General features: G+C 65.6%; 105 protein-coding genes, 2 tRNA genes and 2 pseudogenes (2 of these 109 running past the window's edge). 41 read left to right on the top strand and 68 right to left on the bottom strand.

Annotated elements, in window-relative coordinates; translation table 11 throughout:
* The 17 genes from AC1DEL_RS04100 to AC1DEL_RS04020 form a co-directional block, all read right to left on the bottom strand.
* A protein-coding gene (locus AC1DEL_RS04100) for a phage tail-collar fiber domain-containing protein (protein ID WP_477125264.1) crosses the window boundary here: on the bottom strand, positions 1-121 show its 5' portion. The gene continues 1,505 nt to the left of window position 1, outside the view; the window shows 121 of its 1,626 coding nt (coding positions 1-121); its start codon is at positions 119-121; its stop codon lies beyond the left edge, outside the window.
* Entirely contained in the window at positions 118-738 is a 621-nt protein-coding gene (locus AC1DEL_RS04095; protein WP_477125263.1) for a phage tail protein I, read from the bottom strand. Before AC1DEL_RS04095 ends, AC1DEL_RS04100 begins: the two co-directional genes overlap by 4 nt.
* Positions 731-1,645, bottom strand: a complete 915-nt coding sequence (locus tag AC1DEL_RS04090; RefSeq protein WP_477125262.1) for a baseplate J/gp47 family protein — start codon at positions 1,643-1,645, stop codon at positions 731-733. The genes AC1DEL_RS04095 and AC1DEL_RS04090 overlap by 8 nt, the downstream gene beginning before the upstream one ends.
* Entirely contained in the window at positions 1,642-2,004 is a 363-nt protein-coding gene (locus AC1DEL_RS04085; protein ID WP_477125261.1) for a GPW/gp25 family protein, read from the bottom strand. Before AC1DEL_RS04085 ends, AC1DEL_RS04090 begins: the two co-directional genes overlap by 4 nt.
* A complete protein-coding gene (locus AC1DEL_RS04080) occupies positions 2,001-2,618 on the bottom strand; it encodes a phage baseplate assembly protein V (RefSeq protein ID WP_441644383.1) in 618 nt (205 codons plus the stop codon). Before AC1DEL_RS04080 ends, AC1DEL_RS04085 begins: the two co-directional genes overlap by 4 nt.
* Positions 2,619-2,908: 290 nt before the next feature.
* Entirely contained in the window at positions 2,909-4,489 is a 1,581-nt protein-coding gene (locus AC1DEL_RS04075) for a hypothetical protein (protein WP_441644382.1), read from the bottom strand.
* A gap of 82 nt (positions 4,490-4,571) precedes the next feature.
* The gene (locus AC1DEL_RS04070; protein WP_441644381.1) at positions 4,572-5,021 is read right to left on the bottom strand and encodes a phage virion morphogenesis protein; all 450 of its coding nucleotides are present in this window, start codon (positions 5,019-5,021) and stop codon (positions 4,572-4,574) included.
* Entirely contained in the window at positions 5,018-5,458 is a 441-nt protein-coding gene (locus AC1DEL_RS04065; protein WP_477125260.1) for a phage tail protein, read from the bottom strand. Before AC1DEL_RS04065 ends, AC1DEL_RS04070 begins: the two co-directional genes overlap by 4 nt.
* On the bottom strand, positions 5,455-5,964 hold the full coding sequence (locus AC1DEL_RS04060) for a hypothetical protein (protein WP_477125259.1): 510 nt from the start codon (positions 5,962-5,964) through the stop codon (positions 5,455-5,457). The genes AC1DEL_RS04065 and AC1DEL_RS04060 overlap by 4 nt, the downstream gene beginning before the upstream one ends.
* A complete protein-coding gene (locus AC1DEL_RS04055; RefSeq protein WP_477110193.1) occupies positions 5,961-6,767 on the bottom strand; it encodes an N-acetylmuramidase domain-containing protein in 807 nt (268 codons plus the stop codon). Before AC1DEL_RS04055 ends, AC1DEL_RS04060 begins: the two co-directional genes overlap by 4 nt.
* The gene (locus AC1DEL_RS04050; protein WP_477125258.1) at positions 6,745-7,086 is read right to left on the bottom strand and encodes a phage holin family protein; all 342 of its coding nucleotides are present in this window, start codon (positions 7,084-7,086) and stop codon (positions 6,745-6,747) included. The genes AC1DEL_RS04055 and AC1DEL_RS04050 overlap by 23 nt, the downstream gene beginning before the upstream one ends.
* A gap of 2 nt (positions 7,087-7,088) precedes the next feature.
* Positions 7,089-7,478 carry a putative holin gene (locus tag AC1DEL_RS04045; protein WP_477110191.1) on the bottom strand — a complete coding sequence of 130 codons (390 nt, stop codon included), beginning with the start codon at positions 7,476-7,478 and terminating at the stop codon, positions 7,089-7,091.
* Between the two features lie 14 nt (positions 7,479-7,492).
* Positions 7,493-7,696 carry a tail protein X gene (locus tag AC1DEL_RS04040; protein ID WP_477125257.1) on the bottom strand — a complete coding sequence of 68 codons (204 nt, stop codon included), beginning with the start codon at positions 7,694-7,696 and terminating at the stop codon, positions 7,493-7,495.
* Positions 7,696-8,163 carry a head completion/stabilization protein gene (locus AC1DEL_RS04035; protein WP_477125256.1) on the bottom strand — a complete coding sequence of 156 codons (468 nt, stop codon included), beginning with the start codon at positions 8,161-8,163 and terminating at the stop codon, positions 7,696-7,698. Before AC1DEL_RS04035 ends, AC1DEL_RS04040 begins: the two co-directional genes overlap by 1 nt.
* 111 nt (positions 8,164-8,274) lie before the next feature.
* Positions 8,275-8,997, bottom strand: a complete 723-nt coding sequence (locus AC1DEL_RS04030; protein WP_477125255.1) for a phage terminase small subunit — start codon at positions 8,995-8,997, stop codon at positions 8,275-8,277.
* Complete coding sequence (locus AC1DEL_RS04025; RefSeq protein WP_477110188.1) at positions 8,994-10,019, bottom strand: phage major capsid protein, P2 family; 1,026 nt, start codon at positions 10,017-10,019, stop codon at positions 8,994-8,996. Before AC1DEL_RS04025 ends, AC1DEL_RS04030 begins: the two co-directional genes overlap by 4 nt.
* Before the next feature lie 50 nt (positions 10,020-10,069).
* Positions 10,070-10,909: a GPO family capsid scaffolding protein gene (locus AC1DEL_RS04020; protein ID WP_477110187.1), complete on the bottom strand. Its 840-nt coding sequence runs from the start codon at positions 10,907-10,909 to the stop codon at positions 10,070-10,072.
* Positions 10,910-11,049: 140 nt separating this feature from the next.
* On the opposite strand from AC1DEL_RS04020, the gene AC1DEL_RS04015 reads away from it, so the two are divergent.
* Positions 11,050-12,831, top strand: coding sequence for a terminase ATPase subunit family protein (locus tag AC1DEL_RS04015; RefSeq protein ID WP_477125254.1), 1,782 nt, complete (start codon positions 11,050-11,052; stop codon positions 12,829-12,831).
* Positions 12,828-13,886, top strand: coding sequence for a phage portal protein (locus AC1DEL_RS04010; protein ID WP_477125253.1), 1,059 nt, complete (start codon positions 12,828-12,830; stop codon positions 13,884-13,886). Before AC1DEL_RS04015 ends, AC1DEL_RS04010 begins: the two co-directional genes overlap by 4 nt.
* Here the strand turns inward: AC1DEL_RS04010 and AC1DEL_RS04005 are convergent, their stop codons facing one another.
* From AC1DEL_RS04005 to AC1DEL_RS03980, 6 genes are all read right to left on the bottom strand, one after another.
* Entirely contained in the window at positions 13,887-14,237 is a 351-nt protein-coding gene (locus AC1DEL_RS04005; RefSeq protein WP_477125252.1) for a hypothetical protein, read from the bottom strand.
* Between the two features lie 81 nt (positions 14,238-14,318).
* A complete protein-coding gene (locus tag AC1DEL_RS04000; RefSeq protein WP_477125251.1) occupies positions 14,319-14,573 on the bottom strand; it encodes a hypothetical protein in 255 nt (84 codons plus the stop codon).
* Between the two features lie 8 nt (positions 14,574-14,581).
* Complete coding sequence (locus AC1DEL_RS03995; RefSeq protein WP_477125250.1) at positions 14,582-14,815, bottom strand: DUF2188 domain-containing protein; 234 nt, start codon at positions 14,813-14,815, stop codon at positions 14,582-14,584.
* 361 nt (positions 14,816-15,176) lie between these two features.
* Positions 15,177-15,704, bottom strand: coding sequence for an ImmA/IrrE family metallo-endopeptidase (locus tag AC1DEL_RS03990; protein ID WP_477125309.1), 528 nt, complete (start codon positions 15,702-15,704; stop codon positions 15,177-15,179).
* The gene (locus tag AC1DEL_RS03985; protein ID WP_477125249.1) at positions 15,704-16,021 is read right to left on the bottom strand and encodes a hypothetical protein; all 318 of its coding nucleotides are present in this window, start codon (positions 16,019-16,021) and stop codon (positions 15,704-15,706) included. Before AC1DEL_RS03985 ends, AC1DEL_RS03990 begins: the two co-directional genes overlap by 1 nt.
* A gap of 1,060 nt (positions 16,022-17,081) precedes the next feature.
* A complete protein-coding gene (locus AC1DEL_RS03980; protein ID WP_477110182.1) occupies positions 17,082-17,297 on the bottom strand; it encodes a hypothetical protein in 216 nt (71 codons plus the stop codon).
* A gap of 143 nt (positions 17,298-17,440) precedes the next feature.
* Here AC1DEL_RS03980 and AC1DEL_RS03975 point away from each other — a divergent pair, with 143 nt between their 5' ends.
* Complete coding sequence (locus AC1DEL_RS03975) at positions 17,441-18,613, top strand: acyltransferase family protein (RefSeq protein WP_477110181.1); 1,173 nt, start codon at positions 17,441-17,443, stop codon at positions 18,611-18,613.
* 3 nt (positions 18,614-18,616) lie between these two features.
* Here the strand turns inward: AC1DEL_RS03975 and AC1DEL_RS03970 are convergent.
* The 11 genes and pseudogenes from AC1DEL_RS03970 to hisD form a co-directional block, all read right to left on the bottom strand.
* Positions 18,617-19,201: pseudogene (locus AC1DEL_RS03970) on the bottom strand (ATP-dependent DNA ligase).
* Between the two features lie 49 nt (positions 19,202-19,250).
* Entirely contained in the window at positions 19,251-19,469 is a 219-nt protein-coding gene (locus AC1DEL_RS03965) for a DUF2188 domain-containing protein (RefSeq protein ID WP_477125248.1), read from the bottom strand.
* Between the two features lie 82 nt (positions 19,470-19,551).
* Positions 19,552-20,553 carry a Bug family tripartite tricarboxylate transporter substrate binding protein gene (locus AC1DEL_RS03960; protein ID WP_092293002.1) on the bottom strand — a complete coding sequence of 334 codons (1,002 nt, stop codon included), beginning with the start codon at positions 20,551-20,553 and terminating at the stop codon, positions 19,552-19,554.
* A 43-nt stretch (positions 20,554-20,596) separates the two neighbouring features.
* On the bottom strand, positions 20,597-21,460 hold the full coding sequence (locus tag AC1DEL_RS03955) for an isocitrate lyase/PEP mutase family protein (RefSeq protein WP_441591077.1): 864 nt from the start codon (positions 21,458-21,460) through the stop codon (positions 20,597-20,599).
* Positions 21,461-21,500: 40 nt separating this feature from the next.
* Complete coding sequence (leuD, locus tag AC1DEL_RS03950; RefSeq protein WP_441591076.1) at positions 21,501-22,106, bottom strand: 3-isopropylmalate dehydratase small subunit; 606 nt, start codon at positions 22,104-22,106, stop codon at positions 21,501-21,503.
* Complete coding sequence (gene leuC / locus AC1DEL_RS03945) at positions 22,103-23,506, bottom strand: 3-isopropylmalate dehydratase large subunit (RefSeq protein ID WP_092293008.1); 1,404 nt, start codon at positions 23,504-23,506, stop codon at positions 22,103-22,105. Before leuC ends, leuD begins: the two co-directional genes overlap by 4 nt.
* A 45-nt stretch (positions 23,507-23,551) precedes the next feature.
* Positions 23,552-24,553, bottom strand: a complete 1,002-nt coding sequence (locus AC1DEL_RS03940; protein ID WP_477106712.1) for a Bug family tripartite tricarboxylate transporter substrate binding protein — start codon at positions 24,551-24,553, stop codon at positions 23,552-23,554.
* Between the two features lie 87 nt (positions 24,554-24,640).
* Entirely contained in the window at positions 24,641-25,615 is a 975-nt protein-coding gene (locus AC1DEL_RS03935; protein WP_477125247.1) for a 3-hydroxyacyl-CoA dehydrogenase, read from the bottom strand.
* Positions 25,616-25,633: 18 nt separating this feature from the next.
* Positions 25,634-26,653 carry a LacI family DNA-binding transcriptional regulator gene (locus AC1DEL_RS03930; RefSeq protein WP_092293329.1) on the bottom strand — a complete coding sequence of 340 codons (1,020 nt, stop codon included), beginning with the start codon at positions 26,651-26,653 and terminating at the stop codon, positions 25,634-25,636.
* Positions 26,650-27,456, bottom strand: coding sequence for an SDR family NAD(P)-dependent oxidoreductase (locus AC1DEL_RS03925; protein ID WP_477125246.1), 807 nt, complete (start codon positions 27,454-27,456; stop codon positions 26,650-26,652). Before AC1DEL_RS03925 ends, AC1DEL_RS03930 begins: the two co-directional genes overlap by 4 nt.
* Positions 27,423-28,745: a histidinol dehydrogenase gene (gene hisD / locus AC1DEL_RS03920; RefSeq protein ID WP_441591074.1), complete on the bottom strand. Its 1,323-nt coding sequence runs from the start codon at positions 28,743-28,745 to the stop codon at positions 27,423-27,425. Before hisD ends, AC1DEL_RS03925 begins: the two co-directional genes overlap by 34 nt.
* A gap of 164 nt (positions 28,746-28,909) precedes the next feature.
* Here hisD and AC1DEL_RS03915 point away from each other — a divergent pair, with 164 nt between their 5' ends.
* A complete protein-coding gene (locus tag AC1DEL_RS03915; protein ID WP_477125245.1) occupies positions 28,910-29,587 on the top strand; it encodes a DUF2968 domain-containing protein in 678 nt (225 codons plus the stop codon).
* A gap of 97 nt (positions 29,588-29,684) precedes the next feature.
* Here AC1DEL_RS03915 and AC1DEL_RS03910 read toward each other — a convergent pair whose 3' ends face one another.
* From AC1DEL_RS03910 to AC1DEL_RS03900, 3 genes are all read right to left on the bottom strand, one after another.
* Entirely contained in the window at positions 29,685-31,673 is a 1,989-nt protein-coding gene (locus tag AC1DEL_RS03910) for a gamma-glutamyltransferase family protein (protein WP_441591174.1), read from the bottom strand.
* A 345-nt stretch (positions 31,674-32,018) separates the two neighbouring features.
* Entirely contained in the window at positions 32,019-33,158 is a 1,140-nt protein-coding gene (locus tag AC1DEL_RS03905; RefSeq protein WP_477125244.1) for an acyl-CoA dehydrogenase family protein, read from the bottom strand.
* A 14-nt stretch (positions 33,159-33,172) separates the two neighbouring features.
* Positions 33,173-34,369, bottom strand: a complete 1,197-nt coding sequence (locus AC1DEL_RS03900) for an acyl-CoA dehydrogenase family protein (protein WP_477125243.1) — start codon at positions 34,367-34,369, stop codon at positions 33,173-33,175.
* 199 nt (positions 34,370-34,568) lie between these two features.
* Here AC1DEL_RS03900 and AC1DEL_RS03895 point away from each other — a divergent pair, with 199 nt between their 5' ends.
* From AC1DEL_RS03895 to AC1DEL_RS03875, 5 genes are all read left to right on the top strand, one after another.
* Positions 34,569-35,831 carry a CaiB/BaiF CoA transferase family protein gene (locus AC1DEL_RS03895; RefSeq protein ID WP_441644166.1) on the top strand — a complete coding sequence of 421 codons (1,263 nt, stop codon included), beginning with the start codon at positions 34,569-34,571 and terminating at the stop codon, positions 35,829-35,831.
* A gap of 42 nt (positions 35,832-35,873) precedes the next feature.
* Positions 35,874-37,067, top strand: a complete 1,194-nt coding sequence (locus tag AC1DEL_RS03890; protein ID WP_477125242.1) for a thiolase family protein — start codon at positions 35,874-35,876, stop codon at positions 37,065-37,067.
* 2 nt (positions 37,068-37,069) lie between these two features.
* Entirely contained in the window at positions 37,070-38,236 is a 1,167-nt protein-coding gene (locus AC1DEL_RS03885) for an acyl-CoA dehydrogenase family protein (RefSeq protein ID WP_477125308.1), read from the top strand.
* Between the two features lie 112 nt (positions 38,237-38,348).
* Entirely contained in the window at positions 38,349-39,125 is a 777-nt protein-coding gene (locus AC1DEL_RS03880) for a crotonase/enoyl-CoA hydratase family protein (protein ID WP_454757020.1), read from the top strand.
* A gap of 53 nt (positions 39,126-39,178) precedes the next feature.
* Positions 39,179-40,144 carry a Bug family tripartite tricarboxylate transporter substrate binding protein gene (locus AC1DEL_RS03875; protein ID WP_477125241.1) on the top strand — a complete coding sequence of 322 codons (966 nt, stop codon included), beginning with the start codon at positions 39,179-39,181 and terminating at the stop codon, positions 40,142-40,144.
* Here AC1DEL_RS03875 and AC1DEL_RS03870 read toward each other — a convergent pair.
* Positions 40,116-41,060 carry a LysR family transcriptional regulator gene (locus tag AC1DEL_RS03870; RefSeq protein WP_441591069.1) on the bottom strand — a complete coding sequence of 315 codons (945 nt, stop codon included), beginning with the start codon at positions 41,058-41,060 and terminating at the stop codon, positions 40,116-40,118. The genes AC1DEL_RS03875 and AC1DEL_RS03870 overlap by 29 nt on opposite strands.
* Positions 41,061-41,206: 146 nt before the next feature.
* Here AC1DEL_RS03870 and AC1DEL_RS03865 point away from each other — a divergent pair, with 146 nt between their 5' ends.
* From AC1DEL_RS03865 to AC1DEL_RS03855, 3 genes are read left to right on the top strand one after another with little or no spacing between them, the layout of a single operon-like run.
* Complete coding sequence (locus AC1DEL_RS03865; RefSeq protein ID WP_477125240.1) at positions 41,207-42,364, top strand: acyl-CoA dehydrogenase family protein; 1,158 nt, start codon at positions 41,207-41,209, stop codon at positions 42,362-42,364.
* A gap of 16 nt (positions 42,365-42,380) precedes the next feature.
* Positions 42,381-43,412, top strand: a complete 1,032-nt coding sequence (locus AC1DEL_RS03860) for an acyl-CoA dehydrogenase family protein (protein ID WP_477125239.1) — start codon at positions 42,381-42,383, stop codon at positions 43,410-43,412.
* 1 nt (position 43,413) lies between these two features.
* Positions 43,414-44,574, top strand: coding sequence for a CaiB/BaiF CoA transferase family protein (locus tag AC1DEL_RS03855; protein WP_477125238.1), 1,161 nt, complete (start codon positions 43,414-43,416; stop codon positions 44,572-44,574).
* 59 nt (positions 44,575-44,633) lie between these two features.
* Here the strand turns inward: AC1DEL_RS03855 and AC1DEL_RS03850 are convergent, their stop codons facing one another.
* The 7 genes from AC1DEL_RS03850 to argH form a co-directional block, all read right to left on the bottom strand.
* A complete protein-coding gene (locus tag AC1DEL_RS03850; protein ID WP_477125237.1) occupies positions 44,634-46,190 on the bottom strand; it encodes an acyl-CoA synthetase in 1,557 nt (518 codons plus the stop codon).
* A 28-nt stretch (positions 46,191-46,218) separates the two neighbouring features.
* On the bottom strand, positions 46,219-47,370 hold the full coding sequence (locus AC1DEL_RS03845; RefSeq protein WP_477125236.1) for a thiolase C-terminal domain-containing protein: 1,152 nt from the start codon (positions 47,368-47,370) through the stop codon (positions 46,219-46,221).
* Positions 47,367-47,801 (bottom strand): Zn-ribbon domain-containing OB-fold protein, encoded by a 435-nt coding sequence (locus AC1DEL_RS03840; protein ID WP_441591065.1) that lies wholly within the window; start codon positions 47,799-47,801, stop codon positions 47,367-47,369. Before AC1DEL_RS03840 ends, AC1DEL_RS03845 begins: the two co-directional genes overlap by 4 nt.
* On the bottom strand, positions 47,798-48,751 hold the full coding sequence (locus AC1DEL_RS03835) for an SDR family oxidoreductase (protein ID WP_092293047.1): 954 nt from the start codon (positions 48,749-48,751) through the stop codon (positions 47,798-47,800). Before AC1DEL_RS03835 ends, AC1DEL_RS03840 begins: the two co-directional genes overlap by 4 nt.
* A 44-nt stretch (positions 48,752-48,795) precedes the next feature.
* The gene (locus tag AC1DEL_RS03830; protein ID WP_477125235.1) at positions 48,796-49,791 is read right to left on the bottom strand and encodes a Bug family tripartite tricarboxylate transporter substrate binding protein; all 996 of its coding nucleotides are present in this window, start codon (positions 49,789-49,791) and stop codon (positions 48,796-48,798) included.
* A gap of 118 nt (positions 49,792-49,909) precedes the next feature.
* On the bottom strand, positions 49,910-50,872 hold the full coding sequence (locus AC1DEL_RS03825; protein ID WP_092293051.1) for a Bug family tripartite tricarboxylate transporter substrate binding protein: 963 nt from the start codon (positions 50,870-50,872) through the stop codon (positions 49,910-49,912).
* Positions 50,873-50,898: 26 nt separating this feature from the next.
* A complete protein-coding gene (argH, locus tag AC1DEL_RS03820; protein ID WP_477125234.1) occupies positions 50,899-52,404 on the bottom strand; it encodes an argininosuccinate lyase in 1,506 nt (501 codons plus the stop codon).
* Between the two features lie 163 nt (positions 52,405-52,567).
* On the opposite strand from argH, the gene AC1DEL_RS03815 reads away from it, so the two are divergent.
* Positions 52,568-53,452, top strand: a complete 885-nt coding sequence (locus AC1DEL_RS03815) for a LysR substrate-binding domain-containing protein (protein WP_092293055.1) — start codon at positions 52,568-52,570, stop codon at positions 53,450-53,452.
* A gap of 5 nt (positions 53,453-53,457) precedes the next feature.
* On the opposite strand, the gene AC1DEL_RS03810 is transcribed toward AC1DEL_RS03815, so the two are convergent.
* Positions 53,458-54,183: a hypothetical protein gene (locus tag AC1DEL_RS03810; RefSeq protein WP_477125233.1), complete on the bottom strand. Its 726-nt coding sequence runs from the start codon at positions 54,181-54,183 to the stop codon at positions 53,458-53,460.
* Between the two features lie 138 nt (positions 54,184-54,321).
* Between AC1DEL_RS03810 and AC1DEL_RS03805 the strand changes: the two genes are divergently transcribed.
* Positions 54,322-55,551, top strand: a complete 1,230-nt coding sequence (locus AC1DEL_RS03805) for an MFS transporter (RefSeq protein ID WP_441591062.1) — start codon at positions 54,322-54,324, stop codon at positions 55,549-55,551.
* Here AC1DEL_RS03805 and AC1DEL_RS03800 read toward each other — a convergent pair.
* Together AC1DEL_RS03800 and AC1DEL_RS03795 are read right to left on the bottom strand one after the other, a co-directional pair.
* Positions 55,548-56,897 (bottom strand): MFS transporter, encoded by a 1,350-nt coding sequence (locus AC1DEL_RS03800; protein WP_092293061.1) that lies wholly within the window; start codon positions 56,895-56,897, stop codon positions 55,548-55,550. The two genes, AC1DEL_RS03805 and AC1DEL_RS03800, sit on opposite strands and share 4 nt — an antisense overlap.
* 29 nt (positions 56,898-56,926) lie before the next feature.
* Positions 56,927-57,877 (bottom strand): GlxA family transcriptional regulator, encoded by a 951-nt coding sequence (locus AC1DEL_RS03795; protein WP_092293333.1) that lies wholly within the window; start codon positions 57,875-57,877, stop codon positions 56,927-56,929.
* Positions 57,878-57,982: 105 nt separating this feature from the next.
* On the opposite strand from AC1DEL_RS03795, the gene AC1DEL_RS03790 reads away from it, so the two are divergent.
* The 7 genes from AC1DEL_RS03790 (at position 57,983) to AC1DEL_RS03760 (ending at position 66,198) form a co-directional block, all read left to right on the top strand.
* A complete protein-coding gene (locus AC1DEL_RS03790) occupies positions 57,983-59,158 on the top strand; it encodes an MFS transporter (protein ID WP_477125232.1) in 1,176 nt (391 codons plus the stop codon).
* Positions 59,159-59,453: 295 nt separating this feature from the next.
* On the top strand, positions 59,454-59,987 hold the full coding sequence (locus tag AC1DEL_RS03785) for a fimbrial protein (RefSeq protein ID WP_092293065.1): 534 nt from the start codon (positions 59,454-59,456) through the stop codon (positions 59,985-59,987).
* 68 nt (positions 59,988-60,055) lie between these two features.
* Entirely contained in the window at positions 60,056-60,811 is a 756-nt protein-coding gene (locus tag AC1DEL_RS03780; RefSeq protein WP_092293067.1) for a fimbria/pilus periplasmic chaperone, read from the top strand.
* Positions 60,812-60,926: 115 nt separating this feature from the next.
* Positions 60,927-63,500: a fimbria/pilus outer membrane usher protein gene (locus AC1DEL_RS03775; protein ID WP_477125231.1), complete on the top strand. Its 2,574-nt coding sequence runs from the start codon at positions 60,927-60,929 to the stop codon at positions 63,498-63,500.
* Positions 63,501-63,568: 68 nt separating this feature from the next.
* Complete coding sequence (locus AC1DEL_RS03770) at positions 63,569-64,642, top strand: fimbrial protein (protein WP_477125230.1); 1,074 nt, start codon at positions 63,569-63,571, stop codon at positions 64,640-64,642.
* 71 nt (positions 64,643-64,713) lie between these two features.
* A complete protein-coding gene (locus AC1DEL_RS03765; RefSeq protein WP_477125229.1) occupies positions 64,714-65,727 on the top strand; it encodes a fimbrial protein in 1,014 nt (337 codons plus the stop codon).
* Positions 65,728-65,820: 93 nt separating this feature from the next.
* On the top strand, positions 65,821-66,198 hold the full coding sequence (locus AC1DEL_RS03760; RefSeq protein WP_477125228.1) for a VanZ family protein: 378 nt from the start codon (positions 65,821-65,823) through the stop codon (positions 66,196-66,198).
* 12 nt (positions 66,199-66,210) lie between these two features.
* Here the strand turns inward: AC1DEL_RS03760 and AC1DEL_RS03755 are convergent, their stop codons facing one another.
* A complete protein-coding gene (locus AC1DEL_RS03755; RefSeq protein ID WP_092293071.1) occupies positions 66,211-67,068 on the bottom strand; it encodes a 23S rRNA (adenine(2030)-N(6))-methyltransferase RlmJ in 858 nt (285 codons plus the stop codon).
* Positions 67,069-67,239: 171 nt separating this feature from the next.
* Between AC1DEL_RS03755 and mnmC the strand changes: the two genes are divergently transcribed.
* The 8 genes from mnmC (at position 67,240) to AC1DEL_RS03715 (ending at position 78,222) form a co-directional block, all read left to right on the top strand.
* On the top strand, positions 67,240-69,258 hold the full coding sequence (gene mnmC / locus AC1DEL_RS03750; protein WP_477125227.1) for a bifunctional tRNA (5-methylaminomethyl-2-thiouridine)(34)-methyltransferase MnmC2/FAD-dependent 5-carboxymethylaminomethyl-2-thiouridine(34) oxidoreductase MnmC1: 2,019 nt from the start codon (positions 67,240-67,242) through the stop codon (positions 69,256-69,258).
* Positions 69,259-69,419: 161 nt separating this feature from the next.
* The gene (gene tig, locus AC1DEL_RS03745; RefSeq protein ID WP_477125226.1) at positions 69,420-70,775 is read left to right on the top strand and encodes a trigger factor; all 1,356 of its coding nucleotides are present in this window, start codon (positions 69,420-69,422) and stop codon (positions 70,773-70,775) included.
* 126 nt (positions 70,776-70,901) lie between these two features.
* Entirely contained in the window at positions 70,902-71,552 is a 651-nt protein-coding gene (clpP, locus tag AC1DEL_RS03740) for an ATP-dependent Clp endopeptidase proteolytic subunit ClpP (RefSeq protein WP_092293077.1), read from the top strand.
* Positions 71,553-71,795: 243 nt separating this feature from the next.
* Positions 71,796-73,073 (top strand): ATP-dependent Clp protease ATP-binding subunit ClpX, encoded by a 1,278-nt coding sequence (gene clpX, locus AC1DEL_RS03735; protein WP_092293079.1) that lies wholly within the window; start codon positions 71,796-71,798, stop codon positions 73,071-73,073.
* A gap of 258 nt (positions 73,074-73,331) precedes the next feature.
* The gene (lon, locus tag AC1DEL_RS03730; protein WP_092293081.1) at positions 73,332-75,743 is read left to right on the top strand and encodes an endopeptidase La; all 2,412 of its coding nucleotides are present in this window, start codon (positions 73,332-73,334) and stop codon (positions 75,741-75,743) included.
* Between the two features lie 196 nt (positions 75,744-75,939).
* A tRNA-Val gene (locus AC1DEL_RS03725) sits at positions 75,940-76,015 on the top strand.
* Positions 76,016-76,042: 27 nt separating this feature from the next.
* A tRNA-Asp gene (locus AC1DEL_RS03720) sits at positions 76,043-76,119 on the top strand.
* 159 nt (positions 76,120-76,278) lie between these two features.
* Positions 76,279-78,222, top strand: coding sequence for a SurA N-terminal domain-containing protein (locus AC1DEL_RS03715; RefSeq protein ID WP_441644175.1), 1,944 nt, complete (start codon positions 76,279-76,281; stop codon positions 78,220-78,222).
* Positions 78,223-78,295: 73 nt separating this feature from the next.
* Here AC1DEL_RS03715 and AC1DEL_RS03710 read toward each other — a convergent pair whose 3' ends face one another.
* Positions 78,296-79,021 carry an arylesterase gene (locus tag AC1DEL_RS03710; RefSeq protein ID WP_255370755.1) on the bottom strand — a complete coding sequence of 242 codons (726 nt, stop codon included), beginning with the start codon at positions 79,019-79,021 and terminating at the stop codon, positions 78,296-78,298.
* Here AC1DEL_RS03710 and AC1DEL_RS03705 point away from each other — a divergent pair.
* Positions 79,020-79,718, top strand: a complete 699-nt coding sequence (locus AC1DEL_RS03705) for an ABC transporter ATP-binding protein (protein WP_092293087.1) — start codon at positions 79,020-79,022, stop codon at positions 79,716-79,718. The genes AC1DEL_RS03710 and AC1DEL_RS03705 overlap by 2 nt on opposite strands.
* A 19-nt stretch (positions 79,719-79,737) precedes the next feature.
* Here AC1DEL_RS03705 and pgi read toward each other — a convergent pair whose 3' ends face one another.
* From pgi to AC1DEL_RS03660, 9 genes are all read right to left on the bottom strand, one after another.
* Positions 79,738-81,366: a glucose-6-phosphate isomerase gene (gene pgi, locus AC1DEL_RS03700; protein ID WP_477125225.1), complete on the bottom strand. Its 1,629-nt coding sequence runs from the start codon at positions 81,364-81,366 to the stop codon at positions 79,738-79,740.
* A 224-nt stretch (positions 81,367-81,590) separates the two neighbouring features.
* Positions 81,591-82,547 carry a DMT family transporter gene (locus AC1DEL_RS03695; RefSeq protein ID WP_092293090.1) on the bottom strand — a complete coding sequence of 319 codons (957 nt, stop codon included), beginning with the start codon at positions 82,545-82,547 and terminating at the stop codon, positions 81,591-81,593.
* Complete coding sequence (locus tag AC1DEL_RS03690) at positions 82,544-84,145, bottom strand: NAD(P)H-hydrate dehydratase (RefSeq protein WP_477105087.1); 1,602 nt, start codon at positions 84,143-84,145, stop codon at positions 82,544-82,546. Before AC1DEL_RS03690 ends, AC1DEL_RS03695 begins: the two co-directional genes overlap by 4 nt.
* 19 nt (positions 84,146-84,164) lie before the next feature.
* Positions 84,165-85,457, bottom strand: coding sequence for a D-amino acid dehydrogenase (locus tag AC1DEL_RS03685; protein ID WP_092293094.1), 1,293 nt, complete (start codon positions 85,455-85,457; stop codon positions 84,165-84,167).
* A 46-nt stretch (positions 85,458-85,503) separates the two neighbouring features.
* Positions 85,504-86,814 (bottom strand): TRAP transporter large permease, encoded by a 1,311-nt coding sequence (locus AC1DEL_RS03680; protein ID WP_441591054.1) that lies wholly within the window; start codon positions 86,812-86,814, stop codon positions 85,504-85,506.
* Positions 86,814-87,365, bottom strand: a complete 552-nt coding sequence (locus AC1DEL_RS03675; protein WP_092293098.1) for a TRAP transporter small permease subunit — start codon at positions 87,363-87,365, stop codon at positions 86,814-86,816. The genes AC1DEL_RS03680 and AC1DEL_RS03675 overlap by 1 nt, the downstream gene beginning before the upstream one ends.
* 5 nt (positions 87,366-87,370) lie before the next feature.
* Positions 87,371-88,342, bottom strand: a complete 972-nt coding sequence (locus AC1DEL_RS03670) for a TRAP transporter substrate-binding protein (protein ID WP_092293100.1) — start codon at positions 88,340-88,342, stop codon at positions 87,371-87,373.
* 301 nt (positions 88,343-88,643) lie between these two features.
* Positions 88,644-90,044: a heavy metal sensor histidine kinase gene (locus tag AC1DEL_RS03665; protein WP_454757027.1), complete on the bottom strand. Its 1,401-nt coding sequence runs from the start codon at positions 90,042-90,044 to the stop codon at positions 88,644-88,646.
* Positions 90,041-90,727, bottom strand: coding sequence for a heavy metal response regulator transcription factor (locus AC1DEL_RS03660; RefSeq protein WP_092293104.1), 687 nt, complete (start codon positions 90,725-90,727; stop codon positions 90,041-90,043). The genes AC1DEL_RS03665 and AC1DEL_RS03660 overlap by 4 nt, the downstream gene beginning before the upstream one ends.
* 150 nt (positions 90,728-90,877) lie before the next feature.
* Here AC1DEL_RS03660 and AC1DEL_RS03655 point away from each other — a divergent pair, with 150 nt between their 5' ends.
* From AC1DEL_RS03655 to purL, 4 genes are all read left to right on the top strand, one after another.
* Positions 90,878-92,701 (top strand): copper resistance system multicopper oxidase, encoded by a 1,824-nt coding sequence (locus AC1DEL_RS03655; RefSeq protein WP_477125224.1) that lies wholly within the window; start codon positions 90,878-90,880, stop codon positions 92,699-92,701.
* A complete protein-coding gene (locus AC1DEL_RS03650; RefSeq protein ID WP_477110269.1) occupies positions 92,701-93,537 on the top strand; it encodes a copper resistance protein B in 837 nt (278 codons plus the stop codon). The genes AC1DEL_RS03655 and AC1DEL_RS03650 overlap by 1 nt, the downstream gene beginning before the upstream one ends.
* 98 nt (positions 93,538-93,635) lie before the next feature.
* Positions 93,636-94,223, top strand: a complete 588-nt coding sequence (locus AC1DEL_RS03645) for a winged helix DNA-binding protein (RefSeq protein ID WP_092293110.1) — start codon at positions 93,636-93,638, stop codon at positions 94,221-94,223.
* A gap of 228 nt (positions 94,224-94,451) precedes the next feature.
* Positions 94,452-98,498: a phosphoribosylformylglycinamidine synthase gene (purL, locus tag AC1DEL_RS03640; RefSeq protein ID WP_477125223.1), complete on the top strand. Its 4,047-nt coding sequence runs from the start codon at positions 94,452-94,454 to the stop codon at positions 98,496-98,498.
* Between the two features lie 65 nt (positions 98,499-98,563).
* Here purL and AC1DEL_RS03635 read toward each other — a convergent pair.
* From AC1DEL_RS03635 to AC1DEL_RS03605, 7 genes and pseudogenes are all read right to left on the bottom strand, one after another.
* Positions 98,564-98,821, bottom strand: a pseudogene (locus AC1DEL_RS03635) (aspartate/glutamate racemase family protein); the annotation flags it as partial.
* 71 nt (positions 98,822-98,892) lie between these two features.
* Positions 98,893-99,213 carry a hypothetical protein gene (locus tag AC1DEL_RS03630; protein WP_092293114.1) on the bottom strand — a complete coding sequence of 107 codons (321 nt, stop codon included), beginning with the start codon at positions 99,211-99,213 and terminating at the stop codon, positions 98,893-98,895.
* A gap of 186 nt (positions 99,214-99,399) precedes the next feature.
* Entirely contained in the window at positions 99,400-100,194 is a 795-nt protein-coding gene (locus AC1DEL_RS03625; protein WP_092293117.1) for a peptidylprolyl isomerase, read from the bottom strand.
* Between the two features lie 4 nt (positions 100,195-100,198).
* Positions 100,199-100,513, bottom strand: coding sequence for a BolA family protein (locus tag AC1DEL_RS03620; protein WP_092293119.1), 315 nt, complete (start codon positions 100,511-100,513; stop codon positions 100,199-100,201).
* A 28-nt stretch (positions 100,514-100,541) separates the two neighbouring features.
* Positions 100,542-101,081, bottom strand: coding sequence for a septation protein A (locus AC1DEL_RS03615; RefSeq protein WP_092293121.1), 540 nt, complete (start codon positions 101,079-101,081; stop codon positions 100,542-100,544).
* 115 nt (positions 101,082-101,196) lie between these two features.
* The gene (gene msrB, locus AC1DEL_RS03610; RefSeq protein ID WP_092293123.1) at positions 101,197-101,604 is read right to left on the bottom strand and encodes a peptide-methionine (R)-S-oxide reductase MsrB; all 408 of its coding nucleotides are present in this window, start codon (positions 101,602-101,604) and stop codon (positions 101,197-101,199) included.
* 101 nt (positions 101,605-101,705) lie between these two features.
* Entirely contained in the window at positions 101,706-103,262 is a 1,557-nt protein-coding gene (locus AC1DEL_RS03605; RefSeq protein WP_477125222.1) for a protein adenylyltransferase SelO, read from the bottom strand.
* A gap of 293 nt (positions 103,263-103,555) precedes the next feature.
* On the opposite strand from AC1DEL_RS03605, the gene AC1DEL_RS03600 reads away from it, so the two are divergent.
* From AC1DEL_RS03600 to AC1DEL_RS03575, 6 genes are all read left to right on the top strand, one after another.
* On the top strand, positions 103,556-105,181 hold the full coding sequence (locus AC1DEL_RS03600) for a 3-(methylthio)propionyl-CoA ligase (RefSeq protein WP_092293127.1): 1,626 nt from the start codon (positions 103,556-103,558) through the stop codon (positions 105,179-105,181).
* A 123-nt stretch (positions 105,182-105,304) separates the two neighbouring features.
* Complete coding sequence (locus AC1DEL_RS03595; RefSeq protein WP_092293129.1) at positions 105,305-106,555, top strand: branched-chain amino acid ABC transporter substrate-binding protein; 1,251 nt, start codon at positions 105,305-105,307, stop codon at positions 106,553-106,555.
* 116 nt (positions 106,556-106,671) lie between these two features.
* Positions 106,672-107,619 carry a branched-chain amino acid ABC transporter permease gene (locus AC1DEL_RS03590; protein WP_092293131.1) on the top strand — a complete coding sequence of 316 codons (948 nt, stop codon included), beginning with the start codon at positions 106,672-106,674 and terminating at the stop codon, positions 107,617-107,619.
* 3 nt (positions 107,620-107,622) lie between these two features.
* Entirely contained in the window at positions 107,623-108,936 is a 1,314-nt protein-coding gene (locus AC1DEL_RS03585; RefSeq protein WP_092293132.1) for a branched-chain amino acid ABC transporter permease, read from the top strand.
* Positions 108,933-109,730 (top strand): ABC transporter ATP-binding protein, encoded by a 798-nt coding sequence (locus AC1DEL_RS03580; RefSeq protein ID WP_441591045.1) that lies wholly within the window; start codon positions 108,933-108,935, stop codon positions 109,728-109,730. The genes AC1DEL_RS03585 and AC1DEL_RS03580 overlap by 4 nt, the downstream gene beginning before the upstream one ends.
* Entirely contained in the window at positions 109,730-110,443 is a 714-nt protein-coding gene (locus AC1DEL_RS03575; protein WP_477125221.1) for an ABC transporter ATP-binding protein, read from the top strand. The genes AC1DEL_RS03580 and AC1DEL_RS03575 overlap by 1 nt, the downstream gene beginning before the upstream one ends.
* A 3-nt stretch (positions 110,444-110,446) precedes the next feature.
* On the opposite strand, the gene AC1DEL_RS03570 is transcribed toward AC1DEL_RS03575, so the two are convergent.
* Positions 110,447-110,686 carry a hypothetical protein gene (locus AC1DEL_RS03570; protein WP_477104973.1) on the bottom strand — a complete coding sequence of 80 codons (240 nt, stop codon included), beginning with the start codon at positions 110,684-110,686 and terminating at the stop codon, positions 110,447-110,449.
* 252 nt (positions 110,687-110,938) lie between these two features.
* On the opposite strand from AC1DEL_RS03570, the gene AC1DEL_RS03565 reads away from it, so the two are divergent.
* Complete coding sequence (locus AC1DEL_RS03565; protein WP_477110163.1) at positions 110,939-111,382, top strand: DUF3597 domain-containing protein; 444 nt, start codon at positions 110,939-110,941, stop codon at positions 111,380-111,382.
* Positions 111,383-111,457: 75 nt separating this feature from the next.
* On the opposite strand, the gene AC1DEL_RS03560 is transcribed toward AC1DEL_RS03565, so the two are convergent.
* On the bottom strand, positions 111,458-111,676 hold the 3' portion of the coding sequence (locus AC1DEL_RS03560) for a hypothetical protein (RefSeq protein WP_092293140.1). Its footprint extends 120 nt past the window's final position; only the last 219 of its 339 coding nucleotides appear in the window; its start codon lies off the right edge, out of view — the gene reads right to left on this strand; it ends in the stop codon at positions 111,458-111,460.

The following is a 111,676-nucleotide window of genomic DNA, read 5'->3' as shown; positions in this document are numbered from 1 at the left end:
GGGCACCGTTGCCGTCGCCAACGCCCATCTGCGATAGTCTGAACGGAATGCCAAGGGCTTGGGCATTGGCAATCCTTGCCTCGCCGGCGGCGGTGGGTAGGAGGAAGTATTTCTGCGTCATGGCTCTAGTGGTGCAACAGTGACGGTGTCGATGATGTGGAAGGCCCCCGCATGGCGCAGGCTGCCAGCTGCCGTAATCACATCCGGCGCGAAGGGGTAGACGGTGAGGACGTCGCCGAGCAGGGGCGCGCCAGCAAGGCGCACGGCGCCGCGCACTTCGACGTTGATGGCAAGCCCGGTGAGATGACGAGAGAGCGGCTTGGCGCCGTCGATCAGCAGCTCCAGTTCCTCGTAGGTATCCTCGGTGATACCTTTGTCGAGGACGCCGATATCAAGGGCGAACGTGCCGCGCGGTCCCGGTGGCTCCATGTCGTACCAAGGCACGACGCGAATCAGATAGCCCATCGGTTCGATGGCACGTCGTATGGCGCCCACGGTGCCTTTATGCTGATGCACGAAGAAGGACGAATCGACGACCGCCCGCTTCGTCGCATCTGGCCACGTGGGTTCCCACCGGTCTACGGACCGTGCCCATCCAAGGAACGGCAGCACGCTGTCGGGGCAAGCCTTCGCATCGCCGATATCACGAATGGGTATGGGTATGTCATCGATCGCTGCGCCGGTTGCGGCAAGATTGCGCTCGATGGCCGAGGCATTGGGAGGCAGGAGATCACTCACGTGCGCCTCCATCGATTACGCTCACGCCAGTGCAGTAGCCAGCCTGCGTGGCATCGAGCGCCAAGTCCTCTGCGGGAAGGCGGATCTCGACGCGGGAAACCCCTTCGGAAAACAGCGCGTTGTTGATGGCCGAACGGTCGATATCGCGCCCGAGGCGGCGGCTCTCTCGCCGGTGCGCATCGACGCGCCTTCTGGCCTCCGCGAGAACGAGTTCACGCTCGGGGCCGGCGGTGCGGGTGTAGACCGTCGCATCGATCGTGTAGGGCATGATCCGGGCGGACTGAATGGTCACGCGGTCAGCGAGCGGCCGCACGTCCTCGTCGCTCAATGCGGCCGCAACGTTGTCGAGGACCTCCTGACCGACACTTCCATCCCCCTCCTTACCCAGCACGGTGATCACCACCTCGCAGGGCGCCGGGCTGATGGCGCTGACATCGGCGATGCGACCGTCCGCGCTGCGCGCATGGAACTTGTACCCCTCGCGCGGTCCAGCGGTCGACAATCCCTCGAACGCGAGTTGCGTGCGCTTCCTCAACGAATCGTCATCCTCCATGACTACAGGGGTGGGCGGATTCTTCGTGTCGTCCGCTGGACTGACGACCAGGCGCTTCACGTTGTGATTCGCGGCGACGTGCTCCAGGTCTTTGCCTTTCGCGTAGGCAAGCATGCGCGCACGGGCGGCGTCATTGATGCGCTGGCGCAGCACGGTCTCGCGGTAGGCGTTCTCCTGAATCAGCTTCACGATGGGCTCTGATTCCAGCTGCAGCGTTCTTGCCACCTCGGCCCGCTGGCCCGCTGGAAAGAAGGAGACGAAGCGCGCCATGCGCTCGGCGACGATGGTCTCGTAGTCGAGCGTCTCGACCACGTCTGGAACGGCCAAGAGCGTCAGATCGATGGGTGTCGTCATTGCCTGGCCTCCCGTACGGGAATGGAGAGGGTGCCGAGCGGGCCACGCCGGGCGCCATCGATCCGATCCGCGTCCAGATCTACGGTCAGCGCCTCATCGCCATCGACAGAAAACGACGCGGCATTCACCTGCACGCGAGGCTCCCACTTCACGATGGCGGCTACGGACGCCGACATGACGCGCAGCCGCGTGACGGGATTCAGGGGTTGATCGATCAGCATCGGCACTTCGGAGCCGTAGGTGCGCCGCATGACGCGCGAGCCCACCGGCGTATTGAGGATGTCGCGGATGGACTGACGGATGTGCGCCAGATCGGTGATGGCCCGGCCGGACGCGCTGTTGAGGCCCAGGTAGGTCATCGGGTGCCCTCCGTCCAGTCGCCGCCGCGCCGGACGTTGCCATGGCCGTGGTCGTCCAACACCACGCCGTTGGAGGAGAGCCGGCCACCGTTGTGGTTGAAGTCTCCCGAGATCGCGTTGCCGTTGTCGCCGCCTCGGCCGGCGATGCCGTTCTGGTAGGAGAGCAGCCCCTTCACGGTCACGTTGCCGTCGAACGTGGTGTCGGGGCACTTCACCAGGACGCTGGTAGCGGCCTCGACGATGACCTTCCGGATGCCCGCCACCGACAGCGTGCCGGTGGCGTGGTTGTAGGTAGTCGTTGCACCGTCGGCGTACAGCGTCACGGTTACGTCGGCGCTGTGGCTGGGGGTGTCGTTGCTGTCGGAAGGAATGCCGCAGAGCACGACGCCGTTGCGCAGATCGCCGCTCGGGCAGAACAGGAGGACTTGTTCACCCGTGGTTGGGGGACTCCACGTGCGAGTGCCGCCGGCGCGGCGCTCGGCCCACGGCAGCCAGTCGGTGGTGATGCCGCCGGTCCGCACGCGTACGCGCGGCGGCTTGCCGTGCTGGATCTCGGTCACGGTGCCGAGGCGCAGCAGGTTTTCGATTAGGCGGAGGATTTCTGCGGAGTGCATGACCGACAGCGTGTCGTATGCGCGCAAGGTCGTCACCCGGGAACTGTTGTGTTTACGACGAGCACAACGCTCCGCCAGCCGGCGCCAAGATGAGCGGGGGCATTCCGCGCCTCCAGAATTCGAGCCAGCTCCTATCCTGGCCTACGTCACGGACTTGCCATGGTCGCGTCAGTTGGGCTGGGTAGTCCCTTCCTGGTTTTGCCAGGGAAGGACTGCAGCTGGTGTACGTTCGCGCCCGTGCGTGGCACGTCCCCCTAGATCACCCCGGGTTCGATAACGCTCATGCCGAGCTAGTCGACGCACTGGGAGGGGATTTCATCGGGCACCTGAACCTGCAGGTATTCGATCTTCAGGTTGAAGTCGCAACGAAGCCGTGCAAGGTACTGGTTGGTGGCATTGTCCAGAGGCGGCTCACCGACAGCGAACAGTTTTGTAGGCTCCAAGCCGCCGGCCCGAAAGCCATACTCCAGCAACTGCCCCATCGCTTGCCGTACTACATCGGCGGCGTTCTTGCCGATCTTTATTTCGTACAGGTGGCAACCGCCCTCAAGCGGTTTGGCGATGGCGTCCGCAAAGCCACCGGTTCCTGTTGGGCATTCGGTTTTCACCCGATCCTCGCCATACTGAGCCGTCAACAATTTGAACAGGGCGTCCTGCACTTGATTGTGGCGAAGCTCGATGGAACGCAGAGCCGGCAAGATGTTTGCTTCGGTAGCGGATGGACGTGGTGTGTGTCCGGCACGGAAGTCGGCGTCTGCCACGCGAGCACGAAGTTGATCGACGACGAACCACGGGAAGATGTTTCGGATGAGTACTTCGCCACCGAAGACGTTCAGCCTGTCCAGATGGGCCACTAGGGCTTGGGTACGTTCGGCCCAGCTTGTGGTGTCCGGTATGACGAAGTTTGTGTGGTCGACGAACCAGGGAAGGGCTTGATTCTGGATGCGCCAGTCCACTGTGGTGTGATATTGGTGGGGATGCAAACCGGCGAAGGTGCGCGCGATCAACAGGCGCGGCACCATGCTGATCCGATCTTCAGACCTCCAGCGTTCAAAACGACCTACGATCTGTTCGAAATTCTCCGGGCTGCTGTCCTTGTGGACATCGCGGATGACCTGAACAAACTCCTCTTGCATCCTGTCCACGATATTGAAGCTCAGCATGCCCTGGCCGGCATAGGCGATGTCGTTATCCGCAGTCTTCCAGAGGGTGACGAAGATGTCTTGTGGGCGGTCGCGCGACATGGCATCTGCGATGTCCTGGATAACTTTGCGGTAGCGCGGTAGCCACCGGGCCTGCAGCCAGTTCGATTCCTCGTAGAAGCCGTCCAGGAAAGCCTGCGCTTCGTCATCCAGTTCTGGAGGCCGGGGAGGAATCTCCAGCGCCTTATTGGAGGTTCTCGATGTTGCGCGAATTTCTGACGGAAGGGACGGACGAGTCCCGCCCGTCAACCGAGCGCGAGCAGCGCCGACTGCAACGGGGGAGAATTCGTCGGGGTACCGGTCGATAATGGCTTCAAAACTGAGGTTACGCAGGCCAGCCTCCTCAAGTACTTCGAACCCTTTGGAGGGCTGTCGGTTCAAGACCATGCGCTCCGCTGCAGCGAGCGCACCATGCCGGGCGAACATACTGCGGGTACGAGTGGCGCGGAAGGTACGCCCCTTGATCCTCGTCTGCTCCTCTTCGTAGGCGTAAAGCGCCGTCGCGATAGCCTGCTGGGCGGGGGTTGTATAGCCCTCCTCGATAGCTTGTAGCACCTTGGCATGCGCCAATGCCTGCGCTGACAACTCTGGATGCCCCAACCGTAGCGCATTTTCGGCCAGCTGGCGGGCGTCCTGCGACGTCTTGGTTCGTGCAATGCGTTCGTCCATCGGTCCCCCTTTTGTTTGGAGGGATTCTCGCACGCGCCCCGCCTATCGGTGTGGCGGAAACGAGACGAGCCAGGCGGACGCGTCAACCCTCAGCGAGATGAGAAAGGATCAAATCTACGAGGCGATCTGTGTCTCTATCCGCTAGCCCCAGAAGCTCGCGCTGGGCGTACTGAACTTCGAGGCCGCCCATATTTACCCGATCACGAAGCCCAAACTGATGGACTGACGCGATGCGCTGGACGTTGCCAGCGAACGTCACCACGGCGCTGTTCGCATCGGACTGCGCCTTCATGAAGCGGGAAGTCCGCAGGCGCATGAACATGGCCCGCCGCACGCGCCCGGTGCGCTGCCTGAGGCGCGGTTTGCGGGGCTCGTAGGCGGTGCCGTCGGGATCGCGCTGCTCGGCGATCCGCGTCGTCTGGCGGCGGCGTAGCTCAGTGGCCACGGCGCGCAGCAGCGCGCGGCGCTCCTTGTTGTCCAGCTTCTGCAGGAATGCGCCAGCCCAGGCGGTCAGGTCTTCTAGTTCCCTCATGGACTGGGCAGCCTCCAGCCGGAAGGGTCGTCGTGCGGATCGACGGGCTCCGGGGCGTGCGTGACTTCATGACGGCCGTCTACCACCCTCACCACCACACGCTCGGTCAGCGGCAGTCGCAACTGCAGGTCGACGCAGTCGTGGTTCAGGATGTCCGTTTCGAACCTGAACCCATCCGGCCGCTTGTCGGGACTGGTGAACAGCTCGGGCTGGTTTTCGCGCAGCCACGCCAGCACCGGCACCATGATCGCGTCCGCGCTCTCGGCGAAGTCGGTCAGGATCATCGTCAGGGTGTACTGGTATTCGAACGAGATGGTGTTCGCGCCGGTCGCCACCACGCGCCCCTCGTCCACGAAGAGGTGTAGCTTGTCCGGGTTGCGCTTGAGATCCTGCACGGCTTCCGTAATGGCCCTGCGCAGGTCGGAGGGCTTTCTCACGGTGCGGGGTCTCCGATGATGGTGACGCCTTGCGCCCGCAGCGTGGCCTGAAGCGCCCTCAGGCGTTCGGCGTTGACGTGGCCGGTGGTGTAGTTGTGGACGACGGTGCCGGCGACGGCAGAGAGTGGTATTCCTGAGGCGGTCGCATCAGGATCTCCGGAATCCTGATCGAGCACGGTGCCGGCGGCGGCAGCGTCGTGCAGGCGGACAAAGCCGACAGGCACAGTGCAAGCGGCATCAGCCTGGACGGAGACATAGCGGGGTACCTCCTTGATGATGGTGTCGCCCTTGACCCGGACGGTATGGACGCGATCGACGTAGCGGGTGACCTCCACGACGCCTTTGTCGGCGCTGTTGAGCTGGGAGCGCAGCGACGCTGCGAGCGCCTCGGCGTCGGATGCGCGGTGCATGGCATCCCGGTAGCGGCCGGCGAGCCAGGCGCCGGCACCGGCCACGCCTGACAGAGCCAGCACGGCGGCCAGCATGATGAAAAGGGTGCGCCTCATGCCGGTACCTGTTCTTCCGCCTCATAGCGCGCGAAGGCACGGGCGAGCTTCACGTCGTAGAGGTTCTCCTTGTAGGCCGGGCCGTTGTAGCCGCTCGCGAATGCGGCCCAGCGCTGTCCCTTCAGCGCCTTGTGCAACACCGGGTCCGTGATCACGAACTGGACGAACGCTTCGAGCTGCTCGGGTTCGCCCCGGCGCATGGCGTCGGTGAACGCTTCCACGCTGGTATAGCCGAGGCGCTGCCAGTGGTAGCCCATGATCTGGAATATGCCCCAGCTTGCCGACGCGAGCGCGCATGGCTTGTCAAGCTCTACCGCGCGGGAGAGCCGCATGTGCTCGGCACCCTTGCCCATATACCCGCCGCGCTTTGGATTGGCGATGTTCGGGTACAGGCGGGCCAGCGCGTCCGCGTCGTGGCCGGCGGCGCGCAATTGCCGGTACATGATGTGCCGTTCGAACAGGATTACCGGCCGGCCGTCCGGAAGAAAGCCAGGGCCATGGCTCTCCACCTCGTTTACCGCCCGCACGCTGGCCAGCTTCACGCCCAGCGTTGCGGCGGCGCCGCGCAGGTCGTCAGCACCCAGGTGCCCGGGCCGTTTGCCGTCGAGCTGCAGGGCCAGCAGCGTCTTGGGGCCCGCCAGGCCGTCCACGACCAGGCCGTAGCGCAGTTGCGCCGCTCGGACAGCCGCCGCCGTCGCCGCATCGAATTCACCGTTCAGGTCGATGTGCACGCCGCGCGTACGCAGCAGCCGCTGCAGTTCACGCACGTCCGCACCCACGTCACCGCGTCGCAGTGTCGTCATGGCGAGACCTCCTAAGCAGGCGCAGCAGAAAGGACTCGCCGTCGCTGGCGCCGTCGAGGCCGGCGATGCGGAACAGCTCAACCACGTTACCGCGCACCGCGAAGATGGCGACGCAGAGGACAGCTGTGAAGCCGTTCTGCGCCAACAGTGCCCATTCATACCGCCCGAACAGGACGCCGATGGCGGCGGCACCGGCCATCACGATCAGGCCGTAGGCCAGCCGCGCTGCCCAGGGACGGTGGACGCCACCGTCGCGGCGAAAGAACAGCAGCCGGGCGGCGATCAGCGCGCACAGGAGCGCCTGGAGCACGAAGAGCATTTTCACTTGCCACCCCCGTCACGGTTGCCGCGAATGATCGACAGCAGGCGGTCGCCGTTGTCAGCGAGCCGGATCAGGGCCAGCAGCAGCCTCACCAGGACGGCGGACGCGACGAGCGCGCCTACGCCGTGACTCACTTCCGTGCCGGCGGGCAATACTCGGCCCAGCAGGGACGCGGCGAGTGGCGCGGCGAGGCAGCCCATGACGATCGACAGGGCGAGAAAGGCCACCTTCTTGCCTGTAGACAGGTCGTCAGAATTGAGCGCGAAGACGGCGGCACCGGCAAAGGCGCCGAGTACCGTTGCAGCGTCCACGCCGGGGAGTAGCGAGATGGCTCCAACGCCAGTGACCGCGATGGCGGCGGTCGAGCTGGTGGAGATGGGTTCGGCCATGGTGGCTCCTTGGTTCAGTCCCACAGCTGGACGCGGCGCACGTCAGGCTGTTGCGGGAGATCCGGCAGGTCAACGACCGTGCCGTGGGGAAGGACCGGGCCGAGATTGGCCAGGCCCGGGTTGGCTTCGAGAACGGCTTCCGTGATGCCCGCCGTCCGGCCATAGATGCGGTGGCAGATTGCATCCACGGTGTCTCCCTGCATGGCAATAACGCGCATCAGATCAGGTCCACCGTGCTGCGTGGCCGGCCGGCGATGTCGCTGATCGCCCAGCGCGCATCCCGCCGCAGATCCTCGACAGCCTGCATCAGCGCCTCTGCCTTCCGATCCCCTGCAGCGGTGGCGTCGTAGTCGCGGTAGCGCTCGATGAGGCTGGCGCGCGCTTCGCAATACACAGCGCGCAGGTAGCGGTGCAGGTGAGCGGACTTGCCGTCGACCAGAGGGGCAGGTACTGCTCCCAACGTGGCGTAGCCGCCGGCCAGCTGGTCAGTGCGCCACGACGCGAGGTCATCGTTGACCGACAGCACGCCTTCGACCAGCGCGCCGCGCAGGCGCTCGGCGGTCACCGTGCCGTCCTGACGCATTGCGGCCATAGCCGCGTCGACATCGACGTCTGGGAAGAAGCCATCGTTGCCGATCAGGTTCTGGCCGGGTTGCACCGGGGCCGAAGCGAGGAAGGAAGACATGGGTACGTGGATGATCGGAGGAGGCGGTGGACGGGGTGACCGGGTGGGGCTGCCTTGCGGCTCGCCCTTGGGACACCCCGTGCCGCCTGATGCGCGGGGTCACGCCCGGTGTCAGCCCTTGCCGTCGCCCTTCTGGGCGTCGGCCGGGGCCACGTTCTTGATCTCGCGCTCAAGGCGCTCGATGTCCTTTTTCACGCCAACCTTCTCGTGCAGCGTCAGCGCGCGCTGCAGATGGGAGAGCGCGAGCCTCCTGCAGGACTGTTGCTCGTCTGCCGGCACGCTGCCGAGCAGCCCGAGGCTGGCGTAGCCGATGGCCTTGTGCAGCTTGGCGCGCACTTCGTCGGGCATGTCTTCGCCGTCCACGAGTTGCGCCACTTCCGTGAGGGATTCCACGTCCACCGGCTGGCCGGCCTCTGCGGCCTTGATGGCCATCGCAGCGTATTCCTCGGCGATCAGGCACGCGGTGGTGCGCTGATACTGGTCGGGCATCACCAGGCGGTGCCGGACCGCGTAGCGGGCAAGCGGGAGGGCGCCGGCAAACTCGCCGACGTCGATGTGCCAGACCATGATGGTCATGAACACTTCGTCCTGCACGCCGGTGTCCGCCGCCAGCACGCCTTCGACCCACGCAGCGTAGTCGGGCAGCATTCCACGCTTGGCGTCAGCCTTGCGTTCGATGGACTGGATCTGCTTGAGCGCTCGCTTGTGCTCGGCCAGTTGCGCCAGCATCAGCTCGTGGCCTGTGGCGTGCCGCAGCGGATTGGCGGCAGCCGAAGCCGCCGCGACGGTCGCCGCCGTCACGCGCAGATAGTGTTGTCGGGCCGGGCTGGTCATTGCTGCACCACCCGGATGTTCTCGGCCATGGCCGCGCAGCCGAGATCCTCGATGACGTAGGCGTCGTTGCTGGACTCGTAGTTCTCGATGCGGTCGCGCTTCGCGTTGTCCACGATGGTGCGCCGGCGCGAACCTTCCTGCCAGTAGATGGACAGGTTGTCGAGACGGGTCACCATCAGCGCGGTTGACGGGAAGTAGGGCACGCGCATGGCGGGCAGGTTGCCGATGCGCTTCTGGCTCATGATGATGTCGGCAGCCAGCCTCTGCGTCGGGTCGCGGTCCTTGTTGACGAGCGGGAAGTACTTGTCGGCCAGCAGTTCGCGGCCGCAGATCACCACCAGCTCCGGGTCTTCCGCGTACCAGGGAGCGACCAGGCTGTTGACCACGTCGAACACCAGGGCGTCGAGGGTCGCATAGTCGCGCGCGGCGTCGGTATCGGGACCACCGACCACGATGGTGCCCTCGGCTTTGCCACGGGCCATGACCCGCTCCGGGGCCTCCTCGCGGAGCTTCTGCAGCCAGCCCTTGTTCACGTCCTGCAGCAGGGGGTTGGCGGCGCGGTTCGACGTGGCGGCGCGCTGGATGCCGTTGAAGCCGGTCATGATGCGATCCAGCCCCTGACGCTTGATGATGGCGTCGCGGATACGGGTCTGGAAGTCGGCGAACTTGGCCCACGCATCCAGCATGCGGTAGGTGATGTGGGTGTCCGAGTTGGTCTGCTCGCAACGATAGCCACGATCATCGAGCGTGACGAGGTCCGTGGTCTGCCGATCAGCTCGCGTGGTGTCGGTGGTGCTCGCCACCGGACCGGAAACGCCCAGACCCACTTTGGCGCCTTCCTGTTCGGTCACGCCGTAGATGTTGACCCTGCCGAGGAAGTCGCTCGACTCCTGCACCTTGGTCTCCAGCTTCTGCTGGATGGTCGGCTGCACGCTGAACTTGCGGTCCACGCGCTCCACGCCGTTGATCTCGGCGATTTTCGCCTCATAGGCCGCGAACTTGCGGCGGGTGTCGTTGCGCATGTAGATGGCTCCGGGGTGTGGTTTGGGGGTGATGCTGGCCGTGTGCCGGATCAGCAGTCGGTTTCGAGCTGGGCGCTGCCGCTACCGCCTGTGGCGGCGGGGCGGCGGCTGAAGGTCTCGGTGTTCTCCAGCTCATCCTTGAGGGTGGAGAACGCCTGCTGGCCCTTGATCTGTGCTTCCTGCAGCTCGTCGACACGGTCTGCCATGGTCTCGACGGCCTTGATGACCTTGGTGAAGTTGTCGTTCATGCCTTTCACTTCGGCGGCGAGCGCCTGCACGGCTTCGCCGGTGTCGGCCTGGCCGGCTTCGCTCTTCTCCTGACGGCCGAACATGCGCTTGATCGACGCGGCGAGACCTGGTGTTGCCTGGATCTGGTCATCGGCCTTTGCCGTGGAGAAGTCGAGATCGACCTCCACGGCTTCGGTGAACAGGTTCTTGGGGTCCTGCTTGCGCTCGGCCAGCGGATTAACCTTGGCCTTCGCGCTGAACTGCAGCATCTCGCAACCCAGGCTTGCCGGGTTGTCCGTCACGGCCAGGGCGGTCAGGTACGCCTCGCCGGTATCGGCGAATGCCGGGTTCACTTCCATCGAGCAGAAGATCTTCTGGCGGGCCTTGGTGATCGTCACCAGATCAGGCGTAGGGTCGAGTTGCGCGAAGAGGCGCATCTTCCCGTCCTGCTCTTCGGCCTTGAGTGCCATCACGTCGCCGTATGCCTTGAACGGGCCGTTCGGGTCGTAGCCACGGATGTGTTCCAGATTGATGCGGGCGCTGTAGGTTTCCGGGTCGTAGTTCGCCGCCATCTGGACGATCATTTTGCGATCGATCTCGCGGCCATCGGAGGTTGCGCCTTCGGTCGCGACGCGGAAGAACTTCGGTTTGTTGACGGCCATGCTTTCCTCTCTGCTGAGCGTTCGGTGTTGTTGCCATCTTCGGCAAGCCGCCGCGCGCGGGCAACGTCATCGTGTTGTGCCGGCGGAGGACACAACAACAGCCACGTGGCATGTGCGCGCGCGACCGGTAGCGTGGCGGCATGACTACGCTCCCGCCGATCTCTTCCCACCAGCTGGACCCTGAAATGGAGCCGCGGCGCATTGCGCGTGCGCTGTACTGGCAGGGTTATCGCGTGGCGCGTATCGCGGAAATGCTCGGCGTGAAGCCTTCGACGATCCATAGCTGGAAGCGCCGTGAGAAGTGGGGCGAGGCGGATGTGGTGGAGCGTGTGGGATCGAGCATCGAGGCACGCATGGCGTTGCTGATCGCCAAGGAGCAGAAGGAGGGGAAGGATTACAAGGAAATCGATCTGCTGGGGCGGCAGATCGAACGGCTGGCGCGGGTTCGTCGCTATGAGGACAGCGGGAATGAGGCGGACCTGAATCCCAAGGTGGCGAATCGCAACAAGGGGATGCGGCGCAAGCCTGAGCGCAACTCGGTCAGCGTGGAGGAGCAGGGGCAACTGGTCGATGCGTTCATGGATTCGATGTTCTCGTATCAACGGGAGTGGTATGAAGCCGGGCTGGTCGAGCGTATCCGGAACATCCTCAAGAGTCGGCAGATCGGCGCCACCTGGTACTTCGCCCGCGAGGCGTTCATTGATGCGCTGACCACTGGCCGCAACCAGATCTTCCTGTCGGCCAGCAAGGCGCAGGCGCACGTCTTCAAGCAGTACATCATCCAGTTCGCAAAGGACGCGGCAGGGGTGGATCTGAAGGGCGATCCCATCGTGCTGCCGAACGGGGCAACGCTGTATTTCCTCGGCACGAATGCGCGCACCGCACAGAGCTATCACGGGAACCTGTACCTGGACGAGTACTTCTGGATCCAGCGCTTCCAGGAGCTGCGCAAGGTGGCCTCGGGCATGGCCATCCATGCGAATTGGCGGCAGACCTATTTCTCGACGCCATCGAGCCTTGCGCATGAGGCGTATCCGTTCTGGTCGGGGGCGCTATTCAATCGAGGGCGACGGAAGGAAGACCATATCCGCGTGGACGTGAGCCACGCGAACCTGCAGCGGGGCCGGCGGTGCGCGGATGGACAGTGGCGGCAGATTGTCACGGTCGAGGATGCGATTGCGGGCGGCTGCAGCCTGTTCGATTTCAACCAGCTACGGCTGGAATACAGCGATGCGGACTTCGAGAACCTGCTGATGTGCGGGTTCATCGATGACACGGCGTCCGTGTTCCCGCTGTCGATGCTCATGCGCGGCATGGTGGACAGCTGGGAGGTGTGGGAAGACTTCCGGCACTGGTCGCCGCGTCCGTTCGGGAATCGCGAGGTGTGGGTCGGATACGACCCGAACGGGGGTGGGGGCGACAGTGCTGCGCTGGTGGTGGTGGCGCCGCCGCTCGTGCCTGGCGGGAAGTTCCGCGTGCTGGAGAAGCACCAGTTCCGGGGGATCGATTATGAGGAGCAGGCGGCGGCGATCCGGCGCGTTTGCGACCGGTACAACGTCGCTTACGTCGGTATCGACCGGACGGGTATCGGTGATGCCGTGTACCAGCTCGTCAGCAAGTTCCGGCCTGATGCGGAAGGCTTTACCTACTCGGTCGACGTGAAAACCGGGCTGGTGCTGAAGGCGCACGACGTGATCAGCAAGGGCCGGCTGGAGTTCGATGCCGGGTGGACGGACTTCGCCGCGTCGTTCATGTCGATCCGGAAGACCACCACGGCAGCGGGCGGGCGGGTCACCTATCAGGCCGGCCGATCAGAAGAGACAAGCCACGCAGATCTCGCGTGGGCATGCATGCACGCCATCGCACATGAACCGTACGAAGGCGTGACCACAACCAATACCAGCATCATGGAGCTGTCATGAATCGAAGGAAGGGTCGTCGTAGTGGTCGGGATGTTGTTAAGCACGCTGGGCCCACACGCACACCCGCGCCCGTTGCTGCGGCGCCAGGTGTGGAGGCGTTCTCGTTCGGTGATCCGGTCGCCGTGCTCGACCGGCGCGAGCTGCTCGACTACGTGGAATGCCAGCGGGTAGGGGACTGGTTCGAGCCGCCCATCCCGTGGGACGGGCTGGCGCGGTCGTTTCGGGCCGCTGTGCATAACAGCTCGCCGATTTACGTGAAGCGGAACATCCTGGTGTCGACGTTCATCCCGCACAAGCTGCTGTCGCGGACGGCGTTCGCGCGGTGGGTGCAGGATTTTCTGGTGTTCGGGAACGGGTATCTGGAGCGGCGGGACAATCCGCTCGGGCGGCCACTGGCGTTGGAGCCGGCGCTGGCAAAGTACATGCGGCGCGGCACGGACCTGGCGCGGTATTTCTTCGTGCAGAACTGGCAGGACAAGCACGAGTTCAAGCCGGGGAGCATCTTTCACCTGATGGAGCCAGATATCAACCAGGAGGTGTATGGGCTGCCGGAATACCTGTCCGCGTTGAATGCTACCTGGCTCAATGAGTCAGCCACGCTGTTTCGTCGGCGGTATTACAAGAATGGTAGCCACGCCGGGTTCATCCTATACATGACGGATGCCGCGCAGAAACAGGAGGACGTGGATGCGTTGCGCGAAGCGCTGAAGAACAGCAAGGGGCCGGGGAATTTCCGCAATCTGTTTATGTATGCGCCGAACGGGAAGAAGGACGGGATCCAGTTGATTCCCGTGTCGGAGGTGGCGGCTAAGGATGAGTTCTGGAATGTGAAGAACGTGACACGGGATGATCAACTGGCGGCGCACCGGGTACCGCCGCAGTTGATGGGGATTATTCCGAGTAATACGGGGGGATTTGGGGATGCGGAGAAGGCGGCTTTGGTCTTCGCAAGAAACGAAGTAAAGCCGCTGCAGGATCGGCTTTTGGAAGTCAATGACTGGCTGGGGCAGGAGGTCGTGCGATTTGAACCCTATACCCTAGGCGAGGCGGGCTAGCTACACGGTGTAGTTGTAATACGTCGAAGTCTCATAGTCATAGAGGCTGACGCTAGTTCCGGTCACGGTACCCTCAAAGTGCGTTCGTGAATCATAGTCGTATCCCCTGAATCGATCGCCATTGAGCTGGAAGTCGATGTGCGCCCGATTGCCATAGTCGTACAGTTGGGTGAGTGACCCGGAGCAATAGCAGCGTCGATCATAGTCATACACGCTGACGCCGCCGCTATCGACGTTACCGGTGAGCGCAACGTAGCTTGATCGCGCGTAGTCATAAACGTGACTGGCCTGCGCATTCGAGATGGCGCGTGCAGCGATGTATGCGATGCAAGCTCTAGTACCAGTGTTCATGGTGTGTCTCCCCGGATCTTAAGTGAACAGGCATGTATCGGCGTGGGTAGTTGGCCTGCCGATACGGCAGGCCAACGTCTACTAGCTGAGTACCTTCGCAATCTGATGCAGAGCGATCCACATCATCAGGAAAGGCACCAGAATTTCGCCCCATGCAATGCTGCGCCCACCGCCTTGAAGCTGAATCTGAATTCCAGCGAGACATGCGAGGAATGCAGATGCAGCCGAGACGCCGGCGGCCACGAGAACAACGTGCTGGTCAATGTCGCGGAGAACCAACACCACGAGCATTGCAGCAAACGCGATGAAGCTGAAGTAGGGTCGAATTTTTGCCATTACCCACCTCAGTGCTTCTTGTCGCGCGGCGGGCACGGATCATTGCCATAGCTGTCGCTATCACGGATGACGCCCTTGCGATCGTGGATGACGAGTTCCGTATGGTCGCGCTGCGCTTGCTTCCTGCCGAGCGACATCGCCTCGTCTTTGGTGGACGTAACTCGACCGACGCGTGATGCGCCTTCGCGGCGAGTTGCCCATCCTTCCGGATGGGGTACTACATGAATGGGTTTTTTGGACATTTCGAATCAATCCTGTGTTCAAAGCAGTCAGCCGGTAGGCGGGTGCCTACCGGAGTACTTCTCGCTTGCCCTTAGTGGGGCAGGCTGCGCCAGTGCGAGCACACGAACTCAGGACGGCCACGCCGTACCCTCGTATAGGCGCACACACGGACGACTCTGGGACGTTCGTTCTGGATGAACATAACGGTACCCTCCGTAGTGATTTCGCCCCGAAGGTAAACTTTGGCCTTGATTGATCCGATATCCACACATAGAATACCGGTCGCACACAATCATATGCACAAAGAGAAAGCCGGAGGCTCTTGTTCGGCTCTCTTTTCCACAAGCGCCTTGCCGAGCTGCAACTCGCAAGAGCGCTTTTTTATTTCCCACTGGCGTAGAGCTTCAGCTGGTATTCGACTGCATCCATCGACACTCCACACTGTCGTGCGACCTCATATGCGCTCATGCCCATCACGAGATCGCGCGGAACAAGCAGTTCCCCCTGGAAACACTTGGCCTGCCATTCGGGATCCTCATACGACTTGAGGGTTCCCCCGAAATTGCGGTGCAGCGCTGACGACCGCGCGTGCATCAAATAGTGACCAGCCTCATGAGCGACAGTCCCCCGGTCACGACCTTCATCGTTGTAGGCTCGGTCGTAGATGTCCTCCCTGATCATGATCGAGACGTCATCACCATCGCGGATGGTCAGGCCGTGCGAGGAACCCAATTCTTCATAAGTCGCAACTTGGAATGTGTACTTCTTGTCCAGCGTGGGCAGGACAAGCTCCACGAACTCAAGCACCGGAAACCAGAGCTGGTTAGCTAACCCCAGCTTCCGACGCAGTTCGTTGGCGGTGTAACGGATCTCCGTCCTTTTCATCGGGGTGGCTCGGAAGTTGTGCATCACTTCTTATCCCCTCGTGGCTTGAGCAGCAGCATTGCCTGTTTCAGGTTTGCCAACTCCGTATCTGAGAGATCGCCGAACTGCCGCGCCAAGGCGACGGCCAGACTCCGGCGATCCTCACTCTGATTGGACAAGTCGATGGTGACGCTACGTGCCGACTCGTCGATGGCCTGGTTCATCGCCTTCTTCGCCGGCGTCGGCAGTTTGTAAGCCGTGGCGACCATCTCACCCCAGCCAGGCGGAATACTCTTCTTGCCGGTTTCGACTGCGGACAAAAAGGCTACGGAGACGTTGAGCCTCTCGGCCATGTCCTTCATGAGTTCTGTGTGTTGGTGCCGTAAGTCCCGGAGGAAACGGCCAAAGCTAGTAAGCATGCGGGGCCCCCTGATTGCTAAAGTGCATTCAACCACAAAAGGTTAAGTCAGTCAACCTTTCAAGGTTGATTCTATGTTCTCCCCTCTGCATCGACAAGGCTGATCCTGCGATGTGGCGCAATCGATACATCGGTGGTCTGGCTAAGCCTCGGCTCGCCCCTTGCGCGCGGTGGGGACCCCGCCTCACCCGGGCGCTTCCCGGCGTTGGTTTTGCGCACCCGTGCATAGCCCAGCCGGCCCTGCCCAGACCTCACGTGGCGGCCGGTCAGCGGGGTGCGGCCCTTTATGCGTCTTTATGCAGCTGGAAGAGCGGCGTTGGCAGGCTCATGCGGCTGCCGGTGGGGCCGAGAACACTTGCCTACGGATTGAAAGTCTTGCGGGGGTCGGGGAAAAGGTAACTTCGCTAACAGGCCGCCAACAATGAACCTAACTCTTTGATTTGTAAGGGCGTGGCAGGTTACCTAGCGAAGATAACTTGAGATAACCAAGAAGGTAACCATCGGCTAAGTCATTGATTTTATTGGGTGTGGTGCGCTGGGAGAGTTAAGCTGGGAGGAGGTAACAAGGTTATCTTGTAGTTATCTCAATGTTACCTTTTGGCTGGTCCCCGGCTTGCCCTGTCTGGCAACGCTTTGCAGGCGATTCCGGGTAGATGGTTAGCAAGGTTACCTCTTTCCCGACCCCCCAGAACCTTTAGCGCAGCCGCCGGATAGCACTGTACGTCCATACAGTATCCGTCCCAGATCCACGGCCGCTACTGCGAGGCGCACGCCAGACGGTCTCGCGGCCCAAACTTCCTTCAATCCCCCGAAATTCCCCCCGAATTCGGTGTTTAGCGTTGATTTTTCAACAATCGCGAGTCCCCTCCCTCGCACCATTTCCATACCTTTCTTGGGTTGTGGAAATGCTTAAAAATCAAATGGTTATGACTTCGCCGAGATGCTGGCTGCTGTCCGAAACCGTCCTATTCTTTCCGCAACTTCACCCACATTCATCCAGATCCTCACCGCTTGAGCCGCTCCGGCGGCACGGCGTCCGGACGATTGACCTTGAACCAGTCAGCCGATCGCTTTCCATCCCGATAGGGTGAGCCGAGGCGCTGCTTGCCGACCACTGCTTCGAATTCAAGTTGCGGGGCTGTCGAGTAGCGCAGAGTCCGCGCCAACGCCGACGAGTTTGCCGTCATCCAGACCACCCTCGGCTCCAAGTTCGACGCCATCCCCGCCCTCGGTGAATGCGCGGCGCGGCAGAGGAATACCGTGGAGGCGTGGCCGACATAACGGCCTCCACGACGAAGCGACGGACTTTGAAGTGAGCGGTATGCCAAATGTGTGATGTTCGTATCAATTGCGATACGTTATAATGCTTCCCCAAAAATGTGCGGCGCCGCACTTCTGCCGTTATCGCGCTGCTTTATTGGGGGGGCTTGGGGTGATTACAACTGTTCACGCGCTGCGAGGGCTCGCAGCGCTCGCCGTAGTGCTGTTACATACGAACTACCTTTTCTTCGGGGTCATTGCGTCCCAGTTTCAGGCGGTAAGTATTTTCTTCGTGATCAGCGGATTTATCGTTGCCTATATCACGGAGCATGGGACGGAGAACTTCCTCATCCGGCGGGTGTTTCGTGTACTTCCGATTTATTGGTTAGTCACGATTTTCGCTCTCGTGTGGTATCCGCTTGGTCAGTTTTCTTGGCTCGCGCTGGTGTTTACTGACCCGGCGCAGGCAATGCTCCAAGTGCAGGCGGCATTATTCAACCCGGATTTCTTTCCCTATGTGGTTAAGAATCTATTGATGATTCCGTACCCGGATCCAAGTAGTGGGGCTTACACGCTTTTTATCTATCCGGCGTGGACTCTCGCGATTGAGTGTTTTTTTTATTTGCTGTTCGGTGTTTTGGCATTGCTGGGGCGAACACCTGCAATCGTTGCCGTCAGCGTGTTCTTCGTGGGCTGCAATCTCTTTCGAATCCTCGGCGATGGGCACGGCGTCTTAGGCTTCTATGGGAAGCTTGAATCCCTGTATATCGTGTCGGGCTTCGTTGTGTATTGGCTCTGGAAGCGCTCGGGCAACGTGGCCAAGTTGCCGAGATTTCTATTCAAGATTTTGGCCCTCATTGTGGCGGCGCTTGTGTTCGCCACCAACGTGCCTCTCGCCTACTCCCAGACATCCGCGATCTGGAATAACTTCCTGCAATATACGTGGCACGTTTTGCCGCCGCTGGTTGTGCTAACGGCGCTTATGATGCATTCAGTTGGAATTCGCTGTAACTTCCGAGTGTTTGTGTTTTTGGGAGATATTTCCTACACGCTCTATCTGGTCCATACGATCGTGCTCACGACCTTTGATCGATACGCGTCGGTTTATCCCTTCCTCGAATTCCGGCACAACTTCAAAGGCATGGTCCTCGCCGTCGCGGCAAGCTGTTTCGTGGCATGGGTGCTGCACGTTGGTTTCGAGAAACCGATTATTCGCTTCGGAAAGAGGTTTGCCCGGGAGAAGAAGCTCGTCCCGAGCAATGTGGTTGCCGGATGAGAACTAGCGTTTGAATCGTTCCGGCGGTACAGCGCCGGGACGCTTCACCTTGAACCAGTCCGCCGAACGCTTTCCATCTTGGTAGGTCGAGCCGTGCCGCTTGCCGACCACACCCTCCAACTCGATCCGCAGCGCCGTGCCGTACAGCCACGCGCCGTCCTCGGTCCCGGTGACGTGCAGCACGCGGTCTTAGTGGGCGCGCAACAGCCGCGCCAACGTCGCCTTCCGCCTCTCCAGGGCCGTAGCGCGTAGATCCTTCCCCTTCGCGACCAGGACGTCGAACACGCAGTAGACGACCATGTCCGCACCCTCATACCAGCCCTTGCGGCGCGCCCGCGCGTGCAGGCGGTCGAAATCACTCCGCCCCATCTCGTCCAGCACGCAGACCTCGCCGTCTAGCACGGTGCCGGTCGGCATGTCGGCCAGGGCCGCCACCACCTCCGGGAACCAGCTGCTGGCGTCAATGCCGCCGCGACTTTTCAGGCGTCCGTCCGGCCCGCTACTGGCCAGCACGCGGTACCCATCGAACTTGATCTCGTAGAGCCATCCTGCCTCGCGCGGGACTGCTTTCCGCTCGGTCAGCAGCATGGGGCATAGGGTATCGAGCCCGGGGCCGCCGAAGCGCGCCGCATGGGCCTTAGCCCTTAACGTTGCGCGGGTCATGGCCGAAGGAGTTCCGCTCCCGTATCTGGCCGTCTCGGCCATGAATGAGCAACTCGATCTTGTCGCGCTGGGCGCGCTCGGTGCCAGCCTTGATCGCGTCTTCCTGGCTGAAGTACATCGTGCGGTCGCCGCCGTCCTCTGCCTCTACCGCCCATTCGTTGCCCGCCGGCACCACGTGGATGTTCGCTGCCATGCCTCACGCCGGCTACCCAGCCAACGGGGGTCGTCCCCTGCGTCGCGGCACAACCGGCCCCTAACGAGACCGGTCCCCCCCCTCAATTCAACGGAAAGCGCTTCGCCAATGCGGTGAACCGTGCATCTTCCTTGCGCACCTGTGCGGCGAATTCTTCTGGCGTGTTGACCAGCGGTTCGGCGCCAACGGCCGTGATCGCTTTTTGCAGTTCGGCATGACCCATGGCTTCGCGCACGGCGGCGTAGATGCTCTGGGTGACGGCTGGCGGCGTGTCTTTCGGTGCGAACAGGCCGAACCAGGTGGTGTACTCGTACTGCGGCATGCCGGTCTCCACCACGGTGCGCACATCCGGCGCCTCGCTGAACCGATGGGTGCCCTGGTTGGCGACGATCTTCAGCGTGCCCGCCTTCTGGTGCGGGAGCGCCGACGCCACGCCGGTCACGGCGAAGTTCACGTTGTTGGCGATCATGTCGGTGATGATGGCCGCGGTTCCCTTGTAGTTGACCACGATCAGGTTGGGCAGCGCTTCCGCCTTCAATTGCTGGCCGAAGAGCTTGGCGACGTTTTCGCCCGTGCCCATGGAGCAGGGCGTGGCGGCTGTCTTGCAGTACTTGATCAGTTCGGGCAGGGAGGTTGCGGGGAATTTTCCGTTGGCAACGATTACGCCCGGCGATTGCGCGATGTTGGTGACGGGTACCAGGCTGGTCAGCGGATCGGTGCCCGTGAACGAGGGCGCGTGCTTGGTGAGGACGATGGCCGGCGTTTGGAGCAGCAGCGTGTAGCCGTCGGGCTTGGCCTCGGCGACCTTGCGCGTGCCGATCAGGCCGTCGGCGCCAGGCAGGTTGACCACCAGCACCGGCTGGCCCCATTGCTCGCCGAGTAGCTTGGCCGTCGCGCGCGCGGAGGCGTCGGTGCCGCCGCCCGGTACGTAGGGCACGACGATGGTGACGGGGCGATTGGGCTTCCACGCCGTCTGCGCCAGCGCGGGTGTGACAGCGCCCCAGGTGGCGGCTGCCAGGACGGCGCAGCGCAGCAGCGGGCCCTGATAGGCGTGGCGGCGGGGGTTGGTGTGGGTGATCGGCATGTTGGGTCTCCTCCTGTGATTTTTTCTAGTGTCGATTGGCGGGTCAGCGCGCCCAGCGCTTCTCGAAGTCCCAGACCTCTTCGAAGCCGATCAGCCTGCAGAACTCGTTGAAGTCCGCCATGGGAATCTCGGGCGACAGGCTGGTGCCCGCCTCCTTGAGGTGGCGCAGGGACTTCTCCATCGCGGCGGCGGCGACCAGGCTGGTCATGGCGGGGAAGATGGCGAGCGAGTAGCCGATCTCCTTGAGCACGCTGGCTGGCAGGATCGGCGTCTTCCCGCCGTCAGCCATGTTGGCCATCATGGGCAGGTCGAAGGCGTCGCAGGCGCGGCGCATTTCTTCCTCGGACTGGGGCGCCTCGAAGAACAGGATGTCGGCGCCGGCCTTCGCATAGGCCTCCATGCGGCGCATGGCATCGTCCACGCCCAGGCTGGCGCGGGCATCGGTACGGGCGATGATGAGGAAATTCTCCTTGTCCTGACGGGCTTCCGACGCGACCTTGATCTTTTCGACCATGTCCTCGATCGGCACGCAGCGCTTGTAGGGCGTGTGGCCGCACTTCTTGGGAAATTCCTGATCCTCGATCTGGATGGCGGTGACGCCGACTTCCTCGTAGCCGCGCACGGTGTGGTGCACGTTGAGCAGGCCGCCGTAGCCGGTATCCGCATCGGCGATCAGCGCCGCCTTTGAGGTGCGGGTGATGGTGCGCATGCGGTCCACCATCTGCGTATAGGTGGCAATGCCGGCATCGGGCAGCCCCAGGCTGGAGGCGGTGAGCCAGTAGCCGGAGCCGTAGATGATCTCGAAGCCGACCTTGTTGGTCATGACGGTGGCGATCATGTCCTGCACGCCGGGGATGACGATGAACTCGCCGGCGGCAAGTTTTTGTCGGAGGATGGGATTGGCCATGGCGGCTCCAGTAGGCTAGAAAAGGGAAGGGAAGTGCGGCTTAGTCCATCGAGGCCAGCCACGGCTGGTCGCGCTGCACGCGCGCCTCATAGGCGCGCAGCGCCGCGTCATGACGCAGGGTGCGGTCTACCTCGTCTTCGGCCGAGAGCAGTTGCTCCGCATGGCCGTCGGCGAGCGTGACGGGAATGACGCTGCCATCGGGAAGCTGCAGGCTGCGCTCGGCAACACGCAGGTGCAGCGGCGCGTCCGCCGCCCCAGCGAGTGCTTGCAAGAGGCGCGCATGATCCGCTGGCGTCACGGTGGCGGCCACCACGCCGTTCTTCACGCAGTTGTTGCGGAAGATGTCGCCAAACGACAGCGCGACCACGGCCTGCACGCCGTAGTCCGACAAGGCCCAGACGGCATGTTCGCGCGATGAGCCGCAACCAAAGTTCTGCAATGCGACCAGCACCTGCGGCGGCGACGGTTGGGCCATGAACGCCACTTCCGGGCGGCCTTCGGCCAGCCAGTCGGCAAACAGGTGCGCTCCCATGCCAGTGCGCTGCACCAGGCGCAGGAAGCGTCCCGGGAAGATGGCATCGGTGTCGATGTCGTCGCGCTGCATGACCGCAGCGCGGCCTTGGACTTCTGCGATAACGGCTTTCATGCGAGGTACTCCCGGGGGTCGGTCAAGCGTCCTTGCAGGGCGGATGCCGCGACGGCGGCGGGGCTCATCAGGTGGGTACGGCCGCCTTGTCCCTGCCGGTTCTCGAAGTTCCGGTTGGAGGTGGAAGCGCAGCGCTCGCCCGGCGCGAGGCTGTCGCCATTCATGCCGATGCACATGGAGCAGCCCGATTCACGCCACTCGAAACCCGCGTCGACAAAGACTTTCGCCAGGCCCTCGGCCTCGGCCGCGCGCTTGACGCTGCCCGAACCCGGGACCACCAGCGCACGTACGCCCTTGGCCACGTGGCGACCGCGCACCACATCGGCAGCGGCGCGCAGATCTTCCAGTCGACCATTGGTACAGGAGCCAATAAAGGCCACGTCGATCGGCACCGAAGACAGCGCCTGGCCGATCTTGAGACCCATGTAGGCGAGGTTTTCTTCCAGACGGTTGCGCTCGGCTTCCTCGCCGAGCATGGCGCCGTCGCCGACGTTGCCGGAGAACGCAGCGCTGTCGGCTGGCGTGGTGCCCCAGGTGACGAGCGGGGAGACGGTGGCGGCATCGAACGCCACGCTGCGGTCGTAGTCGCCCGTCGCATCGGTGCGCAGCGCGCTCCATGCCTGCGCGGCCTGCTCGAAATGGTCGCGCGCGGCGCCTTGTACGCGGTCGCGCAGGTAGGCGAGGGTGGTCGCATCCGGTGCGATCAGGCCGAAGCGTGAGCCGGCCTCGATGGTCATGTTGCAAAGCGTGAGCCGCGCCTCCATCGACAGCGCATCGACCATCGGGCCGAAGTATTCGACGCCGTAGCCATTGCCGCCGCTGGTGCCGATGTGATGGATGATGGCCAGCGCCAGGTCCTTGGCGTAGACGCCCCTGGCCAGCGCGCCCGAGATGGCGATGCCCATCGTGCGCGGCTTGCGCATCCACAGGCTCTGGGTGCTCATGACATGGGCGACTTCCGAGGTGCCGATGCCCCAGGCCAGCGCGCCCAAGGCGCCCAGCGTGGCGCTGTGCGAGTCGCCACAGACCACGGTGCTGCCCGGCAGCACGTAGCCCAGTTCCGGCGCGATGACGTGGACGATGCCCTGCAAGGGGTGGTCCAGGTCGAACAGGCGCATGCCGGTGGCCTGCGCATTGCGCCGCAGGGTGGCGATCTGCTCGCGGCTTTCCGCGTTGGGGATGTGGGTCAGGCGGTCGGCCGTGGTCGGTACGTTGTGATCCTGCACGGCGATGTGGCGCGGCGACGAGCGCAGCGCATGACCCGCCTCGGCCATGCTGGCGAAGGCTTGCGGACTCGATACCTCCTGCACCAGGTGCCGGTCGATATAGATCAGGTCCTCGCCGGCATCGTTACGGGCCACCGCGTGGGCCGCCCAGATCTTGTCGAATAGAGTTGTCATAGTGTGGGTTCACTCAGCATGGGTCGGTGGTGCCACCGTCCAAAGTCAATCGAGCTTGATGTGGGCAGCCTTGACGATCGCCTTGTTCTTGTCGAGGTCACGCACGATCTCGCGGCCATAGGCATCAGGCGTGCCCGGCGTGGCGACGATGCCGAGCGACGCCAGGCGCTCACGCATCGCGGGGTCGTTCAACACTTTCTGTAGCGCGGCGCTGAGCTTGTCGATCACAGGCTTGGGCGTGCGGGCGGGGGCCATCAGACCCACCCACGAGCTGATCTCGAAGTCCTTCATGCCGGCTTCGATCAGCGTCGGCACGTTCGGCAGCGAGGGGGCGCGCTCGCGCGACGTCACGGCCACCGCATCGACCTGGCCGCTCTTGACGAAGGGCATGGCGCCCGTCACCGCCGCGAAGGTCACGGGCAGGTTGCCGCCGACCACATCGAGCAAGGCCTGGCCGCCACCCTTGTATGGCACGTGGGTCATCGGGATGCCGGTGCGCTGATGGAACATCTCGCCGGCCAGATGGGTGGTGCTGCCATTGCCCGCGCTCCCGTAGGACATGCCCCCAGCCACCGTCTTGGCGTAGTGCTGCAAGTCCGCCACGGTCTTGATGCCCAGCTTCGGATTGGCGGCGATCATCAGCACGGCGTCACCGATCTTGCCGATGGGCGTGAAGTCCTTGACCGTGTCGAAGGGCACCTTGGCATAGACATTGGGATTGATCACCAGCGTGCCGTCATAGCCGAGCAGCAGCGTGTAGCCATCGGGATCCGCCTTCGCCGCCATCTGCGTGCCGATATTGCCGCCAGCGCCGGGCTTGTTATCGACGATGATCTGCTGGCCAAGCTGCTGGCCGAGCTTCTCTGCCACGATGCGGGCGCTGGTGTCGGTCACGCCGGCATTGGCGAAGGGCACGATCAGGCGGATTGGCTTGTTGGGATAGTCGGCCTGCGCGTGCGCGGCGGATATGCCGCAAGCGGTCAATGCCAGGGTGGCGCCGAGCAGGCGGCGGCGGGCTTGGGCGGACAGGCTGAGAGGCTGTTTCACGATGGTTGTCTCCGGTCTTTGTAGTGGGGAAGGCATCGACGTGCCTTTTCTATGACGATTGCAGCGGAACTTCGAAGTCGGTGTCGCTCAGGCTCGTGGGTCGCGGGCGCGACGGTTGGCGGCTATCACCATCAGGTTTTCATCGCGCCAGGCCCGTCGGGATTCCAGGTCTGACTGCGGCAGGTGCTCGCGGCGTTGCGCCTCCACTTCCCGGATCAGCGCCGGGTCCCAAGGTGTCTCGTGGCCGCGTGAATTCGCGATGCGCTGGTACAGCGGACCCAGCCGCACCGCATAGTCGGCCACGCCGCCCGGCGCGTTCAGGTCGATGGTTTCGAATGGCCCCATGAACGACCAGCGCCAGCCCAGGCCGTCGCGTATGGTCTTGTCGATGTCCTCGCAACTGGCCACGCCTTCCTGCGCCAGCGCCCACGCTTCGCGCAGCAGCACAGCCTGCAGCCGGTTCAGGACGAAGCCTTCCACTTCCTTGCGCACGTGGACCACGGTCTGGCCCACGGCGCGCATCAGGGCGTCGGCAAAGTCGACTGTGCCCGGCGCCGTCTCCGGCGACGGCACCAGCTCAACCACCGGGACCAGATATGGCGGATTGACCGGATGGGCGATCAGCACGCGCGGCGAGATGGACAGGCCCAGGGCAAAAGCCGATCCGGGGATGCCGGACGTAGAGCTTCCGACGACCATATCGGGGGAGGCCAGCGCGTCGAGATCCACCATCAGCTGGCGTTTCACCTCCACGCGTTCGAGCACCGACTCCTGCACATAGGCAACGCCTTCCACCGCCTCGGCCAGCGTGGCAACCGGCGTGATGCGGGCCAGCACGGTGGCGGGGTCCTCGTCGATCAACCCGTGCCGACGCAAACCAGCCAGTTGCGCCTCGATGAGCGGCACGGCCTGGCGCGTGATCTCCGGGTTGGCGTCGAACATCTTCACGTTCAGGCCCGCCCGGGCAAAGACGATGGCCCAGCCGGCGCCTACCAGCCCGGCGCCGACGATGGCTACCGGGCGGCCGGCGCAGAGCGCCTGAATCTTATGGTTGTCGGTCATGTTGTCTTGGGTCTCCTGTTATGTGGCGTCGCGCTTGCGTACGGTGCCGCGCTCGACCAGCACGCAGGGCACATCCACGCTGCTCGCCATGACCTGTCCGCCGATCTGCTCGAACAGCAGGGTCCGCGTGGCGTGCACCATCTGCTCCACGTTCTGCTGCACGGTCGTCAGGTCGAAGGACGGCCACGCGGCTTGCGGCACGTTGTCGAAGCCCACCACGGAAACATCGCGCGGCACTTGCATGCCCAGTTCGGCACGCAGGGTCTCCAGCGCCGCGATGGCCATGTGGTCATTGGCGGCGAACAGCGCGTCCGGGCGGTTGTCCGGGTCGCGGAACAGCGCGAGCACCGCGCGCCGCGCTTCGGCGAAGTCGTAGTCGCCGACGCCCCGGGCATGCAGCGGCAGGCCGGCTGCAGCGAGGGCATCGCATAGCCCGGCCTCGCGGTCGCGGCTGGTCGATGCGTTCTCCGATCCGGCCAGCCAGGCAATGCGGCGGTGGCCGGTGCGCACCAGCAGTTCCCCGACTTGCCGGCCGCCCGCGCGGTTCTGCGAGGTGACCGAACTGGTCGAGTAGCCGCCCATGGGGCCAACCTGTGCCACCCGGTTGAACAGCACTACGGGAATGCCGGCGTTGATGCAGTCGTTGGCAAGTGCCGACGACAGCGTCGTGGAGGCCATCACGATGCCATCGACCTGATACTGGAGGATGTCCGCCAGGACGTTGTCGGCCTCTTCCGTCTCGCTGATAAACAGCAGCACGTGATAGCCATCCTGCTGCAGCGCCTGGCACAGGCGTTCGATGACCACGGGGTAGAACTGGTTCTCCAGATAGCTCATGACCAGGCCGATGATCCGGCTGCGGCGGGTGATCAGGCTGCGGGCGATGGCATTGGGCCGGTAGCCGAGCTTGCGGGCGGCGGTCTCGATACGCTCACGCGTTTCTGGCGCCACGCTGGCGCCGGGCGTGAAGGTGCGGCTAACGGCGGACTGCGAGACTTCCGCCAGGCGGGCCACGTCGTGGGCGGTGACTTTTTTCATGCCGCTGTCCATCCCCCGTCAAGCATCAGCGCGCTGCCCGTCATCAGGCTGGAAGCGTCGCTGGCGAGGAACACCACCGGACCCATCACCTCGTCGATCCGACCCAGCCGGCCCAGCGCGATCTTGTCGAGCACAAAGCGGCGGAACGACGGGTCCTCGAACATCGGCGCGGTGAGCGTCGTCTCGATAAAGGTAGGGCAGAGCGTATTGACGCGGATGCCCGCCGGTCCCAGCTCCCAGGCCAGGGCCTTGCTCATGCCCTCGATCGCATGCTTGCTGGCGCAGTAGAGCGCACGGCGCGGGCTGCCCACGTGCCCCATCTGCGAGGAGACGTTGATGAAAGAACCGGGCAGGCCCGCCGCCTGCAGGCTGCGCGCCACTTCGCGGGAGACATAGAAGGTCGCCTTTACGTTCAGCGCAAAGACCGCGTCGATGTCTTCGTCGGACGTTTCGGTCAGCAGTTTGGGCCGATTCATGCCCGCGTTGTTGACGAGGATCTGGAACGGCGGGCGGCTGCTGATCGCGCGCTCGACAGCCGAGGGGTCCGTGACGTCCAGCACCATGAAGTCGGCGCTGCCGCCTTGCGCACGAATGGCGGCGCAAGCGGCCTCCAGCTCGGCCCCGGACCGGGCGGCCAGGGTGACCTCGGCACCAGCCTGTGCCAGTGCCACGGCCGCCGCCAACCCCAGGCCGCGGCCTCCGCCGGTGACGAGGGCGCGCTTGCCATCGAGACGAAAGCCGCCGAATGCCGGCAATGGCGTCACGGCTGTCACCCCTGCAACGCCGGCACCGGCGCGTACCATGGCACTTCGGGACGTTCGCCGTAGCGGCGCACGCGGATGTTGGCCTGCTCGCCATGGCCCGCGAAGTTCTCCATATGGCACAGGCGCGAGCAGTATTCGCCGATCTCGGCGCTGGCGGCATCCGTCGTCACGCGCTGGAACGTGCAGGTCTTCAGGAATTTGCCGACCCACAGGCCGCCGGTATAACGCGCCGCCTTGTTGGTGGGCAGCGTGTGATTGGTACCGATGACCTTGTCGCCAAAGGCGACATTGGTGCGCGGTCCCAGGAACAGCGCGCCGTAGTTGGTCATCTGGTTCAGGAACCAGTCGGGATCGCGGGTCATCACCTGCACGTGCTCCGAGGCGATCTCATCCGCCTTCTGTAGCATCTCTTCACGCGTATCGCAGACGATCACCTCGCCAAAGTCCGCCCAGGCCTTGCCGGCGATCTCCGCCGTCGGCAGGATCTTGAGCTGCCGCTCGATTTCGGCCATGGTGGCGTGCGCCAGCGCTTCGCTATCTGTCAGCAGAACCGCCGGCGAGGTCAGACCGTGCTCGGCCTGGCCCAGCAAGTCGACCGCACAGATTTCGCCGTCTACCGAGTCGTCGGCAATGACCAGCGTTTCAGTGGGACCGGCGAACAGGTCGATGCCGACACGGCCGAACAGCTGGCGCTTGGCTTCCGCCACGAACATATTGCCCGGACCGACCAGCATGTCCACGGGTGCGATGCTGGAGGTGCCGACGGCCATCGCCACCACCGCCTGCACGCCGCCCAGCACCAGGATCTCGTCCGCGCCCGCCATGTGCATGGCGGCGACGATCGCCGGGTGCGGCTCGCCGTGGAAGGGGGGCGCCGTCGCCACCACGCGCTTGACGCCGGCGACCTTGGCGGTCAGGACGCTCATGTGGGCCGAGGCCAGCAGCGGATACTTGCCACCCGGGATGTAGCAGCCGACCGCATTGACCGGAATATGGCGGTGGCCCAGGAACACGCCGGGGCGGGTTTCGACCTCGACGTCGAGCATGGAGTCACGCTGGATCTGTGCGAAGTTGCGAACCTGTGCCTGCGCGAAGCGGATGTCCTCCAGTTCGCGCGCCGAGAGGCTGTTCATCGCCTTCTCAATGGCGGCCTGCGGCAGACGGAAATCCTGGGGGTCCCAGTTATCGAACTTCTTGCTGTATTCGCGCACGGCCGCATCGCCGCGCGCTTCGATGTCGCGGATGATGCCTTCGACGGTATTGCGAACAGCGCTGTCGTCATTGGCACGCGCCTGGACGTCACGTCCACGCTTGAGGTAGCGAATCATGGGGAGTTCCGAGGTTGGTTGTGCATACGTATGCACAGTAACTTTCTTGCATTCGTATGCAAACTCAGTGTTTTCCCTAGCCGATTCTGCGTGACGGGTAAGTCTCAAGTATTCTCCGAACCTGCCGTTAGCCGTGGATCACCCGAGGTCCTAACACCAATAATATGCTCGAAAAAACCTATTTCCCCCGACTGCTCGCCGGCCTCCTCGCGGCAAGCCTGGCATTGTGTGGCGCCGGTGCATGGGCCAGTACCGATCCGATGGCAGCCGAAGGGCCGGCTGTGGATGCGGACCGGCCGTCCGATGCGTCGCGGACGCGCCTTGTGGCGGAGCTTCAGCAGCGGATCAAGGACAAATCAGTTCGCGAACTGCGCGCGAGCGCCAATGGCGAGTACGCCACGACCCTGATGCTGGCGGAAGATGAAGTGGTCTGCTACGTCGGGCTGCTCTACCAGAACAAGCTGTGGCGCGTGTCGCGTTTCAGCTCGCTGGCGAGCGCGGAATCGGCATACCGCAAGGCCACCGCGCAGAGCGCGGCGCTGGCCGATCAGGCGATCCGCCGGCAAGTGCTGGCGACGGAGCAGCGCCAGTACGAGCGGGCGATCCAGAGTGCGGAAGCCCAGGCGGACGCGCTGGCCACTGAACTGCGCGCCGAGCAGGCGCAGCGTGAGCAGTTCGCCGAGGACCAGAAGACGTTCCGCGCCGACAACGACGCCCGAGAGGCCGACAACCGCAGCGCGCGCAGCCAGTTGGCGAAGCTGCGGCAGGAAATTCGCCGCCTGGAGGCGTCTCTGGCGGACTCTGGCCAGAAGCTGCCGGCGCCGGACAAGGTGCGGCGCTAACAGCATCGCCCGGCCCGGGACCACAAGTCCCAGGCCGGACCGGATGAATCCATGGAGGGGGAGGGGCGCGAGCCCGCTCCCCCTTTTGCCATCCCGCTCAAGGATTGAACGTATCCCCGAGGACCACCCCTTCACGGCGTGGATCCGTGCCGCCCATCCACACCGCCGCGCCGCCTGACTGGCTGCGCAGGACCGTGTTGACCCCGCTCGCCTGCGCGCCGATCGATACCGTATGGCCCAAGGCACGCAGGCCCGTGACCAGCGGATCGTTGCCGCCGTTGCTTGTGGCGTCGATGTTCGGATGCTCGCCCCCGACCGTGGTGCTTGGGTTGTTGCTGGCACCGAAGTCGACGAGGCCCGAGGACTGCTGGGCGTCGAGCCCCCAGTCGAGCACACCCACGAGCGTCTTCACGACGTATTGCGGGATCGTGCCGCCGCCCGGCGAGCCGGTGGCCATCAGGAAGTCGCCAATCGACCCATCTGCGGCCTGACGGAACACCATCGTCGGCGCCATCGAGCTGCGCGGCCGCTTGCCGGGCTGCACCCGGTTGGCCACCGGTATGCCGCCGCTGTCGGTCGGCTGGGCCGAAAAGTCGGTCAGCTGGTTGTTGAGCAGGAAGCCGTTGGTCATGTGGAACGACCCCATGCTCGATTCAACCGACGTGGTCGCGCTGACCACGCTGCCGTCCGCATCGACGATCGTGAACTGGTTCGTGCCGTGCTCGATCAGCGACGCCACGCCGAGGGGCACCGAACCGAGGTTCCCAGCCGTGGCCGTGCCCATGCTGACCGTCGGCGAGATCAGCGCCGCGCGGGAGGCCAGGTACGGCTTGTTTAGCATGGTGTTGGCGGAGCCGCCGGGCAGGGGGACGAAGTCGGTATCGGCCACGTACTTGTCACGGTCGGCGTAGGCCAGCCGTTCGGCTTCGCTGACGAAGTGCACGCCGAGCACGGTGGGCTTGCCGCCTTCGCCGTCGATGGCGGTCGGCTTCAGCGCGGCGAGGTCGAAGTTCTCGAGAATCCCCATCGCCGACAGCACCGTGATCCCGCCCGACGTCGGCGGCGGCGCCCCGCAGATCCAGTACGCGCGATACGTGATGCAGACCGGGTCGCGCTGCTTGGCCTGATAGTTGGCCAGATCGGCCAGCGTGGTCTTGCCCGGCGTGATCGCCGAGCCGTCCGTGGCGGCCGTCGTGCCGATCTTGGCGATGATGTCGCTGGCGATCTGGCCCGTGTAGATCGCATTGGCCCCGTTGGCAGCCATCTGCGTCAGGGTGTTGGCGTAGGCCGGATTCTTCAGCACCGTGCCGAGCGCCTTGGGCGTGCTGTCGGCGTTGAAGAAATAGGCGAGGGCTTCGGGGTCACGCTTGAGCGACGTGGCGTTGCTCTGGATGGCGGCGGCCAGCCGTCCGCCGATCGGAAACCCGTTGGTGGCCAGCGTGATGGCATCCCCGAACAGGTCCTTCCACGCGAGCTTGCCATGCTCCTTCTGCACGCGTTCGATCAGGCGCGGGATGCCGACGGTGCCGATCGAACGGCCGCTGGCGCGGGCGCTCGGCACGGGCGGGTTCGTGTTGGTGGCGTCGTCGATATAGCGCAGGTAGTTCTCGGTGGCGGCGGCCGGCGCCGATTCCCGGCCATCGTAGGCCTGCACGGCGCGCGTGCGGGCGTCGTAATAGAGCATGAAGCCGCCCGAGCCCATGCCGGTGGCTTCCGGCACGGTCAGCCCGAGCACGGACTGGACGGCCACTGCGGCGTCTGCTGCGCTGCCGCCTTTCTTGAGCACCGCGCAGCCGGCCGCGCTGGCATAGGCGTTCGACGACGACACCATATAGGTCTTCGCGTAGACGGGCTTGAGCCCCTTGCGGTAGCCGGACGCCGGCTCGGGCAGGGAAGGGTCGCCGGGCTGGTTCGATCCCACCACGACCGTGCTGCCGTCGCTGGCCAGTACCTGGCAACTGGTATCGGCCTGTGGGGTGGTTGGGGTGGTGGGGGGTGTGGCGGGCTTGTCGTCGCTGCCGCCGCATGAAGCGATCAGCAGGGTACTGGCAACGGCGGTGGCCAGCGCCAGCGGGGTTTTCTGGATGCGCAACACGATCTTTCCTCCGGAACTACGACGTGAAAGAACGAGCCCGAGGGCTCGGACTGCAGTGCTGCAAGCTGTTTGGGCGTTGGCATGTCGTCGCGCACGGGCGTGCCCTCGCCCCGCTGGCGCGTGTTGGGCTGCGGTGTGAAAAAACGCGATAAGCGACCCCGTCCCCCGACGGGGGAACCTGTCGGGGGATGCGGTATCTGGAGCCGGATTCGGGAGGGTGGAGCGCTAAGACGAGTCGGTGTCAGTCATGACGCGCTAGACACTTTTGATGGGGAAGTGTCTAGCGTAGTACACCACTATCGATATGCAAGTGCGTTACGCCACGTTTCGTGGTGTTCAGCCGCGCGTGCCTGCCATGGCCTCGCCGTAGCGTTCCATGTGGAAGTCCGTATCGCCGAACAACACGTCCACCATGGTGAGCTGCTTGAAGTAGTCGCCGACCTCCAGTTCGTCGGTCATGCCCATGCCGCCGTGGAGTTGCACGGCTTGCTGGCCGATGAAGCGCGCCGCCCGGGCCACCACCACCTTGGCGCCGGCAAGCATGCGCCTGCGCGCGGCAGCGTCGGTCTCGTCGAGCGCCCGCGCCGCGACGTAGGCCATCGACAGCGCGAGTTCCTTGTGCACCAGCATCTCGGCCATGCGGTGCTGCAGGGCCTGGAACGTGGCGAGCGGCGTGCCGAACTGCCGGCGCGTGCGAAGGTATTCGCCCGTCAGTTCGATCAGGCGCTCCATCGCACCTACTGCAGCGGCGCACTGTGCGGCGATACCGTGGTCGAGCCCATGTTCGAGCGCAGCCAAGCCGATTTCCGCCTGTCCGATCCGCGCGGCGGCCGGCACTGTCACGCCTTGCAGCCGCAGGTCGGCGCCGCGCAGGCCATCCATGGTCGGATAGCTGGTGACGTGCAGCCCTTCTGTGTCGCGCGGCACGAGGAACAGCGCGAGATCGGCCTCAGGCGCCGGGACCCGCGCGCTGACCAGATAGGTGTCCGCCGCATCGCCATGCCAGACCAGCGATTTGATGCCATCGAGCCGATAGCTATCACCGTCACGCACGGCCGTCGCCTGCGCGGCTTCCGGCCGATAGCGCTTGCCCGGTTCGAGATAGGCGAGGGCGAGCACGCGCTCGCCGCTGGCAAGCGCCGGCAGCCATGCCGCCTGTTGCGCCGCGCTGCCATAGTTGCCGAGCACGGCCGTGCCGACCACCGCGCTCGGGATCACAGGTTCCAGCACCAGCCCGCGCCCCAGTTCCCGGTGCACCACCAGCTGGCTGGCCGGGCCTTCGCCAAAGCCGCCGAAGTCGGTCGACACGGTGAGGCCCAGCACACCCATCTCCGCCAGTGCGGCCCAGATGCCGCGATCGAACGCGCCACCCTGGCGAGCAATCTCCCGGCGCCGCGCAAACGGATACTCGGTCTCGACGAAACGCCGCAGGCTGTCCGCCAGCATCTGCTGTTCTTCGCTGTATTGGAAGTCCATGCCTGTGTCTCCCTTCAGAATCCGATGATCATCTTGGCGATGATGTTCTTCTGCACTTCGTTGGCGCCGCCGTAGATCGATGTCTTGCGCGTATCGAAGTAGGTGGCCGCAGCCGGCGATGCCCAATCCGGCCCGCTGACCGGCTGGACGGTGCCCGCCTCGCGCCACTCCGGCGCGTACGGCCACGCGTTCGGGCCCGCCACCTCCAGTTGCAGCATGGCGATGTCCTGCTGCAGCTCGGAGCCGCGGATCTTCAGGATCGAGGCTTCCGGACCGGGCCCACGGCTACCGTCCTGCGTGGCCACGCGCAGCAGGAGCATTTCCATGGCCATCAGGTCCATCTCAAGCCGGGCGATCTTGTCGCGCATGCGCACATCGTCGATCATCCGCCGGCCCTTGCCGTCGGTAGCCTCGGTGGCGTAGTGCTTGAGCAGGCGCATCTCGCGATGGCAATGGCCGATGCCGGCGATGGAAGTGCGCTCATGGCCCAGCAGGTACTTGGCGTAGGTCCAGCCGCGGTTCTCCTCGCCCACCAGGTTCTCGACCGGCACCTCCACGTCTTCGAACCACGTTTCGTTGACGTCGTGGCCCCCGTCGAGGGTGGTAATGGGACGGATCGTCACGCCGGGGCTCTTCATGTCGATCAGCAGCATCGAGATGCCGTCCTGGAGCTTGGCCTCGCCATCGGTGCGGACGAGGCAGAAAATCCAGTCGGCATATTGCGCATACGACGTCCACGTCTTCTGGCCGCTCACGATGTAGCGGTCGCCCTGGCGCACGGCGCGCATCTTCAGCGAGGCGAGGTCGGACCCCGCGCCGGGCTCCGAGTAGCCCTGGCACCAGAAGTCTTCCATGGTGGGGATGCGCGGCAGGAAGCGGGCCTTCTGCGCCGCGTTGCCGTACTTCTGCAACACCGGCCCGATCATGGCCAGGCCGGTCGGCAGCAGGCGCGGGGCGTCGCCGTGGAAGGTCTCGATCTCGAAGATCAGCCGCTGGATGGCGTTCCAGCCGGTGCCGCCGTACTCGACCGGCCAGTTCGGCGCCCCCCAACCGTGCGCCTGGAGGATGCGATGCCACCGCACGAAGTCGTCCTTTTCCAGACGCTGGTGATTGCGGACTTTGTCGGCGATGTCGGCGGGCAACTGGCTCCGCACGAAAGCGCGGACTTCCTCGCGGAAATCCTGTTCGGCTCGGGTGAATCGCAAGTCCATGCACGGCTCCCTGCTGGCTGTTGGTCGGATCAGGGAAACGAGCATAGCGGTGGGGCCCCCTCCGCCACCCTCCCCAACATGGGTAGGGGCGGGGAACGGGGTGATCGATACGAAGCAGGTATCGGGCGACATGAAGACGGTATTTGTCGCGGCCGGGGTGCGTCCGTAGCATGCGCTCCATCGTTTCGAGGAGATTGCGATGGAGGTGGAAGGTACTGCACGCGCCACGGGCGCAGTTGGCAAGGACGGCAAGGAGAGTAACGGGCCGCTGGCCGGGATACGCATCCTGGACCTGACCACGGTGTTGATGGGACCGTACGCCACCCAGATCCTTGGCGATCTCGGCGCGGACATCATCAAGATCGAGCCGCCCGGCGGCGACACCGTGCGTGGCATCGGTCCTGCCCGCAATCCGGGCATGGCGGGCGTTTTTCTCCATGCCAACCGCAACAAGCGCAGCGTGGTGCTGGATCTCAAGCAGCCAGCCGGGCGTGATGCGCTGCTGCGCCTGGCCGCTGACGCCGATGTGCTGATCTATAACGTCCGCCCGCAGGCCATGCAGCGCCTGCGGCTCGGCTACGCGGACATCGCGGCCGTCAATCCGCGCATCGTCTACGTGGGTGTCTACGGCTACGGCCAGCGCGGTCCCTACGCGGCCAAGCCGGCCTATGACGACCTGATCCAGGGCGCCGTGGGCATCCCGGCGCTGAGCACGCTGGCCGGCTCCGAAGAGCCGCGCTACGCGCCGAACGCCATGGCGGACCGCATCGTCGGCATGAGCGCCGCCAACGCGGTGACGGCCGCGCTGCTCTACCGCACCCGCACCGGTGAAGGCCAGTCGATCGAAGTGCCGATGTTCGAGACCATGGCGCAGTTCGTATTGGGCGATCACATGTACGGCGCGACCTTCGATCCGCCAATCGGCCCCGCCGGCTACGCGCGCCTGCTGAACGACAACCGCAAGCCATACCGCACGCGTGACGGCTACCTGTGCGTGATGGTCTACAACGACAAGCAGTGGAAAACGTTCTTCGCGCTGATCGGCCAGCCCGACGTCATGACGAACGACCCGCGCTTCCACTCGATCGGCGAGCGCACGAAGCACATCCACGAGTTGTACCGGATGCTGGCCGAGGTGATGGCCACGCGCACGTCGGCGGAATGGACGGCGGTGCTCGAAGCGGCCGACATCCCAGTCATGCCCATGCACACGCTCGACTCGCTGATGAACGACCCGCACCTGCAGGCGGTGGGGTTCTTCGAGATGGTCGAGCATCCGAGCGAAGGCCGCATGCGCTCGATGACGGTGCCGTCACGGTGGTCGAAGTCCCAGCCGCATATCGCCCGGCAAGCCCCCCGGCTTGGCCAGCACAGCGCCGAGGTGCTGGCGGAAGCCGGCTACAGCCCGGCGGAGATCGAGGCCATGGCGGCGTCGGCCGCGACCCTCGTCGCGGACGCCTGATCGGGCATCCACCCCCAAGACATCGTTCCAGGAGATGCAGTGATGCACGAGCAAGATTCATCCATTGTCATCGTGGGCGCGCAGCGCACGCCCATCGGCGCGTTCCAGGGCGCTTTATCGACGTTCTCGGCGCCCGAGCTTGGCGCTGCCGCCATTGCCTCCGCCGTGGCGCAGGCAGGGGTGTCGGCCGATAGCGTCGACGAAGCCATCATGGGCTGTTGCCTGTTCGCCGGCCTTGGCCAGGCCCCGGCCCGGCAGGCCGTGCTTGCGGCGGGATTGCCGCCATCGGTGCCGGCCACGACGATCAGCAAGATGTGCGGGTCCGGCATGAAGGCAGCCATGCTGGCGCATGACCTGCTGCGCGCCGGCAGTTGCACGGTGGCGGTGGCGGGCGGCATGGAGTCGATGACCAACGCGCCGCACCTCGTGCCCCGCGGCCGGCAGGGCTACCGCCTCGGCCACGGGCAGTTCCTGGACCATATGTATCGCGATGGTCTTGAGGATGCGTATGAAGGCCATCTGATGGGCTATTACGCCGACCTGACCGCCGAACAGGCTGGCATCTCGCGCGCGGCGCAGGATGCGTTCGCCGCCGAAAGCGTGGCGCGTGCGCAGGCTGCGGGGCGCGAAGGCCGCTTTGTGGCGGAGATCGTCGAGCTGTCGCCGAAGTCGGGGAAGAGCCGCAATCGCGAGCCGCTGCGCGATGACGAGACCCCGGCGCGCTGCGACATCGACAAGATCCCACGTCTGTCGCCCGCCTTCCGCACCGAGGGCACGGTGACGCCAGGCAACGCGTCGTCGATTTCAGACGGCGCCGCCGCGCTGGTCATGATGCGCGAGGCGGATGCGCGGGCAAAGGGCATCGCGCCGCTGGCCCGGATCACCGCGCTCGCCACGCATGCACTGCCGCCGGGGCAGTTCTCGCTCGCACCGGTGGGCGCCATCCGCCGCGTGCTGGACAAGGCCGGCTGGCAGGCTGGCGACGTCGACCTGTTCGAAATCAATGAGGCCTTTGCGGTGGTGACGCTGCTCGCCATGCGCGAACTGAACCTGCCGCATGCGCGCGTCAACGTGAACGGCGGCGCCTGCGCGCTGGGCCATCCGGTCGGCGCGACGGGCGCCCGGCTGCTTGTGACGCTGGTCCACGCGCTGCGCGAACGGGGGCTGCGCCGTGGCGTGGCGAGCCTGTGCCTCGGTGGCGGAGAAGCCACGGCCATGGCGGTGGAGGTGGCATGAGCATGACCTTCGATCATTCCCCCGAACATCGCGAGATTCGCGAGGCCATCCTGAAGGTCTGCGAGCGCTTTGACGCCGAGTATTGGCTGGAGAAGGACAAGGTCGGCGGCTTTCCGACCGATTTCCATCAGGCGCTCGCCAGGGACGGTTGGCTGGGCATCTGCATCCCGCAAGCCTACGGTGGTTCGGGCCTCGGCATTACCGAGGCCGCCATCATGATGCAGGCCATCGCCGAATCCGGTGCCGGCATGAGCGGGGCTTCGGCCGTGCACATGAACATCTTCGGCCTGAACCCGGTGGTGGTCTTCGGCAGCGAGGCGCAGAAGCAACGCATGCTGCCGCCCCTGATTCAGGGCAGCGAGCGGGCCTGCTTCGCCGTGACCGAGCCCAACACCGGCCTCAACACTACGCAACTGAAGACGCGCGCGGACCGGCACGGCGATCACTACGTGCTGAACGGCGCCAAGACCTTCATCTCCACCGCCAGTTGCGTGGAGAAGATGCTGATCCTGGCGCGCACCACGCCGCTGGAGGCCATCAAGAGCAAGACGGAAGGCCTGAGCCTGTTCTACACGACCATCGACCGGAACCACGTGGAGACCCGCGAGATCGACAAGATGGGCCGCAAGGCTGTCGACACCAACCAAGTCTTTATCGACGGCCTCAAGGTGCCCGTGGAGGACCGCATCGGCGAAGAGGGCAAGGGGTTCCAGTACATCCTGCATGGCATGAACGCCGAACGGATCCTGGTGGCGGCGGAAGCGGTTGGGCTCGGGCGCGTGGCGCTTGCGCGGGCCACGCAGTACGCCAAGGAACGTATCGTGTTCGACCGCCAGATCGGCAAGAACCAGGGCATCCAGCATCCACTGGCCGAATGCTGGATGGAGCTGGAAGCCGCCAACCTGATGGTGCTCAACGCGGCTGCGAAGTTCGATCGCGGCGAGCCCTGCGGCGCGGAGGCCAATGCGGCCAAGTACCTCGCGGCCGAGGCCTGCTACAAGTCCTGCCAGACGGCGGTGATGACGCACGGCGGCTATGGCTATGCCAAGGAGTATCACGTGGAGCGCTATCTGCGCGAATCGCTGATTCCCCGCATCGCACCGATCAGCCCGCAGCTGATCCTGTGCTTCGTGGCCGAGAAGGTGCTTGGCCTGCCGAAGTCCTACTGAGGAGGCAACAGATGGATATGAAGCGTCGCCGCGCGGTCGGCCGGCGTGGAGAAGGAATAGCCGGCGGCTGCAGGGCTGCCTTTCGTCCCCTTACCGAAATCAGAATCCAAGCATGAGCGACTTCCTCAAGATCGAAACCATCGGACACGTGGCCGTTGCCACGATGAACCGCCCGCAGACCCGCAACGCCTTGTCGGATGACGATGCGATAGAGAGCATCGTCGACCTGTGCCAGGCGATCAACGACGACCTCTCGGTGCGTGTGCTGGTGCTGACCGGGGCGGGCCCGGCGTTCTCGTCAGGCGGTAACTTGAAGACGCTGCGCGATACCGTCGGCACCGGGCTGGGCGTGCCTGCGAATAGCCGTTACGCGTACCGGAACGGCATCCAGCGGCTGCCGCTGGCATTGCAGGCGCTTGAGGTGCCGACGATCGCCGCCGTGAACGGCCCCGCGTACGGTGCCGGCAATGACCTCGCGTGCATGTGCGATATCCGGATTGCCTCGGACAAGGCCGTGTTCGCGGAGAGCTTCGTCAAGTTGGGATTGCTACCCGGCGATGGCGGGGCGTGGCTGCTGCCGCGTGCCGTGGGCATGTCGCGCGCCTGCGAGATGTCGTTCACGGGCGAGGCGATCGATGCGCAGCAGGCGCTGGCGTGGGGGCTGGTCTCGCGCGTGGTGCCTGCGGACGAGTTGATGCCGGCCGCCATGTCGCTGGCGGGGCGAATCGCCGCCAACCCGGGGCACGCGCTGCGCATGACCAAGCGGCTGCTGCGCGAAGGCCAGCAAACCAGCCTTGCCACGCTGCTCGAAATGTCCGCCGGCTTCCAGGCGCTGGCGCACCATACCGAGGAGCACGAGGCCGCGCTCGACGGTTTCCTGAAGCGCTAGCGTCACACCAGCCGGCCGTCGCCGGTCGGCACATAACCATAATGGAGACAACAATGCATCGACAAATCGCGGGCCTGTGCATGGCCGCCATGCTTTGCGCTACCAGCGGCGCCGCCGCCGCCGCGGACTACCCAGACCGGCCGGTCAAGATCGTGGTATCGCTGCCGCCCGGCAGCGGCGCCGACACCACCGCGCGTTTTATCGGCAAGCACCTGACCGAGAAGTTCAGCCAGCCCTTCGTGGTCGAGAACAAGCCGGGCGCCAACAGTTTCATTGCCGCGCGCCAGGTAGCCGAGTCGGCACCGGACGGCTACACGATGTTCGTCGCCAGCAACTCGCCGATGGTGACCAACGCGGCAGTCTTCCGCCAGCTGCCTTATGACCCGATCAAGGACTTCGTGCCCGTGGCGCGCATCGCGCGGTTCCCGATGGTGCTGGCGGTGCCCGCCAGCTCGCCGTACACGACGCTCGACGGACTGGTCACGGCCGCGCGCAACGCGCCGGGCAAGCTGAACTACGCAGCCGGCACGCCGACCTATCAGGTGGCGCTGGAACTGTTCCACGAAACGCGTGGTATCCGCGCCATGCCCGTGCCGTACAAGGGGACGTCGCTCGCCATGAGCGACCTCGCCGGCGGGAGCGTGGATTACACGATGGCGGAGGTGAGCGCCGTGATGCCGCTGGTGCGAGCCGGCAAGGTGCGCGCGCTGGCGGTAGGCAGCCCGGAACGGCTCAAGGAGCTGCCCGGCGTGCCCACCATCGCCGAGACCGGCAGCAAGGGCTACGAGGCGTTCGCCTGGACCGGCGTGTTCCTGCCGGCCAAGACGCCGCAGGCCGTGGTCGACCGGATTGCCAAGGCGGTGGGTGATCTCCTTGCGACGCAGGAAAGCGCGCGTTTCATCGAGACGATGGGCGGCACGGTGTTCCCGGCCACTCCACAGCAGTTCCGCGATTTCCAGGTCAGCGAGATCGAGCGGACACGGCGCATCGTCAAGACGGCGAATATCCACCAGGAGTAGTGCCGCCAGCCTCGCCCGCCAAGCCCGCTGCAGCGATGCTGCGGGCGACGGCGACGAAATTGCTCGCCGTGGCGGTCATCGCATCCGGCAGCGTGGCGAGTGCAACGCCCATGGCCTGTTGCATGGGCCAGTCCCGCAGCCGCAGCAGCCGCACGCCGGTGCCGGCGTACTTGACCGCGTTGTTCGGCACCAGCGCCACGCCCAGCCCGCTATCCACCAGACTCAGGATCGATTGCACCTGCACCGCTTCCTGCGCGATGCGCGGCTTGATGCCGGCGCCGTGCAGCGCGCAGGTGATCAGCATGTGCATCGACGGCACCCGCGTGCGCGAGTACATGATGAAGGGCACATCCCCCAGTTCGGATAGGGCGATGTCCGCCTGTGCGGCCAGCGGCGAGTCCGTGCTGACGGCCAGCATGAAGTGGTCGCGCTGCAGCAGGGTCAGTTCGGCATTGGTGGGTTCGAGCACCGGGTAGCGCACCAGCGCCACGTCGAGCGAGTGGTCCTCGAGCCGGCTCAGCAGTTCCACGGTCGTCGATTCCTCGATGGCGAGGTCCACGCCCGGGTACTGTCGCCGATACGTACGCAGCAGTTCCGGCATCACTGAGTACGTGGCCGATCCGATGAACCCCAGCCGCAGCATGCCTTGCTCGCCCGCTTCGCCCTCGCGCGCGGCACGGCGCACTTCCTCCGAATAGAACAGCGTGCGGCGCGCGTTGCGCAGCACCACCTCGCCCGCCGGCGTCAGGCGCAGGCCCGACGGCAATCGATCGAACAGCGTCACGCCCAGCTCTTCCTCGAGCTTGCGGATCGACGTGGAAAGCGGCGGCTGCGCCATGTGCAGTTTTTCGGCAGCACGGTGAAAGTTCAGCGTTTCCGCAAGAACGAGGACTTGCCTGAGTTGACGAAGCTCCATGGGCGCGAAGAAGGGCGGTTGGCAATACGGCTGGCGTATCGGGCGGTCTCTATCCGGTATTGGACGCGGCCGGGCGGGGGCCATAGATTATGCCATCCCGGCACCGCAACAGGCGGCCTGCCGGCCATGCAAAAACCGGAGCCATCTTGACGACTTTGCTTCCCACACCCGGCCTGATTGCGATCCCGCCCGAGGACGAGGCCCTGCGTGCACCGGTGCGCGCCTTCCTGCGCTCGGCGATGCGCGACGTCGCACCCGAGGTCCGCTCCCGCTCATGGCTTGGCTTCGATGCCAGCTTCAGCCAGGCGCTCGCCGCACAGGGCTGGATCGGCCTGACCCTGCCACGGGAATACGGCGGCGGTGGCCGCAGCGGCTTCGCGCGCTTCGTGCTACTCGAGGAATTGCTCGCTGCCGGCGCGCCGGTCTCCGCCCACTGGATCGCCGACCGGCAGACCGCGCCACTGATCCTGCGCTACGGCACGCCGGCGCAGCGTGACTTCTACGTGCCGCGCATCATTCGCGGCGAAGCGTTCTTCTGCATCGGCATGAGTGAGCCCGATACGGGCTCCGATCTCGCCAGCGTGCGCACCCGGGCCACGCGCAACGACGCGGGCTGGCTGCTCAACGGCCGCAAGATCTGGACGACCAACGCGCATCGCTCGCAGTACATGGTGGCACTGGTTCGCACGTCGGGCGTGACCGAGGATCGCCACCAGGGCTTGTCGCAGGTCGTCATCGACCTCTCGCTGCCCGGCATCACGATCCGCCCCATCCGCGACGTGGCCGGCGACGCCCACTTCTGCGAAGTGCTGTTCGAGGACGTGCAACTGCCCGCCGACGCGCTGATTGGCGAGGAGGGCTCGGGCTGGAAGCAGGTGACGGCGGAGCTGGCTTTCGAGCGCAGCGGCCCCGAGCGCATCTATTCGAGCCTGGTGCTGGCGGAAACATGGCTGGCGGAGGTTCACGCGGCGGGCGAGGTGTCGCTGGCATCCACCGAACTCGCGGGCCGGATCGTCGGCAATCTGGCGGTGCTGCGTGCGATGTCGCTGGCCGTGGCCGACAAGCTGAACCGGGGCGAGAACCCCGAGCAGGAGGCCGCGCTGGTCAAGGACCTCGGCACCGAATTTGAACAGGCGATGCCCGACTGGATCCAGACGGCGCTCGAGCGCGACGCGCAGGTGCCATCGCCCGCGCTCGCACGCACGCTGGCCTACGTGATGCAGCTCGCCCCAAGCTACTCGCTGCGCGGCGGCACGCGCCAGATCCTGCGCGGCATCATCGCCCGCAGCCTCGGATTACGCTGATACTGGAGATGGTTTGATGACCGATTCCCTGCTGGAAGGATTCGAGCGGCCCCTGCTCGATCTCTGCGACGACGAACAACTGCGCCGGACCGAAGCTGGCGAGGGCGCCGCCGACCTCTGGGCGCGCATCGACGCGCTCGGCTACACCGACGCGCTCTTGCCCGAGGCGAGTGGCGGCGCCGGGCTGTCGCTGTCCGACTTGTTCCCGCTGGCGCTGGCCGCGGCGCGTGCCGGACTGCCGCTGCCGTTTGCCGAAACCGCCGTGGCGCGAGCCATCCTGGCCTCGGCCGGCATCACGGCGGGCCCGGGTGCCATCGCCATCGCCCCGCTCGCGCTGGAGGTCGGCGGACAGATCGTCTGCCCGGACGTGCCCGGCGCGGCGCTGGCCGACCATGTATTGCTGAGTCGAAACGACGCCTGGTGGCTGATGCCGACGGAAGGCGCGCAACGCGAGCCCGGTGCCTTCCGGCCGCGCGTGTCGGCCACGGTCCGCTGGCACAGCTCGGCGCAGGCGGTGGCGCGTATTCCCGCCGCCGGGGCCGATGCCGAGACGCTCTGCAACGCGCTACATGCCGTGGGCATGGCGGGCGCCATGCAGCGCATCCAGGCGCTCGGCGTGACCTACGCGACCGACCGCCGCCAGTTCGGGCGCGCCATTGGCCAGTTCCAGGCGGTGCAACAGGAGTTGAGCGTGCTGGCCGAGCAGGTGGCGGCAGCGGTGCTGGCGGCCCGGCTCGGCTGCGCGGCCAGCGCGGGATATCTGCCCGATCCGCTGCTCGCGGCGACGGCCAAGCTGCGAACCTCGGCGGCCGCCACGCGCGTCGCCGCCATCGCCCACGCGGTGCATGGTGCCATCGGCATCACCGAGGAACACGTGCTGGGGCTGTTCACGCGCCGACTGCACGAATGGCGCACCACGGCGGGCACGGAGTCGCGCTGCGCTGCGCGGCTGGGCGGCGCGCTGCTGGCCGAGCCGGCTTCGACGCTGTTCGACTTTGCCCGCACGCGTCTGGTCGCCGAGCGGCCGGCAGTGGCCATGGAGGGCTGAGATGGGGGAGGCGAACCGCAAGGGGCCGCTGGCCGGCGTACGGATCGTCGAGCTGGCCGGCATCGGTCCCGGGCCGATGGCGGCGATGCTGCTGGCCGACATGGGGGCCGAGGTGATCCGCATCGAACGCGAGACGCCGGTGGACCTCGGCGTCAGCAAGCCGCTGCGCTACAACCTCACGCTGCGCAATCGCACATCGATTGCGTTGGACCTGAAGCAGCCGGCCAGTGTCGAACGCGTCCTGCAACTCGTGGCTGGCGCGGATGCGCTGATCGAGGGATTCCGGCCCGGTGTGACGGAGCGGTTGGGGCTCGGCCCCGACGTCTGCCTGGCGCGCAATCCCCGGCTTGTCTACGGCCGCATCACGGGCTGGGGGCAGGAGGGGCCGCTCGCCCAGGTGGCGGGTCACGACATCAACTACATCTCGCTGACCGGCACGCTCGATGCCATCGGCCGGCAGGGACAGCCGCCTTCCGTGCCGCTGGCGCTGCTCGGCGACATGAGTGGCGGGGCGCTCTATCTGGCCATGGGCGTGCTCGCCGCCATCCTCGAGGCGCGCGGCTCCGGCCAGGGGCAGGTGGTGGATGCGGCCGTCGTGGACGGCACCGCGTCCATGGCGATGACGTTCTTTGGGCTGGCGGCGGCCGGGAAGTGGCAGCCCGAACGCGGCACCAACATCCTGGACTCCGGCGCGCCGTTCTACGATGTCTACGCCTGCGCCGACGGAAAATGGATTTCGATCGGCCCGATCGAGGCCCGCTTCCATGCCGAGTTGCTGGAGCGCATGGGCATCCCGGTGGACGCCATCGGCCCGCAGATGGACACCGCGAACTGGCCGCATACCCGCGAGGTGCTCGCCGCCGCGTTCCGCACCCGCACGCGCGCGGCTTGGTGCGATCTGCTCGAAGGCACCGATGTCTGCTTTGCGCCGGTCCTGTCGTTTGCCGAGGCGCCGTCGCACCCGCATCTGAAGGCGCGCGGCACGTTCGTCGAGGTGGATGGCGTGGTGCAGCCCGCGCCGGCGCCACGCTTCAGCCGCACGCCTTCGGCCATGCCGACGCCGCCACAGGCGCCGCAATCGCCCGATGCCGACGGCGTGGATGCCGCGCTGGCCGCCTGGGGCTTGTCGCCCGAGGCGATTGCCGGCTGGCGGGGCGCCTGAGCCGGCGGCGGTTCGAGCGGTGGCAGGAAAGAAAACAGGCCCTTGCGGCCCTGTTTTCGTCAGGGGCTGGTGCGGTACCGCTCGCGCAGCGCCTGCTTGTACAGCTTGCCGGTCGGCAACCGGGGCATGCGGTCGATGAAATCCACCGAGCGCGGAATCATGTACCGCGCCACCTTCCCGCGCAGGTAGGCGATCAACTCCTCGCCGAGCGCCGCGCTGGGCACGATGCCTGGTGCCGGCTCGATGATGGCCTTGACCTGCTCGCCCATCTCGGCGCACGGAACGCCGATGACCGCCACGTCCCCGACCTTCTCGTGCGTGACCAGCGCGTCCTCGATCGCCTGGGGATAGATGTTGACGCCGCCGGAGATGATCATGAACGTCTTCCGGTCGGTCAGGTACAGGTAGCCTTCCTCGTCCACATAGCCCACGTCGCCCACCGTGGTCCAGTTGCGATGCCGGGGATGTCGCGCGGACTCGGTCTTCTCCGGATCGTTGTGGTAGTGGAACGCCAGGGTGTCCCGCTCGAAGTAGATCAGGCCCGGCTGCCCCGGGGGCAGGACGTCGCCCTCGTCGTTGCAGATGTGTAGCTTGCCGATGGCTTCGCGGCCGACCGAGCCCGGATGCGCAAGATAGCCGGCACTGTCGATCATCGTCAGCCCGCTGCCTTCGGTGGAGCCGTAGTACTCGTGCAGGATGGGGCCCCACCATTCGATCATGCGCAGCTTGACGTCGGCCGGGCAGGGCGCCGCCGAGTGCACGGCCATGCGCAGGCTCGACAGGTCGAAACCGTGCCGCTCCTGCTCGGTCAGCTTCATCAGCCGGACGAACATGGTCGGCACCCACTGGCTGTGCGTGACACGGTAGCGCTCGATCAGCGCCAGCGCGGCGAGCGGTTCGAACTTCTCCATGAACACGGCGGTGCCGCCGGTGGCTTGCAGCTGCAGCGCCCAGGCCAGCGGTGCCGCGTGGTAGAGCGGGGCCGTCGACAGGTAGACCATGTCGTCGGAGAAGTCGTAGTGGCGCAGTTGGCCGCGCCGGAACGGGTCGATGAAATCGGCCATCCGGGTCGAAGGCTGGGCACGCACGATGCCCTTCGGGCGTCCGGTGGTGCCCGAGCTGTATAGCATCAGGGCACCGAGGGTTTCGGCGTCGAGCGGGGCGTCCGAGACCGTCGCGACGACAGCTTCGTAGCTGTCCCAGCCGTCGATCGTGCCGTCCACCATCAGCCGCGCGGGGCAGTTCGGCATCAGCCCGGTCAGCCCTTCGGCCAGCTCGCGCATGGCATGGGAACTGATGACCACGCGCGACTCGCTGTCCTCGACGATGTAGGCCGCCTCGGCCGGCGTCAGGAACCGGTTGACCGGCGTGACGAGCAACCCGGAGCGCAAGGCCGCCCAGCCGATTTCGAAACAACGGAGGTTGTTCTCCAGCACCATGGCGATGTGGTCGCCCGGGCGCAGCCCCATTTGCTGGAGCCGCCGCGCGAGGCGGTTGGCACGCCGGTCCAGCTCGCCGTAGGTCAGGGAGATGCCATTGCTGCCATTGATGACGGCGATCCGCTCGGGGTGCCGCCGCGCGCGGTCGCCCAGGTGTGTCCAGTCTTCGTTCTGCATGGTCGTGTTGTCTCCGGGTGGCATCCAGCTATGGCAGCGTGTTGGCGAGCACCAGCGCGGCGGCGGCCGTGAACATGCCGCCCACCCCCTGCACGAAACTGCACTGCACGCCATCCACCTGCCGGAAGGCCTCGCCGCGCAGCTGCCGCACGGCCTCCAGGATCGCGAACATGCCGTACATGCCGGTATGCGTGTACAGGATGCCGCCGCCATTGGTGTTCATCGGCAGCTTGCCGCCGGGGCGGGTATGGCCGGCCTCGATGAAGCCGGCGGCTTCGCCGTGCGCGACGAAGCCGAGGTCGGCCAGCCCATAGAGCGGCAGGTGCGCGAAGGCGTCGTAGATCATCAGATGATCGATGTCGGCGTGGCTCACGCCAGACTCCGCGAACGCCTGGCGGCTCGACAGGCGGAATGCCTTCGAGCTGGTCATGTCGTCCATCATCGAGATTAGCGGGCTGTCGCAGGCCTCGCCCGAGCCGAGCAGGTAGACCGGGCTGTCCGCGCGCCGGAGGTTGCGCGCGTGCTCCGCCGTAGTGATAACCAGGGCCCCGCCGCCGTCGGTGACCACGCAGCATTCGAGCTTGTGGAACGGATAGGCGATCATCGGGGACGCCATCACGTCGTCCACGGTCAGCAGCTTGTTGCGGCTGGCGCGCGGGTTGCCGGCGGCCCAGTGGCTCTGCGCCACGACCACTTCGGCCAGTTGCTCGTGGGTGGTGCCGGTCTCCTTCATGTAGCGCAGCATCGGCAGCGTGAAGGTGTTGGGCGGCGCGCCGCTGCCGTAGGGCATCTCGAACTGGCCCAGCATCGAGAATGGCGGCACTGAGCGAGGCGGCCAGCCCACACGCGAGCGGCCGGACTGGCCGTGGAGCACCAGCACGGTGTTGCAGAGTCCGGCGCGGATCGCGGCGGCGGCGTGCCGCACGTGGACCATGAACGAGCAGCCGCCTACCGAGGTGCCGTCGTACCAGGCGGGCGTGATGCCGAGGTAGTGGGCGACGTCGATGGGGCTGTCCACGGCGCTCGTGATGCCGTCCACATCGGCCAGCGTGAGGCCGGCGTCGGCCAGCGCGCGGCGCGCGGCGTCGGCGCGCAGGTCCATCTCGGACAGGTGGGGCAGGGCGCCCAGTTCCGTCTCGGCGGCGCCGGCAATGGCGATGATCTGGTCGAGCCGGCTCATCGGGCGGCCTCCGTCTGGGGCTTGAACTGCGGCAGCATGACCTCGCCGCGCGGCTCGAACACCACTTCGAGCGGCATATCGAGCACGAGGTGCGCCGGGTCGGCGGGTACGCCGACGATATTCGTCATCATGCGCGGGCCTTCCTCGAGTTCCACCACGGCAATCACGTAGGGCGTCTGGCCGGCCCAGCCCGGCATGGCCAGGTGGCTGATCACATAGGAATACAGGCGCGCACGGCCGCTGGCGCGGACCCACGACAAGGTCTCGGCACCGCATTGGTGGCAGTGCGGGCGTGGATACAGCACGTGCGTGCCGCAGCTGTCGCAGACCTGGAGGCGCAGTTCGCCGGCCTGCGTGCCTTCCCAGAAGGGGCGCGTGCCGGGCACCGGCTGCGGCGTGAATTTCGCGACGGGGGATGGAGTCGGGGTCATGCCGGAACGCCCTCGCGGTGCGGGATCTCGCCCGAGATCAGCGCGTTGGGCGCGGCGCGGGCCACCAGATCGGGGATGTGCGCCGACAACTCCTCCGGCAGCCAGCGGCCCTCTTTCTCGATGCGAGGGCCGGCGTGCCAGCCCTCGGCCACCGTGATGGCGCCGCCGCGCACGCCGAACACGCGTCCGGTAATGGTGCTGGATTGCGTGCTGCCGAGCCAGACCACGAGCGGCGCGACGTTGCCGGCGTCGAGCGGATCGAAGCCGCCGCCGGCCTGCGTCTGTTCCGCCTGCGCGGCCATGCCGTTCTGTCGGAACAGGTCTTCGGTCAGGCGGCTCATGGCCGTCGGGTAGATCACGTTGACGGTGGCGCCGTAGCGCTCCAGCTCCCGTGCGGCAACGATCGACATATTGGCGATGCCCGCCTTGGCCGCGCCGTAGTTGGTCTGGCCGACGATGCCGTAAAGGCCCGACGACGAACTCGTGTTGATCACGCGCGCCTCGCGGGTGCGCCCGGCCTTGGCCTCGTCGCGCCAATAGGCGGCGGCGTGGCGCATCGGCGCAAAGGTGCCGCGCAGATGGACGCGGATCACGGAGTCCCAGTCCGCTTCCGTCATATTGACGAGGGTACGGTCGCGCAGGATGCCGGCGTTGTTGACGAGCACGTCCAGCCCGCCAAAGTGGTCGATGGCGGTCTGGATCAGGCGTTGCGCGCCGTCCCAGTCCGAGATGTCGTCGGTATTGGCCACGGCTTGTCCGCCTGCCGCGAGGATTTCGTCGACCACCGCCTGTGCGGGGCCGCTTGCCGCGCCGGCGCCGTCAGGTGCGGCGCCCAGATCATTGACCACCACGCGTGCGCCGGCGCGTGCAAATTGCAGCGCGTACTCGCGCCCGATGCCGCGACCGGCGCCAGTAATGACGACGACGCGATCCTTGCAAAGCTCGCTCATGACACTCCTTCTGTGTGTGCGGGGGATTCGGAGGTTCGGGGAATTCAGCGCCGGGCCTGCTGGATGGCCTCGACTGCGCGCCGATATCGTGTGGATTCGTTGGCAAGGTCCTGATCGGCCTGCGCGCCCGAGACGGACATCGCTTCGGAGCCGGCAAACGTCGTCAGGAATTGCAGGTAGGCCGGGGACCGTGTGATGGCGGCGACAGCCTGTTCCAGACGCCGCGCCGTGGCGTCGTCGGTCTGGCGGCGGACCGCGAGCCCGATCCAGACATACATCTCGTAGCCGGGGAAGCCCGTTTCGCGCAGCGTGGGCACGGCGGGCAGGTCCGGCAGGCGGGTCGTGGCGGTGCTGGCCAGTGCGCGCAGCTTGCCCGCGCGCACCAGCGGCATGGAGGCGCCGGCGTCGAGCAGGCCGAGGTCCACCGCACCGCCGATCACATCGGCCGATGCCTGCGAGAAGCCCTTGTAGCTGACCGCATTGAACGCCAGGCCACCTTGCTGGGCCAGCAGCATGCCGGCGACGCGGTAGGTGTTGCCGTAGTCGGCCAAACTGACGGCGCCGGGCGTGGCGCGGACGGTCTCCAGCGCCTGCTTCACGTCGGCGTAGGGCTTCTGCGGCCCCTTCACGAGCAGCGCGGAGTTGCGGTAGAGGAACGACACCATGCGGAAGTCCCGCTGGAGATCGTAGTTCGCGGCCTTGTTCAGTAGCGGACCGCTGAGCATGGAAGGCGTCACCAGCAGGATGCTGTAGCCGTCGGCCGGTGCGCTCAGGACGCTCTGCACAGCGATCAGGCCCTCCGCGCCGGGGCGATTCTCGACGATGACCGGCTGGCCCAAGGCAGCGCCGAGCTTGTCGGCGACGAAGCGCGACACGGCGTCGCCGCTGCTGCCGGGGCCGATCAACAGGACGATGCGCAGCGGACGGGAGGGAAACGTTTCAGCGCGAACACCGCCAGCGCACAACCCCAGGGTCACAGCGAGTGCGGCCAGCATCGCGCGCCGCTTCGCCGTGGTGCAGCATGGAAACTTGCGTGCCATCGTCATCCCCTCGAAACATACGGTGTTCGGGGATGATGTAGGTCAAAGAGGGTAGGCTACCCTCCCTGTAATGGGGGGGCGGGTCTGCCCCAGTTGGGTGGGCGCGAACACGCCGTTCCTAATCGAGCTGGACATTGGCGCGCTTGACCACCTCGGTCCAACGCTTGTTGTCCTCCGCGATCACCTTGGCGAAGGTGTCGCTCGTGCCATAGAACGGCTGCGCGCCTTCGGCAATCAACTGCTTGACCATCGCCGGATCCGTGGCGACGGTCCGCACGGTGTCCTGCAGCTTCCTGATGACCTCTGCGCTGGTGCCGGCCGGTGCCATCAGGGCTGACCAAGACTCGGTCTCGGCGTTCTTGATGCCGAGTTCCTCAAACGTCGGCACGTCCGGAATCGCGGGATTGCGCTGGTGGCTGGCCACGCCGAGCAGCCGGATCTTGCCGGCCTTCGCATACGGCTGCAGGCCCGGAAGATTCGCGAACAGGATCTGGATCTGGCCGCCGAGGAGGTCGGTGGTCGCCGGTCCCGCGCCTTTGTATGGCACGTGGGTGAACTTGACGCCCGTCCGCAGCATGAACAGCTCGCCGATCATGTGGTTGACGGAGCCCTGGCCGGCGGAGCCCATGTTCAGCTTGCCGGGATTCGCCTTGGCGTACTGGAGCAGTTCGGCCATGTTCTTCGCCGGCGTGTTTGCGGAGACAGCCAGCACGTTCGGCACCGTGGCGAAGAGCGCGATTGGCGTGAAGTCCTTCGCGGGCGAGAAGGTCAGGTTCTTCGTCAGGAGCGGCTGGATCACCTGGCTGCCCATGGTGGCGTACAGCAGCGTGTAGCCATCGGCACGTGCCTTGGCCACATAGGCCGCGCCGATGGCGCCGCCGGCGCCCGGCTTGTTGTCGACGATCACCGGCTGTCCGAGCATCTGGGACATGCGCGTGGCCAGCAGCCGCGCGGTGAGATTCACAGTGCCGCCGGGCGCGAAGGGCACGACGAGGTCGATCGGCTTGTTGGGGTAGCCCTGCGCGCCGGCGGCCGAGCAGCACGCCATGGCCGCGATGAGCACGGTGGTGAACTTGAACATGGTTGTCTCCTCTATTCTTGATGTTGTCAGCCGGCTACCAGGTTCCGGGTGCGCTGCTCCAGCAATGCGGCGGCGTCGTCGATGCGGGTGACGGTGGCGTCCAGCGCGGTGGTGCGGGTATCGAGCGCGCGGCGCTGCACGTCGAGCCGCTCGCGCACGCCTTGCGGGGCTGGCGCGCCGTACGACTGGCGACTGTTCACATTGCGGATCGGGTCCAGGCATTGGGCGACGTCCTCGGCCGAGAGCCCGGCGGGCCTGCCAACTTGCTCCGCAGTGGCGTCATCGATCATCGCTGGGGTGATCGCGGTCGCCGGCAGGCCCTCGTCGAGCGCACGCCGCACTACGGCGCCGATAATGTGATGGGCATCGCGGAACGAGAGGTCGGCCTTGCGGACGAGCAGGTCGGCCAGATCGGTCACCGTGGAGAAGTCGTTAGCCGCGCGCGCCGCCATGCGTTCCCGCTCGGGCTGCACGTCCCGCACCAGCAGCTTCATCAGTTCCAGGCTCTTCAGGGCCTCTTCGCAGCTCTCCCAGCAGGTTCGCGTGCTTTCCCGGCTGCTGTCGCCGGAATGCGAGAAATGCGTGGATTTGACCGTCGTGAGGGCGGCCGACGTCAGGCCGATCAGCTGGGCGGTCTTGCCACGCAGGTATTCGAGCACGACCGGGTTCTTCTTCTGCGGCATGATGCTCGACGTGCCGGCGATGCTGTCCGGAAACGTCAGGTAGCCGAATTCCGGCGTCGACCAGATATAGAAGTCCTGCACCATCCGGCTGCAGGTGATCATCATGATCGAGAGTGCCGCGCTCAACTCCAGCGCAAAGTCCCGGGACGCCACGCTGTCCAGCGCGTTGCCAAGCGGCTGGCTGAAGCCGAGCAGGGTGCTGGTGAGGGTGCGGTCGACCGGAAATGACGTGCCGGCGAGCGCGCAAGCGCCCATCGGGCAGCCGTCGAGGGTTTCCAGGACGTGCATCAGGCGGTCGATGTCCCGGGACCAGGCTTCCACCAGCGCCGACAGGTAATAGCCATAGGTGATGGGCTGCGCGGCCTGCATGTGGGTATAGCCGGGCATGACGTAGTCAGCGTAGGCATCCGCCTGGCTCAGCGCGGCATCGCATAGCCCGGCCAGCGCCGAGCAGATCCGGATCACGAAGCCGCGCGCGCGGATCCGGTCATTGGTCGCCCCAATATCGTTGCGGCTCCGTGCCGTGTGCAGACGGCCGCCGACATTCTGGCCAATCAGGCGGATCAGGTGCGCCTCGTAGTTGAAATAGGCATCCTCCCGCGCTTCATCGAGTTCGACGACCTCGGGGCCCTCGCGCCGCATTTTCAGCAGGGCGTTGGCGAGGGTCGCCGTGGTGGTTTTGTCGAGAATCTCCTGCTGGTCCAGCATGACCAGATGGGCCAGGTTGATTTGCGTCAGCACTTCGAAATTCTTGGTAAAGAATTCACGCGTGGTACGCGGCTGGAAAATGTACTGGATAACCTCTTTGGCGGGAGGTTGCTTAAGCCGGCGGCTGACTTTGGATTCCATTTTCAAACTCGGTTGAAATAAACATACATCGAGTTTGGTTTGCGACAACCCATGCGTCAAATCAGCCGATCGCACTGTCTTATACAATTCCGATATGGGTTGAGGGCGGGGTGGCGCATGCGTCCCTGCGTGCCACAATCGCCATCTTTCGGGAGGCCGTTCCATGAACTTCAAAGAAATCGAGGCGTTCCGCGCCGTGATGATGTCGCGCTCCATGACCACGGCGGCCGGTCTTCTGCATACGTCGCAACCCAATATCAGCCGCTGGATCGGCTTGCTGGAGAGCAAGGTGGGCTTCCAGTTGTTTCAGCGCGTGGGGACCAAGTTGATTCCGACGGCAGAGGCCGAGGCGTTCTATGCGGATGTCGAACGCGCTTTCATCGGACTCGAATCTCTGGACGATAGTGCGAACACCATTCGCAGCCGGGGCACCGGGCTACTGCGCGTGGGGGCCGTCGGCTCCATTGCCGACAGCATATTGCCGGACGCCATGCGATTTTTTCGGCAGGATTTTCCCGATATTCCAGTGCTGCTGAATACGGGCAGGTCCGAGGTGGTGGCTAAATGGATCGCGAGAGGATTTTGCGATATTGGATTTTGCTCCGTTCCGACCGAACTACCGAGCCTGCAATATGAGGAAATCAATCTCGCGCGTGGCGTGGGCATTGTTCCCGCATCCCATCGGCTGGCGACACGTTCGGTCCTGAATCCGGCGGATTTCGAAGGGGAATCCTTCATTTCGCTGCCGGCGGAAAGCGCGAACCGGCGGGAGATCGACCGGCACTTTCCGATCGGCTCGCGGCTGCTGGCCATCGAAACGCCGTTTGCCACGACGATCTGCAAGATGGTCAGCAAGGGTCTCGGCGTGTCCATCGTGAGTCCGATCGTCAGCCACGCGCTTGGCTTGCCCGATGTGCGCGAGATTCCGTTTGCGGGCGAGGTCATGTTCCGCAGCTTCGCGGTCACGTCTGACCATTTCCCCTTGAATTTCCTGGCTAGCCGGCTGGCGGCGTGCGTGCGGCAGGCGTTCGACGCAGCGGATGACTGAGGCGGTTAATCCGCCGGTCGCCACTGGCCGGAGTCGTGGCGGACATCGACCCTTTCGCCATTCAGCCGCAGTTGCTCGGCATTCATCGTCGCGGCAGCGGCAGGGTCAATATCGAATTTGATGTTGAGCGCCTGTTCGACGGGGGCACTTTCGACCGGCAACTCCCAGGTCAAAAATAGCTGTGTCCAATCCTGGTCCGAGGGAAAATCGGCCAAATCGAAACCATCGCTGCCGCGCCGAATGACGGCGTGCGGCTGGCAGGTATCGAAGATCATCACCGTCCCCCGTTGCAAGGGGATACGAAGATCCAGCGCCGGAAAATGCACGTCCAGCCATTTGTCTTCACTCAGGAAGAGATTGCAGAAGGCCAGACCGGCGTATTGCTCTCCATCATGGTGATAGCGCGCGCCGCGGCAGGCCATGAGCGCGACGTCGGTCGACAAAATCATGCCGAAGGTGCGCGCCCAATCTGACACCGCCTGTACGCAGGCCGAGTAGTCGGGCCAGCGCATTCGCGCCCGTGGCAGGGACATCGCTTCGACATCGCCGGTTTCCAGCGACATATTGGACGCGATTTCCCGCGCCCAATCCGCGCGCAGCCGGGCCGGCGGTTCGGGAATGTCGACCGTGCCGGATAACACGACGTCACTCACACTCCGGCTGCGGATGGCATCGTCACTCCAGAAATAGGCAATGAGCGGTGCAGGAGAGGGTTGGGGGATGTGGTGCATGGCCGACAGTGTAATGCGTCGCCCTCATTCTGCAGGGCAGTGCTTCCTCGGTATTCCCGAGGATGTATTTTCATTGACGATTCAACGAAAATGGCATTTCCGGCCTGTGCACAGGCCGCTAATAACAAGAGCCCTCGCATGTCCCGTCTTGCCTCGCTGCGTCCCGCACTGCCAATTCTCATTGGCGCCTCAGTCATGCTGTCGCTCGCCATGGGCCTGCGGCAGAGCCTGGGCATTTTCGTGCCGCCCCTGACCCGCGACATCGGGATTTCAGTGGGCGATTTCACGATTGCCGTGGCGGTACAAAACCTCACCTGGGGTGTGTTGCAGCCATTTGCCGGCGCGCTGGCGGTACGAACCGGGTTCCGCCCGCTGATGGTCGGGGGCGCGTTGCTGTACCTGATCGGGCTGGTGCTGCTCGCCACGTCCCACGGACTCTGGGCGGTCGTGCTCGGCGCCGGGGTGCTGATCGGCATGGCGATGGCTTCCACCGGCACGGCGATGGCGATGGCCGCGGCATCGAGCGCCGTGAACGTTCAGGTGCGCAGCCTGGTGCTCGGCTGCGTGTCGGCCTGCGGTTCGCTCGGGGCGATGATCGCCGCGCCGCTGGGGCAGAGCATTGCCAGCGAATGGGGCTGGCGCATGGGCGTGGCCGCCTTTGTCGTGCTGGCGCTGGTGATGCTGCCCGCCGCCTGGTTTGCTGGCCGTTCTGACACTTCGCGCCAGGCGCCCACGCGGGCGCAGCCGGAGCTGAGTGGCCGCCAGGCCCTGATGGGCGCGCTGCGGCATCCGCCGTTCGTGGTCATGGCGCTGGCCTACACCGTCTGCGGGATGCAATTGGTGTTCCTGACGACGCACCTTCCCGCATACCTCGATATCTGTGGCATGGACCCGATGCTGTCCGCCAAGGCGCTCGGCATGATCGGCGGATTCAACGTGCTGGGCAGCCTGTTTTTCGGATGGGCGGGCGGGCGGGTCAACAAGCTGCTGTTGCTCGGCGGCATCTATATCTGCCGGTCCCTCGGCTTCATCTGGTTCTTCCACACCCTGCCGACCCCGGAAAGCACGCTGGTGTTCTCCGGGGTCATGGGGTTTCTCTGGCTGGGCGTGTCGCCGCTGGTGCAAGGATGGATTGCGCAGACGTTCGGCCTGCGCTGGCAGGCGATGATCGCCGGCGTGGCGTTCTTCAGTCACCAGATCGGCAGCTTTATCGGCGCCTTCGGGGGCGGCTGGCTCTATGACCTGATGCAGAACTACTCCGTCGCGTGGAAGGTGGGCGCCGCGCTGGGGTTGACCGTTGGCCTGATCCAGATCGCCTTCGCGCTGGTGCCGAGGGCGCCGTCGCCGGATCTGGTGCCGTCCTCCTAATCCAGCGCGCGGTTCCTCGACTCCACGTTGACGGCGCCAATGGCGACCGCCCCGGCGAGCAGCATGGCGGAGATCAAGGCCAGCGCCAGGGTGAAGTGCGTGGCCATCACCGGGGCAATGATCGAGGGCGCGAACAGTCCGCCGAAACGCGCCACGGCGCCGCACGTGCCCATGCCCGTGGCCCGCAGGTCGGTCGGATAGACCTCGGGGGTGAAGGCGTACAGCGCGCTCCATGTGCCAAGCAGCGAGAAGCTCATGAGTAGCGTCGAGCCGACCACCACCGTGGGATCGGTGCCAAAGCTGTACAGCATGCACCCCGCGGCGCTGAGCAGCAGGAAGCCGATCAGGGTGGGCTTCCGGCCCCAGCGTTCCACGCCATAGGCAGACAAGGCGTAGCCCGGCAACTGCACGATGGCGAGGATCACCAGGAAGACCTGCCCGCGCATGAAGGCGAATCCTTCGGCGCCGAGCTTGATCGGCAGGTAGACGAACACGCCGTAGTACGCGATGGAGACGAGCGCCCATGCCGCCAGCAGCGCCAGGGTGCGGCGCCGAAGACCGCCCGAGAACAGCGCAAGGACCGATTTTGGCGCGGCACGCTCCGCTTGCAGCGGCGGGATTTCCACCTGCCTGCCGTTCGCATCGGCCACACGCTGGAGCACCGCGCGCGCCGCGTCCGGCTTCCCGTTTCGGTTGAGGAACATCGGCGATTCCGGGATATAGAAGCGCAGGACCACGCCCACCAGCGCGGGAATGGCGGTGACAAGGAAGATCGCGCGCCAGGCCTGATCGCCATAGGACAGCGCTGCCAGCGCCAGCAAGGCCAGGCAGAGCGTGCCGAGCGCCCAGAAGGACTCCAGCAGGACCAGCCAGCGGCCACGGCGGTCGCGGGGCAGGAACTCGGCCATCATGGTGTAGTCGACGGGCAGCGTGCCGCCGACGCCAATCCCCGTGAACAAGCGCAGCACCAGCAGCCAGGTCAGGTCCGGCGCGAAGGCGGAGGCGACCCCGCAGATCGCGTCGATGACCACGGCCGTCATCAGCACGGGCCGCCGGCCGATGCGGTCCGCCAGTCGCCCGAAGAAGAACGCCCCCGCCAGCATGCCGACGAAGAAGAACGTGCCCGTTTGCAGCGCCTGGGGCACGGAGATGCCGAACGTCTTCGCAATCGACGGGGCGCTGAAGCCGATGGACAGCACCTGCATGGCGTCCGCCAGCCACACCAGGCCGAAGATGACAAAGAGCCGGTACTGGAACTTGCCGACGCCCGCGGCCTCGATGGCGCTTTCCAGAGACACCGGGGCGGCCGTAGCGTGGCGGGGGATGTGATCGAGCGTGCTGGTCATGTTGGGGGGAGACTGTCGATGGGAAGGTGTCAGGCCGATCGCTCGGCAGGGGCCCGGCTCAGGCGGCGAACTGCCTGCGGCGGTTGCCCGGTGGTGCGGACGAAGGCGCGCCGCATGCGCTCGCGGTCAGAGAATCCGACTTCCTGCGCGATCACGTCCAGCGAAAGTCGGCCTTTCTCCAGCAGCAGCCTCGCCGCCTCCACGCGCAGGTGTTCCACGGCCTTTGCGGGCGATTGACCGGTCTCCGCGCTGAATGCCCGGCTGAACTGGCGTGGACTGAGCCCGGCGACATCGGCCAGTTCGTCCACCGTCAGCGGATGGCGCAGGTTGGCGTTGGCGTGGTCGATGGCTTTCTGGATCCTGTCGGACTTCGGGTCGAGGTCGAGCAACGTGGAAAACTGCGACTGGCCGCCCGCGCGCCGATGATAGATGACCAGCTTGCGCGCCACCGTGCGCGAGACCTCCGCGCCGTGGTCCTTCTCGATCATGGCGAGCGCCATGTCGATGGTGGCCGTCATGCCTGCGGAAGTCCAGATCGGCCCGTCCACGATGAAAATCTGGTCCTCTTCGACCGCGATCTTCGGGAAGCGGCGCTGCAGGTCATGCGCGAACCGCCAATGGGTGGTTGCGCGCCGGCCATCCAGGACGCCCGCCTGCGCCAGGATGAAGGCGCCCGTGCATGGCGCCGCAATCCGCCTTGCCGTCTTCAGCGAACGGGCGACGAAAGCGGTCAACGCGGCGGAAGTGATGTCGATCTCGACCCCCGAGCCGAACATGACCGTGTCATAGGCGTTGTCGCCGAAGGGCTGCGAATCGACCCGAATGCCGGCCGACGACATCACCAGTCCGCCGGTCTCCGACAGCACCGTCACGTCGTAGGCCCGCTCTTCGAGGACGACGTTGGCCAGCTCGAACGCCGTGACGGCCGCCAGGCCCATCAGATAGAAGTTCGGAAAGACGACGAAACCGATCGTGTGCATGGTGATACCCGGGGTCATGTCCTGAATTGACGGTATATATGACATTTGAGACACGGTCAACGGCGAATATGATCGATATCAACCGCATTTCACCGAGTTGCTCCTATGGATCGTCGACTACTGATACTGGCGCTGGGCATGTTCGCCATGGGCACGGACAACTTCGTCGTCGCCGGCATCTTGCCCGGCGTGGCGGCTTCGTTGCACACATCGATCAGCATGGCCGGCCTGATGGTGACTTGCTACGCGTTGACCTATGCCGTGGCGGCGCCCGTGATGGCCGCCGTGGCGGGCAACTTGCCGAGAAAGCGGCTGCTGGTGACCGCGCTGGGCATTTTCGTGATCGGCAACGCCATCAGCGCGCTCGCTACCGACCTCCAGTGGGTGCTGCTGAGCCGGGTGCTGGCAGGCTTCGGCGCCGCGCTGTTTTCGCCGACCGCATTGGGTGTGGCCGCCGCGCTCGCCGCACCGGAGAAGCGCGGGCGTGCGCTGGCCACGGTCACGGCCGGCCTGACGGGGGCCACGGCGCTGGGCTCGCCACTCGGCACCTTTATCGGCGGATTCGGCGGGTGGCGGGGAACGCTCTGGTTCGTCACGGCGCTCGGTATCGTCGCGATGATCGGCGTCTGGACGATGCTGCCGTCCGTTCCATTGCCAGCGGCCGTCCGGTTGCGGGAGCGGCTTGCTCCCTTGCGTGACAGGCGCGTCGCGCTGACCTTGCTCACGTCACTGTTCGCGTTCGGCGGGTTCCTGATGGTCTACACCTACGCCGGCGTGGTGCTGGCGCGCGTGACGGGTGGCGACGAACGCATTCTGGCTGGGATGTTGCTGGTGTGGGGCGTTGCCGCGACGTTCGGGAACCTCATGGCCGGCCGTCTCGTGGACCGCTTCGAGAGCCGCCACATCATCCACGCGATGCTCTGGGTGGCGATCCTCAACTTCTGTGCGCTGCCGTGGATGGCCGGCCACGCGGCGACGGCCCTGGTTTCGCTGGTCATCTGGGGCATTTGCGGATGGGGGCTCATCGTTCCGCAACAGCATCGGCTCGTCCAGTTGTCCCCGACGACGGCGCCGCTGGTGCTTGCGCTGAACAATACGGCTACCTATACGGGGCTGGCCTGCTCGGGCCTGCTGGGCGGGGTCGTAATCCAGTCGACAGGCGGGCAGTACCTGAGCCTGGTCGCGGCCGTGTTGATCGCCATGGCCTTCGGCTTTGCCATGGCCGCGCATCGAAGTATGGCGAGCCAGCGCCAAGGCATCCGCCCAGCGATGGTCTCCTGACTGCTCGCGAAATTCGCGCTTCACCGGAGCCCCCGCCGCACCAGCGGATTTCGTGATTCTCTCTGCATTTTCGGCCGTCACGGCGCACGCCAGTGACGGCTTTCGCACGTCTTCTCCCGTCTGAAAATTAAAGAATCGTCGATTTATCGGGCGGGCTGTCCTCCCTATGATTCGCTCGATTGCAGCGAAGCGTTCCCGACCACGGCAACACGTCCTGCAAACAGGCTGGCCACATCCGTACGCATGTTCGCAATGTCCAGATTCTCAGTCGTTTTACCTCTGCATAGATTCCTTCATGAAAAGCAAACTCCTCTCCGCCTTGATCATTGGTGGCACCGCAATGGCTTCGCAAATGGCTGCAGCCGCCGACGGTACGATCACCTTCACCGGCAACGTCACGGCGCAGACTTGTGCCATCAATGGTGGCGCTACCAATTTCGTGGTTGCCCTGCCGACCGTGTCGGCGTCCTCGCTCTCCGCAGCGGGCAAGACCGCCGGCCGCACGCCGTTCAGCATCGCGCTGTCGGGCTGCACGCCGACCGCAGGCAATGTGCGCACCTTCTTTGAGGCGGGTCCCAACACCGACGCCTCCACGGGTCGCCTGAACCTCACCGCAGGCGGCGCCCAGCGCGTGCAGATCGGCCTGCAGAACGCCTCGGACGAAACCAACATCAACGTCGGGTTCGCCAATGCCCTGCAAAACTCGAAGTCGGTTCCCCTGGCCTCTGGTGCCGCCACGCTGCGCTACTACGCCCAGTACGTCGCCACCGGCGCGGCAACCGCCGGCGCGGCCAATACCAGCGTGATGTACTCCATCGCCTATCAGTAAAGCCGTATCGGGTGGCGCGGTGTCGCGCCACCTTTTCACCCCTTGTTTCCTGAATACCGCGTGCCATCATGATCACCAACCAGAAAATCCGTTCCGTACTGACCGCAGCCGTGCTCGTGCTGAGCCTGCCTGCCGCGTGGAGCGCTCACGCTTCGGTGGTGATCGGCGGCACGCGTGTGGTGTACAACGCCAACGAAAAAGAAGCGACGATCAAGCTTTCCAATCAGGGAAATGCTCCGGCGCTGACCCAGGCCTGGCTCGACAATGGCGACCCCAAGGCCGCGCCATCTACCGTGGAGGTGCCATTTCTGGTCACTCCGCCCGTGATGCGCATTGATCCGAAGAAGGCGCAGACCCTGCGCATCCTCCATACCGGCGAGCCACTGCCGCAGGACAAGGAGTCGGTGTTCTGGCTCAACGTGCTGGAAATCCCGCCCAAGGCCGAAGCCAGTGGCGCGAACACCAACCATTTGCAGCTCGCGTTCCGCTCGCGCATCAAGATGTTCTATCGCCCCGCAAACCTGAAGGGCAGCGCACTGGACGCTCCGGGGCAGGTGGCCTGGCGGTTGGTGGCATCCGGCAATCAGTTCAGCCTGGAAGCCCGCAATCCGACCTCGTACCACGTTTCCTTTACCGCGCTGGAAGTGAAAGGCAGCGACGGCAAGGTCGCCAGCTTCGATGACGGCGGCATGGTGAACCCGGGCGAAACCCAGGTGTTCCCGCTCAAGGGCGACGTCACGCAGTCCGCAGCCCCCAAGGTCCATTACACCGCCCTCAATGACCATGGCGGAGCGGTCACCGGCGAAGCCGCCGCGACCCACTGAATAGCGGCGCTTGCCGGCGAAGCTGTCGCCGCGCAGGACGCCTCCAACGTATCCCCTTATCTAGCGTTTTTGCGATGCCGCCATACGGCAGGGGATCGGCTTGTCTGAATTTGTGATGAAGATCCCCGTGTCCTACCAAAAACAACCCCTCGCATCCCGTTTCCGCCTGCGTCCGACCATGGTCTCGCTCGCGCTGTTCACCAGCGCCTCGGCGTGGGCGGATGGAATGGCCACCCCTAGCGCTGGGGAGGTTGCCTTCAACGATATCTTCCTGCACCAGCCCGGTCACGGGCGGGTGGATGTCAGCCGCTTCAGCAAGGGGAATGCGGCCGTACCGGGTACGTACCGGGCGGATCTGCATGTCAACGAAGTCTGGCTGGGCCGGACTGAGGTTGTCTTGCGCCAGGCCGGCGCAGCAAACGAGGTGCATCCGTGTTTCGATCGCGCCCTGCTCGAGCGCATCGGCGTGGACCTTGCCGCGCTGACGCCGGAGGCCAATGCGCTACTGGACGATGCCGCTGCCTGCCCGACGCTCGCGCAACTGGTGCCGGACGCTGTCGCGCACTTCGACAGCAGTGAGCAGCGCCTCGATCTGAGCCTGCCGCAAGTTGCCATGAGCCGCCAGCCGCGTGGCTACATCGACCCGAAGTATTGGGATGAAGGTGTGAGCGCAGGACGCCTGCTCTACAACGCCAGCGTTTATCACAATAGCGGGCAGGGTTTTTCCGCCACGCAGGGCTTCGTCGGGCTGAATGGCGGCGTGAACGCGGGCGCATGGCGTTTTCGTCACAACGGCAGCCTGACCCACCACGAACGCACCGGCACCCGCTACCAGGCGACGCAGACGTTTGTCCAGCGCTCGCTTGCTTCCATCAAGAGCCAGCTGGTCTTTGGCGATGCCTACACCGATGGCACCATGTTTGACAGCGTGGGCTTTCGAGGCGTGCAACTGTCGAGCGACGATCGGATGTATCCGGAGTCGCAGCGCGGCTATGCGCCGGTGGTGCACGGCATCGCCAGCAGCAATGCCCGGGTGGAGATCCGCCAGAACGGCAACACGATCTACGAAACCAACGTCGCGGCCGGCGCCTTCGAGATTAACGACCTGTACCCCACCGGCTATGGCGGCGACCTCGAAGTGGTGGTGACGGAGGCCGATGGCAGCGTGCACATCTCGAAGGTGCCCTATGCCGGCGCGGTGAATGCTCTGCGGCCGGGCGTGACCCGCTATGGCGTGGCCGCGGGCCAGTATCGAAGCGCCACAAGCAATGGCAAGCCGCTGATGATGCAGGCCACCGTGCAGCATGGCTTCACCAACCTGATCACAGGCTTTGGCGGGGTGACGGTTGCGCAGGACTATGCGGCCGGCGTGATTGGCGCCGCGCTTAACACCCGCTTTGGTGCGCTGGGCGCGGATATCACCCATGCCTCCACGCGGCTGCGCAACGAGCCGGACCGTCATGGGCAGAGTGTGCGGCTGAGCTTGAGCAAGCTGGTGGAACCCACCAACACCAACCTGACGCTGGCCGCCTATCGGTACTCCACGGGCGGGTATCTCAGCCTCGCGGATGCCGTCGCCCTGGGCGATCTGGACCGGAAAGACATGGGCGTGGCCTTGCACGGCACCCCACGCGGCCGGCTGCAACTGGTGCTGAACCAGGCGCTGCCGGGCGGCTACGGCAACTTCTACGTGAGTGGATCCACCCAGGACTACTGGCGGCGCAACGGCCGCGATACACAGTTCCAGCTTGGCTATAACAACAGCTTCCGGCGGGTCAACTATGGTGTCTCTGCCGCGCGCCAGTTCGACGTGAACACCGCCAGGTGGAACAGTCGCGTGATGCTGAGCCTGGGCGTTCCGCTGGGCAAGGCCACGCAGGCACCGTACTCGACGACCAGCGTACAGACCGGCTCGTCGGGGCCTACCTCGGTGAACCAGTCGGTGACTGGATCGTACGGCGTCGACAACGCATTCAGCTACGGCTTGAATGCCGGGTACACCGGAGGGGGCAGCGCGAGCCATGCCACGAGCGTCGGTGCGAACGCGTCGTATCAGTCGACACTGGCCGCGTTCACGGGCGGTGCCAGCAAGAGCAACACCTATACCCAGGCATCCGCCGGTATCTCGGGCGGCGTTGTTGCCTACAGCGGCGGCGTTGTCCTGACGCCGAGCCTGGGCGACACCCTGGCGATCGTCGAAGCGAAGGGTGCATCCGGTGCGCGGGTCGGGGGCGGCAATGGCTTGCGGGTGGATCCGTGGGGGCGTGCGGTGGTGTCGAGCCTGATGCCGTTTGCCCGAAACGAGGTGGAAATTGATCCCAAGGGCCTGCCGCTGGATGTCGAACTCAAGTCGACGCTGCAACAACTCGCCCCGACCGCCGGCGCAATCGTGAAGGTGTTGTTCGAGACGGCGAACCCCGGCCGGGCCGCCATCCTGCGCGTGCGGACGGCGGATGGCAAGCCGGTGCCGTTCGGCGGGGAAGTGCTCGACGCCGCGGGCGAATCGGTGGGCATGGTGGGGCAGGGCGGGCGAATCATCGTCCGTGGCCTGCAGAGCGATAGCGGCGAGTTGACGGTGGCTTCGGCCGATGGCGCGGGGCAGGCATGTCAGTTCAGCTATCGACTCCCCGCGCTGTCCGATGCGCGCAACGCGATCGGCATCGCCACCGTCGATGCGCAATGCCTGTAGCCGCGCGGCTTCGGCCCGCAATCGCAGCCGGAAAGCCGGAGGCAAATGCCAACAGCGGAGGATTTTTGATGTCAGTCATTACAGCAGCAAAGCTTGGGCGGACGATGGTGATCACCGTGGTGGCATGGCTGGCGCTTGCCCAGGGGCAAGCCCACGCCCAGGGTCTCACGTGTAACAGTCCCAATCCCGCCGTGTTCAATTTCCAGCTACCCGTGGGGACCTTCGCGGTGCCAAGGGATGCGCCGGTTGGCACGCGCATTTCCCCGTGGACCAGCAGACAAACTGCGGGCAGGCAGACGTGGCGATGCACTGTGCCGGCGGACGTGTACATCGGGCCGGCTTATCGGGCAGGGCTGCCGCGGGCCGGGCAACTCCACTATTCCGAGGGCGGGGAGAGTTTTCCGGTCTTCACCACGAATGTCCAGGGGGTTGGACTGGTGATCGGCGTCAATTCAGGGGCTGGGGGCAATTGGTATGGCGGCGATAACGCGAGGCTGCACGGCGTCCCGACAAATTGGGAGGTTGCCGTCGGGACAACAAGCAGTAGCCGCCAACCCATGGGGTTTGGGACGCGAATGAGTTTCGCATTCGTCAAGACCGGGCCGATTACAGCCGGCGCGGTGAATCTTCCGGGTGCTGTCCTGCAGGTCGGCATTGACGCAATGTACGACGGGAATCCGCAAGCCATCGTCGATGTGAGGGCAAGTGGCAGCCCCACCTTCTCCGAAGTGGCCTGTACCACGCCCAATGTCAACGTGAACATGGGCACGCGGTCGCACACGGATTTTCAAGGTGTGGGGTCCGCCGCGCCCGCCACCGCGTTCACCATTGACGTCAACAATTGTCCCGGGGGGCTGAATGGCATCCAGTATCGGGTGGATGCCGTCACCCAGGTACTTAATAGCGCCAATTCAGTGGTGGCCCTCGATGGGAATTCGAACGCGCAGGGCATTGCCGTGCAGTTGCTGGATGGCGCCGGTGCCGTGCTGCCGCTCGGGGTGAATAAGCCATTCACCGGATATAACCGCACGTCTGGCGGAAGCTACAAGATTCCGCTAAAGGCACGCTATTACAAAACTGGCGAAGTAATAAGGGGAGGCACCGCCAATACGGCAATGACCTTCACCATGACTTACCAGTAATGCATCAAAAGCAGGTAAATATGTCAGTGATTAACACAAGAACCCTCCTTCGCACGACAGGAGGCGCCGTGATGGCGTGGTTCGCCCTCGTACAGGGGGAGGCCCAGGCCGTGTCGTGCGACAGTCCCAACCCCTCGGTGTTCAACTTCCAGCTGCCCTCGGGTAACTTCGGGATAGCGCGGGATGTACCGATCGGCGCCCGCATTTCTCCGTGGACAGGCATGCAGAGCATGGGCCGGGAGGTGTGGACCTGCATGCTGGCGGCGTATCGGCCTGCGGGGCCGTACTATCGGTCAACCCTCCAGCAGTCTGGGGTGACATTCATTGAAAATGGCGTGAATTACCATGTCTACAATACCAATCTACAGGGCGTAGGCCTGGTTATCGGTGTGAATTCAGGGACGCGGCGCGAGTGGTATGGCGGTGACAACGCGAAGCCTGTTAGCGTGCCGCCGACCTGGGGCATTACCATGGGGACGACGAATCCCGGCGCGACACGGATGCAATGGGGAACGCGAATGAATTTCGCCTTCGTCAAGACCGGGCCGATCAGGGCCGGCACAGTGAGTCTGCCGGGCAGGGTCGCACAGGCTGGCATCGAGGAGTTCTACAAGCAGCTTCCCATGGCTGGCGTGGATGTCACAGTGAGTGGCAATCCCACGTTCTCCGAGCTTGCCTGCTCAACCCCCAATGTCACGGTGAATATGGGCACGCGCTCGAATATGGATTTTGGGGGGATCGGATCGCCCGCGCCCGCCACGTCGTTCGCCATCGACGTCAACAACTGCCCGGCGGGGATACAAGGCATTCAGTATCGACTGGATGCTGTCACGCGGGTTCTCGACGCCGCGAAATCGATCGTGGCGCTCGACAGCAACTCAACCGCGCGGGGCGTTGGCGTGCAATTGCTGGATAACGCCGGCGCCATACTGCCGCTCGGAGCGAACCGATCATTTACTGGCTATAGGCCCACGGCCGGCGGAAGCTACCGGATTCCCTTGAGGGCCCGCTATCACCAGACCGCCTGGGCGATAACCGGCGGAACTGCGAATACGGCGATGACCTTTACCATGACTTACCAATAGCGCGCGGCGGGAACGTGTGGCACGCCACGTAGCCGTGGCGGTGCGGCCTGTTATGCTCTGGACGTGACATCTCGTCGATAGGCCCCAATCCCCGTGCCGCGCCTGACCCCGAATCAATACCGACTGCTGTTCTCGATCTGCGCGGTGGCCGTGCTGGTCCTGTCACTGCTGCCGCTCTCGGTGCCGCAACCTACCACGGGCTGGGACAAATCCAACCATCTTCTCGCCTTCGGGGTGCTCGCGCTGCTTGGCGTGCGCGCCTGGGCCGGCCGCATGGCGGCGGTGCTGGCCGGCCTGATGGCCTATGGCGTGCTGATCGAATGGCTGCAAGGCATGACGGCGACCCGCTCGTCCGACTGGCATGACCTGATCGCCGACGCCGCCGGGCTGGCGCTGGGCCTGCTGGTGCATGCCGCACTGACGCGGGTCTGGCCCAGTCTGTCGGCCCATGGGAATGAGCCCCGGGCCTGACGCGCGCCGGGGTCAGTTATCGAGCGATTCCAGCGTGTAGCTTGCGCCGGCATCCTGACCGAGCAAATCCACCAGCAGCGGCATCGCCTCCTCGATCGTCTCCTTCAGCCGCCATGGCGGGTTGACGATGAACATCCCGCTGCCATGCAGGCCGAGCCCGCCTTCCACCGGATGCTTCACAGTCAGCGTCACATGCAGCCAACTCTTCAGCGGCAGGCGCATCAGCTGCGCCGGCAGTTGGATCGACTCGCGCCGCTGCACCTGCGGATACCAGATCGCATAAACGCCAGTTGCAAACCGTTCGAGGCTGTCTTCCAGGGCCTGCACGGTACGCGCGTAGTCCTGTTTGTCTTCGTATGAGGGGTCGATCAGCACCAGCGCGCGGCGCGGCGGCGGCGGCAGGATGGCCTTGATGCCATTGAAGCCGTCGCCGTCGTAAAGCATGACCTTGCGGCCCGCGCCGCGGAAATTGTCGCGCAGCACCTGGATCTCGGTACTGTGCAGCTCGAACAGCCGCAGGCGGTCCTGATCGCGCAGCATCTGCCAGGCCAGCCATGGCGAACCCGGGTAGTGACGCAGGTTGCCGTCCGGGTTCTGGGCGCGCACCTGGTCCAGGAATTCGTCCAGGAACGGGGGCAGGGTCTGGCCATCGGCGGCAGCCTGCCAGATGCGCGAAATGCCGGTTTCGAACTCGGCCTTCTTCTGCGCGTAGGCGTGGTCCAGCGCGTAGAGGCCGGCGCCGGCATGGGTGTCGATGTACCAGAACGCCTTGTCCTTCTGCGTCAGGTGCTCCAGCAACTGGACCACGACGGCGTGCTTGAGGACATCGGCATGGTTGCCGGCATGGAAGGCGTGGCGATAACTGAGCATGATGAGGCGGGATAAAGCGGGATGACGGCGCGCAAGCGTCGGCGAAAAAAGCGTGGGCGGGCGCGTGGCGCGAAGGGCGCTATGCTACCATCCGCCGCCCCCGGAAGCCCGTTTTACGGCCCGTTCCTGCGGCTGTTGCCGTCCGAAGTGTCCCGTCCGCCGATGCCTGCCATGCCGCGTGCCCTCGAGTCCGCCGAGCCGATCCTCTCCCCCGACGGCATTCCCTTTTCGCCACGTTACGACGACGTCTATCACAGCACGGAAGGCGGGCTGACGGAGGCGCATCACGTGTTCCTGGGTGGCAATGGTCTGCCCGGCAACTGGGCGGGGCGCGACCAGTTCGTGATCGTGGAAACCGGATTCGGGCAAGGGATGAACTTCCTCGCCACCTGGCAGGCCTGGCGCGACGATCCGCACCGCTGCCGTCGGCTTCACTTCGTTTCCGTTGAAAAACATCCATTTACGCGCGATGGACTGGCGGCGCTGCATGCCGGACTCGGCGATTTGCTACCGCTCGCCGAACCGCTGCAAGCGGCCTGGCCCGATGCGCTGCCGGGCTTGCATCGACTCGAATTCGAAGGCGGTGCGGTCACGCTGACGCTGGCGCTGGGCGATATCGACGCAATGCTGCCCAAGCTCGCGCTCGGCGGCGATGCGTTCTATCTCGATGGGTTCTCCCCCTCCCGCAACGCGGACATGTGGTCCGAAACCGTCTTCCGGGGGGTATCCCGGCTGGCCCGGCCCGGCGCCACGCTCGCTACGTATACAGCGTCCGGTTCGGTGCGGCGCGGCTTGCAGGCAGTCGGGTTTGAGGTCGACAAGGCGCCCGGTTTCGGCGGCAAGCATGACATGACAGTGGCGCGCTTCGCCCCGGCCTGGAAGAACCGGCGCCATGCCCCCACGCCCGCTGCGGAGTGGCGAGAACGTCACGCTATTGTGATCGGCGCGGGGTTGGCCGGCTGCGCGGTCACAGAGCGGCTGGCAGCACGCGGCTGGCGCGTGACGCTGTTCGACGCCCATGATGGCCCGGCGCGCCAGACCTCCAGCCATCGCGCGGCGGCCATGCACGCCCATGTGTCGCCCGACGAAAGCCAGCTGTCCCGGCTCTCGCGCGCCGGCAATCTTCATGCGCTGCGCGCGTGGACGGCCCTCGCGGCGGCGGGGCACCCGGTGAACTGGCACGGCTGCGGCGTGCTCCAGATCGGGGAGGGTGATGCCGATAGTGCGGCCCAGCAGGCGGCGCTGGCCACCCTGGGCTTCCCCGAATCGTTCGTCAGGTGGATGGACCCCACCGAAGCGGCTGTGCGCCACGATGCCACGGTGGCGCGCGGCGGGCTCTGGTTCCCGCGTGGCGGATGGGTGGCGCCGCCCGACATCTGCCGCGCCCAACTCGACAAGGCCGGCGCGGCCCTGGATGCGCGGTTCAACTGCCGGGTGGCCGCGATCGAATATGTGGATGGCGCCTGGCAGGCGAGGGCGGCCGATGGCAGCGTGCTGGCTGAGGCGCCGGTCCTGGTGCTGGCCAACGCCCATGAGGCCGAACGGCTCGTCTCCAACCGTTTTCTGGCCCTGCGCCGGGTGCGTGGACAGCTGACCGATCTCTCCCCGGCGCAGGTCGCGGCGATGGGTCGCTGGCCCGACTGCGTGGTGACCGGGGGCGGCTACCTGCTGCCGCAGGCCCCGGAGGGCGGGGCGCGCATCGGCTCGAGCTATGACGCTGACGAAGGCCCGCTGGCCGAGCGTCCCGAGGTCCACGCCGCCAACCTGGAGCGCCTCGCCACGCTGCTGCCGGACCGTGCCGCCGACATCGCCCATCTCGAGCCCGCGCAGTTGACCGGCTACGTCGGCGTGCGCACCGTGACGCACAACCGCCTGCCGCTGATCGGCCCCCTCGCGGATGAGGCGCAGGCGCTGGCCCGGTCCGGGCCACTGCGCGGCGCCCACCTGCGGGACCTGCCCCGGATGCCGGGGCTCTACGCGGCACTTGCGTATGCGTCGCGCGGCCTCACATGGGCCGCACTGGGCGCGGAGTTGATTGCCAGCCAGATCGAGGGCGAACCGTTGCCCATCGAGTCGGATCTGGCCGATGCCGTCGACCCCGCCCGGCTGCTGCTGCGGGCGCTGCGGCACGGCAACATGGCGGACGCGCCGGCTATCGATCCCGGGGCGGCCTCGGACGCGTCAGGGTAAAAACTGCCGGAAGCGAACAAAAACCGTGCGATAATCCCCGTTTTCCGTTTGCGCGGAAGCCCTTCGTTCGCGTCGGGATTCCGTAGGTTTCACTGGCCGCGGCCAGGCCGGTGCGCAGGCGGTTGCGCTTAAAACTACATTTCTGGATTGGATTAACGACCATGTCGAACGTCATTGAAAACCTCGGCAAGCTGGACCGTAAGGTAACCCTGGCTATTCCCAAGGCCGAAGTGCAGAAGGAAACCCAGGAACGCCTGGTGCGCCTGTCGAAGACGGTGAAGATGTCCGGCTTCCGCCCGGGCAAGGTGCCGATGAAGATGGTCGAGAAGCAATATGGCCAGCAGGTCGAGTTCGAAGTGCGCTTCGACAAGGCCGCCCGCAAGTTCTTCGACATCACGCAGGCCCAGGACGTGAAGGTTGCCGGCCAGCCCAAGTTCGACCTGAAGGCCGACGGCGTGTCGGAAGACGAAGTGGCGTTCGAAGCCACCTTCGAGGTGTACCCGGAAGTCAAGCTGGGCGACCTGGCCACGGCTGAAGTGACCCGTACCCAGACGGAAATCGGCGACGCCGAGATCGACAAGACCATCGACATCCTGCGCAAGCAGCGCGTGCACTACCACGTGCGCGGCGAAGCCGGCGCCCATGGCGACGGTGGTGCCGATGACGCCGCCAAGAATGGCGACCGCGTGACGCTGGACTTCGTCGGCAAGATCGACGGCGTGGAATTCCCTGGCGGCAAGGCCGATGACTTCGCATTCGTGCTGGGCGAAGGCCGCATGCTGCCCGAGTTCGAGCAAGCCGCGCTGGGCCTGAAGCTGGGCGAGAGCAAGACGTTCCCGCTGGCCTTCCCGGCCGACTACCACGGCAAGGAAGTGGCCGGCAAGACTGCCGAGTTCACGATCACGCTGAAGAAGGTGGAGTGGGCGCACCTGCCGGAAGTGGACGACGGCTTCGCGAAGTCGCTCGGCATCGCTGACGGCAGCGTCGAGAAGATGCGCGCCGACATCCGCGAAAACCTCGAGCGCGAAGTCAAGCGCCGCACGCACGCCATGCTGAAGGATCAGGTCATGGAAGCGCTGCTGAAGGTGAGCGAGCTGGACGTGCCCAAGGCCCTGATCGAACAGGATCAGGAACGCCTGGTGGAAATGGCCCGCCGCGACCTCGAGCAACGTGGCATGCCGAACGCCAAGGACATGCCGATTCCGGCCGAGATGTTCACCCAGCAGGCCGAGCGCCGCGTAAAGCTGGGCCTGATCCTGGCCGAGATCGTCAAGGCACACGGCCTGCAGGCCAAGCCGGAGCAGATCAAGACGGAAATCGAGGACTTCGCGAAGAGCTACGAAGACCCGAAGGAAGTCATGCGCTGGTACTACGGCGACCAGCAACGCCTGGCGGAAATGGAAGCCTACGTGCTCGAAAACAACGTGGTAAATTTCGTGTGCGACAAGGCCAAGGTCACGGACAAGTCGGTGTCGTTCGAGGAACTCACCGCCGAGACCAACGCGCAGCAAGCCTGAGCGTTCGCATGACCGGATCGCGCCGCACGAATTGCGCGGCGCGCCCCGGTTGCGCGGCATCCGGCTTGGCGCGCAAATGCTGGCCGGGGCCGATTGGCGCATTCCCTGAATACCTGGAGAACCTGCATGACCCGCAATGATTTGCTTGACCGTCTCGCCACGACGCAGGCCTCTGCTCTGGAAACCCAGGGTCTTGGGCTGGTGCCGATGGTCGTCGAGCAGTCCGGCCGGGGCGAGCGCGCGTATGACATCTACTCGCGCCTGCTCAAGGAGCGCGTGGTGTTCATGGTCGGCGAAGTGAACGACCAGACCGCAAACCTGGTCGTGGCCCAGCTGCTGTTCCTCGAGAGCGAGAATCCGGATAAGGACGTGTCGCTGTACATCAACTCGCCCGGCGGTTCGGTATCCGCCGGCCTGGCGATCTACGACACGATGCAGTTCATCAAGCCCGACGTGACCACGCTCTGCATGGGCATGGCGGCGAGCATGGGCGCCTTCCTGCTGGCGGCTGGCGCCAAGGGCAAGCGCAGCGCGCTGCCGAACTCGCGCATCATGATCCACCAGCCGCTGGGCGGCGCGCGTGGCCAGGCCTCGGACATCGAGATCCAGGCGCGCGAGATCCTGTACCTGCGTGAGCGCCTGAACAGCATCCTGTCGGAAGTGACCGGCCAGCCCGTCGAGAAGATTGCCCGCGACACCGATCGCGACAACTTCATGAGCGGCGACCAGGCCGTGGACTACGGTCTGATCGACAAGGTCATCTCGCGCCGCGGTTGAGCCGACGCCGGTGTGTCGGAGCGGGCGGCCCACGGCCCTGCGCCGGGGCTCCCGCCACACAGCCTGCGCCAAATGACGCAGGCTACACCGGAACGAGGCTGTGCGCCTCGTTTTTGCGTTTTGCCCCACACGCCGGGGAAGCCGCCGACTGCGCCAATTGTTTTGGCGTATGATGCGTTTAATGCGTTTCCCGTGGGGCTCTCCCGCCGTGCGGGGACCACACTGCTAATGTGACTGATTCCTATGGCGGACAAAAAAGGTTCATCCAGCGAGAAGCTTCTGTATTGCTCGTTCTGCGGCAAGAGCCAGCACGAGGTCAAGAAGCTCATCGCGGGCCCGTCGGTGTTCATTTGCGACGAATGCATCGACCTGTGCAATGAAATCATCCGTGACGAGGCCGCCGCGACCGATAAGGACGCCACGGCCGCCACGCGTTCGGACCTGCCCACGCCCCACGAAATCCGCGAAAGCCTGGATCAGTATGTGATCGGGCAGGAGCAAGCCAAGAAGATCCTGGCGGTAGCGGTGTACAACCACTACAAGCGTCTCAAGCATCTTGGCAAGAAGGATGACGTCGAACTCTCCAAGAGCAATATTCTGCTGATCGGGCCGACCGGCTCGGGCAAGACATTGCTCGCGCAGACGCTGGCCCGGCTGCTGAACGTCCCGTTCGTGATCGCCGACGCCACCACGCTGACCGAAGCCGGCTACGTGGGCGAGGACGTCGAGAACATCATCCAGAAGCTGCTCCAGAACTGCAACTACGAGGTCGAGAAGGCCCAGCGCGGCATCGTCTACATCGACGAAATCGACAAGATCTCGCGCAAGTCCGACAACCCGTCCATCACGCGCGACGTGTCGGGCGAGGGCGTGCAGCAGGCGCTGCTGAAGCTGATCGAGGGCACGATGGCCTCGGTGCCGCCGCAAGGCGGGCGCAAGCACCCGAATCAGGACTTCCTGCAGGTGGACACCACCAACATCCTGTTCATTTGCGGCGGCGCGTTCGACGGCCTGGAAAAGGTCATCATGCAGCGCTCGGACAAGACCGGCATCGGTTTTGCGGCCCAGGTGCAGAGCAAGGAAGAACGTGATGTCAGCGAGGTGCTGCCCCAGACCGAGCCGGAAGACCTGATCAAGTTCGGCCTGATTCCGGAGCTGATCGGCCGCCTGCCGGTGGTGGCCACGCTGGCCAAGCTGGACGAGGCCGCGCTGATGCAGATCCTGGTCGAGCCCAAGAATGCACTGCTCAAGCAGTACCAAAAGCTGCTGGCGATGGAAGGTGTGGAGCTGGAGATTCGTCCGGCCGCGCTGTCCGCCATCGCACGCAAGGCCATCCGTCGCAAGACGGGGGCACGCGGTTTGCGTTCCATCCTGGAACAGTCGCTGATGGACGTCATGTACGACCTCCCGAACTACAAGGGCGTGCAAAAGGTGGTGATCGATGAAAATACGATCACCGGCGATGCACCGCCGCTGCTCATGTACGAAGAGCAGCAGCCCAAGGTTGCGGGGTCCAACTGACGAACGCGCCGGCCTACGTGGTGCATGCCACACCGGCTTAAAAATCAAGCGGCCGTTCGCCTGAAAGCGAACGGCTTTTTTTCTTCAATTCGACGATACGAACGGGAGGAAACGCGGGTATGCTGTTTCAGAGTGGGTCACAGGTGCTTTGCGCGGCACTTTTTCGCGCGGCATGACGGCACAAAGAATCGGGGGCGGTACCTTGCAATCGATTCCCGTGACCCTATTTACGCCTTAAATGACTGACTGGGGAAAATGATGTCCGGAACACAACTCCTCCCGGCTGAGCCGATTCGCCTCCCACTGTTGCCGCTGCGCGACGTGGTGGTGTTTCCGCACATGGTGATCCCGCTGTTCGTGGGTCGCCCGAAGTCCATCAAGGCGCTTGAGACTGCGATGGAGTCGGGCAAGAGCATCATGCTCGTGGCCCAGAAGACGGCTGCCAAGGACGAGCCGACGGCTGACGACCTGTACGAGGTTGGCTGCATCGCGAATATCCTGCAAATGCTGAAGCTGCCCGACGGTACCGTGAAGGTGCTCGTGGAAGGCACGCAACGCGCGAATATCACCGAGGTGAGCGAGGACGATTCGCACTTCATGTGCGAAGCCGTGCCTGTGCCGCCCGCGCCGGTCGAATCCGCCGAGACCGAGGCCCTGCGCCGCGCAATCGTGTCGCAGTTCGACCAGTATGTGAAGCTGAACAAGAAGATCCCGCCCGAGATCCTGACGTCGCTGTCGGGCATCGATGAAGCTGGTCGTCTGGCCGATACCATCGCCGCGCACCTGCCGATCAAGCTCGAGCAGAAGCAGAAGATCCTCGAGATGGTCAATGTGACCGAGCGTCTCGAGAGCCTGCTCTCGCAGCTCGAAGGCGAGATCGACATCCTGCAGGTGGAAAAGCGCATCCGTGGCCGCGTGAAGCGCCAGATGGAAAAGAGCCAGCGCGAGTACTACCTGAACGAGCAGGTCAAGGCGATTCAGAAGGAACTGGGCGAGGGCGAGGAAGGCGCCGACCTTGAGGAGCTGGATAAGCGCATCAAGGCCGCACGCATGCCCAAGGAGGCCAAGAAGAAGGCCGACGCCGAGTTCAAGAAGCTCAAGCTGATGTCGCCGATGTCGGCCGAAGCCACCGTCGTGCGCAACTACATCGACACGCTGGTCAACCTGCCGTGGCGCAAGAAGAGCAAGGTCAACAATGACCTCGCGAACGCCGAGCGCGTGCTTGACGAAGACCACTATGGCCTGGAGAAGGTCAAGGAACGGATTCTCGAGTACCTCGCAGTGCAACAGCGCGTGGACAAGGTGAAGGCGCCGATCCTGTGCCTGGTCGGCCCCCCCGGTGTGGGCAAGACCTCGCTCGGGCAGTCGGTGGCACGCGCCACGAACCGCAAGTTCGTGCGCATGGCACTGGGCGGCGTGCGTGACGAGGCCGAGATCCGCGGCCACCGCAGGACCTATATCGGCTCGATGCCGGGCAAGATCCTGCAGAGCCTGTCGAAGGTTGGCGTGCGCAATCCGCTGTTCCTGCTCGACGAGATCGACAAGATGGGCATGGACTTCCGTGGTGACCCGTCGTCGGCGCTGCTCGAGGTGCTGGACCCGGAACAGAACCACACGTTCCAGGACCACTACATCGAGGTGGACTTCGACCTGTCGGACGTGATGTTCGTGGCGACGTCGAACTCGCTGAACATCCCGCCGCCGCTGCTGGACCGTATGGAAGTGATTCGCCTCTCGGGCTACACCGAAGACGAGAAGGTGAACATCGCCACGCGCTACCTGCTGCCCAAGCAGATCAAGAACAATGGTCTGAAGGTTGGCGAGATCGACATCACCGAAGCGGCCATCCGCGACATCATCCGCTACTACACCCGGGAAGCCGGTGTGCGGTCGCTGGAACGCGAGGTGTCGAAGATCGCGCGGAAGGTGGTCAAGCTGCTGCTCCTGAAGAAGGAATCGGGCGCGGTGAAGGTCGATTCGGAGAACCTGGACAAGTTCCTGGGCGTGCGCAAGTACGACTTCGGCCTGGCCGGCAAGGAAAACCAGGTGGGCCAGGTGACCGGCCTCGCGTGGACCGAGGTGGGCGGCGATCTGCTGACCATCGAAGCCGCCATCATGCCGGGCAAGGGCAACATCACGCGTACCGGCTCGTTGGGCGATGTGATGAAGGAATCGGTCGAAGCTGCGCGTTCGGTGGTGCGTTCGCGGGCACGTCGCCTGGGGATCACGGATGAGATGTTCGAGAAGCGCGACATCCACATCCACGTACCCGAAGGCGCCACGCCCAAGGATGGTCCGTCGGCCGGCGGGGCGATGACGACTGCACTCGTGTCGGTGCTGACCGGCATTCCGGTGCGGGCGGACGTGGCCATGACTGGCGAGATCACGCTGCGCGGCGAAGTGCTGCCGATCGGCGGTCTCAAGGAGAAGCTGCTGGCGGCCCATCGTGGCGGCATCAAGCTGGTGCTGATCCCCGAGGAGAACGTCAAGGATCTCGCCGAGATTCCGGACAACGTGAAGAACGCCATCGAGATCGTGCCGGTCCGCTGGATCGACAAGGTGCTGGAGCTGGCACTCGAGCGCAAGCCCGAGCCGCTGGCCGAGGAAGAGGCCAAGCCCGCCGAGGTGGCGGACAAGGCCAAGGCCACGGTCGAGATGATTCATCACTGATTGACCGAGCGCTGTCAGGAAGATGCCGCGGGGTTCCCCCGCGGCATTTTTTTTTTGCGCGGCCGGGGTTGGCAACGCGGAAAGTCTCGTATTACAATCGCGGCCTCGCAACGCAAACAGCGGCAGCCAGGCAGTAACCGCCGAGTCGTGCGAAGCGAGATTACCCAGCGGGCGCGCAAGCCCGCGATGGTCTAGTGGGTGCTTAGCTCAGTTGGTAGAGCGGCGCCCTTACAAGGCGTAGGTCGGGGGTTCGAGCCCCTCAGCACCCACCACTTCACCATCCCAAGGGAACCCACGCAGGAGTGGTAGTTCAGTTGGTTAGAATACCGGCCTGTCACGCCGGGGGTCGCGGGTTCGAGTCCCGTCCACTCCGCCAAGCAAAATCGCCCGCGCATGCGGGTTTTTTTGTATCTGTTGTCTTCCCAGCCATTCCCCGCTTACGTGACGCTGCCGCATCAGCAAATGACGGTTTCGCGCCCGGCACCTGCTAGAATCGCGGAGTTTGTCTTCGTGCCAACCCCTTACCAGAATCAGCATGCTTGATTTCGTACGCAACAACCGGCGCCTGATGCTTTTGCTGCTGCTGGTGCTTGTCTTCCCGTCGTTCGTATTCTTCGGCGTGGAAAGCTATTCGCGCTTCATGGATACCTCGCACGACGTCGCCAAGGTCGATGGTCGCGCAATCACCGTGCAGGAAGTGGACAACGTGGTGCGCGACCAGAGCGAGCGCATGCGCCAGATGCTGGGCAATCAGTACGATCCGCGCATGTTCGAAGGTGCTGCCGCGCGCCAGTCCGTGGTGAACCAGCTGATTCTGCAGCGCGTGGTGTCCGACGCCACCGCCAAGAAGAATCTGACGGTGTCCGATGCCCAGGTGGCGGCAGCCATCCAGAACATCCCGGCCATCGCCCAGCTGAAGACGGCGGACGGCAAGTTCGACGACAAGGCCTACATCCAACTGCTGGCCACGCAGGGCATGACGCCCGAGCAGTTCGATGCGCGCCTGCGCTTCGAACTGGCCACGCAGCAGCTTGGCGGCGCCGTGGGGACCACGGCGTTCGTGCCGAAGTCGCTGCTGGACCGCCTGATCGCCGTGCGCGACCAACAGCGTGACGTGCAGACGCTGACGATCAAGCCGGCTGATTTCACGTCCAAGGTCACGGCTGACGCCGCCGCGCTGAAGGCCTACTACGACGCGCATGTGTCGGCCTACACCACGCCGGAACAGGCGAAGGTGGAGTACGTGGTGCTGTCCGGCGACTCCCTGGCCGCGAGCCAGACCGTGACGCCGGAAGAGCTCAAGTCCTACTACGAGAGCAACATCGCGCGTTTCCGGACCGACGAGCAACGCCGTGCGAGCCACATCCTGATCTCAGCGCCCAAGGACGGCAAGGAAGCCGACCGCAAGGCCGCGAAGGACAAGGCCACCAAGCTGCTGGAAGACCTGCGCAAGCATCCTGAGACGTTCGCCGACGTGGCGAAGAAGCAGTCGCAGGATCCGGGTTCGGCGGAGAAGGGCGGCGACCTCGGCTTCATGGGCCGCGGCGCGCTGGTCAAGCCGTTCGAGGACGCCATGTACGCGCTCAAGGACGGCCAGATCAGCGATGTGGTGGAAACCGACTACGGCTACCACATCATCAAGCTGACCGGCATCAAGGCGGCCGAGACGCAGCCGCTCGAGGCCGTGCGCCCCGAACTGGAAGCCGAACTCAAGAAGCAACTGGCGAGCAAGAAGTACACGGAGCTGGCCGATGCCTTCGGCAACACCGTCTACGAGCAGTCCGAAAGCCTCAAGCCGGCCGCCGACAAGTTCAAGCTGACGATCCAGACCGCCGACAACGTCACCCGCACGCCGAACCTGGCGCTGGGCGCGCAGAACCCGCTCAACAATGAGAAGGTGCTGAAGGCCCTGTTCAGCGACGACGCGCTCAAGAACAAGCGCAACACCGAAGCGGTGCAGGTGGGCCCGACCACGCTGGTGGCGGCACGTATCGTCGACTATCGCCCGGCGACCGCGCGTAAATTCGAGGACGTGGAAGCCCAGGTGCGCCAGGCCTACGTCGCCCAGCAGGCTGCCGAACTGGCCCGCAAGGATGGCGAAGCCAAGCTCGAAGCGTTGAAGAAGGCCGACAGCGCTGCCGGCTTCGGCCAAGCTGTGACGGTGTCGCGTACCAAGGCAGACGGCCTGTCGCCGAAGGCGGTCGAGGCCATCATGCGCGCCGACACGACCAAGCTGCCCGCTGTGGTCGGCGTGGACCTCGGTGCGGATGGTTATGCGATCTATCGCATCGGCAAGGTCAGCTCGCCGACCCAGGCGAACCCGGGCCAGCGCGACGCCGAGTCGCAACAGCTGGCCCAACTGGCCGGCCAGGCCGAACTCGCCGCCTACTATGAAACGCTGAAGGCGCGGGCGAAGGTCAAGATCCTGCGTCCGATCACGGCCACCGACGTACCGGCCAGCGAAGGCGCAGCGCAGTAACCGGCGCGGCTTGCCAGCAAAAAACCCCTGCGGTCAGCGACCAGCAGGGGTTTTTTGTTTGGGGAGGAAGATCTCAGCGCTTTTTCGCCGGCGCTTTCAGCAGCGGCTGCAACTGCGGCCAGACATTGTCGAGCAGCGTGGCCTGGGCGGCGGAGGTGGGATGAATGCGGTCGTCCTGGAACCACTCGGGCCGGGCGATCACCTTGTCGAGGAAGAACGGCACCAGACTCACGCGGTACTCGCTGGCCAGCTTGCTGTAGAGCGCGAAGAAGCGCTCGGTATAGTCGGGGCCGTAGTTCGGCGGAATCCGCATGCCGACCAGCACCACGCCGGCGCCCGCCTGGCGCGCCGCCGTCAGCATGCCGCGCAGGTTGGTTTCTGTGGATTGCAGGGACAGACCGCGCAGGGCATCGTTGGCGCCAAGCTCCACGACCACCACGGCCGGCTTGTGCCGGGCGAGCAGGTCCGGCAGGCGCGTCTTGCCGCCCGACGTGGTCTCGCCGCTGATGCTGGCATTGACGACGCTATAATCGAGGCGCTCCTTGTGCAGGCGGTCCTGCAGCAGGCTGACCCAGCCGGTGCCGCGCGCGATGCCGTACTCGGCCGACAGGCTGTCGCCAAGCACCAGCACCGCGGGCGCAGCGGTGGCAGCCGGTTTCGCGGCCGTTGGCCTGGCCTGAGTTTGGGCCTGAGCCTGGGCGCCGGCCGGCAGCGCCGCCATCAACATCGCCGCGCCCAGCATCGCACCGCACGCCGCCAGCGCCCTGGGGCGCCAACCGTATCCAATCCTCTCGCTCATGTCCTCTTCCATTCTCGCTGTCGAGTCACTCGGAAAGACCGTTGCCGACACGACAGGTTCGCTGACGATTTTGCACGACGTCTCGTTTTCCGTCACGCCGGGCGAAACGCTGGCCATCGTCGGCGCGTCCGGCTCGGGAAAATCCACGCTGCTGGGGCTGCTGGCGGGCCTGGACCTGCCCAGCACGGGCTCGGTGCGGCTGCACGGCCAGGATCTGTTCACGCTCGATGAAGACCAGCGCGCCGCGCTGCGTGGCCGGCACGTGGGCTTCGTGTTCCAGTCGTTCCAGTTGGTGGGCCACCTGACAGCGCTCGAAAACGTGATGCTGCCGCTCGAGTTGCGCGGCGAGACCGACCGCGTGCGCGAGCGTGCCACGGAAATGCTCGTGCGCGTGGGCCTGGGCAAGCGCCTGACCCACTATCCGCGCACGCTTTCCGGTGGTGAGCAGCAGCGCGTGGCGCTGGCGCGGGCGTTCGTCGCCCGGCCGGACATCCTGTTCGCCGATGAGCCGACCGGCAGCCTCGACACGAGCACCGGCGAGGCCGTGATCGCGCTGATGTTCGAGCTGAACCGCAATGCCGGGTCCACGCTGGTACTGGTCACGCACGACCGCTCCGTGGCGGCGCGCTGCGCCCGCATCCTGACCATCGACGCCGGCCGCGTGGCCAGCGACGAGTGGATGGGCACCGAAGTCTGACGCTCCGGCGGGCGCGGCGTCAGCCGCGCGCCAGCACGGGGCGCGCGCGGGCGATCAGCGCCGCCGTGGACGCATCGTGCGTAGCCTGGGCGCTGCCATTGAGTTCGGCCTCGATCGGGCGCGCAAGGATCTTGCCCAGCTCCACGCCCCACTGGTCGAACGAATTGATATTCCACACCACGCCCTGCACGAACGTGCGGTGCTCGTAGAGCGCGATCAGCGCGCCGAGCACATGCGGCGTCAGGTCTTCCATCAGCAGCGTGTTGCTCGGGCGGTTGCCCTCGAACACCATGTGGGGCAGGCGGTCCTCGTCGGTCATGCCGGCCGCGCGTAGCTCCTCGGCGCTGCGCCCGCGCATCAGCGCCTCGGCCTGCGCGAAGCAGTTGGCCAGCAGCTTGGCATGATGGCCGGGCAGGCTGCGCGGCGGCACCAGCGGTGCCACGAAGTCGACCGGCACGATCTGCGAACCCTGGTGAATCATCTGGAAGTAGGCGTGCTGGCCATTGGTGCCGGCCGTGCCCCAGACCACGGGCGAGGTCTGCACGTACGCCGGCTGGCCGTCCAGCTGGACCGACTTGCCGTTGCTCTCCATTTCCAGCTGCTGCAGGAACGCCGGGAACAGTTCGAGCGAGGTCGAGTACGGCGCCATGCAGCTGGTTGGCATGCCGAAGAAATTGCGATACCAGATGCCCAGCATCGCCATCACCACGGGCATGTTGCGCGCCAGCGGGGCGGTGCGGAAGTGATCGTCCATGGCGCGCGCGCCGAGCAGCAGGTCGTCGAAGGCATCAAAGCCCACGGCCAGCGCGATCGACAGGCCCACTGAAGACCACAGCGAGAAGCGGCCGCCAATCCAGTCCCAGAATTCGAACATGTTGGCGGGGTCGATGCCAAACTCGGTCACGGCCTCGCGATTGGTGGACACCGCCACGAAATGCCGCGCGAGCTGGTTCTCGGGAACGCCGTTGCGCAGGAACCAGTCGCGCATGCTGCGCGCGTTGGCCATGGTCTCGAGCGTGGTGAAAGTCTTGGAACAGACGATGACCAGCGTGCGCGCCGGGTTCAGTCGGACGAGCGTTTCGGCCAGTTCGGTGCCGTCTACGTTGGAGACGAAGTGGATGCGCGGCCCGGTCTGGTCGCCCAGGTGCGCCAGCGCGCGGCAGACCATGCGCGGGCCGAGGTCAGACCCGCCGATGCCGATGTTGACGACATCGGTGATGGTCTGGCCCGTGGAACCGGTCCAGGCGCCGCCGCGTACGCGTTCGGAAAAGTCCTGCATACGGCAGCGCACGTCATGGATGGCCGGCATCACGGAGACGCCATCGACCTTGAACGGCGCATCGGGCAGCGCGCGCAGCGCCACGTGCAGGGCGGCACGGTCTTCGGTGGTGTTGATGTGTTCGCCCGCGAACATGGCGTCCCGGCGCTGCGTCACGCCGGCTTCCTCGGCCAGCTTCATCAGCAGCGCGAAGGTTTCGAACGTGATGCGGTTCTTGGAGTAGTCCAGGTACAGGCCGGCGGCTTCCAGCGAGAAGTCCTCGACCCGCCGGGCGGCTTCGACTTCGGCAAACCAGTCCTGCATCGGCGTATGGCGGATGGCGTCGTGGTGTTGGCGAAGGGCGGTCCAGGCGTGGAGTTCAGTCGGCATGCGGTGTTCGGTTTGTCTCAGGGGGGCAAACGCCCGGCGTGGCGGGCAGCGGTAGTATATCGCCGGAATTTGGCGGTACATGCGCGGTAACGGACGGATCTTTCCCGTCTTTTGTTCCGATTGCGTCACCAAGGGCGGATGGGCGGACGCACACGCTACCTTAGCAGCCATGGCGTCCGTGTTTTATCGGACATTGTCCGACGTGGTGCGTTCCCCTGCTGCCCTCAAGTGCGGGGACGGGCGCGTGCCGCGAGCCGGCCCGCCACACGGCGCAGCAACGGCTCGCCGCCGGCCACGCAGACGCCGCCCACGCAGATCACGGCGATGCCGAGCGCGGTGGTCCAGTCCGGCAACTGCCCGAATGCGAAGTACCCGACCACCGTGGCCGAGAAGATCTGCAGGTACAGGAAGGGGCTCAGGAACGAGGCATCGGCGTACTGGAACGCGCGGATCACGAAGTAATGCCCGAGTGACCCGGTGATGCCGGCGGACAGCAGCAGCGCGGCCTGCGCCGGCGTGGGCACCGCCTCGAACCAGAAGAATGGCACGATGAGCGTGGTCAGCACCGCGCCGGTCACGCCGCTCTGGATCAGCGTGGTCATCGGCGCGTCATGGGCGGCGATGTGGCGCGTCAGCATTTGCAGCAGCGCGAACAACATCGCGGACAGCAACCCCAGCCCCACGCCGAGCGTGCTCAGTTCGCCGCCGGGCCGCACCACCACCAGCATGCCGGCGAAGCCGATGGCGACGCCGATCCAGCGCGTCCAGCGCGCGTGCGCCCCCGGGCGCTCACCGAGCAGCCACGGCGACAGCGCCACCACGAACAGCGGCGCGCAGAAGTTGAGGGCGGTGGCCTGCGCCAGCGGCATCAGGCGCAGCACGCTGAAGAACACCAGCGTCGATGCCAGCATCAGCACGCCGCGCAGCCACTGGAGGCGTGGCCGCGAGGGCCGATACTGCAGCCGCCAGCGCGTCGGCCCCAGCAACAGGAAGATGGCCACGACATGGCCGAGATAGCGCACCCAGGCCACCGCGACCACGGGCAGGCCCTGCTGGGTCAGCGTCTTGCCGGTGGCGTCGAGCAGGCTCAGGATCCATTGGCCGAGCACCAGCAGCGCGATGCCGGTCAGCAGGCGACGGCGCGGATCGTCGCCCGTGGTGAGACTGGCGGCCTGGGTCATGCCGTCCGGCCCTGGATCAGCGCATTGAGGATGTCGCGGGCGGGCAGATAGAGTTCGCTGGCAGTCATGCCCGCCGGGCCGGTGCCGCTGGCGACCAACCGGTCGGCGGCGCACCCATGGATCCAGACCGCCGCGCAGGCGGCGTCCTTCGGCGCCATGCCTTGCGCCAGCAGCGCGCCGATCATGCCGGCCAGCACATCGCCCGTGCCGGCCGTGGCCAGCGCGGCGTTGCCGGTCGGATTGATGGCGATGCTGTCCACGCCAGCCGCCGCGATGAGCGTGCCGGAGCCCTTCAGCACGATCGTGGCCTGCCATGCGGCGGCCAGCGCGCGCGCGGCGCCAAGGCGGTCACGCTGGATCTCGGCCACGGTGCAGCCGAGCAGCCGCGCTGCTTCCAGCGGATGCGGCGTCATCACGTGCGGCACGCCGCTGGCGCGCAACGCATCGGCCAGGGTCTTGTCGCCAGACAGCAGGTTCAGCGCATCGGCGTCGAGCACGAGCGGCGGGGGTGGGCTGGCCTTGGCGCAGGTGTCGATCCATTGCCCCAGCAGCTTGCCCGCCGCGCCGCCGGTACCCATGCCCGGCCCGATGACCAGCGCGGACATGGTCTCGACGGCCATGTCGGCCACATCGTGCAGCATCAGTTCGGGGTGGACCGGGTCCATCAACGGCGCCGGCTGGGCGAGGAAGCCCACATGCACGCGCCCCGCGCCCAGATGCAGCGCCGCCCGCGCGCCGAGCAGCGGCGCCCCGGCCATGCCGTGGCTGCCGCCGAGCACCGCCAGCGAGCCAAAGGTGCCCTTGTTCACCGCATGCGGGCGCCCCGGCAGCGCATCGCGGAATGCGCCCGGCAGGTTCACATGGGCGATGGCGGCCTGCGCCGGCGGATAGGGCAGGCCGAGCGGGGCGATGTCGATCTCGCCTGCGCAGTCGCGGCCGTCCAGCGTGAGCAAGCCCGGCTTGGCGGCGATGAAGGTCAGCGTGCGGCGCGCGCGGATGGCCGGTCGGCCCGCGCCGGTATCGGCGAACAGCCCGCTTGGAATGTCCAGCGCGTACACCGGCAGTCCGGCGGCGTTCACATGATCGATCCAGCGCGCCACGTTGCCGTCCGCCGGGCGGTTCAGGCCGATGCCGAGCAGGCCGTCGACCAGGGCAGTGCAGCCCGCCGGCCAGGGCGGCAGGGCAGCGGTGGTGTTGGACGGGTCGGCCGGCACGGCCAGCAGCGGCACGCCGGCCGTGCGGGCCTCGGTCCAGGCACGCGAGGCATCGGGCGGCAGCCGGTCGGTCTCGGCAGTCAGCCAGACTTCGACCTGCCGCCCCGACTGGTGCAGCCGCGTGGCCGCGACCAGCGCATCGCCGCCATTGTTGCCGGCGCCAGCCAGCAGGACGATGCGGCCCTCCGGCACCTGCCGCGCCAGCCAGTCGGCGGCGGCATGGCCGGCGCGCGTCATCAGCGTGAAGGCGGGCAGTGCCGCCAGCGCCGCATGCTCGATCTCGCGGATCGTGGCCACGTCATGAAGCGGCGTGGCGTCGGTGCCGGTGGGGTCGAGCGGCAGCCAGTCAGGCAGTGGGGAAGACGGGGAGGGCGAGGCGGTCATGGTCGGCATCAGGCCAGTATCAAGCGGAGGCCAGGCCGTAGCGCGCAGGGGTGAGGCCGTCCATGTCGATGGCCGGTCCGTCGCCTTGTCCCGCGCTGGCGGCAATCTGGTCCGCCGCGATTTTGCCCGATCCGCAGCCCATCGCCCAGCCCGTGGAGCCATGGCCGAGGTTCAGGAACAGGCCGGGCACGCGCGTGGCGCCGATCAGCGGCGGGCCGTCCGGCAGCATCGGCCGGGCGCCGGCCCACAGCGTGGCCTCGTTGTAGTGGCCCGCCACCGGAAACCAGTCGCGCGCCACCTTGATCAGCGTGTCGAGCGCAGCCGGGCGCGGGTCCAGCCGGCGCGAGCCGAGTTCGGCCGTGCCCGCCACGCGCAGCCGGTTGCCCATGCGCGTGATGGCCACCTTGTACGACTCGTCCATCAGGGCGGCGAGCGGCGCCTGTAGCTCGTCGCGCACCATGACCGTGGCCGAATAGCCCTTCACCGGATAGAGGGGCACGCGCAGCCCCAGCGGGCGCAGCAGCGCGGCACTGCCGACGCCGGCGGCCACCAGCACGCGGTCCGCCTGCAGGGTCTCGGGCGTGGCGCCGCGCGGAGCGGCCAGTTCGACTGTCAGGCCGCCACTGTCAGTGGGGCGCAGCCGGGCCACATCGGTATCGAGCCGGAATTGCACACCCGCCGCTTCGGCGTGCTGGTGCAGCCGTCGGACGAACATCGGGCAGTTGCCCGATTCATCTTCGGGAAGATGGAGGCCGCCCGCCAGTGCCGTGTCGGCAGCCAGGCCGGGTTCGATCCGCCGGCAGCCGGCGGCATCGACCAACTGATGGGGCACGCGGTTCTCGCGCAGCACGGCCAGCGCCGGCGCGGCGAGGTCGAGGTCCCGCTGGGTGCGGAACAGTTGCAGATAGCCGCGCGACTGCTCGTACTCGATCTCCAACGCCTCGCGCAGCCCATGCAGGCAGTCGCGGCTGTAGAACGCCAGGCGCTGCATGCGCAGCTTGTTGGCGCGGTAGCGCTCCGGCTGGCACTCGCGCAGCCAGCGGCCGATCCAGCGCCACATGGCCGGATCGGCGCTGGGCCGGAAGACAACGGGGGATTCGCGCTGGAACAGCGTCCGCAGGACCTTGCCCGGCATGCCCGGCGCGGCCCACGGCGTGACGTAGCCCGGCGCGATGACGCCGGCATTGCCGAAGCTAGCCTCCTGCGCCGGCGCGCCGCGCCGCTCGAGCACCGTCACGGAGAAACCGGCCTGGCGCAGGTACCAGGCGGAGCACACGCCGATCACGCCGGCACCGATCACAATCACATGCATCTTGGCGGTTTGTCCCTGTGTCGATGAACCCTCGATGGCGCCGCCGCTACTTCAGCTCCTTCGCCATCACCACGTCCGGCAGCCACGTGACCACGGCCGGCCAGACCGTCACGATGGCGATGGCGAGCACCATCATCATGAAGAATGGCAGCGATACCCGGGCGATGTAGTTACTGTCCTTGCCGGTCATGCTCTGTAGCACGAACAGGTTGAACCCGACCGGCGGCGTGACCTCGGCAATCTCCACCAGCAGTACGATGAAGATGCCGAACCATACCAGATCGAAGCCGGCCTGCTGCACCATCGGCAGTACCGTGGCAGTGGTCAGGGCGATCATCGAGATGCCGTCCAGGGCGGTGCCGAGGACGATGTAGATGATCGTCAGCACGCCGATCAGTGCCCACGGGGACAGGTGCAGCGCCGCCACCCACTCCGCTAGTGCACGCGGAATGCCCGTGAAGCTCATGGTCACCGAGAGGAACGAGGTGGCGCCCAGCACGAACATGATCATCGCCGTGAGCCGCGTGGCCGACATCAGGCTGTCCCAGAACGCGCGGCGCGTGAGCGACCCGCCCATCCAGGCCAGCGCCAGCGACGCCACCACACCATAGGCCGCGGCCTCGGTGGCGGTGGAGTAGCCGGCCATCATGATCCAGGTGATGAACGCGATCAGCACGATGCACGGCATCAACTGGCGGATGGAAGCCAGCCGCGAGCGCCAGCCGAAGGTCTCGGCGGGCGGCACGCGCTTCGGGTTCATCAGCGCCCAGACCACGATGTAGCCCGAAAACAGCACCATCAGCAGCAGCCCGGGCAGGAAGCCGGCCAGGAACACGCGGATGATCGACACATCGGCAGATACCGCGTACACCACCATGGTGATTGACGGCGGAATCAGGATGCCCAGCGTGCCGGCCGTGGCGAGCGAGCCGAGCGTCATGCGCTCGTCGTAGCCGCGCCGGGTCAACTCGGGCAGCGCCGACTTGGCGATGGTCGCGCAGGTGGCCGCTGACGAGCCCGACACCGACCCGAAGATGCCGCAGCCCAGGATGTTCACGTGCATCAGCCGGCCCGGCAGCCAGTTGAGCCAGGGCGAGAGCCCCGAGAACATCTGCTCGGACAGCTTGGTCCGGAACAGGATCTCGCCCATCCACACGAACAGCGGCAGCGAGGCCAGCGTGTAGGAGGCGCTCGACGACCACCACGCGTTGGCGAGGTTGACCAGCGCATCGTGGTCCGAGAACACCACCAGCCCCACCCACGAGGTGACCGCGATGGCCACCGGAATCCACGTCCCCACCGCCAGGAAGACCACCAGCACGACCAGCAGGATCAATGCGACGACAACGGTACTCATCAGATCGTCTCCCCGAAGTCGCCCGACGCCAGCTTGGCCTCCTGCGCCAGCTGGTAGCGCGGCTTCAGGCGCCGCACCACGCGCAGCCATTCGTCGGCCACGGCGAGCAGGAAGCCCACCGCGCCGATCACGGCGAAGCTCTGCGGAATCCAGAGCGGAATCACGATCTGCCCCTGCGACACATCGCCAATATCCCAGCTCTGCCAGGCGAAGGTGCCCAGCGCCCAGGACGCGTAGCCGGCGAACAGCAGGCAGATGGAGAGCGAGAGCAGCTCCAGCATCCAGCGGCGGCGCGGCCCCACGGCCTCGAGCAGCATCTCCACGCGCACGATGCCGCCGTGCTGGAAGGTCTGTCCGAGGACGAGGAAGGCCGAGGCGGCGCAGAGCCAGGCGACGATGTCGTCGCCGCCCTTGAGCGTGATGGTGGTCTCGCGCGAGATCGACATGGCGATCATGACGATGCACACCGCAAGGATGCAGAGCGCGCCCAGCACGGCGCAGAAGTCCAGCCAGCGATCCAGCCAGCGCTTGTCAGGCAACGGAGTGGTCATGGGGGTTACTTCTTGTAGGCGCCGAGGATGGCCTTGCCGTCGTCGCCGGCGCTCTTGGCCCATTCGTCGACCATGACCTGGCCAACCTTCTGCATATCGCTCTTCAGCTGGGGCGAGGGCGGTGCCACGGTCATGCCGTTCTTCGCCAGCGTGGCCAGGTAGTCGCGCGTCTTCTGCTCGGAAACCTGCCAGCCGCGCTTCTCGGCATCGGCCACGGCCTTGAGCAGGGCGTCCTGCGTGGGCTTGTCCAGCGCGGCGAAGGCCTTCTTGCTGACCACCAGCATGTTCTTGGGCAGCCAGGCGTCCACGGTGTAGAAGTACTTGACCGATTCCCAGACCTTGGTGTCCACGCCGGTGGCGCCGGAGGACATGAACGAGTTGACCGTGCCGGTGGCGAGTGCCTGGGCGAGGTCGGCCGCCTGGATCGTCACGGGCTGGGCGCTGACCAGTTCGGCGATCTTCGACGTGGCCGGGTTATAGGCGCGCCATTTCAGGCCCTTCATGTCGGCGGCGCTGTTGATCGGCTTGTTCGCGTAGATGCCCTGCGGCGGCCAGGCCACGGCGTAGAGCAACTTCATGCCCTGGCGGTCCAGCACCTTCTCGGTCACCGGCTTGGAGGCTTGCCAGAGCTGGAAGGCATCGGCGTAGCTGGTGGCCAGGAATGGCACGGCATCCACGCCGAAGACCGGGTTCTCGTTGGCCAGCGTGGACATCAGGATCTCGCCCATCTGCACCTGGCCGGTCTGCACGCCGCGCTTGATTTCGTTGGCCTTGAGCAGCGAGCCATTGGGATGGAGCAGGATCTTGAGCTTGCCGCCGGTGGCCTTTTCCACGTCGTTGGCCATCTGCTGCAGGTTCTCGGTGTGAAGGTTGGTGGCCGGATAGCCGGTGGGCAGGTCCCACTTGGTGTCCGCCCATGCTGCCGTGCTGCCAAGCAGCAGGGCTGCCGCCGCAACTGCCATTGCCTTGACTCGCATCTCGATCTCTCCTGGTGTTGCGCGTGGGCGCCTGCCCGACTGCGCGGGTTGGAACTACCGGGCGCGCGTCAGATATCAGGCAATACAGGGTTCGATTGTCTGAGACATGACGTACGCCGCGATCACGCGCGCGGCTTCTGGCTCGGTCGCCGCGCGGTGAGCATTGCACGATGGCTTCGAATGCAAGGGCCGTGCCCAGTGGCTGCGCACCGGGCATGGCTTCGGGAATCCACAGGGTAGCAAGAAGCGCCCGGCGCCGACAGATAGGGTTCGTCTGGATGTGGCGGGCGCGCCGCGCGGGTCAGGACGCGGCCGGCTCGCGGGCGGGCGGGGGGAATTGCATCGCGAAACGGGTGGTGCCAGGCGCGGAGCGCACCGAGATGCTGCCGCCGTGCGCGGCGACGATGGCGCGGGTGATCGACAGCCCCAGGCCCACCGTCTCGGACTCCGGCCGGGCGCGCGACTTGTCGCCCCGGAAGAAGCGGTCGAACAAAGAGGGCAGCAGGTCCGGCGCGATGCCGGGGCCATCGTTCTCCACGGCGACTTCCACCTCGCCCGCCTGCCGGGTGACGGTGACCGTGACGCTGCCGCGCTCGGGGGTGTAGCGCAGCGCGTTCGACAGCAGGTTGCTGAGCGCGCGCCGCAGCATCAGGCGGTCGCCGTCGATGCGCGCGTCGCCCACCAGCCGCAGGGCGATGCCCTTGTCCTCGGCCAGCGCCTCGTAGAACTCGAACAGGGCCAGCACCTCGGTGCCGATCGAGATCGACTCCTTGTGGGGGAGGTCGAGCCCATGCTCCATCTTGGCGAGGTAGAGCATGTCGGAGACCATGCGCGACAGGCGCTGCAGCTCTTCGACGTTCGAGGCCAGCACGTCGCGGTAGCGGGCCGCGTCGCGCGGCTGCGAGAGCGCCACCTGGGTCTGCGTCATCAGGTTGGTCAGCGGCGTGCGCAGTTCGTGGGCGAGGTCCGACGAGAATTCGGACAGCCGGCGGAAGTCGTCCTGCAGGCGCGCCAGCATCGCGTTCAGGTCGGCGGCCAGGGCGGCCATCTCGACCGGCACGGCCTCCACGGGCATGCGCTGGTCGAGCTTGTCGCCGGTCACGGCCTTGGCGCGCGAGGCCATCGCACGCAGCGGCGACAGTCCGCGCCGCGCCGCCCACCAGCCGAACAGGCCGCTCGCCAGCACCGCCAGCGCCACGTAGAGCACCAGCGAACGGCGGAACGCGCGCAGGAAATGCTCGTGGATGTCGGTGTCCATCGCCAGGATCACGCCGATGGGCTGGGCGGCATCGCCCGCCGGCACCGCCGCGCGCAGGCCCCGGTAGCGCTTGCCGGCCTGCTGCCAGGCGAGGCGGTCTTCGCCTTCTTCGTGGACCGGCCGGGCGGCCAGCGCTGCCGTGAAGTCAAAATCCGGGGTGGCGTAGCGGGTGCGGCCATCGGGCTCGCGGAGGTGGATCAGCACGCCGGCGTGGTGCGCGTAGGGGTCGCCGGCATGGCCCGCATGAAGTGCTTGGGGCGAAGCGCCCGCCGCCAGCGATTTTTCGATGACGCGGAGGTTATCCCGCAGCAGCGCGTAGTCCTCATCGGCGAAATGGCTGTCCATGGCCGAGAGGATCAGCCCGGCCAGCCCGAGCAGCACCACCGCCGACGACAGCGAGAACAGCACTGTCAGCCGCGTGGTGAGCGAGTATCGGCGCCTCACGCCTCGTCCTCCGGCACCTCGAGCACGTAGCCCATGCCACGCACGGTCTGGATCAGCTTGGGTTCGAAGTCATCGTCGATCTTGGCGCGCAGCCGGCGGATGGCCACGTCGATCACGTTGCTGTCGCTGTCGAAATTCATGTCCCAGACCTGCGAGGCGATCAGCGAGCGCGGCAGCACCTCGCCGCGCCGGCGGGCCAGCAGTTCCAGCAGGGCGAATTCCTTGCCGGTCAGCACGATGCGGCGGCCGGCGCGCGTGGCCCGGCGGCGGGCGAGGTCGAGCACAAGGTCGCCGATCTCGATGCGGTCCAGCTGCACGATGGCGGTGCCGCGCCGGAGCAGGGTCCGGACCCGGGCCAGCAACTCGGAAAAGGCAAAGGGTTTGACGAGGTAGTCGTCGGCGCCCAGTTCCAGCCCCTTGACCCGGTCGGCCACGCTGTCGCGGGCGGTCAGGAACAACACGGGCACGGGGTTGCCGGCCCCGCGCAGGGTCTGGAGGACGCGCCAGCCGTCCATGCCGGGCAGCATCACGTCGAGGATCAGCAGGTCGTAGGCCTCGGTCATCGCCAGGTGCCCGCCGTCCTGACCGTTGACGGCCAGATCCACGACGAAGCCGGCCTCGGTCAGGCCCTGCCTCAGGTATTCCCCGGTTTTCGGCTCGTCTTCCACCACCAGCAGCTTCATGCCCACTCCCATCCGTGCGAGGCAACAGTGTATGTCGCTCCCTCAACATGACAAGAAGATTACCGGAATGTAATGTTCGGGTCATTTGTCGGTTACTGCGAAGTCACTAAGCTGGCTGCGCCTATATAAGAGACACCAAGGATTCATTGCATGCGACCCATATCTCCGGCGGGGCTGTTGCTGCCATCGCCGCGCGGCCTGACAAGGCGTCGATTCGTTCAGGGCCTGGCGGCAGGCGGCGTGCTGGGGGCGGTTGGCGCCGTGCCGGCATGGGCGCAGGCGGCCACCGGCCCGGCCCGCGCCGGCAGCGGCACCGCGCCGGTGCTGCGCGGCACCGAGTTCGATCTCGTCATCCAGGACGCGGTGGTGGACTTCACCGGCCGGAAAACCATCGCCCCGACCATCAACGGCATGCTGCCCGGTCCCACGCTGCGCTGGCGCAAGGGCGATACGGTGACGATCCGCGTGACCAATCGGCTGAACGAGCCCACGTCGCTCCATTGGCACGGCATCCTGCTGCCGTACCAGATGGACGGTGTGCCCGGGATCAGCTTCCCGGGCATCGCGCCCGGCGAGACGTTCACCTACCGCTTCAAGGTGGCGCAGAGCGGCAGCTACTGGTACCACTCGCATTCCGGCTTCCAGGAGATGACCGGCGTGTACGGCGCGATCGTGATCGATGGCGATGACGACACGATCCGCGCGGATCGCGACTATTCGGTGCTGCTGTCCGACTGGACGGAAGAAGACCCGATGCGCATCCTGTCCAAGCTCAAGACCCAGAGCGACTACTACAACTACAACCGGCCCACGGTGGGCGACTTCTTCCGCGATGTGTCGCAGGACGGCCTGGGCGCCGCGCTGGAGAAGCGCAAGATGTGGAACCAGATGCGGATGAATCCGACGGATCTGGCCGATCTCTCGGGCGCCACGCTGACCTACCTGATGAACGGCGTCACGCCGGCCGGCAACTGGACCGGCCTGTTCCGCGCTGGCGAGACGGTGCGGCTGCGCTTTATCAACGGCGCCGGCAATACGTTCTACGACGTGCGGATTCCGGGGCTGAAGCTCAAGGTGGTCCAGGTGGACGGGCAGGGCATCGACCCGGTTTCCGTGGACGAATTCCGATTCGGCCCCGGCGAGACCTGCGACGTGCTGGTGACGCCGACCGACGACGCCCACACGGTCTTCGCCCAGTCGATGGACCGGAGCGGCTACGCGCGCGGCACGCTGGCCGTGCGGGATGGGATCGAGGCGCCCGTGCCGCCGCTGGACCAGCCCGAGTGGCTCACCCCGGTCGACATGATGGGCAGCATGGACCATGGGGCGATGGACCATGGGGCGATGGATCACGGCGCGATGGATCACGCTGCGATGGGGCACATGGACCACGGCGCCATGGATCACAGCCAGCACGGCATGGCCGCGCCGGACCGGCTCCGGGTGCCCAGCACCAAGGCGCTCCACGCGCGCACCGAATACGGCCCGAGCACCGACATGCGCGTCGACATGGCCCGCACCAACCTCGACGACCCCGGCATTGGCCTGCGCAACAACGGGCGGCGCGTGCTGACCCTCTCGGACATGTATACGATCGGCGGCCCGATGGACCCGCGCGGCCCGGGGCGTGAAGTCGAACTGCACCTGACCGGCAATATGGAACGCTACACGTGGTCATTCGATGGGGTCGAGTTCGGCAAATCGACGCCGGTGCGCTTCCGCCACGGCGAGCGGCTGCGCGTGATCCTCCACAACGACACGATGATGACCCACCCGATGCACCTTCACGGCCTGTGGAGCGAGCTTGAGGCGCCGGACGGCTCCTTCCAGGCGCGGCGGCACACCATCCCGGTTCAGCCCGCGCAGCGCATCAGCTTCCTCGTCACCGCCGACGCGCTCGGCCGCTGGGCCTGGCATTGCCACCTGATGATGCATATGGACGCCGGCATGTTCCGCGAAGTGGTGGTGGCATGATGACGCTGCAATTTCGGAAAAGAATGATTGTCGCGGCGCTGTTTTCCGGGCTGGGCACGAGCGCTGCGCTGGCCCAGCACGATGCGATGCAGGGTGGCAGCGCGCCCGCCGATGCGCGCGACCCGCACGCGTATTCGGATGGTTACCAGCTGGGCGTCGGCCAGTACGCACTGGGCGGCCATCGGTCCTTGCACATGATGGATGAGCACCCCTTCGGCTCGGTGCTGATCGATCGGCTCGAATGGGCGCACGGCAACGGCAACAATGCCGCCGCCTACGAGGCCCAAGCGTGGTTCGGCGGTACCTACAATCGGCTCGTGATCAAGGCCGAAGGGGAGGCCGCGCAGGGCAGGGTGCACGATGCGCGCACGGAATTGCTCTGGGGCCACGCGGTGGGCTCGTACTGGGACACCCAACTCGGCTTCCGGAACGATGTCGGCCATGGCCGGCCGGCCCGGAACTGGCTGGCGATGGGCATCCAGGGGCTGGCGCCGTACTGGTTCGAGCTGGACGCGACGGCCTATGTCGGCACGGAAGGGCGCACCGCGCTGCGCCTGGCGGCGGAATATGAGCTGCTGCTGACGCAGCGGTGGATCCTCCAGCCGCGTATCGAGGCCAATCTGTACGGGAAGAACGATCCGGAGACGGGCGTCGGCAGCGGGCTGTCGAGCGGGACGGTCGGCATCCGGCTGCGCTACGAGATCAGCCGGCAGTTCGCACCCTATGTCGGCGTGGAGCGCTACCAGTCGTTTGGCAATACCGCCGACATGGTCCGCACGGCCGGTGGCCGCAGTGGCGAGACCCGCTTCGTGGCCGGCGTTCGCGCCTGGTTCTGAGCCGGATTTTTGACTCAGGCCGACTTCACCTCGATAATTCGTCAACAATCTGTCGTGATTCGACGAATTTTATTCATCTTCGAAGGGAGACCTGCTTCATGGCACGCAAGCCAGTCCAGGCCAGCGCGTCCGACGACGCGCCATCGGCCGCCGTCCGGCCTCCCGCCACGCTGGGCCGCGCCGCCGGCGTCAACATCGTCTCATCGTCGCACCTCGTCTCGGTGCGGAGCCCGGAATTGTCCGAGTTCGAGTTCGGCCTGAACACGGCCTACAACGCCTACAGCCGCTGGGTGGTGCGCTGCATGGGCGCGGCTGGCGTGCGCGACCTGACCTTCCTGGACGTGCTGGTGCTCCACCACGTCAATCACCGGGGCCGGGCCAAGCGGCTGGCCGATATCTGCTTCGTGCTGAATGTGGAAGACACCCACCTTGTCACCTACGCGCTGAAGAAGCTGGCAGGCCTGGGGCTGGTCGCCGGCGAGCGGGTGGGCAAAGAGGCCACCTACGCCACCACGCAGGCCGGCGCCGAGGCCTGCGCCCGCTATCGCGAGATCCGCGAACAGTGCCTGACCAGCAATTTCACCGAAGGTAGCGAGGAAAACATCGAGATTGGCGAACTTGCGCGCCTTTTGCGGGTGTTGACCGGCTTGTACGAGCAGGCGGCACGCTCGGCGACGTCGCTCTAAGCATCGGCTATCAATCAAGTGATTCATGGCGCACTAAAACGGTGCGTCCGCTGCACTTGCCGGTGTCGCAGCCGATTTGGACGTCCATGTCCGCCTCCGTCCCATTGCGCAATGCAAAAAGCGGGCCCCGGCAAGGTACAATAGCGGTTTCCCGCCAGCCGGTTCCCCACTCAGCGGTGCCGGCGGCCGCCAGCCCCGACCTCCCTACGCCTCCCGACCGCTACGATCATGGCGCATTTCTCGTGCTTCCCCGGCGCTTTGGCGCTTTCCGCCTTCCGCCAGCAACGCCTGCTTGCCACGCTCAAACAGATCGATGCCGATATTGAATCGGTACATGGCCAGTTTCTGCATTTCGTCGATACCGACACCCCGCTTTCCGCCGAAGACCAGTCGCGCATTGCCGCGCTGTTGACCTACGGCACGCCGTTCACGGCCCAGACCGAGGGCGACCGCTTCGTGGTGATTCCGCGTTTCGGCACGATCTCGCCATGGGCCAGCAAGGCCACGGACATCGCGCATAACTGCGGGCTGTCCCACGTGCACCGCATCGAGCGTGGCGTGGAGATCACCGTGATCTGCAAGAAGGGCCTGCTGCGTGGCCGCAAGACGCTGGACGCCGACGTGCGTGCCGCCGTGGCCGCGCACCTGTTCGACCGCATGACCGAAACCGTGATCGCCTCGCGCGAGGACGCCGCTGGGCTGTTCCAGGAACTGCCGGCCAAGCCGCTGCGCTTCGTGGACATCGCCACCGGCCGCGCTGCGCTGGAGGAGGCCAACACGGCGATGGGTCTCGCGCTGTCCGAGGACGAGATCGACTATCTGCTCGACGCCTACGCCAAGCTCGGCCGCAACCCGACCGACGTGGAACTGATGATGTTCGCGCAGGCGAACAGCGAGCACTGCCGCCACAAGATCTTCAACGCCACGTGGACGATCGACGGCGTGAGCCAGGACAAGTCGCTGTTCGCGATGATCCGCAATACGCACCAGCTGAATCCGCAGGGCTCGATCGTCGCGTATTCGGACAACTCGGCCGTGATGGAAGGCAATATGGCCGAGCGCTGGTTCCCGCGCGGCGCGGACCAGCAGTACGGCCGGCACGAGGCGCTGACCCACACGCTGATGAAGGTGGAGACCCATAACCATCCGACCGCGATCTCGCCGTTCCCGGGTGCCTCCACTGGCGCCGGCGGTGAAATCCGCGACGAGGGTGCCACGGGCCGGGGTGCCAAGCCCAAGGCGGGCCTGACCGGCTTCACGGTGTCGAATCTGATGCTGCCGGACGCCATCGAGGCCTGGGAAAACGCTCGCGATGCCGCCCAGCCGGTGGCCCATCGCAATCCGGACGACAAGGCCGGCGTGACCGGCAAGCCGGACCGCATCGCCTCGCCGCTCCAGATCATGATCGAGGGCCCGCTCGGCGGCGCCGCGTTCAACAACGAATTCGGCCGCGCCAACCTAGGCGGCTACTTCCGCGTCTACGAGCAGAACGTGGCCGGCACGGTGCGCGGCTATCACAAGCCGATCATGATTGCCGGCGGCATCGGCAATATCGACGCGGGCCATACCCACAAGGACCCGCTGCCGGCCGGCACGCTGCTGATTCAGCTCGGCGGCCCGGGCATGCGCATCGGCATGGGCGGCGGCGCCGCCAGCTCGATGGCCACCGGTACCAACACGGCCGACCTCGATTTCGATTCCGTGCAGCGTGGCAACCCCGAGATGGAACGCCGCGCGCAGGAAGTCATCAACGCCTGCTGGCAGCTTGGCGACGACAACCCGATCCTGTCGATCCACGATGTGGGCGCGGGCGGTATCTCGAACGCCTTCCCGGAGCTCGTGGACGGCGCTGGCCGTGGCGCGCGCTTCGACCTGCGTCAGGTGCACCTGGAGGAGTCGGGCCTGTCGCCGGCGGAAATCTGGTGCAATGAATCGCAGGAGCGCTATGTCATGGCGATTGCGCCGGACAGCTTCCCGCGCTTCCAGGCCATGTGCGAGCGTGAGCGCGCCCCGTTTGCCGTCGTCGGCGTGGCCACCGAGGAGCAGCAGCTGCAACTGGTGGACGCCCACGTGGACGCCGCGCTCAAGGAGCACTTCACGGTAGACATGCCGATGGACGTGCTGCTGGGCAAGCCGCCGCGCATGCACCGCGACGTGACCCGCGTGACCAAGGAACTGCCGCCGGTGGACGTGACCGGCATCGCGCTGGAGCAGGCGGTGCGCGACGTGCTGCGCCACCCCACCGTGGCCAGCAAGTCGTTCCTGATCACCATCGGTGACCGTACCGTGGGCGGCATGAACGCGCGCGACCAGATGGTCGGCCCGTGGCAGGTGCCGGTGGCCGATGTGGCCGTGACCACGCTCGACTACAAGGGCCGCGCTGGCGAGGCGATGACCATGGGCGAGCGCACGCCGCTGGCCGTGATCGACGCACCGGCCTCCGGCCGCATGGCGATTGGCGAGGCGCTGACGAACCTGGCGGCCGCACCGGTCAAGGACCTCGGCAAGGTCAAGCTGTCGGCCAACTGGATGGCCGCCTGCGGCGTGGCGGGCGAGGATGCCAAGCTGTACGACACCGTGCATGCCGTTGGCATGGAACTGTGCCCGGCGCTGGGCATCAGCATTCCGGTCGGCAAGGATTCGCTGTCCATGCGCACCAAGTGGCAGGACGCCGACGGCGACAAGGAAGTCGTGGCGCCAGTGTCGCTGATCATCTCGGCATTTGCCGCCGTGGATGACGTCGACAATACCCTGACGCCGCAGCTTCGCACGGACCAGGGTGACAGCGTACTGATCGCCATCGACCTGGGCCGCGGCAAGAACCGCATGGGCGGCAGCATCCTGGCGCAGGTGACGCAGCAGGTGGGCGACCGCGCGCCGGACGTCGACAACGCCGACGACCTGAAGAACTTCTTCAACGTGATCCAGCGCCTGAACCGCGAAGGCAAGCTGCTGGCCTACCACGACCGCTCGGACGGTGGCTTCATGGCTGCCGTGGCGGAAATGGCGTTCGCGGGTCACTGCGGCGTGTCCCTGAACGTGGACATGCTCGCGCTCGACCCGACGCAGGAACAGGACTATGGCGATGCCAAGAACTGGGCCCAGCAGGTGGCGGAGCGCCGCAACGAGCAGACGCTGCGCGCGCTGTTCTCCGAGGAACTGGGCGCCGTGATCCAGGTGCGACTCGACGAGCGCGACGCGGTGTTCGGCGTGCTCCGCGAAGCCGGCCTGTCGGCCTGCAGCCACGTGATCGGCAAGCCGAATGCGACCGATCAGCTCGAGGTGTACCGCGACGCCAAGAAGGTGTTCGGCGCTGCCCGTGCCGAACTCCAGCGCAACTGGTCGGAAGTCAGCTGGCGCATCGCGCGCCTGCGCGACAACCCGGCCTGCGCGGACAGCGAGTACCAGCTGCTCCAGGACGATACGGACCCTGGCATCAGCCCGGTGCTGACGTTCGACCCGGCCGAGGACATCGCCGCGCCGTTCATCGCCACCGGCAGCCGTCCGCGCGTGGCCATCCTGCGTGAGCAGGGCGTCAACTCGCACCTCGAAATGGCATACAGCATGGACCGCGCCGGTTTCGATACGCACGACGTCCATATGAGTGACCTGATCGCCGGCCGGGCAAGCCTGGCCGACTTCAAGGGCTTCGTGGCGTGCGGCGGCTTCAGCTATGGCGACGTGCTGGGTGCCGGCGAAGGCTGGGCCAAGACCATCCTGTTCAACGCGCAGATGGCCGAGCAGTTCGCGGCCTTCTTCAACCGCCAGGACACCTTCGCGCTCGGCGTTTGCAACGGTTGCCAGATGCTGAGCAACCTCGCCCCGATCATCCCGGGCGCCAATGCCTGGCCGAAGTTCACGCGTAACCAGTCGGAACAGTACGAAGCGCGCTTCGTGACCGTGCAGGTCGAGCAGTCCTCGTCGATCTTCTTCGCCGGCATGGAAGGCAGCCGCATTCCGATCGTCGTGGCACACGGCGAAGGGTTTGCCGACTTCTCGCAGCAGGGTGATATCCAAGCCGCCAAGGTGGCGCTGCGCTTCGTCGACAACAAGGGCGCGGTGACGCAGGCCTATCCGCTGAACCCGAACGGCTCGCCGGACGGTATCACCTCGGTCACGACCGTGGACGGCCGCTTTACGGCCCTGATGCCCCACCCGGAGCGCGTGTTCCGTGCAGCAACCATGAGCTGGGCCCCGGACGCCTGGAAGCAGGCCACGGACGGCGGCAGCCCGTGGATGCGCATGTTCCGCAACGCACGGAAGTGGGTCGGTTGATCGCTGCAAGGCGCTAGCCGGCCTGAAATCCCAGAAAAGCCCGCGCAAGCGGGCTTTTCTTTTGCTCATTTGCCATGCGCAAGCCCCCAGTCTCCGCGCTTGCTGGTGGAGAGCCGCAGCGAGACAAGCGCCTCGGCCATCTTGACGGCGCAGGACACGCCGTCGATGACCGGCGCGCCAATCGCGTCGGAGATCTCGTCGCACAGGTCGGTCATGCCCGCGCAGCCCAGGACGATGCAGTCGCTCTGGTCCTCGGCCAGCGCCTCGCGGCAGGCTTCAGTGATGATGTGGCGCGCATCCGAGCCCGGCCGCTCCAGTTCCAGCCTGGCCGAGAAATCGTCGGGTCAGGGGTGATGCCAGAGATACTTGAAGCCGAGGTCGGGGGGAAGCGAGGTCAGGCCCTCGCGGGGTTCAAGGTGGGGTCGATGGGCGCCGTGTCTGCCTGGAGTCGGGCGCTCCAGGGCAGGTAGCGCGAGTACAGCAGGCGCATGCGGTCGGCGTCGGGCGGCACGGGCAGCTCGCCGTGCATCTCCATATAGGCGATCGTGGCCTGGAGCAGCTTGGTCTGTGCGTAGCGGTCGCGCTCGGGCAGGTGGGGGTGGAGATGGCGCCAGCGCATGCCCGTGCAATCGATATGGGGCATGCCCAGCGCGCAATAGACGATGCCGCGCGAGTAGAGGTGCCACAGGTGCCAGTAGCCGCTTGTCACGCCCATGCTTGCGATGCGCTCCCAGGATGCCGGATGCCGGTCCGGAACAGCCCGGCGGCCCGTGGGAAACATCTTACCGAGCGCACTGTGCCGGGGGAATGTCGAAATCTCCCCAAAGTGTGCGCCAGCGCGCCCGGAAAACAAAAACCGGCGCCTGGGCGCCGGTTTCGGTATCGGGAAACGCCGGGATCCTTACTGGATCTTGGCCTTTTCCTTGATCGACTTCATCATCGCCTGGAACTGCTCGCGCTGCCAGGCCTGGTCGCCCATCAGCATCTGTTGCAGCTGCGGCTTCACTTCCTCGAACGACGGGATCTTGGCGTCGCGCGTGTCCACCAGTTCGATGATGTGCCAGCCAAACTGGGTCTTGACCGGCGTTTCGGTCATCTGGCCCTTCTTCAGGCCGGTCATCGCGGCCGAGAACTCGGGCACGTAGCTGGTGCTGTTGGCCCAGTCCAGGTCGCCGCCGTTGACAGCCGAGCCGGTGTCCTTCGACGAAGCCTTGGCCACGTCCTCGAACTTGGCGCCGCCCTTGATCTTGGCGATGATCGCCTTGGCGTCGGCTTCCTTCTCCACCAGGATGTGGCGGGCGTGGTATTCCTTGCCGTTGCCGAACTGCGCCTTGATCTTGTCGTACTGCTTGCGCAGTTCGTCGTCGTTGGCGCCGTTGGTGCGCACGTAGTCCTCGAACACCGCGCCGGCCAGCACGTTGAGCTTGGCCTGCTCGAGTTGCTCCTGCACGTCGTCGCGCTGGGTGATGCCGCGCTTGTTGGCTTCCTGCAGCAGCAGTTCCCGGTCGATCAGCATGGTGCGGGCCCGGTCGCGCAGCTCGGGGCTGGCGGGCTGGCCGGTGCCGGCGATCAGCTTGTCCAGCTTGGCCGAGGGGATGGGCTTGCCATTCACAACGGCGGCGTTCTGGGCGATTGCGGGCAGGCTGCCAGCAGCAAGCACAGCCGCCAGGCTGAACGAGAGGACGGTGGTCTTCATGGAATCAGGTCTGAGAGTTGCGGGTAGCGTCGCGTGAAGCTTCGCGGGATTGATATTCTTGGTCGGTGTAGGCGCTGACGGCCAGCGCATGAATCTGCGCCGGGAACAGGGCGCGCAGCGCATCATACACCATGCGATGGCGGGCAACCCGCGAGTGGCCCGCAAACAACTCGCTGACGATCAGCACATCGTAATGGCCTCCGCCCGAGGCCGCGCCGGCATGGCCGGCATGGGCCGCGCTGTCGTCGCGCACGGTCAGGCGGGAGGGGTCGAGGGCCGCACGCAGCAGCGTCTCGATGGTGGCGGGGTCTGCAGCCATCCGGGTTCCTTGTAGCGTGGCGTCCGGTTTACTCGGACGGGGTTTCCTGGATATGGCGCGACATCCAGATGCTCTGCAGCACGATGAACACCAGCATCAGCCCCATGCTGCCGAACAGCTTGAAGTTGACCCAGGTATCCGTGGAGAACGTGTACGCCACGTAGAGGTTCAGCAGGCCCATGGCGGCGAAGAAGCCCGCCCAGGCGGCATTCAGGCGGCCCCACATCGCGTCCGGCAGGGTGACCTGCTTTTCCATCATGGCCCGCACCAGGTTCTTGCGCCAGCCGATGACAGAGCCCACCAGCGTCACCGCGAACAGCCAGTAGAGCACCGTCGGCTTCCACTTGATGAAGGTCTCGTTGTGCAACAGGATCGTTGCACCGCCAAACACGCCAATGATCAGCAGGCTGACCCATTGCATCGGCTCCACCTTTCCATGGCGGATGCGCACCCAGGCAATCTGGAGCACCGTGGCAATCATCGCGACGGCCGTGGCCGGATAGATGCCGAACAGCTTGAAGGCGATGAAGAACAGGATGACCGGAAACAGGTCGAAAAGAAATTTCATGCGGACGATTGTTGATTGGCGGGCTTGCCGAGCGCAGAGGCCCGCGGCCGCGCCATTGTACTTGGGGAATGGCGCGCGGCGGGCATCCGAAGCAACGATTACATCACTCGATGAATCACCCGCGATCGGAAGGATCCCGATCGTCGAATTTTAGCGCAGCCGAGTTGATGCAATAGCGCAGGCCGGTGGGGGCCGGGCCGTCCTCGAACACGTGGCCCAGGTGGCTGCCGCATTCCTTGCAGCGCACTTCCACGCGGGTCATGCCGTGGGTGTGGTCCGTGTGCTCGTCGATTACCTCGCCGTTGATTGGCTTGAAATAGCTGGGCCAGCCGCAGCCGGCGTCGAACTTCGTGGCCGATTCGAACAGCGGCGTGCCGCACCCCACGCAGTGGTAGATGCCCTGGTTCCAGTGGTCCCAGTAGCGGCCCGTGAACGGGCGCTCGGTGGCGGCTTCGCGCGCGACGCGGTACTCGATGTCGGAAAGTTGCTCACGCCATTCGGCGTCGGTTTTCTTGGTGGTCATCTTGCGTCCTTCTCATTAGGCGGTGGCGCGGGGCCCCAGTCTTGCTTGGTCGGACTCGCGCGGCAATCCTTACAGATTCAGAAATTCACGTTATGTCGATGTCACGACGAGCAACTGACTTCGAGCCCGGACGCCCAGTCCGGCGGCAGGGCGGCATAGGCTTCCGACTCGGGTTGCTCGTCGAATGGCCGGGACAGCACGGCCAGCAGCCGGTCTACCTCGGAGAAATCCTTGTCGCGCGCGGCGCGGATCGCGGTTTCTGCGAGGTGGTTGCGCAGGATGTACTTCGGGTTCACGGCGAGCATGCCGGCGGCGCGCGTAGCGTCGTCGGACTGCTCGGCCTGCAGCCGGGCGCGGTATTCGGCCGCCCAGGCGTCCCAGGCGGCGCGGTCCAGGAACAGGTCGCGCACCGGGGCGTCGGCGTTCGCATCCTTCCCCGAGATGCGGGCGAGGTTGCGCCAGAACAAGGTGTAGTCCACGCGGTTGGCGTGCAGTACCCGGAACAGGTTGGTCAGCAGCGCCTCGTCCTCGTTTTCCTGCCCGCCCAGCGGGCGCAGGCCCAGCTTGGCGCGATAGTGGCGGAAGAAGGCGGCGGCGTAGCGGTCGCGGAACGGGTCGAGCGCCTCGCGCGCGGCGGCCACTGCAGCTTCCTTCGCTGCTTCCTTGGCGGCCTCGGGATCGGCTGCATCGGCCGCATCGGTATCGCGCCAGAGCGGGAGCAGCGCCTGCGCCAGGCAATGCAGGTTCCAGAACGCCACCTGGGGCTGCTGGCTGTAGGCGTAGCGGCCCTGCTGGTCGGAATGGTTGCAAATATGGTTGGCGTCGAAGGCGTCCAGGAAGCCGAACGGACCGTAGTCGATGGTCAGGCCCAGGATCGACATGTTGTCCGTGTTCATCACCCCGTGGCAGAAGCCGACGGCCTGCCAGTGCGCCACCATGTCCGCAGTGCGCAGCGAGACCTCGCGCAGCAGCGCCTGGTAGGGGTTGCCGCCGGCGTCGCGGCAGGCGGGGTAGAAGCGGTCGATGACGAAATCGGCCAGCTCGCGCAGCGCGGCATGGTCCTCGCGCGCGGCGAAGTGTTCGAAATGGCCGAAGCGGATAAAGCTCGGCGCCAGGCGCGTGACCACGGCGGCGGTCTCGATGGTCTCGCGGCGCACCGGAGCGTCCGAGCCGACGATGGCCAGCGCCCGCGTCGTCGGCACGCCCAGCGCGTACATGGCCTCGGAGCACAGGTATTCGCGGATCGACGAGCGCAGCACCGCGCGGCCATCGGCCATGCGCGAGTAGGGCGTCAGGCCGCCCCCCTTGAGCTGGATTTCCCACGGGCCGTCGTCGCGCTCGGCCTCGGCGAGGCGGATGGCACGGCCATCGCCCAGTTGCCCGGCCCAGACGCCGAACTGGTGGCCCGAGTAGACCGTGGCCAGCGGGTCGGCCCAGTCAGGCACGCGGTTGCCGATAAAGGTGTCGAGGAAGTCCGGCTGGCTGGCTTCGGCGCCGATCGTCTGCGGGTTCCAGCCCAGCAGCGCGGCGGCAGCCGGGGCCACGCTGACCAGGTAGGGCGAGGGCAGCGGCGTGGGCTGCAGGCGCGTGAAGAAGCGCTCGCCCAGCGCGGCAAAGCCGGGCGCGGTGCGGAACGGTACGGGGGACTCAGGGGGCATCGACGTCCTGCTTTGCGATCTGCGGAGGTGAATAGGGGGTGCCGAAGTGCGCTTGCAGGCTAGGGGAAAACGACATATTGAGACGCATCAGGGCACGCAGTATTGTACTTGCACCGGTTTTCCCCTGTCGGCCGAGGGGGTGTCCACCGGGGCGCCATGCCTTATCGATAGCGGACATCAATCTCGTGCATGACGTGGACGCGCATGCGGCGAGGAGCACGGGAACATTCCGCCAAAAATAAGCACGGTTGTTCGTTTTTCTCTGCCGACCACGACAAGACTGGAGACATTCCATGGCATTGATGGGTCAAATGATGAGCGCGCCGCTGCTCATTTCCTCCATCATCAAGCACGCTGCGCGGTATTACGCCAGCACAGAAATCGTCTCGCGGCGGACCGAGGGCGACCTCCACCGCTACACCTACCGCGATTGCGAACTGCGGGCCCGCAAGGTGGCCCAGGCCCTTGGCGCGCTCGGCGTGCAGCAGGGCGAGCGGGTCGGCACGCTGGCGTGGAACGGCTATCGCCACCTGGAGATCTACTACGGCGTCTCCGGCATGGGCGCCGTCTGCCACACCATCAATCCCCGGCTGTTCCCGGAACAGATCGCCTATATCGTCAATCACGCCGAAGACCGCTACGTGTTCTTCGACGCCACCTTCCTGCCGTTGGTGGAAGGCGTGGCGCCGCACTGCCCGAACGTGAAGGGCTGGGTGATGATGACCGACCGCGCCCACATGCCGGCCGACGCCAAGGTGCCGCTGCTCTGCTACGAGGACCTGATCGACGCGCAGGATGGCGACTACACCTGGCCGGAATTCGACGAAAACCTGGCCTCCAGCCTCTGCTACACCTCGGGCACCACCGGCAATCCGAAGGGCGCGCTGTATTCGCACCGGTCCACGGTGCTGCACTCGTATGCGTCCGCGCTGCCCGATGCGCTCGGCTGCTCCGCGCGGGACGTGATCCTGCCCGTCGTGCCGATGTTCCACGTCAACGCCTGGGGCCTGCCGTACTCGGTGCCGCTGGTCGGCGCCAAGCTGGTGCTGCCGGGGGCCAAGCTGGACGGCCCCTCGCTCTACGAACTGTTCGAGCAGGAAAAGGTGACCTTTTCCGCTGGCGTGCCGACGGTCTGGCTCGGTTTGCTCCAGCATGTCAATGCGAACAATCTGAAATTCTCGACGTTCCGTCGCACCGTGATCGGCGGTTCGGCGGCGCCGCCGGCCATGATCCGCGCGCTCGAGGCGCTGGACGTGGAGGTGATCCACGCCTGGGGCATGACCGAGATGTCGCCGCTGGGCACCTCGTGCAAGCTGCTGGCCCGCCATGAGGACCTCCCCGAGGACGCGCGCCACAAGATCCTGGAGAAGCAGGGCCGGGTGATCTATGGCGTCGACATGAAGATCGTCGATGGCGAAGGCGCCGAGCTGCCGTGGGACGGCAAGGCCTTCGGCGACCTGTATGTGCGCGGCCCGTGGGTGATATCCACCTACTTCCGCAACGACAACACGCCGCTGGTCGATGGCTGGTTCCCCACCGGGGACGTGGCGACCATCGACGAAGAGGGCTACATGCAGATCACGGACCGCAGCAAGGACGTGATCAAGTCCGGCGGCGAGTGGATTTCGTCCATCGACGTCGAGAACGTGGCTGCCGCCCACCCGGCGGTGCATATGGCCGCGTGCATCTCCGCCTATCACCCCAAGTGGGACGAGCGCCCGCTGCTGGTGGTGGTCAGGCGGCCCGGCATGGACATCACGCGCGAAGCGCTGCTGGCCTTCTTCGAGGGCAAGGTCGCCAAGTGGTGGATCCCGGACGACGTGGCGTTCGTCACCGAGATGCCGCTGACGGCCACCGGCAAGATGCAGAAGCTCAAGCTGCGCGAGCAGTTCAAGGATTACAAGCTGCCAACCGCCTGAGTCAACCGGCGTAGACCGGGGCCGGGTGCAATTCCCATCCATAACAGGCAGCAACAGGCAGGCGGCAACCCCGCCCGCGGCGGTGCCAATCGCCATTCGATAACGAGAGTGAAGGAGACAGGTATGACGAAGATGCGTCCGCTGGTGGCTGGTGTGGCGGTATTTGCGGCACTGGGTTCCACGCTGGTGTCGGGCATGGCGGGGGCGGAGACGGTGAAGATTGCCTTCATCGATCCGCTGTCGGGGCTGATGGCCCCGGTGGGACAGAACCAGCTCAAGAGCTGGCAATACGTGGCCGAGGTGGCCAACCAGAAGAACTGGGCCGGCGCGCACAAGTTCGAGGTGGTGGGGTTTGACAACAAGCTGTCGCCGCAGGAAAGCCTGACCATCCTCAAGCAGGCCGTGGACCAGAACATCCGCTATATCGTGCAGGGCAACGGCTCCTCGGTGGGGCTGGCGCTCGAAGACGCGGTGGCCAAGCACAACGAGCGCAATCCGGGCAAGGAAATCGTCTACCTGAACTACGCGGCGGTTGACCCGGACATGACCAACAGCAAGTGCAACTACTGGCACTTCCGGCTGGACGCCAACTCGGACATGAAGATGGAGGCGCTGACCACCTTCCTGGCCAAGGACCAGAACGTCAAGAAGGTCTACCTGATCAACCAGAACTACTCGTTCGGCCACCAGGTGACGCGCGCCGCCAAGGACTACCTGAAGCGCAAACGTCCGGACATCCAGATCGTGGGCGAGGATCTGCACCCGCTGGCGCAGGTCAAGGACTTCGCGCCGTATGCGGCCAAGATCAAGGCGTCGGGCGCCGACACGGTCATCACCGGCAACTGGGGCAGCGACCTGGCCCTGCTGATCAAGGCCGGCAAGGACGCCGGGCTGACCACGAACTACTACACCTACTATGCCGGCACCACGGGCGTGGCAACGGCCATGGGCGCTGCCGGCGCCGAGCGGGTCAAGTACGTGGGCTACTACAACCCGAACAACAAGGGGTTCAAGGGCTCGGACATCATCGAGGGGTTCAAGAAGAAGTACAACGACGATTTCTACGTGATGGCGTCGTACACGGGCATCGCCATGCTGAGCCAGGCCATGAAGAAGGCCAACTCCACCGATCCGGTGAAGGTGGCCCACGCGCTGGAGGGGCTCAAGGTGGAGAGCATGAACGGCACCGTGGAAATGCGTAACACCGACCACCAGGCGCAGCAGCCGCTCGTGGTGGCCACGTGGACCAAGGTGGACGGCAAGGAAGTCAAGTACGACGCCGAGAACACCGGCTACGGCTGGAAGACGAACGCGGAGCTCGACCAGTTCGTGGCCGCCCAGCCCACGTCCTGCCAGATGAAGCGCCCGGGCTGATCCGGCGCGCGACCGGCATCTGAGCGATCCGGGGCCGGACGGGTTTCCGTCTGCCCCGGATCGGCGGACAATCACGCTTTTGCCCTGGGCGCCACACGTCCACCGAAGGACCCGCCGTGGAATTTTTCGTCATTTCGCTATTGAACGGCATCAGCTACGGGCTGCTGCTGTTCATGCTGTCATCGGGGCTCACGCTCATCTTCAGCATGATGGGCGTGCTCAATTTCGCGCATGCCAGCTTCTATATGCTGGGCGCCTACTTTGCCTACACCATCGCCAGCAAGATCGGCTTCTGGCCGGCGCTGATCCTGGCCCCGCTGCTGGTGGCCGGAGCCGGCGCGCTGGTCGAGCGCTTCGGGCTGCGCACCGTGCACAAGTTCGGTCACGTCGCCGAATTGCTATTCACCTTCGGCCTGGCCTACCTGATCGAGGAAGGCGTGAAGCTGGTCTGGGGACTGGCCGCGGTGCCGTACCGGATTCCGCCGGAACTGGACGGGCCGCTGTTCACGGTGTTCACCTCGTCCTTCCCCACCTACCGGGCGTTCATGATGCTGGTCTCGCTGGGCATGCTGGTGGCGATCTACCTCGTGCTGACCCGCACCCGCATCGGGCTGGTGATCCAGGCCGCGCTGACGCACCCGGAAATGGTCGAGGCCCTCGGCCACAACGTGCCGCGCGTGTTCATGATGGTCTTCGGCGGCGGCGCCGCGCTGGCGGGGCTGGCGGGGGTGATCGGCGGCAATGCCTTCGTGACCGAGCCGTCGATGGCGGCGGCGGTGGGCTCCATCGTCTTCGTGGTGGCTGTGGTGGGCGGCATGGGGTCGCTGGTGGGGGCGTTCATCGCCTCGATCCTGATTGGCGTGCTGCAAACCTTCGCGGTGACGATCGACGCCTCGCTGGCGGGCCTGTTCGGCAGCCTGGGGCTCAACGTCAGCGACGCCACGCCACTGAGTTCGGTCTGGAAGCTCACGGTGGCCCAGGTGGCGCCCGTGATGCCGTACCTGCTGCTCGTGGTGATGCTGATTTTCCGCCCGCGCGGGCTCATGGGCACCCGGGAGAGTTGAGCGATGGAGACCACGACCATGCAACAGACTCCCAACGCGGTGGTCACCGGCCGCACCATGCGCTACCGCCCGCTCAACCTCGCCCGCTGGATCATCTGGGGCGCCACGGCGCTGCTGATGCTGGTGATGCCGATGATCTTCACGGGCGGCTTCGCCGTGACGCTGATGTCCCAGATGGGCATCATGATTATCTTCGCGCTGTCGTACAACATGCTGCTCGGGCAGACCGGCATGCTGTCCTTCGGCCATGCGGTCTACGCGGGCCTCGGCGCGTTCATCGCCGTGCATGTGCTGAACATGATCGGTGCCGGCAAGGTCTGGCTGCCGGTGTCGATGCTGCCGCTGGTGGGCGGGCTGGCCGGCGCGTTCTTCGGCGTGCTGTTCGGCTACGTGACGACCAAGAAGTCCGGCACGACCTTTGCCATGATCACCATGGGCATCGGTGAGATGGTGTTCGCCAGCTCCCTGATGTTCCCGGACTTCTTCGGCGGCGAGGGCGGCATTTCCACGAACCGGGTGGTCGGCGATCCCTTCCTGGGCATCACCTTTGGCCCGGGCCGGCAGGTCTATTACCTGATTGCCCTCTGGTGCCTGGCGTCCATGGTGGCGATGTACGCCTGGACCCAGACGCCGCTCGGCCGCATCGCCAACGCCGTGCGCGACAACCCGGAGCGCGTCGAATTCATCGGCTACAACACCCAGCGCGTCCGCTTCCTCGTAGTGATTCTTTCGGCATTTTTCGCGGGTATCGCCGGGGCCTTGTCGGCGATCAACTTCGAGATCGTCTCCGCCGAGAACGTCAGCGCGGTGCGCTCGGGCGGCGTGCTGCTGGCGGCCTTCATCGGCGGTGCGGGGGTGTTCTTCGGTCCGGTGATCGGCGCCGTGGTCTTCGTACTGTTCGCGGTGGCGCTGTCGGACCTGACCAAGGCCTGGCTGCTCTATCTCGGCCTGTTCTTCGTGATGATGGTGATGTTCGTGCCGGGCGGCATCGCCAGCCTGCTGCTGATGCAGATGCCGCTGCTGGCGAAGAAGCGCTTCGGGCGGATGCTGCCCAGCTACGGCCAGGCGGCCGTGGCCGGCCTGGTGCTGCTGGCGGCGCTGATCCTGACCGTGGAGCTGGTCTACAAGGTGCAGGTGGATAGCGCCAACGGCACGGCGATGCGGCTGTTCGGCGTGGCGTTCGACGCCGGCACGGTGGCCCCGTGGATCTTCGCGGCGGCGCTCTGGGCCGTGGGCTACGTGGCGTGGCGCTGGGCGGGGGGCCGCGTGCGCGCCGAACTCGACAAGATTCAGGCGGAATTCGGAGGTCAGGCATGACGGCGGCCATGGCAGGCGGGGGCACGCCCGCGCTGGAACTCATCGATGTGCGCAAGAAGTTCGGCCAGACCGAGATCATCCGTGGCGTGACGCTGGCCATCGGCAAGGGAGAGCGCCACGCGATGATCGGGCCGAACGGGGCGGGCAAGTCCACCACGTTCAACCTGATCTCGGGGCGGTTTGCGCCTAGCTCGGGCACGGTCAGGCTGAACGGCCAGCCCATCAGCGGGCTGCGGCCGTTCGAGATCAACCGGATGGGGCTCTCACGCAGCTTCCAGATCACCAATATCTTTCACCGGCTGTCCGTGTTCGAGAACCTGCGCTGCGCGGTGCTGTGGTCGCTCGGCTACAAGTATTCGTTCTGGCACCGGCTCTCCGAACTGCGCGACGCCCGCGAGCGGGCAGACGAGGTGCTGGAGCTGATCGGCATGCAGCATCGGCGCAATTCGCAGGCCGGGCTGCTGACCTATGCCGAGCAGCGCGCGCTGGAGATCGGCATCACCATCGCGGGCGGCGCCGAGGTGATCCTGCTGGACGAGCCCACGGCCGGCATGAGCCGGTCGGAATCGGACCACGCGGTCGAACTGATCCGCAAGGTCACGGTCGGCAAGACGCTGGTGATGGTGGAGCACGACATGAGCGTGGTCTTCGGCCTGGCGGACCGGATCTCGGTGCTGGTCTACGGCGAGGTCATCGCCACGGACACCCCCGAGGCCATCCGCAACAACCGCAAGGTCAAGGAAGCCTACCTGGGCACGAGCCTCGACGAACCCGTGCCGGAAGGAGCGCACTGATGGGCAAGCGGATGCTGGACGTTACCGGGCTGCACGCCTATTACGGCAAGAGCCACATCCTGCACGGCGTGGACGCCCATATCGACGAGGGCGAGATCGTGGCGCTGCTGGGCCGCAACGGGGTGGGACGCTCGACCATGGCCAAGGCGATCCTCGGCATGGTCAAGGCCGAGGGGTCCGTGCGCTTCCGCGACGAGGAAATCCTGGGCCGCCGCACGTTCGAGATCGCCCATGCGGGCATCGGCTATGTGCCGGAGAACCGCGACATCTTCCCAGGCCTGACCGTGCGCCAGAACCTGCTGCTGGGCGAGAAGCGCAACCCGCGCCAGTCATCGCCGCGCTGGTCGGTGGACGATATGTATCAAATGTTCCCAAGGCTGAAGGAGCGCGAGAACACGTCAGCCGGCGTGCTCTCGGGCGGCGAACAGCAGATGCTGACGCTGTGCCGCACCCTGATGGGCGACCCCGACCTGATCCTCATCGACGAACCCACCGAAGGCCTCGCGCCCATGATCGTGGCGCTGGTCGGCGATTTCCTGAAGACGCTGAAGGAGCGCGGCGTGTCGGTGCTGCTGATCGAACAGAAACTGGCGATCGCGCTCGATATCTCCCAACGGGTGTACGTCATGGGCCACGGGCACATCGTGTTCGAGGGCACGCCGACCGAACTGAAGGCGAATGGACAGGTGCGGAAGGAGTGGCTGGAGGTTTGAGGGTTACTTCCGCCGCCCCGCGCCCGGGCGGCTCTTTGGCTTGGCACGCTTCTTAGTAGGCGCAGCCGGGGTGAGGGCGGCCAGCCAGGCATCAGTCGTGGTTTTCATCATGCTGGACGTTGCCAACGCGGCCTGGCGTTTGGCTTCGGCGGTCGCGCGGCCTCGGGCGGCGCCCGCTACGGCGTTGGCGCCGCTCAGCCACATGCTCAGCATGGGGTTTTTCTTCAGCCAGGGGTTCTTCATCGTCGGTTCCTTGGAGTTCGTCGATCGTTCGTCGATCAATAAGGAACCGGGGCGCACGATGCGTGCCAGTGCGGGACGCCGCCGGGCGTGGCGAGGGATGGGGCGGCGTTGCAGAATCGCCCGACCGTTCCGCTCGCGCGTTGTAACGATGGCGGCAGTTGGCGGCTCAAGCGCCGTGCGTGGCGTGGTGCGACGATGGGAACGGAACTTGCGGGACGGGTTCGCTACAACGAACGTTGCGCAGGAGGCGCCATGAGCATCTTCAAGGACATTCTGAACAAGCTGCTGCACCGGTCCCAGCCGGCCCAGTCGCCGGCCGGCACGGCAACCGCCACGCCCGGCACGACCTCGCCTGCCGCGAGCCCCAATCCGGCCAGCCCCGGCGCAACCGTCCCGGCCGGCGCGAGCGCCGCGGGTGGCGCTGCAAAGCCGCTGTCGGCCGTCGATGTGGAAGCGGTCATGGACAAGGCCGTCACCGAGTCGGGGCAACAACTGAACTGGCGGACGTCGATTGTCGACACCATGAAGGCGCTCGGCATCGACAGCAGCCTGGAACACCGCAAGGAACTGGCGAAGGAGCTGAACTACACCGGTGACATGAACGACTCCGCCGCCATGAACATCTGGCTGCACAAGAAGGTCATGACGGAGCTGGCCGCGAACGGCGGCAAGCTGCCGCCGAACCTGGCGTCGTAAGTCAACGAAAGGGCGGGGGCGCGCCGGTGTGGACGTCTCTCGATCACCAATCCAGTGATCAGTGATCGAGGGGCACTATACCGGCCAACCTCCGGTGAACAGTCCGATCAGCGTCGTTACGAGCCAGGGCAGCGACCATGCCCAGTTCAGCCATATTGACCGCTGGCGGATCCAGAGCCCAGCGAGGGCGAACAGCCAGTAGCAGGCAGTCAGTCCCTGACGGTAAAGATGGGCGAGCGGGTCCTGAAACCCCTCCGACTCCCAGATCGGCCCATACACGGGATAGGTGGCCTG

The organism is Cupriavidus sp. 10L43_2, from assembly GCF_056395265.1.
This window is presented reverse-complemented; position numbering and strand designations above follow the sequence as displayed.

What these genes read in the sequence shown, in the direction of transcription:
- AC1DEL_RS04090 (WP_477125262.1), bottom strand. Translation starts at nt 1,645, where the DNA reads ATGACGACACCCATCGATCTGACGCTCTTGGCCGTTCCAGACGTGGTC.
- AC1DEL_RS04085 (WP_477125261.1), bottom strand. Translation starts at nt 2,004, where the DNA reads ATGACCTACCTGGGCCTCAACAGCGCGTCCGGCCGGGCCATCACCGAT.
- AC1DEL_RS04080 (WP_441644383.1), bottom strand. Translation starts at nt 2,618, where the DNA reads ATGCACTCCGCAGAAATCCTCCGCCTAATCGAAAACCTGCTGCGCCTC.
- AC1DEL_RS04075 (WP_441644382.1), bottom strand. Translation starts at nt 4,489, where the DNA reads ATGGACGAACGCATTGCACGAACCAAGACGTCGCAGGACGCCCGCCAG.
- AC1DEL_RS04070 (WP_441644381.1), bottom strand. Translation starts at nt 5,021, where the DNA reads ATGAGGGAACTAGAAGACCTGACCGCCTGGGCTGGCGCATTCCTGCAG.
- AC1DEL_RS04060 (WP_477125259.1), bottom strand. Translation starts at nt 5,964, where the DNA reads ATGAGGCGCACCCTTTTCATCATGCTGGCCGCCGTGCTGGCTCTGTCA.
- AC1DEL_RS04055 (WP_477110193.1), bottom strand. Translation starts at nt 6,767, where the DNA reads ATGACGACACTGCGACGCGGTGACGTGGGTGCGGACGTGCGTGAACTG.
- AC1DEL_RS04050 (WP_477125258.1), bottom strand. Translation starts at nt 7,086, where the DNA reads ATGCTCTTCGTGCTCCAGGCGCTCCTGTGCGCGCTGATCGCCGCCCGG.
- AC1DEL_RS04045 (WP_477110191.1), bottom strand. Translation starts at nt 7,478, where the DNA reads ATGGCCGAACCCATCTCCACCAGCTCGACCGCCGCCATCGCGGTCACT.
- AC1DEL_RS04040 (WP_477125257.1), bottom strand. Translation starts at nt 7,696, where the DNA reads ATGCGCGTTATTGCCATGCAGGGAGACACCGTGGATGCAATCTGCCAC.
- AC1DEL_RS04035 (WP_477125256.1), bottom strand. Translation starts at nt 8,163, where the DNA reads ATGTCTTCCTTCCTCGCTTCGGCCCCGGTGCAACCCGGCCAGAACCTG.
- AC1DEL_RS04030 (WP_477125255.1), bottom strand. Translation starts at nt 8,997, where the DNA reads ATGACCAGCCCGGCCCGACAACACTATCTGCGCGTGACGGCGGCGACC.
- AC1DEL_RS04025 (WP_477110188.1), bottom strand. Translation starts at nt 10,019, where the DNA reads ATGCGCAACGACACCCGCCGCAAGTTCGCGGCCTATGAGGCGAAAATC.
- AC1DEL_RS04020 (WP_477110187.1), bottom strand. Translation starts at nt 10,909, where the DNA reads ATGGCCGTCAACAAACCGAAGTTCTTCCGCGTCGCGACCGAAGGCGCA.
- AC1DEL_RS04015 (WP_477125254.1), top strand. Translation starts at nt 11,050, where the DNA reads ATGACTACGCTCCCGCCGATCTCTTCCCACCAGCTGGACCCTGAAATG.
- AC1DEL_RS04010 (WP_477125253.1), top strand. Translation starts at nt 12,828, where the DNA reads ATGAATCGAAGGAAGGGTCGTCGTAGTGGTCGGGATGTTGTTAAGCAC.
- AC1DEL_RS04005 (WP_477125252.1), bottom strand. Translation starts at nt 14,237, where the DNA reads ATGAACACTGGTACTAGAGCTTGCATCGCATACATCGCTGCACGCGCC.
- AC1DEL_RS04000 (WP_477125251.1), bottom strand. Translation starts at nt 14,573, where the DNA reads ATGGCAAAAATTCGACCCTACTTCAGCTTCATCGCGTTTGCTGCAATG.
- AC1DEL_RS03995 (WP_477125250.1), bottom strand. Translation starts at nt 14,815, where the DNA reads ATGTCCAAAAAACCCATTCATGTAGTACCCCATCCGGAAGGATGGGCA.
- AC1DEL_RS03990 (WP_477125309.1), bottom strand. Translation starts at nt 15,704, where the DNA reads ATGCACAACTTCCGAGCCACCCCGATGAAAAGGACGGAGATCCGTTAC.
- AC1DEL_RS03985 (WP_477125249.1), bottom strand. Translation starts at nt 16,021, where the DNA reads ATGAAGGACATGGCCGAGAGGCTCAACGTCTCCGTAGCCTTTTTGTCC.
- AC1DEL_RS03980 (WP_477110182.1), bottom strand. Translation starts at nt 17,297, where the DNA reads ATGGCGTCGAACTTGGAGCCGAGGGTGGTCTGGATGACGGCAAACTCG.
- AC1DEL_RS03975 (WP_477110181.1), top strand. Translation starts at nt 17,441, where the DNA reads ATGCTTCCCCAAAAATGTGCGGCGCCGCACTTCTGCCGTTATCGCGCT.
- AC1DEL_RS03965 (WP_477125248.1), bottom strand. Translation starts at nt 19,469, where the DNA reads ATGGCAGCGAACATCCACGTGGTGCCGGCGGGCAACGAATGGGCGGTA.
- AC1DEL_RS03960 (WP_092293002.1), bottom strand. Translation starts at nt 20,553, where the DNA reads ATGCCGATCACCCACACCAACCCCCGCCGCCACGCCTATCAGGGCCCG.
- AC1DEL_RS03955 (WP_441591077.1), bottom strand. Translation starts at nt 21,460, where the DNA reads ATGGCCAATCCCATCCTCCGACAAAAACTTGCCGCCGGCGAGTTCATC.
- leuD (WP_441591076.1), bottom strand. Translation starts at nt 22,106, where the DNA reads ATGAAAGCCGTTATCGCAGAAGTCCAAGGCCGCGCTGCGGTCATGCAG.
- leuC (WP_092293008.1), bottom strand. Translation starts at nt 23,506, where the DNA reads ATGACAACTCTATTCGACAAGATCTGGGCGGCCCACGCGGTGGCCCGT.
- AC1DEL_RS03935 (WP_477125247.1), bottom strand. Translation starts at nt 25,615, where the DNA reads ATGACCGACAACCATAAGATTCAGGCGCTCTGCGCCGGCCGCCCGGTA.
- AC1DEL_RS03930 (WP_092293329.1), bottom strand. Translation starts at nt 26,653, where the DNA reads ATGAAAAAAGTCACCGCCCACGACGTGGCCCGCCTGGCGGAAGTCTCG.
- AC1DEL_RS03925 (WP_477125246.1), bottom strand. Translation starts at nt 27,456, where the DNA reads ATGGTACGCGCCGGTGCCGGCGTTGCAGGGGTGACAGCCGTGACGCCA.
- hisD (WP_441591074.1), bottom strand. Translation starts at nt 28,745, where the DNA reads ATGATTCGCTACCTCAAGCGTGGACGTGACGTCCAGGCGCGTGCCAAT.
- AC1DEL_RS03915 (WP_477125245.1), top strand. Translation starts at nt 28,910, where the DNA reads ATGCTCGAAAAAACCTATTTCCCCCGACTGCTCGCCGGCCTCCTCGCG.
- AC1DEL_RS03905 (WP_477125244.1), bottom strand. Translation starts at nt 33,158, where the DNA reads ATGGACTTCCAATACAGCGAAGAACAGCAGATGCTGGCGGACAGCCTG.
- AC1DEL_RS03900 (WP_477125243.1), bottom strand. Translation starts at nt 34,369, where the DNA reads ATGGACTTGCGATTCACCCGAGCCGAACAGGATTTCCGCGAGGAAGTC.
- AC1DEL_RS03895 (WP_441644166.1), top strand. Translation starts at nt 34,569, where the DNA reads ATGGAGGTGGAAGGTACTGCACGCGCCACGGGCGCAGTTGGCAAGGAC.
- AC1DEL_RS03890 (WP_477125242.1), top strand. Translation starts at nt 35,874, where the DNA reads ATGCACGAGCAAGATTCATCCATTGTCATCGTGGGCGCGCAGCGCACG.
- AC1DEL_RS03885 (WP_477125308.1), top strand. Translation starts at nt 37,070, where the DNA reads ATGACCTTCGATCATTCCCCCGAACATCGCGAGATTCGCGAGGCCATC.
- AC1DEL_RS03880 (WP_454757020.1), top strand. Translation starts at nt 38,349, where the DNA reads ATGAGCGACTTCCTCAAGATCGAAACCATCGGACACGTGGCCGTTGCC.
- AC1DEL_RS03875 (WP_477125241.1), top strand. Translation starts at nt 39,179, where the DNA reads ATGCATCGACAAATCGCGGGCCTGTGCATGGCCGCCATGCTTTGCGCT.
- AC1DEL_RS03870 (WP_441591069.1), bottom strand. Translation starts at nt 41,060, where the DNA reads ATGGAGCTTCGTCAACTCAGGCAAGTCCTCGTTCTTGCGGAAACGCTG.
- AC1DEL_RS03860 (WP_477125239.1), top strand. Translation starts at nt 42,381, where the DNA reads ATGACCGATTCCCTGCTGGAAGGATTCGAGCGGCCCCTGCTCGATCTC.
- AC1DEL_RS03855 (WP_477125238.1), top strand. Translation starts at nt 43,414, where the DNA reads ATGGGGGAGGCGAACCGCAAGGGGCCGCTGGCCGGCGTACGGATCGTC.
- AC1DEL_RS03850 (WP_477125237.1), bottom strand. Translation starts at nt 46,190, where the DNA reads ATGCAGAACGAAGACTGGACACACCTGGGCGACCGCGCGCGGCGGCAC.
- AC1DEL_RS03845 (WP_477125236.1), bottom strand. Translation starts at nt 47,370, where the DNA reads ATGAGCCGGCTCGACCAGATCATCGCCATTGCCGGCGCCGCCGAGACG.
- AC1DEL_RS03840 (WP_441591065.1), bottom strand. Translation starts at nt 47,801, where the DNA reads ATGACCCCGACTCCATCCCCCGTCGCGAAATTCACGCCGCAGCCGGTG.
- AC1DEL_RS03835 (WP_092293047.1), bottom strand. Translation starts at nt 48,751, where the DNA reads ATGAGCGAGCTTTGCAAGGATCGCGTCGTCGTCATTACTGGCGCCGGT.
- AC1DEL_RS03830 (WP_477125235.1), bottom strand. Translation starts at nt 49,791, where the DNA reads ATGGCACGCAAGTTTCCATGCTGCACCACGGCGAAGCGGCGCGCGATG.
- AC1DEL_RS03825 (WP_092293051.1), bottom strand. Translation starts at nt 50,872, where the DNA reads ATGTTCAAGTTCACCACCGTGCTCATCGCGGCCATGGCGTGCTGCTCG.
- argH (WP_477125234.1), bottom strand. Translation starts at nt 52,404, where the DNA reads ATGGAATCCAAAGTCAGCCGCCGGCTTAAGCAACCTCCCGCCAAAGAG.
- AC1DEL_RS03815 (WP_092293055.1), top strand. Translation starts at nt 52,568, where the DNA reads ATGAACTTCAAAGAAATCGAGGCGTTCCGCGCCGTGATGATGTCGCGC.
- AC1DEL_RS03810 (WP_477125233.1), bottom strand. Translation starts at nt 54,183, where the DNA reads ATGCACCACATCCCCCAACCCTCTCCTGCACCGCTCATTGCCTATTTC.
- AC1DEL_RS03805 (WP_441591062.1), top strand. Translation starts at nt 54,322, where the DNA reads ATGTCCCGTCTTGCCTCGCTGCGTCCCGCACTGCCAATTCTCATTGGC.
- AC1DEL_RS03800 (WP_092293061.1), bottom strand. Translation starts at nt 56,897, where the DNA reads ATGACCAGCACGCTCGATCACATCCCCCGCCACGCTACGGCCGCCCCG.
- AC1DEL_RS03795 (WP_092293333.1), bottom strand. Translation starts at nt 57,877, where the DNA reads ATGCACACGATCGGTTTCGTCGTCTTTCCGAACTTCTATCTGATGGGC.
- AC1DEL_RS03790 (WP_477125232.1), top strand. Translation starts at nt 57,983, where the DNA reads ATGGATCGTCGACTACTGATACTGGCGCTGGGCATGTTCGCCATGGGC.
- AC1DEL_RS03785 (WP_092293065.1), top strand. Translation starts at nt 59,454, where the DNA reads ATGAAAAGCAAACTCCTCTCCGCCTTGATCATTGGTGGCACCGCAATG.
- AC1DEL_RS03780 (WP_092293067.1), top strand. Translation starts at nt 60,056, where the DNA reads ATGATCACCAACCAGAAAATCCGTTCCGTACTGACCGCAGCCGTGCTC.
- AC1DEL_RS03775 (WP_477125231.1), top strand. Translation starts at nt 60,927, where the DNA reads ATGAAGATCCCCGTGTCCTACCAAAAACAACCCCTCGCATCCCGTTTC.
- AC1DEL_RS03770 (WP_477125230.1), top strand. Translation starts at nt 63,569, where the DNA reads ATGTCAGTCATTACAGCAGCAAAGCTTGGGCGGACGATGGTGATCACC.
- AC1DEL_RS03765 (WP_477125229.1), top strand. Translation starts at nt 64,714, where the DNA reads ATGGCGTGGTTCGCCCTCGTACAGGGGGAGGCCCAGGCCGTGTCGTGC.
- AC1DEL_RS03755 (WP_092293071.1), bottom strand. Translation starts at nt 67,068, where the DNA reads ATGCTCAGTTATCGCCACGCCTTCCATGCCGGCAACCATGCCGATGTC.
- mnmC (WP_477125227.1), top strand. Translation starts at nt 67,240, where the DNA reads ATGCCGCGTGCCCTCGAGTCCGCCGAGCCGATCCTCTCCCCCGACGGC.
- tig (WP_477125226.1), top strand. Translation starts at nt 69,420, where the DNA reads ATGTCGAACGTCATTGAAAACCTCGGCAAGCTGGACCGTAAGGTAACC.
- clpP (WP_092293077.1), top strand. Translation starts at nt 70,902, where the DNA reads ATGACCCGCAATGATTTGCTTGACCGTCTCGCCACGACGCAGGCCTCT.
- clpX (WP_092293079.1), top strand. Translation starts at nt 71,796, where the DNA reads ATGGCGGACAAAAAAGGTTCATCCAGCGAGAAGCTTCTGTATTGCTCG.
- lon (WP_092293081.1), top strand. Translation starts at nt 73,332, where the DNA reads ATGTCCGGAACACAACTCCTCCCGGCTGAGCCGATTCGCCTCCCACTG.
- AC1DEL_RS03715 (WP_441644175.1), top strand. Translation starts at nt 76,279, where the DNA reads ATGCTTGATTTCGTACGCAACAACCGGCGCCTGATGCTTTTGCTGCTG.
- AC1DEL_RS03705 (WP_092293087.1), top strand. Translation starts at nt 79,020, where the DNA reads ATGTCCTCTTCCATTCTCGCTGTCGAGTCACTCGGAAAGACCGTTGCC.
- AC1DEL_RS03710 (WP_255370755.1), bottom strand. Translation starts at nt 79,021, where the DNA reads ATGAGCGAGAGGATTGGATACGGTTGGCGCCCCAGGGCGCTGGCGGCG.
- pgi (WP_477125225.1), bottom strand. Translation starts at nt 81,366, where the DNA reads ATGCCGACTGAACTCCACGCCTGGACCGCCCTTCGCCAACACCACGAC.
- AC1DEL_RS03695 (WP_092293090.1), bottom strand. Translation starts at nt 82,547, where the DNA reads ATGACCCAGGCCGCCAGTCTCACCACGGGCGACGATCCGCGCCGTCGC.
- AC1DEL_RS03690 (WP_477105087.1), bottom strand. Translation starts at nt 84,145, where the DNA reads ATGACCGCCTCGCCCTCCCCGTCTTCCCCACTGCCTGACTGGCTGCCG.
- AC1DEL_RS03685 (WP_092293094.1), bottom strand. Translation starts at nt 85,457, where the DNA reads ATGCATGTGATTGTGATCGGTGCCGGCGTGATCGGCGTGTGCTCCGCC.
- AC1DEL_RS03680 (WP_441591054.1), bottom strand. Translation starts at nt 86,814, where the DNA reads ATGAGTACCGTTGTCGTCGCATTGATCCTGCTGGTCGTGCTGGTGGTC.
- AC1DEL_RS03675 (WP_092293098.1), bottom strand. Translation starts at nt 87,365, where the DNA reads ATGACCACTCCGTTGCCTGACAAGCGCTGGCTGGATCGCTGGCTGGAC.
- AC1DEL_RS03670 (WP_092293100.1), bottom strand. Translation starts at nt 88,342, where the DNA reads ATGCGAGTCAAGGCAATGGCAGTTGCGGCGGCAGCCCTGCTGCTTGGC.
- AC1DEL_RS03660 (WP_092293104.1), bottom strand. Translation starts at nt 90,727, where the DNA reads ATGAAGCTGCTGGTGGTGGAAGACGAGCCGAAAACCGGGGAATACCTG.
- AC1DEL_RS03655 (WP_477125224.1), top strand. Translation starts at nt 90,878, where the DNA reads ATGCGACCCATATCTCCGGCGGGGCTGTTGCTGCCATCGCCGCGCGGC.
- AC1DEL_RS03650 (WP_477110269.1), top strand. Translation starts at nt 92,701, where the DNA reads ATGACGCTGCAATTTCGGAAAAGAATGATTGTCGCGGCGCTGTTTTCC.
- AC1DEL_RS03645 (WP_092293110.1), top strand. Translation starts at nt 93,636, where the DNA reads ATGGCACGCAAGCCAGTCCAGGCCAGCGCGTCCGACGACGCGCCATCG.
- purL (WP_477125223.1), top strand. Translation starts at nt 94,452, where the DNA reads ATGGCGCATTTCTCGTGCTTCCCCGGCGCTTTGGCGCTTTCCGCCTTC.
- AC1DEL_RS03630 (WP_092293114.1), bottom strand. Translation starts at nt 99,213, where the DNA reads ATGGGCGTGACAAGCGGCTACTGGCACCTGTGGCACCTCTACTCGCGC.
- AC1DEL_RS03625 (WP_092293117.1), bottom strand. Translation starts at nt 100,194, where the DNA reads ATGAAGACCACCGTCCTCTCGTTCAGCCTGGCGGCTGTGCTTGCTGCT.
- AC1DEL_RS03620 (WP_092293119.1), bottom strand. Translation starts at nt 100,513, where the DNA reads ATGGCTGCAGACCCCGCCACCATCGAGACGCTGCTGCGTGCGGCCCTC.
- AC1DEL_RS03615 (WP_092293121.1), bottom strand. Translation starts at nt 101,081, where the DNA reads ATGAAATTTCTTTTCGACCTGTTTCCGGTCATCCTGTTCTTCATCGCC.
- msrB (WP_092293123.1), bottom strand. Translation starts at nt 101,604, where the DNA reads ATGACCACCAAGAAAACCGACGCCGAATGGCGTGAGCAACTTTCCGAC.
- AC1DEL_RS03605 (WP_477125222.1), bottom strand. Translation starts at nt 103,262, where the DNA reads ATGCCCCCTGAGTCCCCCGTACCGTTCCGCACCGCGCCCGGCTTTGCC.
- AC1DEL_RS03600 (WP_092293127.1), top strand. Translation starts at nt 103,556, where the DNA reads ATGGCATTGATGGGTCAAATGATGAGCGCGCCGCTGCTCATTTCCTCC.
- AC1DEL_RS03595 (WP_092293129.1), top strand. Translation starts at nt 105,305, where the DNA reads ATGACGAAGATGCGTCCGCTGGTGGCTGGTGTGGCGGTATTTGCGGCA.
- AC1DEL_RS03585 (WP_092293132.1), top strand. Translation starts at nt 107,623, where the DNA reads ATGGAGACCACGACCATGCAACAGACTCCCAACGCGGTGGTCACCGGC.
- AC1DEL_RS03580 (WP_441591045.1), top strand. Translation starts at nt 108,933, where the DNA reads ATGACGGCGGCCATGGCAGGCGGGGGCACGCCCGCGCTGGAACTCATC.
- AC1DEL_RS03575 (WP_477125221.1), top strand. Translation starts at nt 109,730, where the DNA reads ATGGGCAAGCGGATGCTGGACGTTACCGGGCTGCACGCCTATTACGGC.
- AC1DEL_RS03570 (WP_477104973.1), bottom strand. Translation starts at nt 110,686, where the DNA reads ATGAAGAACCCCTGGCTGAAGAAAAACCCCATGCTGAGCATGTGGCTG.
- AC1DEL_RS03565 (WP_477110163.1), top strand. Translation starts at nt 110,939, where the DNA reads ATGAGCATCTTCAAGGACATTCTGAACAAGCTGCTGCACCGGTCCCAG.